The following is a 115343-nucleotide window of genomic DNA, read 5'->3' as shown; positions in this document are numbered from 1 at the left end:
GCGTCAGCAACTGGCGGCGCGCCAGAGCGGGGCCAGCGGCGACGCTCCGCACAGCTTCAACAGCCTGGTGCTGCAGGCCAGCAATGCCATGCCCTTCGTGATCGGCGGGGTCGAGCGGTTGAACTATCAGAACGGCGAATTGCAGCTGAGCCTGCTCAGCGACACCCGTGTCCCTGCGCCCGACAGCGGCTGGCAGGGCCTGCTGACCCAGGCCGGGCTCGAAGCCAGCCCCGGCGACCAGGGCTGGACCCTGCGCGCCGCCACAGGCATGGCGACCGGCGCGGTGCCGATGGAAGCCGACGACAGCGAGGAAGACGAGGATGAATAAGCTGAACCTCAGCCGTTACCGGCAACGCTGGCAGCGTCAGGCCGCCCAGGCACAGCTGTACTGGAACGGCCTGGCCCTGCGCGAGAAACGCCTGCTGGCCGGCGCGGCGGCGCTGCTGGGCGGCTTGCTGGTGTGGCTGGTGCTGATCGAGCCGGCGCTGAACAAGATCGATTACTGGCAGGCCGAGATCCCCAAGCTGCGCTCCCAGTCCGAAGCCCTGGAGCTGGTGCTGCACCAGGCCGGCGGGCCCCGTGGCGGTGAGACAGGGCAGAGCCTGGAGCAGTCCTTGCGCCAGACCCTGGATGCCGCCGGCCTGCAGGGGCTGTACCAGTTGCAGCTGGCGGGCGAGGGCGAGCCCCAGGCCTGGCACTTGAGTTTTCAAGAGGCCCCGGCGGATGCCGTGGTCGGTTGGCTGCTAGGCAATCCCCGGCAGTTTTCCCTGGAAGTGGTGGAGGCCCGCCTGCAACGCGCGGGGCCGGCCGACATCGATGGCACGGCAGGCAAACTGTCCGGAACCGTTCGCATGGATCAGGCGCTTGGCGCTAAGGAAGCTTCATGAAGTGGTCAGGTTCTTTTTACGCCCGCCAATCGCGCAAGGCGTTGCCCTTGCTCCTGCTGGGGCCGCTGGCCCTGGCGCTGGCGGCGTGCAGTCACAACCAGGAGCCACAGCCACCGTTGCTGGTGGACAGCGAACTGGGGCGGCCCCTGGGCGAGACCAATCGCAGTGGCGGCGATGTGGTGGCCGAGCGGGAACGGGCCCAGGCGCAACAGACCCAGCGTCCCAAATTCCAGCATCCGATCAGCCGTGCGGGACGCGCCCCCGGTGCTCCCGCCGCCAGCAGCACCGTGGTGCGCAATCCTCTGGGTGACCAGCCGGTGCGCCTGAATTTCGTCGATGTCGATATCCAGGCCGTGGTCCGGGCGCTGGCGCGTTCCACCGGCCAGCAGTTCCTGGTGGACCCGCGAGTCAAGGGCAACCTGACCCTGGTCAGCGAAGGCGAAGTGCCGGCCCACCAGGCCTACGACATGCTGCTGGCGGCCCTGCGCATGCAGGGTTTCAGCGTGGTGGACGTCGGCGGCGTGGCCCAGGTGGTGCCGGAAGCCGACGCCAAGCTGCTCGGCGGGCCGATCTACAACGCCGGCAAACCGTCGGCCAACGGCATGCTGACCCGCACCTTCCGCCTGCAATACGAAAACGCGGTGAACCTGATCCCGGTGCTGCGCCCGATCGTGTCGCCGAACAACCCGATCAACGCCTACCCGGGCAACAACAGCATCGTCATCACCGACTACGCCGAGAACCTCACCCGGGTGGCGCAGATCATCGAGGGCATCGACATTCCCAGCGCCCTGGACACCGATGTGGTGCCGGTGCAGAACGGCATCGCCGTGGACATCGCCGGCATGGTCTCCGAGCTGCTGGAAACCCAGGGCGCCGACCCGACCCAGAAGGTCAGCGTGGTCGGCGACCCGCGTTCCAACTCGATCATCATCCGCACCGGCAGCCCCGAGCGCACCGAGCTTGCGCGCAACCTGATCTACAAGCTGGACAACGCCCAGAGCAACCCGAGCAACCTGCACGTGGTGTACCTGCGCAACGCCCAGGCCGGCAAGCTGGCCCAGGCCCTGCGCGGCCTGCTCACCGGCGAGAGCGACAGCGGCACCGGCGACAACGCGCGGGCCATGCTCGGCAGCATGGGCGGCATGAGCCAGGGCGGCAGTTCCAGCAGCGGCCAGAGCGGCAGCACCAGCTCCACCAGTGGCAGCTCCAGCCTCGGCGGCGGCAGCTCCGGCAGCGGTTATGCCCAGGGCGGCAGTTCCAGCAGCAGCCAGGGCGGCACCCAGGCCTCCGAGCAGAACACCGCCTTCAGCGCCGGCGGCGTGACCATCCAGGCCGATGCCACCACCAACACCTTGCTGATTTCCGCGCCGGAACCGCTGTACCGCAACCTGCGCGAAGTCATCGACATGCTCGACCAGCGTCGCGCCCAGGTGGTGATCGAAAGCCTGATCGTCGAAGTCAACGAAGACGACGCCGCCGAATTCGGCGTGCAGTGGCAGACCGGCAATCTCGGTGGCAGCGGCGTCATCGGCGGCGCCAACCTCGGCGGCAGCGGCCTCAACCTCAACGGCAAGACCAGCATCGATGTGCTGCCCCAGGGCCTCAACGTCGGCCTGGTCAACGGCACCGTGGACATCCCCGGGATCGGCAAGATCCTCGACCTCAAGGTGCTGGCCCGGGCCCTGAGGAGCAAGGGCGGGAACAACGTGCTGTCGACCCCGAACCTGCTGACCCTGGACAACGAGGCGGCGAGCATCTTCGTCGGCCAGACCATTCCCTTCGTCACCGGCAGCTACGTCACCGGCGGTGGCGGCAACAGCAACAACCCGTTCCAGACCGTGCAGCGCGAGGAAGTCGGCCTGAAGCTGAATGTGCGGCCACAGATTTCCGAGGGCGGCACGGTCAAGCTCGACATCTATCAGGAGGTCAGCAGCGTCGACCAGCGCGCCTCGGTGCAGGCCGGTACCGTGACCAACAAGCGCGCGATCGACACCAGCATCCTGCTCGACGACGGCCAGATCATGGTCCTCGGCGGCCTGCTGCAGGACGGCTACAGCCAGAGCAACAACGCGGTGCCGTGGTTGTCGACTATCCCCGGGATCGGCGCGCTGTTTCGCAACGAAAGCCGCTCGACCAACAAGACCAACCTGATGGTGTTCCTGCGGCCCTACATCATTCGCGACAGCGCCGCGGGACGCAGCATCACCCTCAACCGCTACGACTTCATGCGCCGCGCCCAGGGCGGCCTGCAGCCGGACCGCAGCTGGGCCATGCCGGACATGCAGGCGCCGCAATTGCCGACGGCGGAGCAGGGGGTGCCGGGGGCTGTGCCGGTGTCGTCGCCTGCGCCAGCGCCGAGGGCGAGGATCAAAGCGGTGCCGGTGCAATGAGTTCGCCTGTTGCGTTTATGCGCTCGGCGTCTGGTGCGTTGGGTGATGGGGGGCATATCTGTTGCTGCGGTAACGGCCGCTGGCGGTTCCGCCCTTACGGCGGGTCACTTTTGGCAAACGCCGGAATGCCGGCCCAGCCCAAAGTAACCAAAAGGTCTCGCCCCTCCATTCGGTGCCTCGCTAGGGCTCGGCATGCCCTCACTCCTGCATTGCTCCGGGGGCACGCCGCCACAGGCCATCCATGGCCTGGGGCGGCTAGCGCGGCATCCCTGCCGCGCTACCCCCTACGCAACGCCTGCGTTCGGCCTCTGGGAAAGGGGCGGGTGGATCAAAGGCAAGATCAAAAGCCACAGCCAAAGCCAAGCGCGTTTTACGCGCTTCTTGTAGCCGCTGCCGCAGGCTGCGATCGGGCGCGCAGCGCACGCCAAACCAGACGACGCGATGTATCAGGCAGATCGAGGCGCATGGTTTTGCGTCTGCTTCGCAGCCGATCGCAGCCTGCGGCAGCGGCTACAGGGAACGTGTTCTTCGACAGGCCGACCGGCAGGTCGCCTCGCGTTGTTTTTGATTTTCTTGCCCCGTCGGGAGGCCGAGTGGAGGTTCTGCGCAGTGGGCAACCCGGCAGGGATGCCGGGTTAGCCGCCCCAGGCCATGGATGGCCTGTGGCGGCGGCCCACGGAGCAGGACCGGAGCGAGGGAATCCGAGCCCTAGCGAGGACCGGACGCTGGGGGCAAGAGCCTTTTGGTTACTTTGGGGCTTTTCCAAAGTGACTCGCCGTAAGGGCGAAACCGCCAGCGGCCGTTACCGTAGCAACGGATATGTACACCCACCCCGCTGTAAGAGCGGAACCCTAGGTGGCCGTGACCGCAGCACCGGATCTGTACACAGCCAAGCCCAGGAGTTACTCCCATGAACCCCCAACTCCCTTACGCCTGGGCCAAATCCCAACGCATCCTCCTGCGCCATGGCGAGGAGGGCGCCGTACTCCTGGTCTGCCCCTCGACCCCCGGCTGGTCGATCAGCGAAGCGCGCCGCCAGTTCGGCCCGGCGCGGCTGGAGCGGGTGCGCGACGAGGAACTCGACGGCCTGCTGGCCAGCGCCTATTCCGACACCGGCAGTGCCGCCGCCGTGGTCGGCGCCGCCGAGAACGAGGTCGACCTCGACCGCCTGATGCAGGACATCCCGGAAATCACCGACCTGCTGGACACCCAGGACGGCGCGCCGGTGATCCGCATGATCAACGCCTTGCTGACCCAGGCCGCGCGGGACGAGGCCAGCGATATCCATATCGAGCCCTATGAAAGCCATTCGGTGGTGCGCTACCGGGTCGACGGCACGCTGCGCGACGTGGTCTCGCCGCGCAAGGCGTTGCACGGCGCGCTGGTGTCGCGGATCAAGATCATGGCCCAGCTCGACATCGCCGAAAAACGCCTGCCCCAGGACGGCCGCATCGCCTTGCGCGTGGCTGGGCGGCCCATCGATATCCGCGTGTCCACGGTGCCCACCGGGCACGGCGAACGGGTGGTGATGCGTCTGCTGGACAAACAAGCCGGGCGCCTGCAACTGGAAACCTTAGGCATGGACCCCCAGGTGCTGGGCAAGCTCGACCACCTGATCCGCCAGCCCCACGGCATCGTGCTGGTCACCGGCCCCACCGGCAGCGGCAAGACCACCAGCCTCTACGCCGCCCTGGCACGGCTGGACGCCAGCACCAGCAATATCCTCACTGTCGAAGACCCGGTGGAATACGACCTGCCGGGGATCAGTCAGATCCAGGTCAACGCCAAGATCGACATGACCTTCGCCCTGGCCCTGCGCGCGATCCTGCGCCAGGACCCGGACATCATCATGATCGGCGAGATCCGTGACCTGGAAACCGCACAGATCGCCGTGCAGGCTTCGCTCACCGGGCACCTGGTGCTGGCGACCCTGCACACCAACGACGCGGTGTCGGCGGTCAACCGCCTGATCGACATGGGCGTCGAGCCGTTCCTGCTGGCCTCGTCGATGCTCGGCGTGCTGGCCCAGCGCCTGGTGCGACGGCTGTGCCCGCACTGCAAGGAAGAAGACCCGACCGCCCCCGGCACCTGGCGCCCGGTGGGCTGCCCGGCCTGCAACCAGGTCGGCTACAGCGGGCGGACCGGCATTCACGAACTGTTCTGCATCGACGACGACATTCGCAGCCTGATCCACCAGGGCGCCGACGAGCAGGCGCTGCGCGCCGCCGCTCGCCGCGCCGGGATGTTGAGCATGCGCGAGGACGGTGAGCGCTGGGTGCGCAGCGGCGCCACCGCCCCTGAAGAAATCCTGCGCGTAACCCGGGACGCCTGATGAAGCGTTATCGCTACGAAGCCGCCGACGCCCTCGGCAAGATCGAGTCCGGGCACCTGGAGGCCGACAGCCAGAGCGCCGCTTTCGGCGTGCTGCGCAGCCGCGGGCTGACGGCGCTGATGGTGCAGGTCGAGAGCAACACGCCCAAGGCCGGTGGCGGGAGCCTGTTCAGCGCCAAGCTGTCGGACAACGACCTGGCCTGGGCCACCCGCCAGCTGGCCAGCCTGCTGGGCGCCAGCCTGCCGCTGGAAGCGGCGCTGAGTGCCACGGTCGAGCAAGCGGAAAAAAAACACATCGCCCACACCCTCAGTGCGGTGCGCGCCGATGTGCGCAGCGGCATGCGCCTGGCCGAAGCCTTGGCGGCGCGGCCGCGGGATTTCCCGGACATCTACCGGGCACTGATCGCCGCTGGCGAAGAGTCGGGCGACCTGGCCCAGGTCATGGAGCGCCTGGCCGACTACATCGAGGAGCGCAACACCCTGCGCGGCAAGATCCTCACCGCCTTTATCTACCCCGGCGTGGTCGGGCTGGTCTCGGTGGGCATCGTGATCTTCCTGCTCAGCTACGTGGTGCCCCAGGTGGTCAGCGCCTTTTCCCAGGCGCGCCAGGACCTGCCGGGGCTGACCCTGGCGATGCTCAACGCCAGCGACTTCATCCGCGCCTGGGGCTGGTTGTGTTTCGGCGTGCTGGCCGGCGGCTTCTGGGGCTGGCGTATGTACCTGCGCAACCCCCAGGCCCGCTTGAACTGGCACAGCCGGGTGCTGCGCCTGCCGCTGATCGGGCGTTTCGTACTGGGCCTGAACACCGCGCGCTTCGCCTCGACCCTGGCGATCCTCGGCGGAGCCGGGGTGCCGCTGCTGCGCGCCCTGGAAGCGGCGCGCCAGACCCTGTCCAACGACCGCCTGAGCCAGAGCGTCAGCGACGCCACCGCCAAGGTCCGCGAAGGCGTCAACCTCGCCGCCGCGCTGCGGGTGGAAAAAGTCTTCCCGCCGGTGCTGATCCACCTGATCGCCAGCGGCGAAAAAACCGGCGCCCTGCCACCCATGCTCGAACGCGCCGCGCAAACCCTGTCCCGCGACATCGAACGCCGCGCCATGGGCATGACCGCCTTGTTAGAGCCGCTGATGATCGTGGTCATGGGCGGAGTGGTGCTGGTGATCGTCATGGCGGTGCTGCTGCCGATCATCGAGATCAATCAGCTGGTGCAGTAACGACATCGATCGCGGGCTCGCTTTTCTGTAGGAGCGAGCTCGCTCGCGAAAAAGACTCAAGGCAGCGGGATGTTTCGGGAAGAACCGCGTCAAGGTTCAGGGCCATCGCGAGCAAGCTCGCTCCTACAGGGGAAAGGGTCAGCCCAGGCAACTTTTTTCTGTACTCCATTCATCACCCGAGCGTCGAATCCGCCGAACTCGGGTTCCTCGTTCTGTCATGCACAACCACCCCCAGCGCCCCCAGCCCAAGACCCGCGCCGCATCTGGCCAGGAGCTGGCAAAAGGCCCCGCGACACCTCGCTGTCACCTGCGCTGAAAAGCCCGCGCCAGGGCCCCCAAACACCCGAGAAAGTTTTTGAAAATCAAGGTCTTTCTCCCGAGGTTTTTTCCTTTATCTGTCACCGGAAACTGCGAACTTCTTACCCATGGCCTCACCCCGCACAACGCTCTCAGAGCAGGGCAGAGGAGCTGAGCGCCATGGCGTCATGCAAGAACCATTGACCTCCGTATACACACGACGAAAGGAGATTCTTCATGTTTAAGCGCACTATGATCGCAGCTTCCCTGGCCGTAGCGGCTCTGGCTTCGGCCCAATCGATGGCGGCTGTTGTGGGTGGCGGTGCCACTCTGCCACAGAACCTGTACGGCACCACCGCCGGTACCGGCATCCTGGCTTCCTCGACTCCTGGCTTCAACCCTTACATCGGCGTAGGCAGCGGCGCAGGCAAGCAGGCCTTCTTCAACAATGACTCCACCAAGTTCAACCTGGCTGCTGGCATCAACGTCGACTACGCCGGTAGCGACTCGATCGTGAGCCTGACCGAACTTAACGCCTACAACGCCAGCGCCGACAAGGGCCGTGCCTCTTTCGGTCCTTTGATTCAGATCCCGGCCGAAGCCACTTCGGTGACAGTGCCTTACAACGTCGCTGGCCAAACCACGCTGAACCTCACCAGTGCTCAACTGGCCGATATCTTCTCGGGCAAGATCACAAACTGGAATCAAATCGTCTTCGCCGGGGTTGCCGGTCCAAACCTGCCTATCACGGTCGTCTATCGCACCGACGGCAGTGGCACCACCGAAATCTTCACCACTCACCTGAAAGCTGTGAAACCTGCTTCGGTACCTGCCGCCAGCAACAGCTTCGCCACAGCCGTGGGCTTCAACCCGGCCACCAATGCTCCAGCCGGCTCGACCTACGTCGGTGTTTCCGGTAGCGGCGCGATTGCTTCCACCGTGGCCAACACCAATGGCGCCATCGGTTATGTCAGCCCTGACTTCGCCGAGTTCAACAATGCTGCCAAGGTGGCCACAGTCAATGGTTTCCTGCCAACTCAAGTCAACGTGCAAATCACTCTGGATACCGAGTTGCCACCTACCAACCCAGCCAGCGGCAAGGATCCAGCTAACCCTCGGGATTGGGTACCGACCTTCCCCAACCCAAGCACCGGCTACCCAATCGTTGGCTACACCAACCTGATTTTCAGCCAGTGCTACAAGGACGCCGGTGACAACCTGCGTATCCGTAACTTCCTCAACACCCACTACACCGGTGGCAACAACACCACGGTGTCGAGCCACTCCTTCATCCCGCTGTCGGCCGCCTGGCAGTCCGCTGTTCACAACACCTTCTACAACACCACCAGCGCCCTGCGTGTCGGCAACACCAACGTCTGCAACGGCATCGGTCGTCCGTCCTGATACCCCGCCCTCGGCAGGGTTCGCGTAACAGCCGGCAATGGCTCAGGCCATTGCCGGCTTTCTCGTTTCCGCCTGTTGTCGCGTAGATGAACTTTGCATGACAAGAGTTCGGTCGCGCCTGCCCATAACCGCCTTAGCAGTAACCCCGCGAATGTTTTGGCGTCGACCGCTGCACCCGCCATTCGCCCGAACCGTAAGAAGGACTCGCAAGTGATGCGCTCTGAGCCGAATCTACCTGTTTCCCGACTCATCAACGCCTCCGCTGTCGCCGGGCAACCGGTGCTGCGACTCAAGCCGCTGGCGCATGCCATTGCCTTGTTGATGCTTGCCGGCACGGCCCAGGCGGCGCAGCCCCAGGCTTTCAGTTCGGGCTGGTTCGGGGCCATGGGCGCGAACCAGGGTGCCGGCGCTGCGCGTCCATCGGTGGCGCAGCCGGCCGGTACGCCACCGCCTCTGGCACAACAGCAGCGGGTCAGCAGTCAACTGCAACGCTCTATGAGCAATCTCAATAACACCGTGGCCGCCATCGCCGCCCAGCAGGCCGCGCAAGCGGCCGGGCGCGCGGCGGCTCTGAGCGCTCCGCAGACCGTGCATAACGGCCTGGGGGGCAATGGCCTGAATGTGCTGCTCGGGGCCGACGGCAAGCCGCTGTTCGTCAATGCCGAGGGGCCGGTGCAGACCGATGCCAACGGCAAGGCGCTGGTGTCGATCAAGCAGACCGCCGACAAGGCGATTCTCAACTGGGAAACCTTCAATATCGGCCGTGACACCACCGTTGAATTCCAGCAGAACGCCGATTGGGCCGCGCTCAACCGCGTCAACAACAGCACCTCGCCGAGCCAGATCCAGGGCGCGCTCAAGGCCGACGGCACGGTGATGATCCTCAACCGTAACGGCGTGGTGTTCAGCGGCAGCAGCCAGATCAATGTGCGCAACCTGGTGGCTGCGGCCACCACCATCAGCGACGAGCAGTTCAACAACCGTGGGCTGTTCAGCGCCAGCGACAGTGCGCCGACGTTCAGCGACGCCGCTGGCAAGGTGCTGGTGGAGCAGGGCGCATTGCTCCAGACCCACACGCCAGGTTCTTCCACCTCCAGCGGCGGTTATGTGCTGTTGCTGGGCAAGGAAGTGGATAACGCGGGCAGCATCAACACCCCGCGGGGCCAGACCGCTCTGGTCGCCGGCGACAGCTTTGTGATCAAGAAAGGCTACAGCACCGACGGCAACCCGACCTCGACCACCCGCGGCAACGAGGTCGTCGCTTCGGGCATCGGCAAGGTCAGCAACCACGGCTCGATCCAGGCGGCTACCGGCGACATCACCCTGAGCGCCCAGGAGGTGCTGCAAAAAGGCCTGGCCCTGAGCAGCACCTCGGTGGACGCCCGCGGCACCCTGCATCTGAATGCCCGTGGCAGCGACGCCAAGGTCACCCTGGGCGAGGGCAGTACCAGCGTGATCCTGATCGACAGCAGCACGGCCCTGGACAGCCAGCGGGACGGGTTGCTGACGCCAGCCTTGAACCTGGCTGGCAACGCGACGCCGGCCGATACCTATCGTCGCGACCAGTCACTGGTGGAGATCGCCAGCGGCGGCACCGTGGACTTCCAGAGCGGTTCGATCACCCTGGCCACCGGCGGCCAGGTCGCGGTGAATGCCGGGCAGCGCAGCCTGGTGCGCGACGGTGCGGTGATCGATGTGTCAGGGGCGGTGGGCGTCAAGGTGGCGATGGAGTCCAACAGCGTCAAGGTCAACATCCAGGGCAACGAGCAGCGTGACGCCTCGGTCAACCGCGACAGCAAGAACCTCAACAACAACGATGTCTGGGTCGATGCCCGCGAGCTGGTGCTGGTCCCGGCGGGGACCAACGGCTACGCCACGGATCGCTGGTATACCGCTGGCGGCTTGCTCGAGGTGGGCGGTTATCTGGGCACCCAGCCGCACAACGTCGGCGAATGGATGGCCCAGGGCGGCAGCGTACGTCTGAGCGGCAATGAGGTGGTGACTCAGCAGGGTTCGCAGATCAACCTCTCCGGCGGCACCCTGGACGTGCAGGACGGAATGATCCAGCAGACCTGGCTGCGGACCGCCGATGGCCGGCTGATCGAGTTGTCCAGGGCTCCGGGCGACATTCTCTACAGCGGGCTCTACAAGGGTTTCGAAGAGCACAGCGCGCGCTGGGGCCAGACCGAGTATCACTACAACTCATTGATTGCCCCCCGCGAGCGCTTGGAGCAAGGCTACAGCGTGGGTCGAGACGCCGGCCGCCTGGAAGTCAGCACTCGCCATGCGGTACTCGAAGGGCAGATCGTCGGTGATACCTTCCAGGGCGATCGCCAGACTCAGGCCCCACGCCCGGGGGTCGATGGCTACCAGCAAGGACAAAACGCCGTGGCCCGGGGCGGGCAGTTGGTGGTGGGGGCCTATGTGCCTTACTACGTCAAGGACAGCGCCAGCCTGCAGTACGCCCTGAGTGCCGATGCCAATACCGTCAAGCAAGTGGTGCTGGGGCAGGCCGCGGCGATAGCCAATGGGCTGGACCTGGACACTGTTCTGCCCGATGAGCGCAAGGGCACCTTGTGGCTCGACACCGAGCAGCTCAACGGTTTCCAGCTCAGCAGCATCAAGGTCGCCGCCACCGGCAGCATTCTGGTTGACGGTGCGCTGCAGGTCAGTTCCGGCGGCGATATCACCCTGTATGGGCCACAGGTGCAGGTTGATGCCGACCTGACAGCCCATGGCGGCAGTCTCGCCCTGGGCAATGTGCTGCAGCAGATCACCAGCAATGGCAAGCTCGACACTACCCTGGCGGCGACGGGGGGCAGGCGCGCGACGCTGACAGTTGGCAGTGGCGTCCGGCTGGACGCCAGCGGTCTGTGGAGCAACCTGTTGCTGGACCCCGCCGATGGCAGTCGCTTGCCTTACCTCAATGGCGGCAGCGTCTCGCTGCGCAGCAGCGCCGATGTCGCACTGGAGAGCGGCAGCCTGATCGACGTGTCGTCGGGCGCGGCGCTGATGAGCGACGGCAAGACCCGCGCCGGCAAGGGCGGCAATGTCACCCTGGCGGCCAATGCCAACAGCGCGGCGGCTATCGGTACGCTCACTTTGGACGGTGAGTTGCGCGGCTATGGCGTGAACGGTGGCGGCACCTTGAGCCTGCAGAGCGGCAAGGTGCTGATTGGTGAACGCGCCGCCGACACTGCTGCCGACACCCTGGTGCTGGCCCCGCAGTTCTTCGACAAAGGCTTCGCCGCGTATGACATCACCGGCAATCAGGGTCTGAAGGTGGCCGACGGGGCACAGGTCGAGGTGACCCAACCGGTGTATCTGTTGGGCGATCAGGCCAGGAGTATGGCAACAGGCGCGGACCTGACCTCTGTGCTGGAGCGCTGGCTACCGGAGCTTTACCAGGAAGATCCGATCAAATCCGTACTCGGCCAGCGCCAGGGCGCGAGCATCAACCTGCGGGCCGGCACCTTGCGTTCGAGCGCGGCGGACATGGCCAGTACCCAGCTGGTGGTGGGTAAGGGATCGGCCATCAGTGTCGATCCGGGCCAGTCGATCACCTTGGGCAGCATTGGTCAGTTGACCGTGGACGGTGCATTGAATGCCTGGGGCGGCGCCATCACCTTGAGCGGTATCTCGGTTGCGCCGGATGTGGCCGAAGACGTCGAGAGCGCCGGTCATGGCCGCTCGATCTGGGTGGGGGAACAGGCGGTGCTCGATGTCGCCGCGCGGGCGGCTACCGCGACCGATGCCCTGCGGCGTCGCTACGGGAAGGTGGACGCGGGTGGCAGCATCGTGATCGGCGGGCAAATCGATCCGCAGACCGGTATCGCCAGCGCGGCCAATCAATTTGTGGTGGTGCGTGAAGGCGCGCGCCTGGAGGTTTCCGGCGCCCAGGCCATGGTCGATGTGGCGGGTCAAGGGCCGGTGGCGATTGCCAGCGGCGGCGGCAGTATTTCCCTGGCGTCGAACAACGGTTTGTACCTGGACGGCAGTTTCAGCGCCCGCGCTGGTGGCAGCGGCGCGGCGGGCGGCTCGCTGAATGTGGCGCTGGAGACACCGCTCTACCGCACCAATGCGTCGCAGCGGGTACGCCAGGCGCGGGAGATGGTGGTTGGCCAGGTCAGCGCCGACAGCCTGCTGCCCGGCGGCGTCGGTCCCGAAGCCGTGCAAGACCGTCTTGCCTATGGCCATGCCCGGCTGGGGATGGAGAAGGTTCAGGAGGGGGGCTTCGATAACCTGTCGCTGCTCAGCAACGGCCTGATCAGTTTCGACGGCACGCTGTCGCTGTCTCTGGGGCAGAGCCTGCAGTTGTATGCCGGTGCCCTGGCGTTGAGCGATGGCGCCGCGACCGGTTCGCGGGTGCAACTGGCCGCGCCTTATGTACGCCTGGCGGGTGTCGGCGCGGTGGATGCACCTGACCGCTCGATGCGCCCTACAGTGCAGGGTGGGGTTTCGACCCAGGCTTCGACGGGCAGCCTGTTGGTCACGGCGGGTAACGTACTGGATATCCGCGATGGCGTGAGTATCGGTGCCCATGGCACCACCGCCAGCGGCCTGAGCCAGGCCATAGACCGCCGTGCCTTCGACGACACGCAACTGATCAGCCAGGGCGACCTGCGCTTCCTGGCCAGCACCGTCAATACGCGCAATACCAACCTGAGCACCCAGGCCGACCTGCGGCTGGCGGCGGCGCAGATCTACCCGGCCACCGGCGCGGTGGCCCAGGTGCTCGCGGGTTATCGGGGCAATGACCTGGACTACGATCCAGACCGCACCCTGAGCATTGGCCGCACTGGCAGCGTCGATCCGGCGCAACCCTATTCGGTGTTCGGCAAGCTGACCCTTGGTGCGGCCGTCATCGAGCAGGGCGGCGTGCTGCGGGCGCCCCTGGGCAATATTTCCCTGGGCACCCAGGTGGGGATATTGCGCTATACCAAGGAACTCAGCCTGCTGCCGGGCAGCCTGACGTCGGTCAGCGCCGCGGGCCTGATCTTGCCCTATGGCGGCACGGTGGACGGTGTGACCTGGCGCTTCGACGGTCAGCAAGTGGACTTGCTGGGTGTGGGCGGCACCAGTTCCAACGCCAACCTGGTGGTGGGTGCGCAGTTGCTGGGGCAGTCGATCGAGGTGCAGCAGGGCGCGGTACTGGACCTCTCCGGGGGTGGCCAGTTGCTGGGCGCGGCATTCGTTTCCGGACGCGGCGGTTCGACTGATGCGCGCTATAACCCGTTGGTGCAGTTCGGCGCCGATGGCCGCTTTACCTTGCCGGGGCTGGACACCAACCCGGTGTACGCCATCGTGCCCGGGGTCCAGGCCAATGTCGCGCCCAGCGGTGGCGAGGCGGGGGCGACAACGCCCTTGGTGGGCCAGCAGATCAGCATCGACGCGGGCGTCCCCGGTTTGCCGGCGGGCACCTACACCTTGCTGCCGTCGACCTATGCCTTGCTGCCGGGGGCGTTCCGGGTCGAGATCAATGGCTTGGTCGCGCCATTCGGCGTGACCGCGCTGACCCGCGGCGCGGTCATGAGCAACGGTTCGTGGTCCAGAGCGGGCCGGCTGTCCGTCGCCCAGACCGGGATTCAGGATGCCTTTAGCCGCCAGGTGATCCTGACCCCGGCCGCGGTGCTGCGCAGTTACTCGCAATACAACGAAACCCCGTATGCCGATTTTGTCCGTAGCGATGCCGCGCGCCAGGGCGTGCCTCGCGCAGCACTGGAGGCCGATGGCAAAACCTTGCGGGTCAGCCTGATCGCCGGCCAGAACGGTTCTCCCAACGGTTTCGAGTTCGCTGGGGTAGCACGTTCGGCGGCGGCCGAAGGCGGTTTTGGCGCGAGCCTGGAGGTGATGTCCAGCGGCAGCGCCATCGAGATTCTGCCGGCCGGGGCCACTGCCAGCGGCAACGGGGTGGCGTTCCATGCCGATGATCTGAACGCCATTGGCACGGCCCGCATGAGCATTGGCGGAGCGCCGACCGTGGTGTATGGCCAGGGCGGCAATTTTGTTGGCTTCGATGCGAACCGTGCCGCCGAGTCGGTGACGTTGCGCCAGGGCGCGACCTTGTCGGCCCCTGAAGTGTTCCTCGTTTCCGGCCTGCCCAGTGGCGCGATTCAAATCGAGCAGGGCGCATCGATCAACACCCTGGGGCGTGGCGAAGCGGCCTACGACTCCACCGATGGTTTCATCTACCAACCCGGAGTTCGCAGCGTGTTGGCTGTCTCCAATGGCGTGCTGCAAATGCTTGCGCCGACCGAGGGTGATATTTCCCGAGGGCCTGGCAGTATCTTGATCGGGGACTGTGCACAGGCTACCTGCCAGGGCGAAACCACGCTGTACTCCCAAGGCACCATTGCCTTCGCCACCACCAACACCTTCAGGTTGGGCGACGCGGTGCGTTACGGCACCCGTCACCTGGCGCTGGCGGTCGGTGGGATCAATGTCGGCAGTCCAGAGGCGTTGGCCGCCGCCCAGGCGCGCAATGCACTGCCGTCGGGGCTGACCCTCAACCAGGAGGTCATGAACCGCTTGCTGCGCGGCGATATCGCCAGTGGGGCGCCGGCCCTGGAAACCCTGTCGTTGACCGCCGGCCAGTCATTGAATTTCTACGGCAGCACCACCCTGAGCACCCTGGACAGCAACGGCCAGTCGATGCTCGACAACCTGATGCTCAGCACCCCGGCGATCTACGGCGCCGGCGCGGCCGGCGATGTGGCGTTGATCCAGACCGGTAACTTGATCTGGAACGGGGTCGCCGGTACGCCCGCCGCGGTGATTGCCAACGGCGCCGGCGCCGGCAGCGGCACCCTGGAAATCCGGGCCCGGCGCATCGAATTCGGCTATGGCCCCAACACTCAGCCCGATCCTTTGGCCGACTACGCCCGCCTGGCCCTGGGCTTTGCCAACGTCAATCTCAGCGCCAGCGAACGCCTGACCGCTAACCATAAGGGCAGCCTGGCGGTGTACCAGTCCCAGGGTGCCTATGAAGCCGGCAAGGGCTTCGCCTACAGCGGCGGCAACCTGAATATCAGCACGCCGTTGCTCACCGGCGAGGCCGGTTCGGTCAATCGCCTCACGGCGGGGGGCGACCTGCGTTTGAGCCGCGCGCCGGGTCAGCAGGCGGCCTTGCCGGCCATCGACAGCCTTGGCGCTGAAGTGTTGCTGGCCGGTAACAACGTCGAACTGGACAGCGCCGTGGTCCTGCCTAGCGGCAAGCTGACGGTCAATGCCGAGCATGCCTTGAACCTGACCGACAGCGCACAGCTGGACCTGGCCGGGCGCCAGGTCACCTTCAACGAAGTCAGCCAATACAGCTGGGGCGGCGATGTGATCCTGCAAAGCCGCGAGGGCGATATCCGCCAGGCGGCGGGATCGCGGATCGACTTGTCGGCAGAGAACAACCACGGTGGCAATCTGAAAGTGCTGGCGGTGGGCGAGGGCGGCGGTCAGGTGGATCTGCAAGGCGCGCTGCTCGGCGCCAGCAGCGGGTATTACGACGCCGGCGGCACCCTGATGCCCTACAAGGCCGGCAGCGTCGATATCCGCGCTCAGACCCTGGGGGATTTCGCCGCGCTCAACCAGCGCCTCAACCAGGGCCAGGTGTTCGGTGCCCGCAGCTTCCAGATCAAGCGCGGCGACCTGACCATCGGCAACGAACTCAAGGCCGGCGAAGTCAACGTGTCCGTGGACAACGGCCAGTTGACGGTGCTGGGCAGCATCGACGCCAGTGGCGAGCGGGTCGGCAGCATCCGCCTGGCCGCCAGCCAGGGCCTGACCCTGGCCGGCAGCTCGGTGCTCGATGTCCACGGCACGGCCCTGCGGGTCGACAGCTACGGCAAGATCATCGATTCGCCGAACCGTGCGCTGGTCGAACTCAACTCTGGCCAGGGCCAATTGACCCTGGCCGACGGCGCACGCATCGACCTGCGCCATGGCACCTCGGTCGCTGCCGGTACGGCGCCTGGCCAGTACGACGGCCAGGCCCGCGGGACGCTGGAGCTCAATGCCCCGCGCCTGGATGCCAACGATCCGACCCTGGGCGATATCGCCATCGACGCCGGTGGCCGGCTGAACATCCTGGGGGCTCGCTCCATAGCAGTGAACGGCACCGCCCGTTACACCGATGCCCCCGAGGGCACGGCGCCGGCCGCCAGCGGTCGGCCGTACCAGGTGATCGATCAGGCCTACCTGGACGCCAAGCATCAGGACAGCCAGCGCTTTATCGACAATGCCCTGGGCAATGCCAGCTTGATGAACGGCAAGCTGGCCGGTTTGAACAACGCCAGCTATGCCGACGCCTTCCACCTGCGCCCGGGGCTGGAGATCGTCACCCAGGGCGATCTGGTGATCAGCGGTGACCTGGACCTCTCCGGCTATCGCTATGCCAGCGTCAATCCCCATGCGCAGAAAACCGCGGTGTACGGCTCCGGCGAACCGGGCAACCTGGTGATTCGCGCCGGTGGCAACCTGGATATCTACGGCAGTATCAACGACGGTTTCGCGCCGCCACCGCCGACCCCGGACGATGCCGGCTGGGTACTGACACCCGGTCGCCAAGCCTTTGGCGGCGACGTGGTGGTGCCGGGGCCGGGGGTGACGCTGGCTGACGGCAGCCTGTTCCCGCCCGGCAAGACCCTCAACTACGCCTTGCCGATCAAGCCGGTACGCCTGGCGCAGGGTACCTTGCTGCCGGTCGCGGCGACCCTGCAGGCACCGCTGGAATTGCCGGCCGGCACCGTGCTGCAAGCGGCGGTGCGCGACAGCGCCGGCAATCAGGTGTATGCCGCCGGCACCCTGATCCGCGAGGCCGTGACCCTGGCCAGCGGCATGACCCTGGACGCTGGAACGCGACTGCCCCGTGCGGCCTCGCTGGGCGCCATGACCTGGCCGGCCGGGGTGCCCTTGCCGAGTCGCGACAGCGTTGGCCCGAACAACCCGGACGGCGTGCAACTGGCCGGCTCGCTGGCGCTCAAGGTGGGCGCGTTGATCCCGTCGGAAACCGATATCAAGTTGCCGTCCGGGGTGATTTCGGTGCCCCTGCGCACAGTGACCGGCGGGCGCCAGGGCAGTAACTGGGCCGTTGCTCCGTTGTTGCCGGAAGGCTCGTTGTCCTGGTCGATGCGCCTGGTTTCGGGGGCCGATACCCAGGCGGCCGACACCCGGGCGATCAAACCGGTGATGGCTGGCGACCTGACCTTGGCCGACACCCATTACGCGGTCTTCGAGGGGCACGAGACCATCATTATCCCGGGGACTCCGGAGCGTCCGGGCGGCGCATGGTTCTGGAACGAGCTGGGGGTGTTGATCGACCCAAGTTTCGTCGAAGGCACGCGGGTCGCGCCAGCGGATGAAACCTGGTGTGCACAAGAAATGTGCAACCGCTACAACTACGCCTGGAGCGATCTCGGGGTGTTGATCGACCCGAGCTTTATCGAGGGCACGCCAGTGACGGCGGAGTATGAGTCCTGGTGTTCGGATGGATTGTGTGTCTCGCTGGGCGAGGCCATTCCCGGCACGCCGGAACAGGTCATCGTCGGCCCGGTGAACAGAGTGACGCCAGTCACCCAGCACTTCAGCGTATTGCGCACCGGGACCGGGGATCTGGACCTGCTGGCGGCGGGTAATGTGGCCATGCAGTCGTCATATGGGGTCTATACCGCCGGGGCTTCGACGGCCGCACGAGCCGGCGATCTGCAGGCTGCTTTCGATCAGGCGCGCAGTCGGGGCAGCGATGGCAGTGTGCTGGGCAGTGCAGGGGCTGCTTACGAAACCCTGGTCAACGAGGGCCTAGGGAGTCTGTATGCTGCCTGGTACCCGGATCAGGGCGGCAACCTGCTGTTGCGTAGCGGTGGCAGTCTGACCGGCGATGTGTTCAGCAGCTACACCCTTCCGCGTAACGAGAATGCTCGTACTCAATTGGCCAGTTCTAACCTGGGCAATTGGCTCTGGCGTCAGGGGACGGGCGACACGGCCGGGGTTACACCGATTCCTGCCAGTTGGTGGATCAACTTCGGTACTTATGTGAGTGGCCGCGGAGGCGAGAACACCGGTAATCCCGATAGCAGCTTGATTGCGCAGTTGCCAATGCTGGTGGGCTTTACCGGTATCGGCACCTTGGGTGGCGGCAATCTGACCCTGGACGTGGGGGGGGATGCCGGCTTGCTCAGCCGTCGTGGTGCTCCGGACGCGGTTTCCTCGCCACGCAGTCAGGGGCTGGTGCTGGCGGTGGGCAGCAGCGGCCGAGTGACCCCGACAGGCGAGTTGTTGCTGACCGGAGGTGGCGATCTGGATGTGCGCGTCGGTGGCGGTCTGAACCCCGGATTGTCGGCTCGGGCCGCCACCACTACATCATCGATTACTAATCCGCTCTCCACCGACTACACCCAGCAGGATCTGCGTCTGAACGGAGTCTTGAGCAACCTGCGTGGCGCGCTCGGCCTGCAAGCCTCTAGCCTGGGGGGGATTGCCTTGAACTATGGCAGTCTCGCGCTATCCAACGACCGCAAGGAGACCCGCGCCTACGATCCGTTCAATGCGTCCCTGGGCACCGCGACAGGGGGCATGGTGTTGATGCTCGGCGACGCCACGGCCAGCTTGGCCACCCGTGGTGACCTGGTGCTGGCCGGTACGGGCGACCCAGGGCGGACGTCTACTGAAAACGCCTCGGCATTCACCTATGACGGTACTTCTTATGGAGCGGGGGGCTATGGCTGGTTCTCGCTGTGGACCGATAGCACTGCGATCAACCTGTTTTCGGCGGGCGGCAATCTGACCCCGAGTGTGCAGGCCGGTGATCTAGGCAATAACGGTCAACCTATTGGCAACCGCAACAGCTCGCCGACCGATGGCCGATTCATCTTCCCTTCGCAATTGAGCGCAGTTGCCGCCAGTGGCGATGTGTTCATCGGCGGCTCGGCGTTGGGGGGTACGAGTAACAACTCGCAGTACTCGTTGCTGTTGGCGCCGTCGACCCAGGGTCGCCTGGAAGTGCTGGCCGGGGATTCGATTTATGCCGGCGGGTATGCCATCAACCAGTCTGGAGCCTCTCTGAGCGCGATGCCCACGCCTTTTACTCCGGCATTCGCGGGTTGGGGTATGGACCCTAATAACCCCATAGCTAACCCCATAGTGACTAATCTGAGCAGCGACGGCATTACGATCCCGAACACCAAGGCCGAGTTTTCGCTGTTTGCCTTTGGTTCCAATACCGCCAGCAATCAGTTTGCCAGCCGTGACGCGGCGCGCTTTTATGCGGTTGGCGGGGATATAGTCGGGTTGCGCAGTGGTGAAATACTGAACTTCACCGCCGGTTCACGGCTTGGACAAACCTGGTACGAAGCGGCCGGGCCGTTGTGGATGAAGGCGGGGCGCGATATTGTCAACTCGGGAACTGCTTTGGGCGAGCCGACAGGGATCCCCACCATCATCGCCAGTTCCCTGGGGGGGCTGTCCGGTAGCGGCACCAGCAGCGGCAACCTGTTTGTCCATAACAACCCCAACGATATCTCCATCGTTTCCGCCGGACGCGACCTGCTGTTCAGCTCCTTCAACGTCGCCGGCCCCGGCACGCTGGAGATCAGCGCCGGACGCAATATCCTGATGCAGGACAAGGCCTCGGTGAGCAGTCTCGGCCCGGTGGTGGCCGGCGACTCGCGGCCTGGCGCCAGCATCGTCATGCAGGCCGGGGTCGGGGCCGCGGGCCTGGATTACCTGAAGTTCGTCACGCCCTACCTGGACCCGATCAACCAGGCTCAGGCCGGCGTGCCGCTGGCCGAGCAACGGGGCAAAGTCGCCAAGACCTATGAAGCGCAATTGTTGCAGTGGCTCAAGGAGCGCTTTGCCTTCGAGGGTTCCGGCGACGAGGCGCGGGGCTACTTTGCCAGCTTACCGGCGGAGCAGCAGCGGGTCTTCGCCCGTCGCGTCTACTTCGAGGAACTGCGTGAGGGCGGCCGCGAATACAACGATGCCAACGGCCCGCGTTTCGGCAGTTTCCTGCGCAGTCGCAATGCGATCGCTTCCTTGCTGCCAACCAAGGATGTGGCGGGCAACCCGATCGTTTACGACGGCGACATAACCATGTACGGCGGCGCGGGCGTACACACCCTGTTTGGCGGCGATATCCAGATGCTCACCCCGGGCGGGCAGCAGGTATTCGGCATCGAAGGCGAAGCGCCTCCGGCCACCGCCGGGGTCATCACCCAGGGCGCCGGCGATATCCAGTTGTATTCCCAAGGCAGCATCCTGCTGGGGCAGAGCCGGGTCATGACCACCTTTGGCGGGTCGATCCTCGGCTGGTCGAACGCCGGCGACATCAACGCCGGGCGCGGCTCCAAGACCACGGTGATTTACACCCCGCCCAAGCGGATCTACGACAACTGGGGCAATGTCACGCTGTCGTCGAACGTGCCGAGCTCGGGGGCGGGGATCGCCACCCTGGCGCCGATTGCCGAGGTGCCCGCCGGGGATATCGACCTGCTGGCGCCCTTGGGCACCATCGACGCCGGCGAGGCGGGGATCCGGGTCTCGGGCAACGTCAATATCTTCGCCTTGCAAGTGGTCAACGCCGCGAATATCCAGACCCAGGGCAAGTCCTCGGGGATTCCGGTGGTGGCCTCGGTCAATACCGGGGCCCTGACGTCGGCCAGTTCGGCGGCGTCTTCGGCGACCCAGGCCGCCGAGGATGTGGCGCGCCAGCAGCAGGCGGCGGCGCGGCAGAATATGCCGTCGGTGTTTAGCGTGCAGGTCCTGAGTTTCGGCCAGGAACGCCTGGCGCCGACCCAGGATGGCGCCAGCCGGGCCAACCCCGGCTACAACCCGGACAGCCCGGTGCAGGTGCTGGGCGCCGGGCCGCTGAGCGATCAGGCGCGCCAGCAGTTGACCGAGGAGGAGCGGCGGCAACTGACTTTATAGGTTCTCTCGTGGCAACACGCTTGGGGGCGATCATTGATCGCCCCTTTTTTTTGCAGAGCTGCCACACAGGTGCCTATCACCCCTTGAGACCTAGGCGAAGGCTCTAGTCCGCGGGTTTGCCATTTTCTGCCCGGATTCATGGAGAAGACCGGCGCCTATCGGCCGGCCCGGCGGATGATTGACGGCAAAATAATGAGGCACTCATTACCACGCTTGAGAAGAGCCCGCTATTGAGAGGTGACAATCCAGCTGAGCATGATCGGCTTGTAAACGCGGCCTCCAAACTCGTCGGTCTGTTGGCGGCTGCTGGCGTCAATGGTGATGTTGCACTGGGGTCTCAGATAGCTGGTAACGCGCAGTCGTACAACCGCAAACTCCATGCTTTAGAGGAAAAACGGCTTGCTGAAGAAGCTAAAAAGCTGGAAGCATCATTAGGTAAAAGTAGTTCCGGCCTTGATTGGGGCATGTTGCTCACCTATGCCGCTGATGGCGAACTTGATGCGCAGTCTAATAAACAGCTACAGGCAATCTTGATCGGTTATGGGCCGAACAACCCTGAGGGCGTGCATCTGGCTGAGGACCTTGATAGAGCCAGGGATGTTGTTAAGCAACTACAGAGTGAAAAAGTTCTTCTGACTTGGGCGGATGGTTCTCCTATCGTTGCGAATGGCGACAAGGTTTACGCATTTGGTGCAACCTCCAAGCAGTACAAGGACCCTCTGCTGTTCAACTCTGCAAGTAATACCACTTACAACAACTCTCCGGATGGATCGGGTGTCGTTCCTGATAAATGGATTGATCAGTATGGTGAGTCAGTTGCAACCAAGAAGCTCCGAGAGATCGGGGCTATCAGTAACGATGCTGAACTCACGGAGGCCCAATGGGGCGCGCTGAGACGTTACGCGACTGGTGGAGTTACCTCAGATATTGATCTAGAGGCGCTTCTCGCGGTGTTGCCGGTAGGTAGGGCAAGCAAGGGAAGCATTGCTGGCTTATTGAAAGAGTTGGTGTCGCGTGATGCGCTTGCGACTAAAGGAGCACTCACTGCGGAGAAAACCGCACTGCCGGTAGGTTATCGCGAAGGCGGTTCAGTAGGGGCTGCTTTCAATGAGACGGGGGGGTTACCAGAGGGCTATCGCCGGGTTATCAATACCAAGACTGGCAACACAGAAGTTTTAGCTGCGGATGGCAAGCTTTATTTTGAGACCAGTAATGGACTGAAGCCGAAAGAGGGAGGTAATCTAGCGGGGTTGGTTGAGGCAGAGAAAAATATTGCTGGTGCGAAAGTAACAGGTGCAGGGAAGATAAAAGTAGAAGTAGGTGCAATACCTGATGCAAATGAAGTGCGTGCAGGACAAGGGTTGTCAAGTCTCGGTTACGATGTTACTCACCTGGCAACAGCATCATCGAAAGGTGTTCAGGGACAACGTACTGCGGATTTAAAGGTTGATGGACTAGGGGCGATTGACGTGTACACACCGCAAAATTTGTCTCCTTCAAATATAGTTAAAAATATTGAGAAGAAATCAAATCAGGCGGGTGGCGTATTTGTTCAGGCAGATCTATCAAGTGAGGATATGTCTTCAATTGCAGCTCGAATGTGGGGTAAACCCAATGCTCAAAGCATAAAGACTTTGTTTTTTCAGAAAGCTGACGGCTCTGTCGCTCGCTACGATCGTCCTTAAGGAAATGATCAATATGTCGAAATTTGCATGTGTTTGTGGGTATGTAATTAATCTATCTAATGGAACATCTGAGTCTGAAATGAGCTTGATTTCAGAAAGAAAGATAGATGATATTGGTAGTTTGCTTTCTGTTAGAAGCATGTCCGAAGATGAGTTTTATGATGCGATAGGTGAGGGGGCGAAAACAGTTTATTCTTGCCCGAAGTGCGGTCGGCTCCATGTGGATGAAGGAGATGGGGTATTTCGTTCCTACATTAAAGAAGGGATGTAGTCGGCACGAAAAAGGAACTGCTCAAACTACGTTTAGGCTTGGTGGAAAGTGGTTGGTGATGTAGGATTTCGCATGTGGTAAGCAGATTGTGAATGTATTGTATTCTTCAGAATAGAAAGCTTGGCTTCTCAGTTTTTAGAGAGTTTATAAATATCCTTGAGGGGGTCATAAATATCCCTGGTGTTGCTGGGATGTTTTTATTTTTTCATTGTAACCAGGCGCCATTTTGTTGTTTGATCTAATGCTCTCAGTTATCTTGCCCAGTCTCACCTTAGTTGCAGTCCTTGTGGTTTTATATTCAGGGTGGGCTTTTCCGTATTGCTGGATGAGTAGTGGTCTATGACGACTTTTAACTTTAAGCCAACTAAAAAATTGGCGGCCTGAAATCGCGCATTACTACTTGTACTGAAAGCCATTCTTATAACTTTCGTCCCGCCACATCCATCAAATCACAACCATCGCGCAGCATGATGCTGCAAGCCAAGGTCAGTTCCTGAAGCAGAACAGGTTCGTGGCGAGGACCATCCGCTACCGAAAAGCTTTCCAGCAATTGGGTCACCGCGCGTATGCGATAAGCCGCTGCATCGAGCAGTACGTCGATAGGCGCTTGGGTATCTATAAGCAAGGAAGGGATGTTGCAGCCGTTGCCGGTAATCGGCATGTAACGGTTCATACGTTCACCTCTGGTTGATTGCCTGAGCCATCATCCCTCTGGTGTCAGGTCGCCATTTGGGCGACTGGCCGACTGTAAGCCGTGCTGCGGTGGGGGGAAATAAGGGGAGTTCACTGCTGGTTGTAAGGCCTTTCTGATTATCAATGCAGCAGGCAGATCTGCTTGAACTCGTCCTTATCAAGGGGGCATGACGACGTCGCGGCCGTTCCGGCCGATCGCAGCCTGCGGCAGCGGCTACGGGGATTGCATCGGTCCGACGTATTTTTGTCGGGCATGGGGGCCTTCGGGCTTGGCCGCTCAACGGTCGATAGCTGGCGAGAAAATGCCATGAAGCTCACCACCTTCCGACATAGCTGGTTGTCGCTCAGCCGTGGAATGCCCATCCCACCGACACGGTCCCTATAAAAACTGTCCATCTGGAAGGTCGAGATCGATGGTCCCTCTGGTCAATGCAGAGGCTGCCGCAATTGCCTTGGGTGAAAACAGGCGCAACAGAACGACTTTACCCAGCGTATCGCTGCGTAAGGCCATTTCGTGCCGATTGCCGATCAGCACTACGTCGGGCGCAATGGGCCAGCCGCCTGCCCGGGCATAGAAACGCGCCAGCGGTGGGTCGCAGGTGAAGACGCCGATATCGAGGTTGCTGTGTTCCATGCAGCGCGTGGCCGCGGCGACGGTCCTCAGGCCCAGGCCTTGTCCCTGGCAAGCGGGATCGGTCATGACGCAGCTGAGCCCGGCGATGTCGAATGTGTGGCCGGCATGCTCGATTGTCTTCATGGCGACAGCGGCGTAGCTGAGCACCCGGTCGGGTGCGCAGATGTAGAACGAGAAGGTGTCGAACACGGGAGCGTGCAGCGGGGCGGCTTCGGCGTCTTCAGGCTCGTCCGGCTCGGGATAGACGCGCCGCTGCAGCAAGGCAAATTCTCGCTGCAAGGCTGAGGAGGCCCGCTGGTAGGCGATGGCGTCAACCGTCCCGGGTTCCGTGGGCCTGAGGTCTGTCATGGGGGTGTCCTTGTCTGAAATAACCGGGCTGAGGGGATCAATATTCTCGCATGCCGGCCGTGTGGCATTCACCGCGCCACCACCCGCCACCTTTCCATCCCGTATTTCCGAGCCAGGCACCCTGGCGCCCTCAGGTCTGTCCTGGCCGAACCTTTCTGGGGTGAATGAAGCTTTTGTGACAAAAGTTCGGTAGCACTTCGCCAGTCCCGTCATGGATATGTGACGCGCTTGAGGGGGCCTTCTGGCCACTGTTCTGAGCCGAGGCGGGACGCCGGGAGTGAGGTGATGGGGACTATGGAACGCTACGCGAAAGTGGGCATGCAGGAGCTGGACCAGCGGCTGTCGAAGATCGTCGAAGCCGCGCGCAAGAAGCCGGTGTCGGTCTATCGCTACGGGGCGCCGTGGGTCTGGATCGTTTCCCAGGATGACTGGCAGGGCGCCTTGAAGGAGGTGTCGAGCTACATCCCGCCGGGCCATTCGCTGGTGTTGCTGCGCCCGCAGATCGACGCCTTGCTCGACCAGCACCGCGACATCCTCCAGGGCCTGGATGCCGAGCCCGGCATGCTTATCGCCCCACGCACGGTGATGCACATCCTGCTGTTGCAGCTCTTGTACTCGGTGCCTGGCGAGCAGCAGTTGTACGAGCAGCTCAATTACAACCTGCTGTTTCGCTGGTTCGTCGGCCTGGACCTGAACCACAAGGTCTGGAGCCTCGGCGTGCTGAGCCGCGATATCGCCACGCTGTTGAACGATGCGCGGGCGGTGCTGCTGATCCAGAAAATCATCGGTGAAGTGTTCTGTGGCGCCTTGCTGCAAATGCCCGAGTTCTCGTTGAACTTCGCGCTGCTGCACAGCTGGCTGGCCAAGCACGCCACGACATCGACCTTGAGCAATTGAGGCGGCCAAACGCCGTACAGACGGCGACGGCGGTTTCGACGCGGTTGGACATTCTTGGAAATCTAGGGGGCGGTGTGGAGCATCTGTTCGATAGGGGGCGGCCGGGGCCGACCAGGCGCTGGCTGCCGGTGTGCGGCTGGCTGGCGCTGGTTGCGCTGAGCCAGCCGTTGTTGGCCGAGGAGGGCGGCCCGGTGGAGGGCGAACCGGTGAAAGGCGGCGCGGCGCAAGGCGCGGCCGCGCCCGCGCGGCTGGTGGATGTGAATGAGTACTTCGTGCGCGGCAACACCGTGCTCGATGCCCGGGCCATCGAAGAAGCGGTGTATCCCTTCCTCGGCCCGCAGAAAGCCCTGAGCGATATCGAGGGCGCCCGCGACGCCTTGCAGAAGGTCTACCAGGCCCGCGGCTACCAGTCGGTGTTCGTCGAGCTGCCGGAGCAGAAGGTCGAGGACGGCATCGTCTACCTGCAGGTCAGCGAGACCAAGGTCGGGCGGGTGCGGGTGGTGGGGGCCAAGCATTATTCGCCGGTGGAAATCCGCGACGAGGTGCCGGCGCTGCAGGAAGGCGAGGTGCCGGATTTCGCCAAGGTCCAGGGCCAGCTGGCGAGCCTGAACAAGACCCCCGGGCGCCAGGTCATGCCGCTGGTCCGCGAAGGCCAGCGCCCCGGCACCATGGACGTCGACCTGCAGGTGGAAGACCAGAACCCGTGGCAGGCCAGCGTCGGCCTGAACAATGACTACAGCGCCGACACCAAGCACCTGCGGGCGGTCACCAGCCTGGGCTACAACAACCTCTGGCAGTTGGGCCACAGCATTTCCCTGACCTATTTCACCGCGCCCGAGGACCAGGACAACGCCAAGGTCTGGTCCGGTTCCTACACCGCGCCGCTGAACGAGCGCTGGAGCCTGCAGTTCGCCGGCTACCAGTCCGACAGCAACGTCGCCACCATCGGCGGCAGCAACGTGCTGGGCAAGGGCCATTCCTACGGCCTGTCGCTGATCTACAGCCTGCCGGCCAGCGGCAGCTGGGCCAATTCGTTCTCGGTCGGGGTGGATTTCAAGGACTTCGAGGAAGAGCTGAGCCTGGGCGGCGACAGCGACAAGGTGCCGCTCAAGTACGCACCGTTCACCTTTGCCTACAACGGCTTCCGCTACACCGAGACTTCCCAGCTGGGCCTCGGCCTGAGCCTGGTGGCCGGCACTCGCAGCCTGTTCGGCTATGGCAGCTCGGACGAAGACTTCGACTACAAGCGCTACCGCGCGAACCCCAGTTTCGCCGTGCTCAAGGGCGACCTGAATTACACCTACACCTTCGCCAACGACTGGCAGACCGGGTCCAAGGCGGCCTTCCAGCTGGCTTCGGGGCCGCTGGTGTCCAACGAGCAGTTCTCCGCCGGCGGCGCCACCTCGGTGCGCGGCTACCTGGCGGCCGAGCGCACCAGTGACGACGGCTACCTGTTTTCCCAGGAGCTGCGCACGCCGTCCCTGGCCAAGTACCTGGGTGGCTATGTCAACGAATGGCGCTTCTATGCCTTCGCCGAAGGCGCGCGGATGTACCTGCGCGACGAGCTTCCCGACCAGGAGGCCGACTACAGCCTGGCCAGCGTCGGCCTGGGCACCCGCGCCAGCTTGAGCAAATGGCTTTCCGGCAGCCTGGACTGGGGTTACCCGCTGCTTGATGGACCGAACACCCAGAAACAGGACTCGCGCGTGCACTTCAGTGTGCAGGCGACGTTTTGATCTTTCACGGAGTAACTTTCATGCAGCGCTTACTGATTTCCCTGTTGATCTGCCTGGGCTTCGTGCTCCCGGCGACCGCCCAGGCGTGGTGGCAGGACGACTGGCACTACCGCAAGCAGATCTCCATCGACACCACGCCGCAAGGCGCGGCCATCAACCAGGCCCTGGGCCGCACCGCGTTGCTGGTGCGCCTGCACACCGGCAACTTCAGCTTCGATGGGGTCAAGGAAGACGGCTCCGACCTGCGTTTCGTCAGCGCCGATGACAAGACCGTGTTCAACCACCAGATCGAAAGCTTCGACCCGCTGATGGGCATGGCCCTGGTCTGGGTCGATGTGCCGAACGTGGAGGGCGGCCAGCGCCAGGACATCTGGATGTACTACGGCAACCAGAAGGCCCCGGCGACCGCCAACGGCCAGCTGACCTTCGACCCGAACTACATCGCCCTCTATCACTTCGACGGCGCCAACGGCACCCCGGCCAAGGACACCACGGCCTACGGCAACCATGCGCAGAACGCCACCGGCGCGAGCATCGATGGGGTGATCGGCCGGGCCTTGCAGTTCAACGGCCAGCCGCTGCTGTTGCCGGCCAGCCCGTCGCTGCAACACAACGCCGACGGCGCCTTTACCTTCAGTGCCTGGCTGCGCCTGGACCAGGCCAGCGGCGAACAGTTGCTGCTGGCCCGGCGTGAAGGGGCCAGCAGCCTGCTGATCGGGGTCAACCAGGGCGTGCCTTTTGTCGAGGTCGACGGCCAGCGCGCGGTGTCGACCCAGCCGCTCAACCCCGGGCAGTGGCAGCACCTGGCCCTGACCGCCCAGGGCAGCCAGTTGGCATTGTTGGTCAATGGCCGCGAAAGCGCTCGCCTGGCGGTGGCGCTGCCGGCGTTCAATTCGCCGCTGGCCATCGGCGCCGATTTGCCGCCGGCATCAACGCCAGGGGCAGCGGCCGAGGCCGAGGCCAGTGCCTTCCTGCCGTTCAATGGCGCCATCGACGAGTTGCGCCTGTCCAAGGTGGCCCGTCCCGCTGGCCTGCTGCTGGCCGATGCCGCGGCCCAGGGCGCCGAGTCGAAGCTGGTGGTGTACGGCGTCGATGAAGAACAGTCGGGCTTCGGTTTCGGCAGCCTGGGCTTTTTGCTCAAGGCCGTGCCGGTGGACGCCTGGGTGATCATCGCGGTGCTGGTGCTGATGATGTTCCAGTCGTGGATCATCATGATCCGCAAGAACCGCATGATCGGCCGCGTCAGCAGTGCCAACCAGCTGTTCCGCGAGCAGTTCGCCCGGGTCGGCACCCGCCTGGAAATGTTCGCCGACGATCGCGAGCTGGCCCAGCGCCTGGAGCATTCCTCGCTGTGGCGCCTGTACCAGGTGGCGGTCCAGGAGATCCGCACCCGCCGCGAGCAGGGCGCCGACACCTCGTCGGTCTCGGCGGCGACCATCGAGGCCATCCGCTGCTCCATGGACGGCGTGCGCACCCGCGAGAACCAGCAGCTCGGTTCCAAGCTCTCGACCCTGTCCAACGCTATCGCCGGCGGGCCCTACATCGGCCTGCTGGGCACGGTGCTGGGGATCATGGTGGTGTTCCTCGGCACGGCCATGGCCGGCGACGTGAACATCAACGCCATCGCCCCGGGCATGGCCGCGGCCCTGCTGGCCACCGCCATGGGCCTGTTCGTCGCGATCCCGGCGCTGTTTGGCTACAACCGGCTGATCACCCGCAACAAGGAAGTCAGCGCCGACATGCGGGTGTTCGTCGACGAGTTCATCACCCGCCTGGCCGAGTTGCATGGCGCCAGCCAGTCCAGTGAAGCCGCGCCCGCGCGGGTTCATAACGCCAGCGTGCCGGCCTGAGGAGAAACGTCATGGCTTCTGTGAACGCCTCCCACGACGACGATGACGACGCGCCAGTGGACAGCATCAACATCACGCCCCTGGTGGACGTGCTGATGGTGGTGCTGGTGATGTTCATCCTCACCGCCACCGCCCAGGTCTCCGGGATCCAGATCAACCTGCCCAAGGCCAGCGCTTCGGTATCGCTGTCCGAGGCCAAGACCAAGGCGATCTCGGTCAACGACGGCGGCCAGGTATTCCTCGACGCCTACCCGGTGACGCTGCCGGAGCTGGAAGAACGCCTGCGCATGGAAAAGGCCCTGAACCCGGACTTCCCGGTGATCGTGCGCGGCGACGCCACGGTGCAGTACCAGAAGGTCATCGAGGTCCTGGACCTGCTGCGCCGGCTGGAGCTGTCCCAGGTCGGGCTGGTCACCGGCAAACCGAGCCAGGGCTGAGCCATGACCGCACAACAACCTATCCAGTTGCCGCCAGTGAAGAACCGCACGGCGCCGCGTCTGCTCAAGTGGGGCGTGGGCCTGCTGCTGGGGGCCGGCACCGCCTGGCTGCTCTGGCAGTGGGCCAACGACATGAGCGGGGTGCGCCGTGAGGCGCCCAAGGTGCCGACCATCATTCCGCTGCCGCCACCACCGCCACCGCCGCCGGAAAAACCCAAGGAGCCGGAGCCGCCGGTCGAGGAGAAGGTGCCCGAACCGGAACCGACCCCGGAGCCGGAGCAGGTCAAGCCCGAGGAAGAGGCGCCGCCGTCGCCGGTGGACGACCTGGCTAACCCGATGCAGATGGATGGCGATGCCCAGGCCGGCAGCGACGCTTTCAACATCGGCGCCGGCAAGGGCGGCGGCATGGCCGGCTCCGGCGGTGGGCGCCTGGGCAACGGCACCTACAGCCAGTTCCTGGCTTTCACCTTCCAGCGCGTGCTGCGGGAAAACCCGGACCTGCGCAACCAGGCCTTTTCTCTGCAAACCGACGTCTGGCTGAGCGCCGTCGGCGAGATCACCCGGGTCGAGCTGGTCAAGTCCAGCGGCAACCCGCAAATCGACATCCAGGTGCTGGCCGCCTTGCGCGGCGCGGCGCATTTGACGGAGCGGCCACCGGCCTCCCTGACCTTGCCTGTACGCCTGTCCCTGCAGGGGCGGCGTCCGGGTTAACCGAACGACTGATGCAAGTTTTGCCAAAAGGAGCTGTGTGCAAATGATTTCCAACGTGAATCGATTGTCCCTGGCGATCGGCATGGTCATCGCGACCCTGGTGGGACCGGTAGCGGCCGCGCCCGCTGCGCCCTCGGAAAACGCCACGATCAATCTGATCCGTTTGCTGGTGCAGCAGGGCGTGCTGAAACAGGAACAGGCCGACGGCCTGATCGCCCAGGCCGAGCGCGAAGCGCAGCAGGCGCGCCAGGCCAACACCGCGGTGGCGGCAGGGCCGGCGGCGACCCCGGGGGATGTGCGGGTGCAATACGTGCCGGCCATCGTCCGCGACCAGATCCGCGACCAGGTCAAGGCCGAGGTCATGGCCACCGCCAAGCAGGAGAACTGGGCCCAGCCCAATACCTTCCCGGACTGGGTGTCGCGCATCAGTTTCGACGGCGACATTCGCCTGCGCGACGAGTCGCGCTACTACTCGGGCAGCAACAGCAACGAAATCGTCGACTTCGCCAAGCTCAACGACAAGGGCCCGTACGACGTCAACCCCAACAGCAGCTCCAACCTGCCGCCCTTGCTCAACACCCGCGAGGACCGCGAGAACCTGTTCCGCCTGCGCGCCCGGCTGGGCATGAAGGCCCAGGTCGCCGAGGACTGGACCGCCGGCATCCGCATCGGCACCGGCTCGGACAACAACCCGGTGTCCACCACCCAGACCCTGGGCGGCGGGTTCGGCAAGAAGGACATCTGGCTCGACCAGGGCTACCTGACCTGGAAGGCCACCGACGCGCTGACCCTGACCGGCGGGCGGATTGCCAACCCGTTCTTCTCCACCGACCTGCTGTATTCCAACGACCTGAACTTCGACGGCGTGGCGGCGATCTTCAACCACAAGCTCAATCGTGACTGGGGCCTGTTCGGTACGGTCGGTGCGTTCCCGGTGGAATACACCAACGACACCTCCACCAGCAACGGCTTCGACAAGGAAGAGAGCGACAACAAATGGCTGTACGGCGCGCAGATCGGCGCCAACTGGGCGATCAACGGCAACCACCGGCTCAAGGGCGCGTTGGCCTACTACCGCTTCGACGACATCGAAGGCCAGCGCTCCGGTGCCTGCGAACCCTGGGCCGGGGCGCCGGGCTGCGACAGCGACGGCAGCCGCGTGGCCTTCATGCAGAAGGGCAACAGCGTGTTCCTGCTGCGCGACATCACGCCCAACCCGCTCAACCCGGCCGCCACCGCGCAGCCGCAGTTCGTCGGCCTGGCCTCGGAGTTCAACCTGCTGGACTTGAACCTTACGTGGGACGCCGACCTGCCGGAGAACTTCAAGCTGCGCAGCCAGGCCAACTACATCCACAACCTGGGCTACGACGAAGGCGAGATGCGCAAGCGCTCCGCAGGCCAGATCGTCAACAACCTGGACAGCAACGGCGAGCTGGAAAGCGGCGCCAACGCCTGGATGGTGCAGTTCACCCTGGGCAACAGCCTGGAGCTGGCCAGGCAGGGCGACTGGAACCTGTTCGCCGGCTACAAGTACATCCAGCCCGATGCGCTGCCTGACGGTTTCAACGATTCCTCGTTCCACCTCGGCGGCACCAACGCCAAGGGTTATTTCCTCGGCGGCAACTACGGCCTGGCCAAGAATGTCTTCGCCACCGGCCGCTGGCTGAGTTCCGAGGCGGTGTACGGCGCGCCGTTCGACATCGATGTCTTGCAGCTTGAAATCAACACGCGCTTCTAGGGCGCAGGGGTGCATTGCTATGAACAGTCTCGATATGAACACGCGAGCCAGGGCAGGGCGCTGCCTGTGGTTGGGGCGCGGTCTGTTGTTGGCCGTGGGCGTGCTGCTGGCCAGCGGGGCCAGCGCCGAAGGCATGGAGGAGCGCCTGCGCACCCAGTTGCGCAGCACCACCCAGCAGTTGCAGGCCCTGCAGAGCGAACAGGCCCAGGCCAGCGCCGCCCGTGTCGCCGCCGAAAACCAGGCCAGGCAGGCGCAGGCGCAGATCAAGCAACTGACCGCTGACCTGGCCAAGGCCCGTGGCGTCGCCGAGCAACTGGCCGGCCAGCAGCAGAACCTGCACAGCCAGGCCCAGGCGCAGATGGCCGCCAGCAGCGAGCAGATCGGCAAGTTCAAGAAGGCCTATGACGAGCTGCTGGTCATGGCCCGGGCCAAAGAGGCCGAACGGGCCAGGCTTGAGGCGCAATTGAGCGAGCGTGACACACAAGTGCAGCAATGTTCGGTCAAGAATCAGCAGATGTATGGCGTGGCCAAAGAGATTCTCGCGGCCTACGAAAAGATCGATGTGGCCGAAGTGATGAAAATCCGCCAGCCGTTCGCCGGCGGCGCCCGGGTCAAGTTCGAGGAACTGGCCCAGGGCTTTGGCGACGAGTTGTACAAAACCCAGTTCGATGCCCCACGGGCAGCGAGCACCCACTGAATACCAGGGAAGAATCGAGCATGACTGAACAAGCGCAACTGATCGCCAGCGTCACCCCGCAGAGCCTCACCGAGCTGCTGCAAGGGGCCGGCTACCGGGTCAACCAGACCGACCAGAACGGCATCGTGCAACTGCTCAGCGCCAGCCAGGGCATCGGCTACGCCGTGCGCTTCGGCAACGCGGCGGGGGTTGAACCGCGCAGCTATGTGGACTTCACCTTCAGCTGCGCGCTGCGGGTCCAGGGCGAGTTGCCGGCGGGCCTGGCCGAGCTGTGGAACGCCTCGCGGCGCTTTGCCCGGCTGTCGGTGCAGGGCGAGTTCCTGGTGATGGAAATGGACGTGGTGGTGGCCGGGGTCGGCCACGATCACCTGCGCAGCCAGCTGGAACTCTGGGACCGGTTGTTGCAGGAATTCATCGTCTACCTGCGCGACTACAGCCAGCACGCCGCGCGCCTGCAGGCCCAGGCCGATGCGCCTGAAACGACGCCTGAAGCAGCGCCCGCGGCCGCCGCCGAGGCTGTCGTTGAGGTGCCTGGGCAGTGAAGAAGCCAAGCCTGGTGGTCGGTGTCGGCGCCCTGGCCCTGGTGGCGCTGGCGGTGTGGCTGGGCGTACGCCCGGGCAGCGACCCGGTGGCGGCGCAACAGCCCAGGGTGGCGGTAGCCAGCCCGGTCGACGACGGCCCGGCGGTGGCGCGCCTGGGTAATCAGCGGGTGGCGCCGGAGGAGCTCAAGGCGCTGTTCGCGGCGTTGCCCGAGGCGTCCCGCGAGCAGCTGCGGGGCAATCGCCCGGCCCTGGAAAACTGGATTCGCACGCGCCTGGCGGAAAAGGCCGTGCTCGAACAGGCCGATGCCCAGGGCTGGCGCCAGCGTCCGGAGGTGGCCTTGCAGACCCGGGTGGCCACTGAACAAATCGTCTTTCGCGACTACTTGCGCTCAGTCAGCCAGGTCCCGGCCGGCTACCCGAGCGAGGCCGAGTTGCAGCAGGCCTACGACGCGGGCAAGGCGCAGTGGCAGACCCCGGCCTTGTACCGGGTCAGCCAGATCTTCCTCGCGGTGAATGAGCCGCAGGCGCTGGAGGCGACGCGCAAGCAGGCCCAGGAACTGAGCAAGAAGGCCCAGGCCGCCCCCGGCGAATTCGCCGCCCTGGCCAGCCAGTATTCCCAGGACCCCGACAGCGCTCGGCGCGGCGGCGACTCCGGGTTGCAGCCGTTGCAGCAACTGCTGCCCGAGGTTCGCGGCGCGGTGGCGCGCCTGAAGGTCGGCGCGGTGTCCGATGCGGTGCAGAGCGCGGCGGGTTTTCATGTGCTCAGGCTGACCGAGCAGCAACCGGCCCGCACGGCGACCCTGGACGAGTTGCGCGAACGCCTGACCCAGGCCCTGCGGGCGCAGCGCCAGGAACAGATCGCCAAGGCCTACCTGGAAGGCATGCTCGACACCGCGACCCTGAGTATCGACGGCGCGCAGTTGAACAAGGTGCTGGAGGAGAAGCTGTAGAGGGCGGTGTGGCCGATACCGCTATCGCGAGCAAGCTTCGCTCCTACAGGTTCAATGCCGTCCATGTAGGCGCGAAGCTTGCTCGCGATGGATGGCAACGCCGGCCAACCTGCTACGAATAACGTGCAATGGATGCCATCACCCACACGACAGGGAGTCACTCATGTCCTTTCTCGAACCCGTCCCGATCTCGGGCATCACCCCCTACATCGCCCAGGCCGAACCCCGGGAAGCCTGGCTGGCCCTGGCCGCCGGGATCGAGCCGGAGCTGGCCCAGTATTTCCTGGTCACCGCCCGTTGCGGCTGCTTCATGCAGGCGGCGCGCAGCCTGAACATCAAGTCGACGCTGCTGCGCAAACAGCTGGCGCACCTGGAGGAACAGTTGCGCCGCCCCTTGTTCAGCTTCCAGGGCAGCGCCCTGAGCCTCAGCCGCGAAGGCCAGCAGCTCAAGGCGCAGCTGATCGCCCTGGCCCACGAACGCACGCTGCCGGTGCTCGAACAGCCGCTGCTGCGCCTGGCCGTGGCCGAATCGATCCTGCACGACATCCTCGGTCGCGACCTGATTGCCCTGTTGCGGCGCAACGCCAGCGTGCGCCTGGAGATCATCTCCATCGACAGCGAGCTGTCGCTGCGGGCCCTGAGCGCGGACGTGGTGGTGTGGCTGGGCGGGGTGGATTCGCCCAAGCCGGGGCCGAGTTTCGTCACCAGCGCGCCGCAGCCGCTGGTGCGCCTGGACTACCTGCCGCATATCGCCAAGCGTTATTCGCGGGTCGCGGCGCGTCCCGACAGCCTGGACGATCTGGCCGACTACATGCTGGTGCAATGGCAGCAGGACCGTCAGGTCGAGCCGCTGCGGCCGTGGAACCAGTTGGTGGAGCAGCGCCTGGCGGGGGTGGTGCAGGTGCATTCCTACGAGCTGATGCTGGAGATGATCCGCTGCAGCGCCTGCATCGGCCTGCTGCCTCATTACATGAGCCGCTTCGACCGCGGCCTGACGGCACTGCCCGGGTTGTTCGACGAGGCCATGGCGCGCCAGGTGTGGATGGCGGTGAACGCCGAAGTGGAGCACGACGCCGAAGTACAACAGCTGGTCGACCTGATCCTCAATACCTTCCGGGAACGCAGCGAGTGGTTCGACTTCGACGGCACGCCTCCGTAGGAGCGAAGCTTGCTCGCGATGGCGTCCTGCCTGATACACCGCGGCGCAGGCATCGCCAGCAAGCTGGCTCCTACAGAGAGAATCCCTGTGCCCGGCGCTCGCCATCCGCGGCGCTGGCGCTCTACACTCATCGGCTGTATCGCCTGAACCAAGGAAGACTTATGCCCGCAGAGATCCCCAGCATCGTCATCGAACGTTTCAGCGAAGCCCATGTGCAGGGCGTTACCGCGCTGTACAACGACCCCGCGGTCGCCCGCCAGGTGCTGCAGATGCCGTTTCAGTCCGCCGAGGTCTGGCGCAATCGCCTGGCGCCGGACAACGAACGGCGGGTGGCCCTGGTGGCGCTGCACCAGGGCGTGGTGATCGGCAGTTGCAGCATCGAGCAATACTCGCGCATCCGCCGCGCCCACTGCGGCAGTGTCGGCATGGGCGTGGCGGTGGAATGGCAGGGCCAGGGCGTTGGCAGCCGGCTGTTGGCGACGGTGCTGGAGGTGGCGGACAACTGGATGAACCTGCAACGGGTAGAACTGACTGTATTCGCCGACAACGAAGCCGCACTGGGCCTGTACCGCAAGTTCGGCTTCGAAAGCGAAGGCCGGCTGCGCGACTACGCGGTGCGCGACGGCCAGTATGTCGACGTCGTGAGCATGGCCCGCCTGCGCCGCACGCTCCAGGCCTGACTCGCCCCTGTAGCCGCTGCCGCAGGCTGCGATCGCCCGGAACGGGCGTGGCGATCTTCCGGGCGCCAGAGGTCCTACGACCAGCGTGGCCCGGACCATCGCAGCCTGCGGCAGCGGCTACAGATCATGTCTCTTGATCGCCCAGGGCAAACGCCACCGCCGCCCGCGCATGCAGCTCGGTGGTGTCCAGCAGCGGCAGGGGGCTGTGTTCGGGCTTGAGCAGCAGGCCGATCTCGGTGCAGCCGAGGATGATGGCCTGGGCGCCGCGCTCCATCAGGGCCTGGATCACCTGCTGGTAGCGCTGGCGCGAGGCCTCGCTGATGACGCCCACGCACAGCTCGTCGTAGATGATCCGGTGCACGGCCTGGCGGTCCGTGGCGTCCGGCACCAGTACCTTGAGGCCGCGATCGACCAGGCGCTGCTTGAGGAAATCCTGTTCCATGGTGAAGGCCGTGCCCAGCAGGCCCACGCTGAGGGTGCCGGCCTCGAGGGCGGCTTCGGCGGTCGGGTCGGCGATGTGCAGGAAGGGCACCGACAGCACGGCCTGAATCTCGTCGGCGACCTTGTGCATGGTGTTGGTACAGAGCACCACGCATTCGGCGCCACCGGCCTCCAGGCGGCGCGCCGCATCCACCAGGATCCCGGCCGCGAGGTCCCAGCGCCCGGCGTGCTGGGCCTGTTCGACAGGCCCGAAGTCGACGCTGTACATTAGCAACCGCGCCGAACGCAGCGGCCCGAGACGGTCTCGTACCTGCTGGTTGATAAGGCGGTAATACTCGGCGCTGGACTCCCAGCTCATGCCGCCGATAAGGCCGATGGTGCGCATACACAGCTCCTGTTGCTGACAAACCTGAATGCCGAGAGTGTCCCGTGACGCAGCCCCGCGATCTATCAAGAAATTTCACATGCCCGGCGTGCTGAGCAGCAAAGTCCAGGATCACGGGCTGCTGCGCTGCGAACTGCTGGGCGGCACGCTCGACCTGCAATTGCTGCCGCGCGCGGCCTACAGTGCGCGCGATCCGCTGCAGTGGCAAAGCCTCGGTGTGAGCCTGGAGCGCCAGCAGGGCGTGCATGCCATCGGCAGCGACCGGCGCGAGGATTTCGACAGCTGGCCGGGGACCCTGGCCTTGACCCCGGCCGGGATCGAGGTGTTTTCCGAGTCGCCCCAGGGCGGTGAATACCTGCTGCTGCGCTGGCTGGCCGACCCCCAGGCCCTGGGCATCGCCCGTGGTTCGCGACGCCTGCAACGGCCCGGACACGCCCGGGCCCTGGCGCTGGGACGCCAGGTGCGGCGGCTGTTGCTGGAGCCCGCCGGCGATCCGTTGGCCCTGGAACAATGCGCCCTGCAGTTCGCCGGCCTGGCCGGCCTCGACCCAGCACCGGTCAAGGCCGCCAGGCGCACCGAGTTCGGCCGGGTGCTGACGCTGATCGAGCAGCAGTACGCCGAGCCCCTGTCGCTCGGTGAACTGGCGGCCTGCACCGGGCGCAACGAACTGCGCTTTTTACGCGACTTTACCCGCGCCATCGGCATGACGCCCCATGCCTGGCTGGTCGAAGTCCGGGTGCAGGCGGCGCGCCGGCTGATCGAACGCAGCGACCTGCCGCTCGCCGCCATCGCCCTGGAAACCGGCTTCGCCCACCAGTCCCATATGGGCAGCGCCTTTCGCAAGGTCCTCGGCCTGACCCCCAGCCAGTACCGCGCAGGTTTTTAGTCATACGCCGCCATCCCCATCTGCCATGCTCAAGGTCCGCAACCGCGGTTTCTCGAAGAGGCATGAACATGGACGACGTACGGCAACTGGGCGAGATGCTTCGGCGCTATGCAGAAAGCGAAGCCCACAAGAAACAACTGTTCGAAAGCCAGAAGGTGCTCTGGGCGAGCCGTATCACCGAGCTGTTCGAGCATATCCAGCAGTGGCTGGCGCCGGTGCTGATGCCGGACCTGCTGGCCTTGAGCCGGGAACCCTACTTGGCCTTCAGCCCCAGCGTCCCGGTGAAAACCTCGACCTTCAAGACCGAGAAACTGACCATCGTCATCGCCGGCAAACCGGTGGAGTTCGTGCCCGATGTAATGGGCGCCGCCGGGCAGATTTCCCTGGCGGTCATGGGCCTGACCGCCGCGCGTTACGGCAGCGTGTCCCTGGTGGGCTTAGCCGACGGCAGCTGGCAATGGCGCCAGGCCAACGGCCTGAAGGAGTCCGACGTCTTTACCTTCGACGGCAACTTCCTGGCGTCGCAGCTGCAGGCGCTGATTCCCCGGGAGCGTGGGTGAGGGCCCGGGATCAGGGCTGCGCAGCTTCCAGCACCTTGAGTTGATAGGTCCTCTGTGCTTCCTGCCCTGTGCATTGAGTACCGTAGCTGCTGGTATACGCGTTGATGGTATAGGTGCCCGGTGTCAGCGGTTTACCGGTGATCAGCGCGTAATGGGTTCTTTTCTGGTAACTCAACTCCAGCCCCTCGGGTAACGGATGGTCGGGGTGAATATAAAAACCGGTCAGTGGCGTATCGGCGCCCACCACCTCCAGCTTGACGCTGAACGGCTGGCCGACGACGGCGGTGGGCAGGGTCTCTGGCTGCATCGTGAGATCCGGGCGGGTATAGCAGCCCGGAAGAAATCCCAGCCCACAACCGCTGAGCATGAGTGAAAGACCAATAGATGAAATCAGTGCGCGCTTCATGGGAGTTTCCTGGGAGCTGTTCAAGGGATCTTGCTGAACACAAGGCCGCCGTATATGTATTTGAGAATGGTCTGCAGGGTCGATCCCGCTGGGATCTGATGCAATAACTCACCCCAGGAAAAGATCATCGAGGAACTGATGGTGTCACTGGGTGCCGTGGTCGAGGTGATGGGGCCGGATAAGGTTTTCGCTGGTTGCTCCCAGGTCACCCAGTGGTTTTTCATTTGCCCTGCATTGGCTGCCAGCATCCCCGCACCGATAAGGGTCGCCATATGAGTGCCGGGGCGGATGTACTGGAACAGTTCGCTCAACTGATCCTGGTTTATATGGGACGAGAACTGGATGTTGTCGAAAAGAATCTCGGCTCCCGCTTGTTTGAACCATTTTCCGAGCCCGGCGGGCAGGGTGATCCCGGAGAACATGTCATCCGGCTCGTCATAGGCGAACAGCAGGTTTTCACTGTCGCGCAAGCAGGCCAGGGTGATCCAGTCGATAGCCCAAATGCGGTCGCCTTCTGTGCCACGGCTGAAGTTTTTCGGATTGCAGGCGCCGTGGCTCGGCTTGATGTGCAACTGCCCGATGGTGGTTTCACCCGTTTCCCATAGCTCGGTGATGGCTTTTGCGTACAGGTCGGGACGGTCCATCAGCAAGGCATAGAAGAAGGTGGCCGGACCGCAGAGGCTGGTGTCTTTCTGGTCGGGGTAGGGGCTGATTGGATGAAAACGTTTCAGGCTGCCGCCTTGCGCCTTTGCCAGGCGAGCCTCGATCTGCTCGTGAATCTTGCTCTTCTCGAACGGGTCTTGCGGGGTGCCCATGGGGTGAGCCTGATCGTTGAAAATCCGCTCCTTCATAGGCGCCGCTTGAAAGTCGTCGAGAATTTTTGCTGCCGCTGCCCGCGGATCAGCGACGACCGCCGGGATGGTCGGAGCCAGTGCCGCCACGGCTGGCGGGCCAGCCAGCGCTGTGGTCTGTGGGGCAGCGGCAGGCACTAGGGCCGCTGTGGCCGCCGCCAGGTTCGGCATCGCCGACACCGCGCTGACTGGCGCCGCTGTAACGGTATCGCCAATGATCACACTGCCCGAACCGCCGACGATAATGCTGCCGTGGCTACCGGTACTGCTCTGTACCGCTGCATTACGGCCATTGATGAAGACGGTTGCCGACACCCCACCGACGATCGCCGCGCCGCAGGCGCTCTGGTCGTCGCGCCGGGCTGCGGCCAGGCCGTCGGGTCGGTTCCCCGGGCTGCTGGTTTTCCGCTCATTTTCGAAACGTCCGTGTTTAGTCAGCGGCGAAGACTAAGCGAAACCCCGGCCGCTGGCCAATCGGTTGTCCTTGGCGCGCAGTGGCGATCAGGCCGCGAGGCGGGGTCAGACCTCCATATTGCCCCAGCCGGGCCTGGCGGTTTGCGGTTCCGGCGCCACGGCGTCGATTTTCTTGCCGGTGGCCAGTTCCACCCGGCGCGCCACGTCCGGGTCGTCGGCGAAGGGGATCAGGCTGGCGTCGTCGAGGCTCTTGGCCGATTGATGGCGCAGGCAGTAGCCGATGCTGAGGTAGAGGAAGGTCACGCCGAGCAGGTCAAGGGCGAATTCGATCATCGGGGGGCTCGCTGTGCTGCAGGAGGGATGAGCGACGCGGGCCGGGTGTGGCCCGCGTCGTGCTCTTGGGCGATCAGGCGATCTGGGCGTCGCTGAGGGCCAGGCGCGGGTCGGCCACGCGCACGGTGCGCCAGGTGTTGTAGGCCATCAGCAGCATGCCGCTGAGGAAGAACACACCACCGGCGAAGCGCACGATAAAGCCCGGGTGGCTGGCCTGCAGGGCCTCGACGAAGGAGTAGGTGAGGGTGCCGTCGTCGTTGACCGCGCGCCACATCAGGCCCTGGGTGATGCCGTTGACCCACATCGAGGCGATGTACAGCACGGTGCCGATGGTCGCCAGCCAGAAGTGCAGGTTGATCAGTGGGATGCTGTGCATCTGCTCACGGCCGAAGACCTTGGGCACCATGTGGTAGATGGCGCCGAAGGTGATCATCGCCACCCAGCCCAGGGCGCCGGCGTGGACGTGGCCGATGGTCCAGTCGGTGTAGTGCGACAGGGCATTGACCGTCTTGATCGCCATCATCGGCCCCTCGAAGGTCGACATGCCGTAGAAGGCCAGGGACAGCACCAGGAAACGCAGGATCGGGTCGGTGCGCAACTTATGCCAGGCGCCCGAGAGGGTCATCATGCCGTTGATCATGCCGCCCCAGCTCGGCGCCAGGAGGATCAGCGACATGGCCATGCCCAGCGATTGCGCCCAGTCTGGCAGCGCGGTGTAGTGCAGGTGGTGCGGACCGGCCCAGATGTACAGGGTGATCAGCGCCCAGAAGTGCACGATGGACAGGCGATAGGAATACACCGGCCGCCCGACCTGCTTGGGCACGAAGTAATACATCATCCCGAGGAAACCGGTGGTCAGGAAGAAGCCCACCGCGTTATGGCCGTACCACCACTGGACCATGGCGTCGGTGGCGCCGGAATACACCGGGTAGGACTTGAACCAGTCCACCGGGATCGACAGGTGATTGACCACGTGGAGCATGGCGATCACCAGGATAAAGGCGCCGAAGAACCAGTTGCCGACGTAGATGTGTTTGGTCTTGCGCTGCACCACGGTGGTGAAGAACACGATGCCGTAGACCACCCAGACCACGGCCATCCACACCGCGCCGGAGAATTCGATTTCCGCGTATTCCTTGGTGGTGGTGTAGCCCAGCGGCAGGGTGACCAGCATGATCAGGATCACCGACTGCCAGCCCCAGAAGGTGAAGGCGGCGAGCTTGTCGGAATAAAGCCGCACCTGGCAGGTGCGCTGGACCGCGTAGTAACTGGCGGCGAACTGGGCGCTGCCGGCGAAACCGAAGATCACCAGGCTGGTGTGCAGCGGGCGCAGGCGGCCGAAGCTGGTCCAGGGCAGGTCGAGGTTCATTTGCGGCCAGACCAGCTGGGAGGCGATCCATACCCCCATGGCCATGCCGATCACGCCCCAGACCACGGTGGCGATGACGAATTGGCGTACCACCTTGTAGTTGTAGGCCGGTTCCATTGTTGCTGTGCTCATGGTCAATGCTTCCACGGTTGCAAAGGCTTGCCAGGCCACCCGGCCTGGCATGCCATGCACTGTAGAAAGCACGGGCGAAACAAAACAGGCTCAGAAAAACTGCATTAATACGGATCAGATTGACCGCCTGCCAGCACAGGCCAGAGAGCTGCTGATACGGTTTTTTAGTGTTTACCTGAATCTGTAACGTCCTGAGCTGCAAGTGCATAGTCACCGCCACACCAAAACCCCCGGTTCACCCCTGGAATGCAAACCCCGTGGCCACCCTGGCCCTGTAGCCGCTACCGAGCGCAGCGAGGCAGCGAATGGGCGGCATCCCGACGGAGCGCTCGCAACCCGGATGGTGCGGTCTGGCTGACAGAGCGCATATGCCGGTTTTGCGGCTGCCTTGCAGCCGATCGCAGCCTCGCTGCGCTCGGCAGCGGCTACAGGATTACAGCGGCTTCAAGGGCGGGATCGGGGTCAGCACTGATGAGGCCGTGACATGTATCACTATGACGAGTACGACCGGGCCCTGGTCTTTGAACGGGTGGCGCAGTTTCGCGATCAGGTCGAACGCTTCATGGCCGGCGAGCTGAGCGAAGAGGAGTTCCTGCCGCTGCGCCTGCAGAACGGCCTGTACATGCAGAAGCACGCCTACATGCTGCGGGTGGCCATTCCCTACGGCACCCTCAGTGCGCGGCAGATGCGTACCCTGGCCAGCATCGCCCGCGACTACGACCGCGGCTACGGCCACTTCACCACCCGGCAGAACATGCAGTTCAACTGGATCGAGCTGGCCCAGGTGCCGGACATCCTCGAACGCCTGGCCAATGTCGAGATGCATGCGATCCAGACCTCCGGCAACTGCGTGCGTAACATCACCACCGAAGCCTTCGCCGGGGTGGCCGCCGACGAGCTGATGGACCCGCGGCCCCTGGCGGAGATCCTGCGCCAGTGGTCGACCATCAACCCGGAATTCCTGTTCCTGCCGCGCAAGTTCAAGATCGCCATCTGCTCGGCCCGCCAGGACCGGGCGGCAATCATGATGCATGACATCGGCCTGTACCTGTACCGCGACTGGCGCGGGCAGATGCTGCTGCGGGTGATGGTCGGCGGCGGCCTGGGGCGCACGCCGATCCTCAGCCAGCAGATCCGCGACGGCCTGCCGTGGCAGCACCTGCTGTCTTACGTCGAGGCGGTGTTGCGGGTGTATAACCGCCACGGCCGGCGCGACAACAAGTACAAGGCGCGGATCAAGATCCTGGTCAAGGCCCTGGGTATCGAGGCCTTCGCCAAAGAGGTGGAGGAGGAGTGGCAGCACCTCAAGGACGGCCCGGCGCAACTGACCGAGGCCGAATACCAGCGGGTCGCCAGTGCCTTTGTGCCGCCGCTCTACGAGCGCCAGCCGGCCACCGATCTCGACTACGGCAGCCGCCTGGCCGAGGAGCCGGCTTTCGAGCGCTGGGTGGCGCATAACGTCAAGCCGCACAAGGTGCCGGGCTACGCCAGCGTGGTGCTGTCGACCAAGCCCGGCAGCGCCTCGCCGCCCGGAGACGTGACGGCGGCGCAGATGGAGGCGGTGGCCGAGTGGTCCGAGGCCTTCGGCTTTGGCGAGATCCGTATCGCCCACGAACAGAACATCGTCCTGCCGGACGTGCCCAAGACCGCGTTGCATGAACTGTGGCGGCTGGCCGGCGAACAGGGCCTGGGCTGCGCCAACGTCGGCCTGCTGACCGACATCATCGCCTGTCCCGGCGGCGACTTCTGCGCCCTGGCCAACGCCAAGTCGATCCCCATCGCCCAGGCGATCCAGGCGCGTTTCGACAACCTCGACTACCTGCACGACCTGGGCGACATCAGCCTGAACATCTCCGGCTGCATGAACGCTTGCGGCCATCACCACATCGGCAATATCGGCATCCTCGGCGTCGATAAGAACGGCAGCGAGTGGTACCAGATCACCCTCGGCGGCGCCCAGGGCAAGCACAGCGCGCTGGGCAAGGTCATCGGCCCGTCGTTCAGCGCCGAGCAAGTGCCGGGGGTGATCGAACGCATCATCGCCACCTTCGTGCGTTACCGGGAGAGCGAAGAGCTGTTCGTCGATACCGTGCAACGCATCGGCCTGGAGCCGTTCAAGGAGCGGGTCTATCCGAAAGTGCTGGAGATGCAGCCATGAGCCAGCAGCGCGAGCGTGCAATAGAAAGCACAGCCGTGAGCGAGGAATTACAGCCATGAGCGAGAGACTAAAACCATGAATAATCTGCTGCGTCTGCAAGATGGCCAGGCCGGGCGGGTCGAGGACGATCCCTGGAGCCTGGTGCGCGAGGTGGACGGCCCGCTGCCCCAGGGTCCGTTGATTCTGCCGCTGGCCCGCTGGCTGATCCGCCGCATCGAGCACGAGCCGGCGCGGGACGGGGTCTGGCTCGGTCCGGACGACGAGGTGGAAAGCCTGCGACCCTGGCTCAAGCTGATCCCGTTGATCGCCCTGGACTTTCCCAGCTTCCGTGACGGCCGTGCCTACAGCCAGGCCTACTTGCTGCGCACCCGGCTGGGCTGGATGGGCGAATTGCGGGCGGTGGGCGATGTGCTGCGCGACCAGCTCAGCCATATGCGCCAATGCGGTTTTGACAGCTTTGCCATCCGCGAAGACAAATGCGCCGACGACGCCCTCAAGGGGCTGGCGGGCATGAGCGTGCTCTACGGGCGCTCGGCGATCGAGCCGCGGCCGCTGTTCCGGCGCCGCTGAGATCCGCCGCCGCTGAAGAGCAGCGCCTGCCCGGGCTGGCGCTTCGATCGATGCTCACAGTCGCCCGGGAACAGGGCAGGCAACGGCCATTGTCTGGTCGCCAGGGGCATTTGTCCTTGGGTCGATGATGGCGCTTTGGTAGAGTCGCACCTCTTATGAAGGAGCCAGGGATTGGCGTCCGGCGATCAGTCGCCGGCGTGCCTGGCATGGGCCATCCATGGAAGAGAGTCGCGGCTGTGAGCGTTGCTAAAAAGATACTCGGGTTGTTTTCGTTGTTGCTGCTCCTGACCCTGTGGGTCGGCTATTTCTATGTGTACCAGGATGCCCGCAGCGGGCGCCTCGGCGACCCTCTCGACAGCTACGGCTGGTGCGGCCCTGCCGCGGATTCGGCGCATTCCTTCAAGCGCGACTACCTGCTGCTCAGGGTCACCAACAGCACCCAGGGCGAGTTCAAGGTCTCGGGGGAGGTCAACGTTTCGGAGCGCACCTACAACCGCTACGAGCTGGGCCGCTACCCGCTGAAACTGCGCCTGGAACCCTTGCAGTCCACCTACAGCATGCCGCCGTTGTTCTTTGAAGAGGTCAAGGTCAAGCCCTTGAACCGCAACTTCAGTTCGCCGCACAAGAATGCCTACGCCGACCTGGAGAGCCGGCCGATCCGGGTCAACGGCGAGTCCAGCCGGTTTCCCTTCGAGGTCTACCGTTACGGCTACAAGCCGGTGCTGTACATCCTCAAGGGCAACGAGCAGGTCGACCTGCCGTTCAAGCGCATCACCACGCAGCTGAACCTGTCCAATACCTTTACCCCGACCCGCCTGTACAACCCGGCGGACTACATCGCCGAGCAGAACAGCCTGGTCCAGCCCGGCGACTATCCCGCCTACGGCGCCAGCGAGTGCGCCTTCAGCATCGAGCGCAAAGGCTCGTTCAAGATCATCGTGCTGCTGTTGTTGCTGGTGCTGTGCCTGCCGCTGTTGATGGTGCTGTACCGCGACGAGCCGACCATCGACTTTCTTGCTACCTTGCTGGGCGTGGCGGCGGTGCGGGTATTCCTGGTCGGGCCGTTGCAGGACTACCAGTTGTACGGCATCGACTTCGTATTTGGCGCCGTGATCATCCTGGCCGGGACCTTTTCCCTGCTCAAGGCCATGCGCATCAACGCCTTGCGCGAGGCGGCGGCAAGGCGCGGAACGACTTGGTAACGGACAGGCTGGTAACGGGCTGGGGCGAGGTGCGGCTTTGACGCCGCACCCGTCTGTTCGATTCAACAAGAATTCTCTGGCCTGCTTTGGCGATTAATCCGCTTTTGCTGTGCTGATATGCCCGCTATTGGCTATACCTACACTTCCTAAAACCAGCAGCGCTTCCGGATTTCTGACAGGAGTTACCCTATGAAGCTCGCATCAATGATGAGCACGCTGTGCCTGGCCTCCCTAGGGTTGGTGGGCTGTTCCAGCAACGTCACCCAACCCGACGAGTACTCCGGTTTTCTCGGCGACTACAGCCAGCTCAAGGAAGCCAAGTCGCCGTCCGGCGTCGAGGTGATGCGCTGGGTCGATCCCAAGCTGGACCTGAAGCAGTACCGCAGCGTCTATATCGAGCCCACCCAGTTCTACCCCAAGCCGCAGCCGACGGTGAAGATCCCGCAGAACACCTTGTACGGCATCAACCGCTATTACGACGAGGCGCTCAAGCGCGAGATCGGCAAGGACTTGCCGCTAGCCACCGCGCCGGGGCCGGGGGTGATTGTGGTGCGCGCGGCGATCACGGCCGTGAGCAGCAAGACCGAAGGCCTGAAGCCTTACGAAATCATTCCCATCGCCCTGGTGGCGGCGGCGGTGAGCACGGCCAGCGGCATCCGCGACCAGGAGACCACCCTGGGTACCGAGGCGCAGTTCATCGACGGCGGCAACAATAAGGTGATCGCCCAGGTGGTGCGCAAGGGCAGTGGCAAGCCGCTGCAGAACGACACCCAGGTCATGCAGCCTGCGGACGTGAAAAACGTCATCGACGGCTGGGCCTCCGACCTGCATCAATCCTTCCAGAAACTGAAAAAACAGTAGGGCCGGGGTTTCTCCCCGAGCTTTTTGCCCACTGCGTCGGGGTCAGGGCGAATACTGACCCCTTCACTGAGCAGTTCCGGCAGTCAATCAAGAACACAGGTTTCGCTGGCGAGGCGAGGGCGCCAGGCCTGCTGACGGCATCGTCCGTGACAGGTTTTCACATCCGCGGCAGGGCGGTGTGCGCCAGGATCGAGTGGCAGCGGAGTTTCAGGCTGTGCCTTCTTGTTCATGTGAATTGTGATTATTTCCATGCTTTTATAGTGGTTAAGTTAAAGTGATCTGTTAAGTTAAATAAGTTCAATAAAAACATGTACTTATAGAATATTTATGATGTTTTTAATTAGATTTTGTTGAGGCTTTCAAGAGGATTTTCCAGCATGCCTGTGCTCGAACGCACGACTTTCATTGCCGGTCGCAGCCCGGCCCGGGTGCTGGATTTCTGTCTTGAAGGCGCCAACTTCCCGAAGATCTTTCCCGAACGCATCACCCCCTTGCGGGGCGTGGATATCAATGACCTGCGGATCAGCGTCGGGCGCCAGTTCAGCTTTCGCCACTGGATGTGGAGTGTCATACCGGTGACATGGACGGTGGTTATACGTGAAGTCAGCGATCGCCATTTCGTCGACGAGATGCTCAAGGGGCCGCTGCGTGCCTTCCGTCATGAACACCGGGTCGAGGCCTGCGACGGGGGTACCCTGTATACCGACCGGGTGACTTATCGGGCGCTGGGCGGCGCACCTGTGGAATGGCTGGTGGTCAATGCCTACATGGCGCGCATTTTCGCGGCCCGGCATCGCACTATGTTGCGCTTGCTGGGTTGAAGCAGGCCTACAGTGTTTTCGCGTTCCGCCGGTGTTTCAACGGCCTCCAGAGTTGCGCTCCGCTCTCGGGGCTTGTTCTACAATTTGTATCCCGGGCATAGGTGGCCGGGCCATTTCATGTTTAACTTCCGGCCTCTCGATTTTCTTTACAGCTGTTCAATGACAATCGTTTAAAAGGACTCCGTTCATGGCTCAAGTCACCCTTAAAGGCAACCCGGTTCAAGTCAACGGCCAACTGCCACAAGCCGGCGCCAAGGCGCCAGCGTTCTCCCTGGTAGGCGCCGGTCTGGCCGACATCACCCTGAGCAGCTTTGCCGGCAAGCGCAAAGTGCTGAACATCTTCCCGAGCGTCGACACCCCGACCTGCGCCACCTCCGTGCGCAAGTTCAACGCCCAGGCCAGCGGCCTGAACAACACCGTGGTGCTGTGCATCTCGGCTGACCTGCCGTTCGCCCAGGCCCGTTTCTGCGGCGCCGAAGGCCTGGAAAACGTGCAGAACCTGTCGACCCTGCGTGGCCGCGAGTTCATCGAGAACTACGGCGTGGCCATTGCCGACGGCCCACTGGCCGGCCTGACTGCCCGCGCGGTGGTGGTACTGGACGAGAACGACACCGTGCTGCACAGCGAGCTGGTCAAGGAAATCGCTGAAGAACCGAACTACGACGCGGCCTTGGCCGTTCTGAAGTAACAGGTTTTACAATTATTCACGGCCTGGCCCTGTCCAGGCCGTTTTTATTTGTGCTTCAGTGGCTTAGCAGACACTTGCAAACGTAAGCCCAAGGTAAATTGCCGGTAAAGGCGCTTTGCTAAACACCGGCCAGTGCTTATCTTTCAGCCTTCTGAAAAAGATCCCCTCGCGCCCAATGGTTGATCACTCCATGCAATCCTCCGTTTCCCGCAACTCCCGTCGCTGGCTGCTCGGCCTGCTTGTCCTGTTGGCCATCGTCGGCCTGTGCTGGAAGTTCTGGCCGGCCTCGACCACCCCAAAGGATGCCACCGGGCAAAAGGCCGCGGCCGGACACACCGGTCGCAGCGGGTCTATGCGGCCGGGGTTTGGCGGCGCGAGCGGGCCGATCCCGGTGCGGGTGGCGCCGGCCACGCGCGGGGACTTCGCGCTGTATTACAAGGCGCTGGGCACCGTCACCGCGCTGAACACCATCAATGTGCGCAGTCGGGTGGCCGGTGAGCTGGTCAAGGTGGCCTTCGAGGAAGGGCAGATGGTCAAGGCCGGCGACCTGCTGGCGGAAATCGACCCGCGGCCTTACCAGAACGCCTTGCTCCAGGCCGAAGGCACGCTGTTGCAGAACCAGGCGCAACTGAAGAACGCCCAGGTCGACTACGAGCGTTATCGCGGCCTGTATGCCCAGGACAGTATCGCCAAGCAGACCCTGGACACCGCCGCGGCGCTGGTCGGCCAGTACCAGGGTACGGTCAAGACCAACCAGGCGGCGGTCAACGACGCCAAGCTCAACCTCGAATTCACCAAGATCCGCGCGCCGATCACCGGCCGCGTCGGCCTGCGCCAGCTGGACGTCGGCAACCTGGTGGCGGCCAACGACACCACCGCGCTGGCGATCATCACCCAGACCCAGCCGATCAGCGTGGCCTTCACCCTGCCGGAGAACAACCTGAGCAGGGTGCTGGAGCGTTATCGCAGCGGCGCCAGGCTGCCGGTGGAAGCCTGGGACCGCGGTGACCAGGCGCTGCAGGCCAGCGGTGTGCTGCAAAGCCTCGACAACCAGATCGACACCACCACCGGCACCCTGAAGTTCAAGGCGCGCTACGAGAACCGCGACCAGGCGCTGTTCCCCAACCAGTTCGTCAACGTGCGCGTGCTTGCCGACACTCTGAAAAACGTGGTGCTGGCGCCGTCGGCGGCGATCCAGTTCGGCACCAACGGCACCTTCGTCTATGCCCTGGACGGCGCCAACAAGGTCAAGATCCGCCAGCTGCAGGTCGGCGACAGCAACGGCGATTCCACCGTGATCAAGGCCGGCCTGGAAGCCGGCGACCGCGTGGTGCTGGAAGGCACCGACCGCCTCAAGGACGGCAGTGAAGTGGAAGTGGTCAACACCACCGAAGAAGTGCCGGCCACTCCGACCCAGCACCTGCAGGGCAAGCCGGCCAGTTCGGCGACCACGCCGGCCACCGAGACGCCGGCGGGCAAGGTCGGCGCATGAATATCTCGCGGCTGTTCATCCTCCGTCCGGTAGCCACCACCCTGAGCATGCTGGCCATTGTCCTGGCCGGCCTGATCGCCTATCGCCTGTTGCCGGTCTCGGCGTTGCCCCAGGTCGATTACCCGACCATCCGGGTGATGACCCTGTACCCCGGCGCCAGCCCCGACGTGATGACCAGCGCGGTCACCGCGCCCCTTGAGCGCCAGTTCGGGCAGATGCCCGGCCTGACCCAGATGGCCTCCACCAGCTCCGGTGGCGCCTCGGTGCTGACCCTGCGCTTCAACCTCGACATCAATATGGATGTCGCCGAGCAGCAGGTGCAGGCGGCGATCAACGCCGCGACCAACCTGCTGCCCACGGATCTGCCGGCGCCGCCGGTGTACAACAAGGTCAACCCGGCGGACACCCCGGTGCTGACCCTGGCCATCACCTCCAAGACCATGCTGCTGCCCAAGCTCAACGACCTGGTCGATACCCGCATGGCGCAGAAGATCGCGCAGATCAGCGGCGTCGGCATGGTCAGCATCGCCGGCGGCCAGCGCCAGGCGGTGCGGATCAAGGTCAACCCCGAGGCCCTGGCGGCCAACGGCCTCAACCTGTCGGACGTGCGCACCCTGATCGGCGCCTCCAACGTCAACCAGCCCAAGGGCAACTTCGACGGCCCGACCCGGGTGTCGATGCTCGACGCCAACGACCAGCTGACCTCGCCCAAGGATTACGCCGAGCTGATCCTGGCCTACAAGAATGGCGCGCCGCTGCGCCTGAAAGACGTCGCGCAGATCGCCGGCGGCGCCGAGAACGAACGCCTGGCGGCCTGGGCCAATGAGAACCAGGCGGTGCTGCTGAATATCCAGCGCCAGCCCGGGGCCAACGTGATCGAGGTGGTGGACCGGATCAAGGCGCTGCTGCCGAGCATCACCGACAACCTGCCGGCGGGCCTTGACGTCACCGTGCTCACCGACCGCACCCAGACCATCCGCGCCTCGGTCACCGATGTGCAGCACGAATTGCTGATCGCCATCGCCCTGGTGGTGATGGTGACCTTCCTGTTCCTGCGCCGGGCCAGCGCCACGGTGATCCCGTCGATCGCCGTGCCGCTGTCGCTGATCGGCACCTTCGGCGTGATGTACCTGGCGGGCTTCTCGGTCAACAACCTGACCCTGATGGCCCTGACCATCGCCACCGGCTTCGTGGTCGACGACGCCATCGTGATGCTGGAGAACATCTCGCGCTTCATCGAGGAGGGCGACAGCCCGATGCAGGCCGCGCTCAAGGGCGCCAAGCAGATCGGCTTCACCCTGGTGTCGCTGACCCTGTCGCTGATCGCCGTATTGATCCCGCTGCTGTTCATGGCCGACGTGGTCGGGCGGCTGTTCCGCGAATTCGCCATCACCCTGGCGGTGGCGATCCTGATTTCCCTGGTGGTGTCCCTGACCCTGACGCCGATGATGTGCGCGCGCCTGCTCAAGCGTGAACCCAAGGAGCAAGAGCAGGGCCGGTTCTACCGGGCCAGCGGAGCCTGGATCGACTGGCTGATCGCCAGCTACGGGCGCCGCTTGCAGTGGGTGCTCAAGCACCAGCCGCTGACCCTGCTGGTGGCCGTCGGCACCCTGGCACTGACCGTGTTCCTGTATATGGTGGTGCCCAAGGGCTTCTTCCCGGTGCAGGACACCGGGGTGATCCAGGGCATTTCCGAAGCGCCGCAGTCGGTGTCCTTCGCCGCCATGAGCCAGCGTCAGCAGGACCTGGCGAAAATCATCCTGGCCGACCCGGCGGTGCAAAGCCTGTCGTCCTATATCGGGGTCGACGGCGACAACGCCACCCTCAACAGCGGCCGGCTGCTGATCAACCTCAAGCCGCACCGCGAACGCGACCTCAGCGCCGCCGAGGTGATCGCGCGCATCCAGCCCCAGGTCGACCAGTTGGTGGGCATCCGCCTGTTCATGCAGCCGGTGCAGGACCTGACCATCGAGGACCGGGTCAGCCGCACCCAGTACCAGTTCAGCCTGTCGTCGCCGGATGCCGATCTGCTGGCCCTGTGGAGCGGGCGCCTGGTGGATGCCCTGACCCACAGGCCGGAGCTGACCGACGTCGCCAGCGACCTGCAGGACAAGGGTTTGCAGGTGTACCTGGTGATCGACCGCGACGCCGCTTCGCGCATCGGCGTCTCGGTGTCGAACATCACCGACGCGCTGTACGACGCCTTCGGCCAGCGGCAGATTTCCACCATCTACACCCAGGCCAGCCAGTACCGCGTGGTGTTGCAGGCCCAGGCCGGGGAAACCATCGGCCCGCAGGCGCTGGAACAGATCCATGTGAAAACCACCGACGGCGGCCAGGTGCGGCTGTCGAGCCTGGCCCGGGTCGAGGAGCGCCAGGCGCAACTGGCCATCGCCCATATCGGCCAGTTCCCGGCGGTGATGATGTCGTTCAACCTGGCGCCCGGCGTGGCCCTGGGCGAGGCGGTGAACGTCATCGAACAGGTGCAGCAGGACATCGGCATGCCGGTGGGCGTGCAGACCCAGTTCCAGGGCGCGGCCCAGGCGTTCCAGGCCTCGCTGTCGAGCACCTTGCTGCTGATCCTGGCGGCGGTGGTGACCATGTACATCGTGCTCGGGGTGCTCTACGAGAGCTACATCCACCCGATCACCATTCTCTCCACGCTGCCGTCGGCGGCGGTGGGCGCCTTGCTGGCGCTGATCCTCAGCGGCAACGACCTGGGCATGATCGCGATCATCGGCATCATCCTGCTGATCGGCATCGTCAAGAAGAACGCGATCATGATGATCGACTTCGCCCTCGACGCCGAACGCAACCAGGGCATGGCCCCGGAGCAGGCGATCTACCAGGCGGCGCTCCTGCGTTTCCGGCCGATCCTGATGACCACCCTGGCCGCGCTGTTCGGCGCCGTGCCGCTGATGCTGGCCACCGGTTCCGGTGCCGAACTGCGCCAGCCCCTGGGCCTGGTGATGGTCGGTGGCCTGTTGCTGAGCCAGATCCTGACCCTGTTCACCACACCGGTGATCTACCTGTACTTCGACCGCCTGGGTCGGCGCTGGCGTTCGGCGCCTGAGCCCGCGGAGCCGGTAGAGCAGCCATGAACCTGTCCGGACCCTTTATCCGCCGGCCGGTGGCCACCATGTTGCTGAGCCTGGCGATCATGCTCCTGGGCGGTGTCAGCTTCGGCCTGCTGCCGGTATCGCCGCTGCCGCAGATGGACTTCCCGGTGATCGTGGTCCAGGCCAGCCTGCCGGGGGCCAGCCCCGAGGTGATGGCGTCCACCGTGGCCACGCCCCTGGAGCGTTCCTTCGGCGCAATCGCCGGGGTCAACACCATGAGCAGCCGCTCCAGCCAGGGTTCGACCCGGGTCATCCTGCAATTCGACCTGGACCGCGACATCAACGGCGCGGCGCGGGAAGTGCAGGCGGCGATCAACGCCTCGCGCAACCTGCTGCCCAGCGGCATGCGCAGCATGCCCACCTACAAGAAGGTCAACCCGTCCCAGGCGCCGATCATGGTGCTGTCGCTGACCTCCGATGTGCTGGAGAAGGGCCAGCTCTACGACCTGGCCTCGACCATCCTGTCCCAGAGCCTGTCCCAGGTGTCCGGGGTGGGCGAGGTGCAGATCGGCGGCAGTTCGCTGCCGGCGGTGCGCATCGAGCTCGAGCCGCAGTTGCTCAACCAGTACGGCGTGGCCCTCGACGATGTGCGCAAGACCATCGCCGAGGCCAACGTGCGCCGGCCCAAGGGCTCGGTGGAGAACAGCGAGCAGATGTGGCAGGTGCAGGCCAACGACCAGCTGGAGAAGGCCAAGGATTACGAGCCGCTGATCATCCACTACAAGGACGGCGCGGCCCTGCGCCTGAAAGACGTGGCCAAGGTCAGCGACGGCGTCGAGGACCGCTACAACAGCGGCTTCTTCAACGACGACGCGGCGGTGCTGCTGGTGATCAACCGCCAGGCCGGGGCCAACATCATCGAGACGGTCAACGAGATCAAGGCGCAACTGCCGGCGTTGCAGGCGGTGCTGCCAGCCAGCGTCAAGCTCAACCTGGCGATGGACCGTTCGCCGGTGATCAAGGCCACCCTGCATGAGGCCGAGATGACCCTGCTGATCGCCGTGGCCCTGGTGATCCTGGTGGTCTACCTGTTCCTCGGCAATCTGCGCGCCTCGCTGATCCCGACCCTGGCGGTGCCGGTGTCGCTGGTGGGCACCTTCGCGGTGATGTACCTGTACGGTTTTTCCCTGAACAACCTGTCGCTGATGGCGCTGATTCTCGCCACCGGGCTGGTGGTGGACGACGCCATCGTGGTGCTGGAGAACATTTCCCGGCACATCGACGAAGGCATCGCGCCGATCAAGGCGGCCTACCTGGGAGCCAAGGAAGTCGGCTTCACCCTGTTGTCGATGAACGTCTCGCTGGTGGCGGTGTTCCTGTCGATCCTGTTCATGGGCGGGATCATTCAAAGCCTGTTCCGCGAATTTTCCATCACCCTGGCGGCGGCCATAGTCGTATCCCTGGTGGTGTCCCTGACCCTGACCCCGATGCTCTGCGCCCGCTGGCTCAAGCCCCATGTGCCGGGCCGGGAGAACGGCCTGCAGCGCTGGAGCCAGCACGCCAACGACTGGATGGTGGCCAGATACGCCAGCAGCCTGGACTGGGTGCTGCGCCACAAGCGCCTGACCCTGCTCAGCCTGTTCGTGACCATCGGCGTCAACATCGCGCTGTACGTGGTGGTGCCCAAGACCTTCATGCCGCAGCAGGACACCGGCCAGTTGATCGGTTTCGTGCGTGGCGACGACGGCCTGTCGTTCACCGTGATGCAGCCGAAGATGGAGATCTTCCGCCGCGAAGTGCTCAAGGACCCGGCGGTGGAGAGCGTGGCCGGTTTCATCGGTGGCAATAACGGCACCAACAACGCCTTCATGCTGGTGCGCCTCAAGCCGATCAAGGAACGCAACATGTCCGCGCAGAAGGTCATCGAGCGCCTGCGCAAGGAAATGCCCAAGGTGCCCGGGGCCCAGCTGATGCTGATGGCCGACCAGGACCTGCAGTTCGGCGGCGGTCGCGAGCAGACCACCTCGCAGTATTCCTACATCATCCAGAGCGGCGACCTGGGGGCGTTGCGCGAGTGGTACCCGAAAGTGGTCACCGCGCTGCGTGCCTTGCCGGAGCTGACCGCGATCGACGCCCGCGAAGGGCGGGGGGCCCAGCAGGTGACCCTGGTGGTCGACCGCGACCAGGCCAAGCGCCTGGGGATCGACATGAACATGGTCACCGCGGTGCTCAACAACGCCTACAGCCAGCGGCAGATTTCCACCATCTACGACAGCCTCAACCAGTATCAGGTGGTGATGGAGGTCAACCCGAAATACGCCCAGGACCCGGTCACCCTCAACCAGGTGCAGGTGATCACCGCCGATGGCGCGCGGGTGCCGCTGTCGACCATCGCCCACTACGAAAACAGCCTGGAAGACGACCGGGTCAGCCACGAAGGCCAGTTCGCCTCGGAAAGCATTTCCTTCGACATGGCCGAAGGGGTGACGGTGGAGCAGGGCACGGCGGCCATCGAACGGGCGATCGCCAAGGTCGGCATGCCCGAAGACGTGATCGTCAAGATGGCCGGCACCGCCGATGCCTTCGCCGCGACCCAGAAGAGCCAGCCGTTCATGATCCTCGGCGCGTTGCTGGCGGTGTACCTGGTGCTGGGCGTGCTCTATGAAAGCTACATTCACCCGCTGACCATTCTCTCCACGCTGCCGTCGGCCGGGGTCGGCGCCTTGCTGTCGATCTACGTGCTGGGCGGCGAGTTCAGCCTGATCTCGCTGCTGGGGCTGTTCCTGCTGATCGGCGTGGTGAAGAAAAACGCCATCCTGATGATCGACCTGGCGTTGCAGCTGGAGCGTCACCAGGGCCTGGGCCCGCTGGAGTCGATCCGCAGCGCCTGCCTGCTGCGCCTGCGGCCGATCCTGATGACCACCCTGGCGGCGATCCTCGGCGCCTTGCCGTTGCTGCTCGGCAGCGCCGAAGGCGCGGAAATGCGCCAGCCCCTGGGCCTGACCATTATCGGCGGCCTGGTCTTCAGCCAGGTCCTGACCCTCTACACCACCCCGGTGGTCTACCTCTATCTCGATCGCCTGCGCCATAAGTTCAACCACTGGCGTGGGGTCCGTACCGATGCCGCTCTGGAAACGCCGCTATGACTGACTGTTCGCCACGCAACCTTCCTCAGCGCCTGGCCCTGGCCCGCGGCTCGCGGCTGTTGAGCCTGAGCTTGAGCCTGGCGCTGCTCAGCGCCTGCGCCATTGGCCCGGACTATCAGCGCCCGCAAGTCGCCGAGCCCGCGCAATACAAGGAAGCGGCGGGCTGGCGCCAGGCCAGCCCCAGCGATTCCCTGGCCCGCGGCGCCTGGTGGGAGCTGTACGGCGACCGCCAGCTCAACGGCCTGATCGACAAGCTCAACAGCGCCAACCAGAGCGTGGCGCAGTCCGAGGCCCAGTACCGCCAGGCCCAGGCCCTGGTGCGCAGCGCCCGTGGCTCGCTGTTCCCCACGGTGGACCTGAGTGCCGGCAAAACCCGCGCCAGCCAGGGCACCGGCAGCAGCAGTTCGGCCCTGAGCAGCTCCTCCAGCGGCATTCGCGATACTTACAACACCCAGCTTGGGGTGAGCTGGGAGGCGGATGTCTGGGGCAAGCTGCGCCGCGGCCTGGAAGCCAACGAAGCCAGCGCCGAGGCCAGCTTCGCCGACCTCGCGGCGATGCGCCTGAGCCAGCAGTCGGAGTTGGTGCAGAACTACCTGCAACTGCGGGTCATGGACCAGCAGAAGCGCCTGCTCGAAGCCACGGTGGCGGCCTACCAGCGCTCGCTGACCATGACCGAGAACCAGTACCGCGCCGGTGTGTCCGGCAAGGACGCGGTGGCCCAGGCGCAAACCCAGCTGAAAACCACCCAGGCCGACCTGATCGACCTGATCTGGCAGCGCGCCCAGCTGGAAAACGCCATAGCGGTGCTGATCGGCCTGCCGCCGGCCGAGTTCAGCCTGGCCGAGACCCAGGACATCCCGGCCTTGCCCCAGGTGCCGCTGAGCCTGCCGTCGCAGCTGCTGGAACGGCGCCCGGACATCGCCTCGGCCGAGCGTTCGGTGATCGCCGCCAACGCCAATATCGGCGTGGCCAAGGCTGCCTATTACCCGGACCTGACCCTGAGCCTGGCGGGCGGCTACAGCAGCAGTACCTACGCCGACTGGATCAGCCTGCCGAACCGCTTCTGGTCGGTGGGGCCGAAACTGGCCATGACCCTGTTCGACGGCGGCCAGCGTTCGGCGGAAGTCGACCGCACCGAGGCGGCCTACGACCAGACCGTGGCCAAGTACCGCCAGACCGTGCTCGACGGCTTTCGCGAGGTGGAGAACTACCTGGTGCAGCTCAAGGTCCTGGAAGACGAGGCCGCGGTGCGCCAGCAGGCCCTGGATTCGGCGCGCGAGTCGTTGCGCCTGACCGAGAACCAGTACAAGGCCGGGGTGATCGCCTACCTGGACGTGGTGGTGGTGCAGGCCACGGCGTTGAGCAACGAACGCAGCGTGCTGACCCTGCTGCAAAGCCGGCTGGTCACCAGCGTGCAACTGATCGCCGCCCTCGGCGGCGGCTGGGACGGCCAGCTGCAGGCCAGCAAGGAGTAACAGGCTGAATCCGCGATCCGCCCGGGTTTACGGTCGCTGCCTGACCTCTGTAGCCGCTGCCGAGCCCGCGAGGCTGCGAACGGTTCGCGCAGCGACCGCAAACCCTGAATCCGCGCTCCATCTGGTCTCACACCTTGTCCGCTTTGCGAGCGCTACGCGCTCGATCGCAGGCTGCGCCAGCGGCTACATCGATAGCGGCGTCCCTGGCGTTGTGTCACCGTTGCCAGCGGTCGAGTCGCTGTAACCGGTTTGTTTTATCAACCGGCTACTTTCGTCCGACTGATGGCTTTTTGCTTACTTTGTGAGTGTGTTTCTATACGCAAGCAGTACAATTGCGCCTTTTTACCGCCGGGCATGGACGCTTCCGGCTAACGCCACGAGACGTTCATGCTCATCGGTACCTACTCTCCCGCCCTGGTTCTGATTTCCCTGTTTGTGGCGATTCTCGCCTCTTACACTGCGCTCGACCTGACCGGTCGCATCGCCACCACGCGTGGTCGGGCGGCGTTGCTGTGGATGGCCGGAGGCGCCCTGGCCATGGGCATCGGGGTGTGGTCGATGCACTTTATCGGCATGCTCGCTTTCAGCCTGCCCATCGACCTGGGCTACGACACTGGCATCACCGCGCTGTCGCTACTGATTTCCGTGCTGTCCTGCGGTTTCGCCCTGTGGCTGGTGAGCCAGCAGAGCCTGCCGCTCTGGCAGCTGGCCTTCGGCGCGCTGATCATGGGCGCCGGGATCAGCGCCATGCATTACACCGGCATGGCGGCGATGCGCATGCAGCCGGGCATCGACTACGACCCGAGCCTGTTTGGCGCCTCGCTGCTGATTGCCGTCGGCGCCTCGGCCGCGGCACTGTGGATCGCCTTTCACCTGCGCCGTAATACCCCTTATGTACGCCTGGCCCGTTGTGGGGCCGCGGTGGTGATGGGCATCGCCATTGTCGGCATGCACTACACCGGCATGGCCGCGGCGCGCTTCGCCGACGGCAGTTTCTGTGGCGCGGCGGTGGACGGCCTGAGCGGCAAGGGCCTGGACAACCTGGTGCTGATCACCACCCTGGCGGTGCTGGTCATTGCCTTATTGACTTCGGTACTCGACGCGCGCCTGGAAGCGCGCACCGCGGTGCTCGCCGAGTCGCTGACCGTGGCCAACCGCGAGCTGACCCAACTGGCGCTGCACGACACCCTGACCGGCCTGCCGAACCGCACGCTGCTGGCCGACCGTATCGACCAGGCGATGCAGCGGGTGACGGAGCAGGGCGGTTGTTTCGCGCTGATGTTCATCGACCTGGACGGCTTCAAGCCGGTCAACGATGCCTTTGGCCATCACATGGGCGACCAGTTGCTGCGCGAGGTGGCGGTGCGCCTGCGCGAAGACCTGCGCAGCCAGGACACCCTGGCGCGGATCGGCGGCGACGAGTTCGTGCTGCTGGTGCAACTGAACGAGGCGGACGATGCCTTGCGCCTGGCCGCGCGCCAGGTGGGCCTGATCGGCCAGGCGTTCCGGGTCGCCGAACACGAGTTGCAGATCTCCGCCAGCGTCGGCATCGCGGTGTACCCGGGCAACGGCCTGACGCCCCAGGAACTGCTGATGAACGCCGATGCGGCGATGTATCACGCCAAGGGCACCGGCAAGAACGGCTACAGCTTCTTCGACGCCTCGATGAACAGCGACGCGCGCCGGCAACTGCAACTGTTGCAGGACCTGCGCCATGCCGTCGAGCACGGCGAGTTCCGGCTCTATTACCAGCCCAAGTTCGATGCCACCAACGGCTTGCCGGTGGGCGCCGAAGCCTTGTTGCGCTGGGAGCACCCGCAACTGGGGCTGCTGCTGCCGGACACGTTCATTGACCTTGCGGAAAAGACCGGGCTGATCATCCCCATCGGTGAGTGGGTGCTCAACGAGGCCTGCCGGCAGATGCGCGAGTGGTACAGCGAAGGTTATGAAGGCTGGCGGATCGCGGTGAATATCTCCGCGTTGCAGTTCTGCCATGCCGGGCTGGTCGACAGCGTGGCCAAGGCGCTGAGCCTGCACCGCTTGCCGGCCAACAGCCTGACCCTGGAGATTACCGAGACCACGGCCATGAGCGATGCCGATGCCAGCATGACTGTGCTCAAGCAACTGGCGGAGATGGGCGTGGACCTGTCCATCGACGACTTCGGTACCGGTTATTCGAGCCTGATGTACCTCAAGCGCCTGCCGGCCAACGAGTTGAAGATCGACCGCGGCTTCGTCCGCGACCTGGAGCACGACAGCGACGACGCGGCGATCGTCTCGGCCATCGTCGCCCTGGGTCGGGCCCTGGGCTTGCGGATCGTCGCCGAGGGCGTGGAAACCGACGTGCAGCAGACCTTCCTGACCCAGTTGGGCTGCGATTCGCTGCAAGGCTATTTCCTCGGCCATCCGCTGCCGGCCGCACGGTTCATGCAGAACATCCATCAGGCCGAACAGCTGGCGCTCTGAGCGCGTCGAACGCCTGCCTGCTTCGCAGGTTCGCAGCCTTCGGCAGCGGCTACAGCGCGTCTGTAGGAGCGAGGCTTGCCCGCGATGACGATGGACCAGACGGTAGAAAATCCCAAGACCGTGCTACCGCAGTAACATCACGGCCGTGCCGGCCGATCGCAGCCTGCGGCAGCGGCTACATCGATCGCGTTTTAGCCAACTCCTGTAGCCGCTGCCGAGCCTGCGAGGCTGCGTCCGGTCTGGGCGGCATTCCGACGCAGCGAGCACAAACCCCAAGCCCGCGATCTGCCTGGATAGACACGCCGACCGGCGATCAGCCAGGGGGCGGATGACGGCCCCGAGAAGGTTTGCAACGCTCGCCGCAGGGTGTTTAATTGCTGGCGTTCAAAGATCAGCGAGGGAGTTGGCAGCATGGACAAAGTCATCCTCATCACCGGTGGCGGCCGCGGTATTGGCGCGGCCACCGCGCTGCTGGCCGCGCAACAGGGCTATCGCATCTGCATCAACTACCAGGCCGACGAACAGGCGGCCTTCCAGGTGCTGGAGCAGGTACGCGGCCTGGGCGCCCAGGCGATTGCCGTGCGGGCCGATGTCAGCATCGAGGACGAAGTGATCGCCCTCTACCAACGGGTCGACGCCGAACTGGGGCGGGTCACCGCGCTGGTGAACAACGCCGGGACCGTCGGGCAGAAGTCGCGGCTCGACGAAATGTCCGAATTCCGCATTCTCAAGATCCTCAAGACCAACGTGCTCGGGCCGATCCTCTGCGCCAAGCACGCGGTGCTGCGCATGTCGCCAAGGCATGGCGGGCAGGGCGGCAGCATCGTCAATGTGTCCTCGGTCGCCGCCCGCCTGGGCGCGCCCGGCGAGTACATCGACTACGCCGCCTCCAAGGGGGCGCTGGACACCTTCACCATCGGCCTGTCCAAGGAAGTCGCCGGCGAAGGCATCCGCGTCAACGGCGTGCGCCCGGGCTACATCTACACCGACTTCCATGCCCTGAGCGGCGACGCCGACCGCGTCAGCAAGCTGGAATCCGCCATCCCCATGGGCCGCGGCGGCCGTCCGGACGAGGTGGCGGAGGCGATCATCTGGCTGCTGTCGGACAAGGCCTCGTATTCCACCGGGACCTTTATCGACCTGGGCGGCGGCCGCTGAGAGCCTCACGCGTGTAGCCGCTGCCGAGCCCGCGAGGCTGCGATCGACTGCGCAGCAGTCGCAAGGCCGGACAGCGCGCCTGTCCAGACAAATCGCAAGTTCAGGATTTGCGGTCGCTATGTCGGAGTGCCGCCCAAACCGACTGCAGCCTCGCAAGTTCGGCAGCGGCTACAGGGGAGCGCGATCGGTGTAGCCGCTGCCGCAGGCTGCGATCGGCCCGGAACGGGACGTGCTCTTGAGGCCGTCGAAGGTCCTGCGGACCTTGTCGCAGCTTCGCGGAGCTCGGCCATCTGCGCGGCTACAGGTTCCACGTTTACGTGGAGCGCTGGCCCGGCTTCAGAACGACCGCACGATCCTGCCCAGGGTTTCCATGGCCTGTTCCGCCGCTTCGTTCCACGGGCTGCCGTAGTTGAGGCGGATGCAGTTTCGAAAGCGCTGGGTCGGCGAGAAGATCGGTCCCGGGGCGATGCTGATGCCCTGGGCCAGGGCCATCTGGAACAGCTTCAACGAATCCATCTGCGCTGGCAGTTCCAGCCACAGGAAGTAGCCGCCGGCCGGCTGGCTGACCCGGGTCTGCGCCGGGAAGTAGCGGGCGATGGCGGCGAGCATGGCGCTCTGCTGTTCTTCCAGGGCATAGCGCAGTTTGCGCAGGTGGCGGTCGTAGCCGCCGTGTTGCAGGTAGTCGGCGATGGCCGCCTGGGCCGGCATCGAGGCGCACAGCGAGGTCATCAGTTTCAGCCGTTCGATCTTCTGCGCGTAACGCCCGGCGGCGACCCAGCCGATGCGGTAACCCGGGGCCAGGCTCTTGGCGAACGAGCCGCAATGCATCACCAGGCCCTCGGTGTCGAAGGCCTTGGCCGGTTTCGGCGCCTGCTGGCCGTAATACAGCTCGGCGTAGACGTCGTCCTCGATCAGCGGCACCTGATGGCTGCGCAGCAACGCCACCAGTTCCTGCTTCTTCGCCTCGGGCATGGTCGCGCCCATGGGGTTCTGGAAGCTGGTCATGCACCAGCAGGCCTTGATCGGGTGCCGTTCCAGGGTCTGCGCCAGCACCCCCAGGTCGATGCCGTCCCGCGGGTGCACGGGGATTTCCACCGCCTTGAGTTTCAGGCGCTCCAGCACTTGCAGGCTGGCATAGAAGGCCGGGGCCTCGATGGCCACCAGGTCGCCGGGTTCGGTCACCGCCTGCAGGCACAGGTTCAGGGCTTCCAGGGCGCCGTTGGTGATCAGCAGTTCTTCCATGGGCAGCATCAGCCCGCCAACCATGTAGCGCAGGGCGATCTGCCGGCGCAGCTGCGGGTTGCCCGGCGACATGTCGGTGACCACTACCCGTGGGTCCATCTCGCGGCTGGCGCTGGCCAGGGAACGCGACAGGCGCTGCAGCGGGAACAGGGTCGGGCTGGGAAAGGCCGAGCCGAACGGCACGGTGGTCGGGTCCTTGATCGAGTCCAGCACCGAGAACACCAGTTCGCTGACATCGACTTCGGTGGACTCGTTGACCTGGCTGCTGATCACCGGCTCCGAGAACGGGCTCGGCGCATGGGTGTTGACGAAGTAGCCGGAGCGCGGCCGGGCGCGGATCAGGCCGCGGCGTTCCAGCAGGTAATAGGCCTGGAACACCGTGGACGGGCTGACCCCATAGGTCTGGCTGGCATAACGTACCGAAGGTACGCGCTGGCCGGGGCCGAGCACCCCGGAGCGGATCAGTTCTGCGATGTCGTCGGCGAATTTTTCGTAGCGTTTCATGGGGCGGCTCGGGTTGGAGGCTGCGGTGGCTGAGCGATTTATCGCGAGCAAGCTCGCTCCTACAAGGACCAATGCGCACCTGTAGGAGCGAGCTTGCTCGCGATAGCCGCAAAGCGGCGCCCAGTCTAAGGGATCAACGGTTCAAGGGCGCAACAAACCGGCTCTTGGCCACGCTGTAGATCTGCGGCTGGTCGGCGTCGACCACCTTGAAACTCAGCTCCTGGGAACTGCTCTGCGGCTGGTCGGCGATCATCGCCACCGACACCGGCAGGTCGACGATCTCGCCCGCGGCCAGGCTGACTTCGGTCTTGCCTTGCAGCTGGAAGCCGTCGCCGTCCACCAGTTGCAGGCGGTAATCCTGGCGTTGCTGGGTCTTGTTGATGATCTTCAGGCTGTAGATGTTCTCGATCTGGCCCAGGCTGTTTTCGCGGAACAGGCCACGGTCCTTGCTGACGTCCAGCGACACCATCGGCCGCTCCACCAGCGCCAGGGCCAGGGCGCCGATCATCACCAGCAGCACCGCGCTGTAGCCGATCAGGCGTGGGCGCAGCAGATGGGTCTTGCCACCCTGCAACTGGTGCTCCGAGGTGTAGCTGATCAGGCCCCGGGCATAGCCCATCTTGTCCATGATCGAATCGCAGGCGTCGATACAGGCGGCGCAGCCGATGCATTCCATCTGCAGGCCGTCGCGGATGTCGATGCCGGTCGGGCAGACCTGCACGCACAGCTGGCAGTCGATGCAGTCGCCGAGGCCGATATCGGTGGGTTTTACGCCGCGCTTGCGCGGGCCGCGGATTTCGCCGCGGGCCGGGTCGTAGGAGATGGTCAGGGTGTCCTTGTCGAACATCACGCTCTGGAACCGCGCATACGGGCACATGTGCATGCACACCGCCTCGCGCAGCCAGCCGGCGTTCAGGTAAGTGGCGCCGGTGAAGAACAGCACCCAGAACAGGCTGACCCCACCAATCTGCAGGGTCAGCAACTCCTCGGCCAGCGGCCGGATCGGCGTGAAGTAACCGACGAAGGTCAGGCCGGTGAGCAGGCTGATGGCCAGCCACAGGCTGTGCTTGGCCGAACGGCGGATCAGCTTGTTCAGGTTCCAGGGCGCGGCCGCGAGCTTGATGCGCTGGTTGCGTTCACCCTCGGTGATCTTCTCGCACCACATGAACAGCCAGGTCCAGGAACTCTGCGGGCAGGTATAGCCACACCAGACGCGGCCGGCGAACACGGTGATGGCGAACAGGCCGAAGGCGCAGATGATCAGCAACGCCGAGAGCAGAATGAAATCCTGCGGCCAGAAGGTGGCGCCGAAGATGTGGAACTTGCTTTCCGCGAGGTCCCAGAGCACCGCCTGGCGGCCGCCCCAGTTCAACCACACGGTGCCGAAGAACAGCAGGAACAGGAAGCCCGCGCCGCTCATGCGCAGGGTGCGGAACAGGCCGGTGAAACTGCGGGTGTGGATCAGGTTGTCGCTGGATTTGGCCTTCGTCTTTGGGCGCGCAGGCTCGAATGTTTCTACTAATCGGACGGGGATTCTTTCGCTCATGGTCGTTCGCTCATCAGCCTCCATCAGGCAGACGAACTATGCCCAGCGATCTGTTTGCATAACAGACTCAGGTATCGCAATAAAAAGCAGATCAGATGCCCGTCAGGCGCCGCCCTGCGACAACTTGCCATACCCGGCCAGGCGCCCGCTATCGGGCGCCGTCGGCGTCTGGCACAGGCCTGCGCCGGGCGCTGTGATGCAGATCAGTCAAATCACCGAATCACTGTCGCTGGCGCGCAGATGACGCCGGCCGTCGGTGGCGCCTGCTACGGTCAATGCGTCGGCTTCTGCTTCGGTGATAAGGAGGGCTGCCTCGTTGCCCGCCCGCCAATAAGAACCTGAGAACCCGAACGGAAAGGACCTGCGCATGAACGCCTGGTGGCATGAAGTCTGGGTCACCCTGCAAGCGGAGTTCGCCGATATCGGCGATGCCCGGCAACTCACCCAGATCACCGTACGCCTGCTGATCGCCGCGCTGCTGGGCGGCATTCTCGGTTTTGAACGCGAGCACAAGGGCAAGGCCGCCGGGGTGCGCACCCATATGCTGGTGGCGCTGGGGGCGGCGCTGTTCGTGCTGGTGCCGCAGATGTCCGGCGCCCAGGCCGATGCCATGAGCCGGGTGGTGCAGGGGGTGATCGCCGGTATCGGTTTTCTCGGCGCGGGCACCATTCTCAAGGGCAAGCAGGACGAGGAAGGGCACGTCAAGGGCCTGACCACCGCGGCCGGGCTGTGGATGACCGCGGCGATCGGCGTCTCGGCGGGTGTCGGCCGCGAAGCCACGGCGGTGTTCAGCACCCTGCTGGCGCTGGCGGTCTTCAGCGTGATGCCCTGGATAGTGCGCAAGCTGGAAGGCGACGATGAACCGCCCGGATAAACGCCCTGAAGCGTCGCGGGCACACTCGCCGCCAGCAACGAAGGGATGCCCGCTGCCGGTTGGCGACGGCAGCGACGGGCAACCGATTGTCTACGCTTGTCATGGTTTGGGCGTAATGCTGTGACCGCAAGCGATGACCGGTGCCGGATCGATCGGCGGCTCCTCCTTGGGCGGTGGGGTCGTTTCGGGTGGATCTTCCTCGGGCACCGGTTGCGGCTCGGTTGGCGGCAACGTCGGGTGGTCGATGTTCGGGTCGGGCGTTTCCGCCGGGATCGGGATACTCATGGGCATGGCCTCCTTTGTGCTTGGTTTTGCACCGTCTTCCAAGGTGGACCCTCGGCCCGGTGATTTGATTCCCGGCGCGAAGGGAGGCAAATCCGGGTGAACTTTCCCGGCCCTGGTGTCTCGGAACCTAAGTGCTTCGCTGATCCGCGCGGGCCATTGCCGACCCTGGGGCCGTTCCCAAGGGAGGGCGCCGCGCCGGAATAGACCAGCAACAGAGCGTCCATGGGGCGTAAGGAGTGATGCTCGATGACTGCCGAAAAAAGACCGACCGAACTGCAATACAACCCGAACCTGCCCCTGTCGCAGGCCTTGCTGCTGCCGCGTATCGTCATCGAGAACACTCGGCCGCTGATCGACGGTGGCCAGTTCGCGGTCAAGGCGGTGGCGGGGCAGGTGGTGCGGGTCAGCAGCAAGGTGTTCGCCGACGGCCACGACAAACTGGCCGTGCGCATCCGCTGGTGCGCCGAAGCCGACAGCCACTGGCACAGCGAAACCATGGAAGACCTCGGCAACAATAGCTGGGAAGGCCAGTTCACAGTACCCAGCCAGGGCCGCTACCTGTATTGCATCGAGGCCTGGATCGATCAGTTCGCCAGCTTCTGCTACGACCTGCAGAAGAAACACCAGGCCGGCATCGCGGTCAGCCTCGAATTGCAGGAGGGCCGCAGCCATGTGCTGCACGCCGCCGAGCGTAGCGAAGGGCCGCTGCGCGAGCAGTTGCTGGCGCTGCACCATGAGCTGGCGACGCTGCTCGAAGCCGAGCAGGTGGCGCTGTTCCTGCACGAACGCAGTGCACGGCTGATGGCCGAGGCCGACCACCGTCCCTACCTGAGCCTGAGCCCGCAATACCCGCTGGACGTGGAGCGCGAACGCGCGCAGTTCGCCAGCTGGTACGAGCTGTTTCCCCGCTCGATCACCGATGATCCGGCCCGTCATGGCACCTTCGACGATGTGCACTCGCGCCTGGCGATGATCCATGACATGGGTTTCGACGTGCTGTACTTCCCGCCGATCCATCCCATCGGCCGCAGCTTTCGCAAGGGCCGCAACAACTCGCTGACCGCCGGCCTCGACGAGCCCGGCAGCCCCTATGCGATCGGCAGCGAAGAGGGTGGCCACGAGGCGATCCATCCGCAGCTCGGCAGCCGCGAGGATTTCCGCCGCCTGGTGGCGGCCGCCGCCGAGCACGGCCTGGAGATCGCCCTGGATTTCGCCATCCAGTGTTCCCAGGACCATCCCTGGCTCAAGCAGCATCCGGGCTGGTTCAACTGGCGCCCGGACGGCAGCATCAAATACGCCGAGAACCCGCCGAAGAAATACCAGGACATCGTCAACGTCGACTTCTATGCCATCGAGGCCATCCCCAGCCTGTGGCTGGAGCTGCGCGACATCGTGGTCGGCTGGGTCGAGGAGGGGGTGAAGATCTTTCGCGTGGACAACCCCCATACCAAGCCGCTGCCGTTCTGGCAGTGGCTGATCGCCGATGTGCGGGCGCGGTTCCCGGAGGTGATCTTTCTCGCCGAGGCCTTCACCACGCCGGCGATGATGGCGCGCCTGGGCAAGGTCGGTTATTCCCAGAGCTACACCTATTTCACCTGGCGCAACACCAAGAGCGAACTGGCGACTTACTTCACCGAACTCAATCAGTCGCCGTGGCGCGAATGCTACCGGCCGAACTTTTTCGTCAACACGCCGGACATCAACCCGTTCTTTCTCCATGACTCGGGGCGCCCGGGGTTTCTCATCCGCGCCGCGCTGGCCACCATGGGCTCGGGCCTGTGGGGCATGTATTCGGGGTTCGAGCTGTGCGAGGCGGCGCCGGTTCCGGGGCGCGAGGAATACCTGGACTCGGAGAAATACGAGATCCGCCCCCGGGACTTCAGCGCCCCCGGCAACATCATTGCCGAGATCGCCCAGCTCAACCGCATCCGCCGACAGAACCCGGCGCTGCAGACGCACCTGGGCTTGCAGGTCTACAACGCCTGGAACGACAACATCCTGTATTTCGGCAAGCGCACCGCCGACCTCGGCAACTTCATCCTGGTGGCGGTCAGCCTCGACCCGTTCAACGCTCAGGAAGCGCATTTCGAATTGCCGCTGTGGGAGCTGGGCCTGCCCGACGATGCGCAGACCCAGGGCGAGGACCTGATGAACGGCCATCGCTGGACCTGGTACGGCAAGACCCAGTTCATGCGGATCGAACCCTGGCAGCAACCGTTTGGCATCTGGCGCATCAGCGTTGCCTGATTCACACCGGTAGCCGCTGCCGCAGGCTGCGATCGGCCCGGAACGGGGCGCGCTGTTGAGGGCCTCGAAGGTCCTGCGGACCTTGTCGCAGCCTCGCGGAGCTCGGCAGCGGCTACAGGCGCGATCGGTGTAGCCGCTGCCGCAGGCTGCGATCGGCCCGGAACGGGACGCGCTCTTGAGGCCGTCGAAGGTCCTGCGGACCTTGTCGCAGCCTCGCAGGCTCGGCAGCGGCTACAGGCGCGATCGGTGTAGCCGCTGCCGCAGGCTGCGATCGGCCCGGAACGGGGCGCGCTCTTGAGGCCGTCGAAGGTCCTGCGGATCTTGTCGCAGCCTCGCGGAGCTCGGCAGCGGCTACAGGTGCAGCGCTATATCTGCGCGGCACGGACCCATGAATGTTCAGGAGTTACCCATGGCGAAGAAAACCAGGTCAGCCACCTTCATCAAGGACCCGCTCTGGTATAAGGACGCGGTGATCTATCAGGTTCACGTCAAATCCTATTTCGACTCCAACAACGACGGGATCGGCGATTTTCCCGGGTTGATCGCCAAGCTCGACTACATCGCCGACCTGGGGGTGAACACCATCTGGCTGCTGCCGTTCTACCCCTCGCCGCGCCGCGACGACGGTTACGACATCGCCGAATACCGCGGCGTCAGCCCCGACTACGGGACCCTGGCCGACGCCCGGCGCTTTATCGCCGAGGCCCACCAGCGCGGGCTGCGGGTGATCACCGAGCTGGTCATCAACCACACCTCGGACCAGCACCCCTGGTTCCAGCGGGCGCGCAAGGCCAAGGCCGGCTCCAAGGCGCGGGATTTTTATGTGTGGTCCGATGACGATCAGAAGTACGACGGCACGCGGATCATCTTTCTCGACACCGAGAAATCCAACTGGACCTGGGACCCGGTGGCCGGCCAGTACTTCTGGCACCGCTTCTATTCCCACCAGCCGGACCTCAATTTCGACAACCCGCAGGTGATGAAGGCGGTGCTGTCGGTGATGCGCTACTGGCTGGACATGGGCATCGACGGCCTGCGCCTGGACGCCATTCCTTACCTGATCGAACGTGACGGCACTAACAACGAGAACCTGCCCGAGACCCACGACGTGCTCAAGCAGATCCGCGCCGAGATCGACGCCAACTACCCGGACCGCATGCTGCTGGCCGAAGCCAACCAGTGGCCGGAAGACACCCAGTTGTACTTCGGTCAAACAAAGAAGGGCGACGTGAAGGGCGACGACGGCGATGAATGCCACATGGCCTTCCACTTCCCATTGATGCCGCGCATGTACATGGCGCTGGCCCAGGAAGACCGCTTCCCGATCACCGACATCCTGCGCCAGACCCCGGAGATTCCCGCCAACTGCCAATGGGCGATCTTCCTGCGCAACCACGATGAGCTGACCCTGGAGATGGTCACCGACCGCGAGCGCGACTACCTGTGGAACTACTACGCCGCCGACCGCCGCGCGCGGATCAACCTGGGCATTCGCCGGCGCCTGGCACCGCTGATGGAGCGCGACCGGCGCCGGGTCGAGCTGCTCAACAGCCTGCTGCTGTCGATGCCCGGCACGCCGACCCTGTATTACGGCGACGAGATCGGCATGGGCGACAACATCTACCTGGGCGACCGCGATGGTGTGCGTACGCCGATGCAATGGTCCATCGACCGCAACGGCGGCTTCTCCCGGGCCGACCCGGCGAGCCTGGTCTTGCCGCCGATCATGGACCCGCTGTACGGCTACCAGTCGGTGAATGTCGAGACCCAGGCCGGCGACCCCCATTCGCTGCTCAACTGGACCCGGCGCATGCTGGCGATCCGCAAACAGTCCAAGGCCTTCGGCCGCGGCAGCCTGAAGATGCTGTCGCCGAGCAACCGCCGGATCCTGGCCTACACCCGCGAATACACCGGGCCTGACGGCAAGCACGAAATCATCCTCTGCGTGGCCAACGTGTCGCGCAGCGCCCAGGCGGCGGAACTGGACCTGTCGGCGTTCGCCGGCATGGTGCCGGTGGAGATGCTCGGCGGGAATGCCTTCCCGCCGATCGGCCAGCTGAATTTCCTCCTGACCCTGGCGCCCTACGGTTTCTACTGGTTTGTCCTGGCGGCGGAAAACCAGATGCCGAGCTGGCATGTGGAGCCGGCCCAGAGCATGCCGGACTTCACCACCCTGGTGCTGAAAAAACGCCTCGAGGAATTGCTCGAAGCGCCGTCGCGCACCACCCTGGAGCAGAGTTCGCTGCCGACCTGGCTGCCCAAGCGCCGCTGGTTCTCCGGCAAGGACAGCGCCATCGAGCAGGTGCACATCGCCTATGGCGTGCGCTTCGGCGATCCGCAGCATCCGGTGTTGCTCAGCGAGCTGGAGGTCAGCGGCGGCGGCCAGAGCGGGCGCTACCAGCTGCCGTTCGGCTTGCTCGGCGAAGAGCAGATCGGCGCCGCGCTGCCGCAGCAACTGGCCCTGGCGCGGGTGCGCCGTGGCCGCCAGGTGGGGCTGATCACCGACGCCTTTGCCCTGGAAAGTTTTGTGCACAATGTCCTGCAGGCGATCCAGGCGCACACCGTGCTGCCCTGTGGCGATGGCGAGATCCGCTTCGAGGCCACGGAGCAACTGGCCGGGCTCGGCCTGGGCGCGGAATCCGAAGTGCGCTACCTGTCCGCCGAGCAATCCAACAGCTCGGTGGTGATCGGCACCAGCCTGGTGCTCAAGCTGATCCGCAAGGTGGCCAGCGGCGTGCACCCGGAACTGGAGATGAGCGCCTACCTGACCGCCGCCGGCTTCCAGCACATTTCACCCTTGCTCGGTTCGGTGATCCGCCGCGACGGGCAGGGCGAGGACAGCCTGCTGATGATCGCCCAGGGTTACCTGAGCAATCAGGGCGATGCCTGGGAGTGGACCCAGAACAACCTGGAGCGGGCGATCCGCGATGAACTGGCCGACGCCATGTCCGAGCAGGACCAGCACTACAACGCCCTGGGCGAGTTGCGCGACTTTGCCGGCATGCTCGGCCAGCGCCTGGGGGAAATGCACCAGGTCCTCGCGGCGCCGACCGCCAACCCGGCCTTCCGCGCGCGGCCGAGTACCGACAAGGACGCCCAGGCCTGGGCCAGGCAGATTGGCGCGCAACTGGAACGGGCCTTGCACTTGCTCAAGCAGCATCAGGCTGAGCTGACGGCCGAGGATCGACAGCGCGTGGCGTCGTGGAGCCAACACAAGACAGCGATCCTGGCGCATATCCAGGGCCTGGCGAAACAGGCGGTCGGCGGCCTGCGCATGCGCGTCCACGGCGACCTGCACCTGGGCCAGGTGCTGGTGATCAAGGGCGACGCGTACCTGATCGATTTCGAGGGCGAACCGGCCCGGCCGCTGGACGAGCGCCGGGGCAAGCACAGTCCGTACAAGGACGTCAGTGGGGTGCTGCGCTCCTTCGACTATGCCGCGGCGCTGGCCCTCGGCGGCCAGGGCCTCGACGCCTCGGCCCACGCCCTGGCGGCCCGGCAGCGGGTCACCGAGCGTTATCTGCGCGAAGCCCGCGAGTCGTTTGTCCAGGCGTACCGGCTGGCGGCAGCTAGTCTTGCTCATGCCTGGCAGGAAAAGAATGGCGAGGACGCCGCGCTGGCCTTGTTCAGCCTGGAGAAAGCAGCCTACGAAGTGGCGTATGAAGCGGAAAACCGTCCGGCCTGGCTCGCGGTGCCGCTGCGGGGGCTGCATGTGCTGCTAAGTGATATGAAGGTTGAGTGATGTGAAACCCTTTTCCGATACAAAAAGTGCTGGAGAGCAGTCATGAGTTTCTCGAACAAGGAACAGGGTCAGGTCAAACAGGCAATGCCCGCCGCGCGGGATGTCGAGGCACTGGTGCGTGCCGAGCACCAGGACCCCTTTGCCGTGCTCGGCCCCCATGGCGACGGCGCCGGCGGCCAATTCATCCGTGCCTTCCTGCCGGGCGCCCTGAGTGTGCAGGTGCTGGCTCGCGATGGCGTGACAGTGCTGGGCAGCCTGGAGGGCACCGAGGTGCCGGGGTTGTTCGTCGGGCACTTTGCCCAGGCCCAGCCCTATCTGCTGCGCACGCAATGGGCCGGTGGCGAGCATATTGGCGAAGACCCTTACAGCTTCGGCCCGTTGCTGGGGGAGATGGACCTGTACCTGTTCGCCGAGGGCAACCACCGTGACCTCAGCGCCTGCCTCGGCGCGCAGCTGAAAACCGTGGAGGGCGTCGACGGCGTGCGTTTCGCGGTCTGGGCGCCGAATGCCCGGCGGGTCTCGGTGGTCGGCGACTTCAACGTCTGGGACGGACGGCGGCACCCGATGCGCCTGCGTCATCCGTCCGGGGTCTGGGAGCTGTTCGTGCCGCGCCTGGGCCCGGGCGAAGCCTACAAATATGAAATCCTCGGCGCCCACGGCATCCTGCCGCTGAAGTCCGACCCGGTGGCGCTGGCCACCCAGTTGCCGCCGGATACCGCCTCGAAAGTCGCCAGCCCGCTGAGCATCGACTGGCAGGACCTCGACTGGATGCAGGCCCGCGGCGAACGCCAGCGCACAGACGCGCCCTTGTCGATCTACGAACTGCATGCCGGCTCCTGGCAATGCGAGGTGGACGATCTGGGCGAGGTGGCGCGCCAGTACGACTGGCACGAACTGGCCGAACGCCTGATCCCCTATGTGCAGAACCTGGGGTTCACCCATATCGAGCTGATGCCGATCATGGAGCATCCCTTCGGCGGTTCCTGGGGCTATCAGCCGCTGTCGCAGTTCGCCCCCAGCGCCCGCTATGGCAGCACCGACGACTTCGCGGCGTTCGTCAACGCCTGCCACCTGGCGGGCATCGGGGTGATTCTCGACTGGGTGCCGGCGCACTTTCCCACCGACGCCCATGGCCTGGCGCAATTCGACGGCACCGCGCTGTACGAATACGGCAACCCGCTGGAAGGTTTCCACCAGGACTGGGACACCCTGATCTACAACCTGGGGCGCACCGAGGTCCACGGTTTCATGCTGGCGTCGGCGCTGCACTGGCTCAAGCATTTCCATGTCGACGGTCTGCGGGTGGATGCCGTGGCCTCGATGCTCTACCGCGACTATTCGCGCAACGCCGGGGAGTGGGTGCCCAATCGCCATGGCGGACGCGAGAACCTCGAAGCCATCGACTTTTTGCGTCACCTGAATGACGTGGTGTCCCTCGAGGCGCCGGGCGCCCTGGTGATCGCCGAGGAGTCCACGGCCTGGCCGGGCGTCAGCCAGGGCACCCAGCAAGGCGGCCTGGGCTTTGCCTACAAATGGAACATGGGCTGGATGCACGACTCGCTGCATTACATCCAGCAGGCCCCGGTGTACCGCGCCCATCACCACAACGAACTGAGCTTCGGCCTGGTGTATGCCTGGTCCGAGCGCTTCATCCTGCCGATCTCCCACGACGAAGTGGTGCACGGCAAACGCTCGCTGATCGACAAGATGCCCGGCGACCGCTGGCAGAAGTTCGCCAACCTGCGGGCCTACCTGAGTTTCATGTGGACCCACCCGGGCAAGAAGCTGCTGTTCATGGGCTGCGAGTTCGGCCAGTGGCGCGAATGGAATCACGATCAGCAACTGGACTGGTACCTGCTGCAATACCCCGAGCACCGCGGCGTGCAGAAGCTGGTGGGCGATCTCAACCGGCTGTACCGCGAGCATCCGGCGCTGCACGACCAGGACGACGCGCCCCAGGGCTTCCAGTGGCTGATCGGCGACGACGCGATCAACAGCGTCTACGCCTGGCTGCGCTGGAGCAAGGACGGCAAGCCGCTGCTGGTGGTGGCCAACTTCACCCCGGTGCCGCGCCAGGCCTACCGGATCGGCGTGCCCTTTGCCGGGCGCTGGGGCGAGTTGTTCAACAGCGACTCCGATACCTACGCCGGGTCCAACTATGGCAATGGCGGCGGGGTGTTCACCGAGGACGTGACGAGCCACGGCCAGGCGTTGTCGCTGGCGTTGAACCTGCCGCCGCTGGCGGTGCTGATCCTGCAACCCGAAGCGTGATGTCGACTGGCCGCTGCGCGCAGCGGATCGCGAGCAAGCTCGCTCCTACAGAGGTTGCGCGTTCCCTGTAGGAGCGAGCTTGCTCGCGATGACATCTGCCCAGACACCCTCAAGCTGTCCCTGAAAACCCAATCCCCTGTAGCCGCTGCCGCAGGCTGCGATCGGGCTCGCAGAGCCCGCAACCCGGACGACGCGTATGGCCGATGCTCCCTTTGCCTCGGCTGCGCCGCCGATCGCAGCCTGCGGCGGCTACAGGTTTTTACCAGCGCATCCGCACACCCAGGCTGCCGATCAGTCCGTTGAGGTCGTTGTCGTCCACGTCGCTGCTGTAGTCGGCGCTCACGTACAGGCTGACGGCGGGGTGAGCCTGGCCACCAGGCCCAGGCCGACTTCGACCGTGGAGGACTTGCGGCTGCTGCTGATCTTGTCGACCTTGTCCAGGGTCAGGGTGTCGCCGCTGTACACCGTGTGCCACAAGCTGGTGCGCACATAGGGTTCCACCGAGTGCCCGGCGACGTCGTAACGGCCTTGCAAGTGGGCCCCGACGCGGCCGCTCCAGGCGTTGAGGTTACCGGCGGAGCGGGTGCTGCTGTCGGCATTCGGGTTGTCCAGGCTGACGCGCTGGTTGATCAATTGCGCCTGGGGTTCGACCACCCAGTTGTCGCTGATGCCGATGGGAATCCCGCCTTGCACCGACAGGGTCACCGCGCTGCCTTCGGCGGCTTGTCGCTGGCCTTGCTCGGTGCGGCTGAAGCCGCTGACCCGGGCGCCGCTGGCCGACAGATCGACGTGCCAGCCCTGCGGACCGGTCAGGCTCCAGAACGCGCCAAGACTTTGACCCTGGACACTGAAACGGTCGTTACGCGGGTCGCTGAAACCGCCGGGCACGCCCTGACCGTTGGCCTGGAACTGGCTCTGGCCGCCCAGCAGGCCGATGCGCTGGGTATGCCCGCTGCTGCTTTCCAGGGTGTAGAGCACCGGGCCGCCGGGCGTGTCGTTGATGCTGCTGGCAAAACGCGAACCGAGGTAGCCGACTTCGGTCTGCCGCGCCGCGGGCCCGTACAGCGGGTCCCAGACCTGCGGGCTGCCTTGCACGATACCCAGGCTGTTGCCCTGGGGCTGGCTGGCCGGCATGGGCGTCGCGGATGTCGCGGGTGTCAACAGGCGGTTCAGGAGCAGGTCCTGGTGATACCAGAGCTGCGCCTCGTCCTCGGCAGGGGACGCTTGTACCTCCATGGAAGAACACAGCAATACCGAAGCGGAAACTGTGCACAGAATGATCTTGATCTCTTGTGGGGTGAGTGAAGTTTTCATGGAGGGCTACCTTGCAATCGCATGCCGTGTCTCGCCGTGGCGTCTCTCCTACCCCGAATGAGGGGCGACCGAGTTCGTTGAGGCAAGGCTCGGCGACCCGCTCTAGAGCAGGTATCCGAGGCTTGCCCCTGATTGTATTTCCGGGGGTAGTAAGCTGTAGCTAAGGAGACGACTCCGCGATCGTCAAGAAAATGACCGACCAATGGCGTAGGTAATTCAGGCGCTGTAACCGACTGAAAAAAAGCCATTCTCTAAGTTCTTGTTTGTACGAAAAAACGTCAAGAAAGGTGGGGGAAAGCGATTTTCGGTAGCCCACTACCGACTCGCCCTTTGCGGGCGAGTCGGTGACTTTCCTGGGCCAAGGGCCGCGTCAGGCCTTGGCCAGCGCGCTGGCCGCTTCGTCGATCAGGCCGGCGACCGCGGTTGCCGGAGAGGCGAGAGTGGCCTGGTGGGCCGCCAGACCGATGATCCTCGATGCCTGGGCGAAGGCATCAGAGGTGCACTTCCACCGCCAGCGGCAGGTGATCCGACAGGTGAGTCCAGGGCTTGTGCCCGAGGATCTTCGGTGCGTGGCTGCTGGCGTTGCGCAGGTAGATGCGGTCCAGGCGCAGCAGTGGCCAGCGCGCCGGGTAGGTCTTGGCCGGCCTGCCATGGTGGCGTTCGAAGGCTTCGTGCAGGTCGTCGCGGCGGGCGAGGGTGGCATTGCCATGCAACTGCCAGTCGTTGAAGTCGCCGGCGATGATCACCGGCGCATCGTCCGGCAGCGACTTGAGCAACTGGCACAACAGCGCCAGTTGCAGCTGGCGATGGCTTTCCAGCAGGCTCAGGTGCACGCAGATCGCGTGCACTTCGGCATGCCCCGGTACATCCAGCACGCAATGCAACAGCCCGCGGCGCTCCGGGCCGGTGATCGAGACATCGAGGTTGCGATACTGGCGGATCGGGTATTTCGACAGCAGGGCGTTGCCGTGATGGCCATCGGGATAGACCGCGTTGCGCCCGTAGGCGAAGTCGCTCCACATGCTGTCGGCGAGAAACTCGTATTGCGACTGCTGAGGCCAGTTGCCGTAGCGGCTGGCGTGGCGGTCGTGCTCGCCCAGCACTTCCTGGAGAAACACCAGGTCGGCCTGGGTGCTGCGGACCGCGTCACGCAGCTCCGGGAGAATGAAACGGCGGTTCAGGGCGGTGAAGCCCTTGTGGGTGTTGACGGTCAGGATGCGCAGGCGATGGATCGCCGGGGTTTCGTCTGGCGCTGCCGACGTGACCGGACGCCTGGTTGAATCGGTGCTCACGCTCACTCCTCGTAATCAGGGCGGTTACTCATGCGACTGACACTTTGCCGGTCAGTTCAGGTTTGCCCCCGGTCTGCCCGCATCGGGGCAGCCCTACATGAAAAAGATTTCGTAGGACTGGCGCAGCCGCTCCAGCACCACCGGCGTCAGGGTCGGGGCCAGGCCGATGCCCGGATCGCCCTGCAACTGGCTGGCATAGGCATGCGCCGCATGGCGCTTGCGGGCCACGGTCCAGGTGTCGAGGCGCAACTTGCGGGCGCGGTGCCAGGGCAGCAGCTGTTCATCGCGCGCCGGCCAGTGCCAGGCCCACACCGGCACTTCGTGGAACGCCACGCCAGCCTGGGCCGCGGCCTTGGCGCTGGCCCGGCCGACGGCGTCGTGATCGTCGTTGCCGTCTTCGCGCCAGGTGCTGAACACCACGTCATCGGGGCGCAGGTAACGGCCAATGAACTGGCTCAACTGATGCTCGCGTTCCTGCAGCCCACTGTCGGCAAAACCGCCGCGAATCCACTGCAGGCTGTGCAGGGGCAAACCCAGGCGGCGCAGGGCCTCGACACTTTCCTGGGGACGGAACACGCTCAGGCGCCGCTCCGACCACAGGTCGGAGCCGGGGTGGCTGGCGCTGCCGTCGGTGATGGAAATCAGTTGCAGCGGATGGCCATGGTGGGCCAGTACCTGCAGCAGGCCGCCGCAGGTCAGCACCTCGTCACCGGGGTGCGGGGCAATGACCACCGCGCGAAATCCGGGCGGCACCAGGCTGGCAAGGTTGATGGAGGGGACGTCGAGCAGTTGGCGGGCGCCGTTCCAGACCTGCTCCGGCCAGTTGTCGCTCAGGGGTATGGATCTCATGGGTGTCACATCCTTGTTCCGGGGCAGTCGGCGCGCGGTGACGGACCGGGCCGCTTGGGTTCGCACCCGGTATCGGTCCGGGTGCCGGCGCTCCATACCTTGGATTGCCGTCTTGCAAGAGCGTTCAATCATACACAGCCGTTGGCCACCGTCGCAGGGGGCAGCGATTTTTTCCGATGGCGACGCTCAGCAGTTCAAGATAGCGGGGAATGGATATCCGGCACCATCGTACATGTGTCTGATGGGCTGGCCACTGCCCGCCATTCAATCCGGCAAATGGCCAATGACCTGCTCAATCGTCATCCTCGTGCTGCAGTTCGAACAGCAGCAGCGAGCGCCCGGTCACCGAGTACCGGTGGCCGAACTCGAAGCGTTCCTGGCCTTTCACCGAGGGCTGGTTGGTGTCGATCATGCAGGTCCAGAAGCCGCCGTCGGGCACTTGGGGCAGGCTGAAGTTGACGATGTCGTGATGGGCGTTGACCACCAGCAGCAGGGTCGCGTCGGCGCCGGGGCGGCGTATCCCTGTTTCCTGGGCGCGGCCGTCGAGCAGCATGCCCAGGCAGCGGCCGTGGCTGTCCTGCCATTGTTCGATGGTCATCTCGCTGGCGTCCGGGGCGAGCCAGGTGACGTCCTTGACCCCGATATCCTCGTTGTAGTTGCCCACCAGGAAGCGTCCGCGGCGCAGGATCGGGTAGGTCATGCGCAGCTTGACCAGGCGCCTGACGAACTTCAGCAGCGACTTGCCGTCCTCGTCCAGGTCCCAGTTGACCCAGCCGATTTCGCTGTCCTGGCAATAAGCGTTGTTGTTGCCGTGCTGGGTGCGGGCGAACTCGTCGCCGGCAACCAGCATCGGCGTGCCCTGGGCCAGCAGCAGGGTGGCGAAGAAATTGCGCATCTGGCGCAGGCGCAGCGCATTGATCTGCGGGTCGTCGGTGGGGCCTTCGACGCCGTGGTTCCACGACAGGTTGTGGTTGCTGCCGTCCTGGTTGTCTTCGTCGTTGGCTTCGTTGTGCTTGTCGTTGTACGACACCAGGTCATGCAGGGTGAAGCCGTCGTGGGCAGTCACGAAATTGACAGAGGTATAAGGCCGCCGGCCGCGCTGGTTGAACATCTCGCCGGAGGCGGTCATGCGCGCGGCGAAGTCGGCGAGCTGGCCGTCGTCGCCTTTCCAGAAGGCGCGCACGGTGTCGCGGAACTTGTCGTTCCACTCCACCCAGCCCGGCGGGAAACCGCCCACCTGATAACCGCCGGGGCCGATGTCCCACGGCTCGGCGATCAGCTTTACCTGGCGCAGCACCGGGTCCTGGCGGCAGGCCACGAGGAAGCTGTGGCGCTCGTCGAAGCCATCGTGGTAACGCCCGAGAATGGTCGCCAGGTCGAAGCGAAAACCGTCCACGTGCATTTCCGTGGCCCAGTAGCGCAGCGAGTCGGTGACCATCTGCAGCACGCAGGGATGGCTCAGGTCGAGGGTGTTGCCGGTCCCGGAATCGTTGATATAGAAGCGTTTGTCGTCGGGCATCAGGCGGTAGTAGGAGGCGTTGTCGATGCCGCGCATGGACAGGGTCGGGCCTTGCTCGTTGCCCTCGGCGGTGTGGTTGTAGACCACGTCGAGTATCACTTCGAGCGCGGCTTCGTGCAGGTGCGCGACCATTTCCTTGAATTCGGCGATCTTGCCGCTGGCCAGGTAGCGCGGGTCGGGGGCGAAGAAGGCGATGCTGTTGTAGCCCCAGTAATTGGTCATGCCCTTGTGCAGCAGGTGCTGGTCGTTGACGAAGGCATGGATCGGCAACAGCTCCACCGACGACACCCCGAGCTTGCGGATGTGCTCCAGCACATCGTCGACCATCAGCCCGGCGAAGGTGCCACGCACCGCCTCCGGCACCGAGGGGTGACGCATGGTGAAGCCACGCACGTGAGTCTCATAAATGATCGTTTTGTCCCAGGGCACGCTGACGCGATGATCGTGGCCCCAGGTGTGGGCCGGGTCGATCACTTTGCATTTGGGCACGAAGGGCGCGCTGTCGCGCTCGTCGAAACTGAGGTCGGCGTCGGGGTGCCCGATGGTGTAGCCGAACAGCGCTTCGGACCATTTCAGCTGGCCCACCAGCTGCTTGGCATACGGGTCGATCAGCAGCTTGTTGGGGTTGAAGCGATGACCGTTGGCCGGGTCGTAGGGGCCATGCACCCGATAACCGTAGATCAGCCCGGGGTGGGCGTCGGGCAGGTAGCCGTGGAAGATCTCGTCGGTGTATTCCGGCAGTTCGATGCGTTCCAGCTCGACTTCGCCCGTGGCATCGAACAGGCACAACTCGACCTGGGTGGCATTGGCCGAGAACAGGGCGAAGTTGACCCCCAGGCCGTCCCAGGTCGCGCCGAGCGGGAAGGGCAGGCCTTCGCGGATGCGCGAGGGCTCGGTGGCTTGCGGGGTTTTCGGCGTGGCGGCTGTTTTGGCGGTGGTCATGGGTGCTCCTGCGAATCAGATGGGCGAATGGGCTCCCTGTGGCGCTCGGGCGCGCCACGCACATGGGCTAGGTCGGCAGTGGAGGGTGGCGCGAACGCCTCGCGGCAGAGGCGTCAGCTGGTCGCTGGCTTGCGCGGGGCCCGCGGCTTTTTCGCCGCGCTGCTTTTGCTCCCGGGCGGCAATCCTTTTTCTCCGGGAGGCACCAGGGGGGCCGCCGCGGGTTTGGCGACGGCCTTGGGCTTTGCCGCGGGCTTGCCGGGTTTGGCGCTGGCGGCGCGGGTCGCCCTGGGCGGCTTGCTCGGGGCCAGGGCCTCGGCTTCGGCCAGCTTGCGGGCCATTTCCCAATGCCGGTGTTCCTGGCCGTCGGGCCGGCCTTCCGATTCCCAGATTTGATAGGCGAACTCACGAATGCGTTTGTCGTCGGTACTCATCGCAATGCTCCTGAACTGAACTCAAGTTTGGATGAAAAGGTTGACCGGGAAATCCCGCAATGCGCTGCTGATCATCAGATCCTTGTGGGGTGTGACTGCCCCCGTGGAAAAAAGTCCCTTCAGGTTTTGTCCTGGCGCGGCGAATGGCAGATGCACACGCGTATCGCCCCAATCCGGCGCGTTGACCCGCGGTTGCGCGCCGCTTTCCAGCAGCCCGGCGACCAGCCTGGGCACGATCACCACGGCGCGCTGGCCCTGGTGTTCGCGCATGAAGGCCAGCACCTTGCCGGCGTGTCGGCCCTGTACCGGCAGCGGCTGGTAAGTGCCCCGGCGAAACAGCTGCGGGTACTCGCCCCGGCGCGCCAGCGTGGCGGCGATCAGGGCCTGCTTGATACGCCCGTCACGCCAGTGGGCCAACAGTTCCATGGTTTCGCCGCAAGGGTCCAGAGCCTGCTGTCGGGCGGCGAAATCCACCGGGCGACGGTTGTCCGGGTCCACCAGGCTGAAGTCCCAGAACTCGTTGCCCTGATACAGGTCCGGCACGCCGGGCACGGTCATGCGCAGCAAGGATTGAGCCAGGCCGTTGAGGGCGCCAGCGGGCGCGATGACCTGGACGGCCGCGCCTATGGCGCTGCGCAACGGCAGGCCCTCGGGGCTGAGCAACAGGCGCTCGATGAAGTGGTGCACGGCACTTTCATAGGCCTCGTTGGCCGCCGCCCAGCTGCTGTGCAGCTTGGCTTCGCGCAGGGCTTTTTCCTGCCATTGCCAGAGGCGCTGGGCATAGTCGCGCAGGCCCTGGCGGTCGTCGCTGTGCAGTTCCAGCGGCCAGCTGCCGAGCAGGGCCTGATAGAGGATCAGCTCGTCGCCGGCGCCGGGCGCCTGGGGATCGCTGCGCAGGGCCTGGGCCAGGCCGCGCCAGTGTTCCACCTGTTCGACGTACCAGGGGCCGAGTTCGCTGAGCACCGCCAGGCGCGCGCGGGTATCTTCGCCGCGCTTGTGGTCGTGGGTGGCACTGGCCAGCAGGTTGTCGGGGAAAGCCTCCAGGCGCTCGCGGCAGGCGGCGTGGAAATCTTCCACCGGGGCGCAGAACTGTTCGGTGGAGAAACCCACATCGTTGCGCGACAGCAGCACCGCCGAGCGATAGAGCGCGGTGTCTTCCACCGCCTTGGCCGCCGCCGGCGAGGTCAGTTGCTGGAAGCGCACGCAGGCATGCTTGAGCACCTTGCGCGGGCGCCCCGGCGGCAGCTGGCGCCAGCCGCGGCCGCCGAGCCACTGTTGCAGGTAGGCCAGCACTGGCCAGTCGGTTTCGCCCAGGGTGTCACGGGCGCCTTGCAGGGCCTGCTGGAAAAACCCCTCATCTGTCGCCGAGCGCCCGCAGGCACCGATGTAGGTGCGGTACACCGGGAAGTGCACGATCAGTTCCTGCAAGGCACGGCGAATGGCGCCGAGGGTCAAGTCGCGGCTCATCACGTCGTTGCGCGCCACTTGCAGCAGGGCCTGGGCCACGCTTTCGAAATCGCTGGCCAGCGAGCCGTTGAGCAATTGCTGGCGCGCCAGCCGGGCCTCTTCGAGAAAGGCCGCCGGCCGTTCGCTGTGCCGGCTCCAGAGTTCGGCCAGGGGGGCGGCGCCTTGCGGGTCGTGTTGCAGCAGCGACAGCTGGTTCATGAACTCATAGCCGGTGCTGCCGTCCATGCCCCAGTCGCGGCGCAGGGTTTCGCCAGCGCCGAGGATCTTCTCGACATAGATCGGCAAGTGCTGGCCGGGACGCAGGGCGTCGACCCGGCGCCGCAGTTTGCGGCAGTAGCCGCGGGGATCGGCCAGGCCGTCGATATGGTCGATGCGCAGCCCGTCCACCAGGCCGGCGGCGATCAACTGGAAGATTTTGCCGTGGGTGGCCTCGAACACCGCCGGGCGCTCGACCCGTAGCCCACCCAGCTCGTTGACGTCGAAGAAACGCCGCCAGTTGATGTCGTCCGCCGCGGTGCGCCAGCTGGCCAGGCGGTAGCTCTGCTGCTCCAGCAGGGCGTGCAGGCGGGAGAAGCCCTGCGGCTGGCGCGAATCGTAGCGCGCCAGGTGCTGCTCGATGGCCGCGCGGACCTGCGGGTCACGGGCGGCGTCCTGCAGCTGCTGTTGCAGAGGCTCGGCCTGAGTGTGGGCGTCGGACTGGTAGCGCAGGGTGCTGAAGGCATCGGCCAATGGCTTGAGACGCTCGGCCGGTTCGGCGTCCATCTCGCCCTGGAGCCGCAGCAGTTCGCCATAGTCGCTGGGGCAGATCGGGAAATGATGCTGGTAATGCTCGACATGAAACTCGCCCCGTTCGGCATCGAAGCACAGCCTCAGCGCGCCTTCCTGCAGGGCCACGCCGTAGTCGCTGCCGAGGAACGGCAGCAGCAACTGGCCTTCCAGCAAGGGGTCGGGGGAGTGCCACTGGATATCGAAGAATTCGCCGTAGGGGCTCAGGCGGCCCCAGCGCAGCAGGTCCTGCCACCAGGGATTGTCCGCGCCGCCGACCGCCATGTGGTTGGAGACGATATCCAGCAGCAGGCCCATGTCGTGCTGGCGCAGGCTGCGGACCAGGCGCTCCAGGGCGGCCTCGCCACCCAGTTCGGGGTTGACCCGGGTCGGGTCGACCACGTCGTAGCCATGCATCGAGCCGGCGCGGGCGCACAGCAGCGGCGAGGCGTACAGGTGGCTGATGCCCAGGCGGGCGAAGTAGGGCACCAGCGGCACCGCGTCGTCGAGAGTGAAGCCGCGATGAAACTGCAGGCGCAGGGTGGCCCGCACGGGCGGGCTGTGGTGCGTGGAATCCTTCATCGGTCGCGCTCGTGGGCCTGTTGCCGGGCGCAGGCCAGCAGCTCCAGGCGGCGTGCGGCGTCCGGGTCGTCGAGCAAGGCCGCGCTGCTGCCGGCCAGGCGCCGACGCCAGTTGGGATGGCTGTCGAGGGTGCCGGGCAGGTTGGCCTGTTCGTCGATGCCCAGGGCGTCCTCCAGAGGCAGCAGCACCAGCGGCGCGCGGGTATGGCCGAGGAAGCGCACGCTGGCGTCCACCACCTGATCGGCTTCGTGGGTGTCTTCACGAAAATTCTGCGGGTCGCGACTCAGGGCGTGGCGCAGGCCCTCGCGTTCGCGCTGGCGATGTTCGCGCCAATGGGTTTCGCCGCTTGCGTCCACCAGGCCCAGGCGCGCGCTCCAGTCGATGTCGCGGCCCTGCCACCAGCCGTTGAGGGTCGGCAGGTCGTGGGTGCTGGTGGTGGCCAGGGCGTTGTCCGGCCAATCGAGGATCGGCCGGAAATGCGTGCCGTGCTCCTGCTCGAACAGCAGCACGCGCATGCCGAGCATGGCCCGCGCGCTGAGTTTTTCCCGCAGGCCGTCGGGCACCGTGCCGAGGTCCTCGCCGAGGACGATCGCCTGGTGCCGGTGCGATTCCAGGGTCAGCAGTCGCAGCAGGTCGTCCACCGGGTAATACAGGTAGGCGCCGTCGCAGGGCGGGGCGCCGAGGGGGATCACCCATAGCCGCTGCAACCCCATCACATGGTCGATGCGCAGGCCGCCGGCATGGGCGAAGTTGGCCCGGAGCATTTCGATGAAAGCGTGGAAGCCATTGCGCACCAGGCCCTCCGGGGAAAAGGCGGAAATGCCCCAGCCCTGGCCCTGGCGATTGAGAATGTCCGGCGGCGCGCCGACGGTCAGCGCCGCCAGCAGTTCGTCCTGGCGGCTCCAGGCCTGGCTGCCGCCGCCGTCGGCGCCCACCGCCAGGTCGGCGATCAGGCCGATGCCCATGCCGCTGCTGCGGGCGGTGGCCTGCACCCGCTCCAGGCAACGGGCGATCAGCCATTGGCAGAAGGCATAAAAGCCGATATCGGCGGCGTGCTCCTCGGCGAACTGCGCCAGCGCCGGGCTGCGTGGGGTGCGCCAGGCGTCGGGCCATTCGCGCCAGTCGAGGCTTTCGCCGCGGGCCGCGCGCTGGGCCTGGATGGCTTCGAAGCGGCAGTGGTTTTCCAGGGCCTCGCCACTGGCGTGGCGGAAGCTGGCGAAGTCCTGGTGCAGCGGATGCTCGCCCTGGCAGAAGCCGTCATAAAGCGCGCGCAGGACTTTCTGCCGGGCGTGGGCCGCCACCGGCCAGTCGACCATCGGCTGTTGTTCCAGCTGTTGCAGTTGCGGCCCGAGGCCGCTGGCATCGATCGCGCTGCGCCAGGCCCGCTCGCCGAGAATGGTCCCGGGCGCGGCGTACAGGTTGTTGAGAAACAACCGGCTGGACGGTGAATAGGGGCTGTAGCGGCCGGTGTCGCTGCTGAACATGGCATGCAGCGGGCTGATGGCCACGGCCTCGGCGCCCCGTTCGCCGGCGACCCGGACCAAGTCTTCGAGCGCTTGGGTATCACCATAACCGCCATCGCCTGCGCGGCGCAGCGAATACAGCTGCACGCTCAGGCCCCAGGCACGGGGCGTGGCCTGGTCCACGGCGTCGGCGACGCTGTAGCAGCGCTCGGGCGCCACGGCCAGGGTGAAGTGCTGGCCGGCGATGCTCACCTCCTGATAACCCACCGGCACCAGGCCCGGCAGCATGGAGTTGGCGTCCAGCCTGAGGTTGAGCACACCGCCGTCTTCCAGGTGGATTTCGCAGGGCGTGTCCGGCGCGAAGTAATGCCCGAGGTCCAGGCCCTGGCCGGCGTCGGCGGTCAGCAGCGGCGGCAGTTGCCGGCTCTGCTGCACCTGTAGCAGCTGGCGCAGGCTGGCTTCGATCTGCCGGTCGTTGTCGGCCGGATGGCCAAGGCTGGCCAGCACGGCGCGCAGCACCCGTGGCTCGACCCGTTGCGGGCGGCCGTTGGCGTCGATCCAGTCGACGGCCAGGCCGGCCCGGCTGGCGAGGATTTCCAGTTGCGCGTCGCTCATGGGTGTTCTCCGTCAAGGTCTGGCGTGGGGGCGACTGCGCCGAGGCTGACCAGCGCGCTATAGGGGGCGAGAGTGCCTTGGTGCAACCGCTCGAACGCCTGGGCCGGGTATTCGAACAGGCGCTGCGCCGCGCTTGGCGGCTGTTGCTCGACGTTGTGCGGGCTCAGGTTGAGGTCGATGCGCAGTTCCTGGCCATTGCCCAGGCGCCAGCGGGCACAGAGCGCGCCTTCGGCCAGCACCTCGGCGCCCAGGGCTTCGGCGCCGGGCAGGTAGGGCACGATGTGCTCGTGGCGCAGTTGCAACAGCTGGCGATACAGCCCCAGGGTTTGCTCGCCCTGGGCCGGGTCCGCCTGCGGCCTCGACGCGAGGAAGGTGTCCGGCGCGTTCGGGTCGGGAATCTGCTCGCGTTTATGCGGATCGGCGAAGGCGCTGAAGGCGGCGAATTCGTCGCGCCGGCCTTCGCGCACCGCGTCCGCCAGTTCGCCGTGATGGCTGGTGAAAAACAGGAAGGGCTGCGGCGCCGCCAGTTCGTCGCCCATGAACAGCAGCGGGATCATCGGCGACAGCAGCAACAGCACCGTGGCCGCCTGCAATGCCTGTGGTTCGGCCAGGCGCACCAAGCGCTCGCCGAAGGCGCGGTTGCCGATCTGGTCGTGGTTCTGCAAAAACAGCACGAAGGCGCTGGGCGGCAAATGGCTGCTGGGTTCGCCGCGAGGGGTACCGTGGCGGGTGACGTGGCCCTGATAGACGAACCCCTGGCTCAGGCAGCGCGCCAGTTTCTCGGTGGGGCGTTCGGCGAAGTCGGCGTAGTAGGCGTCGGTCTCCCCGGTGAGCAGCACATGCAGGGCGTTGTGGCCATCGTCGTTCCACTGCGCGTCGAAGTGCTGCTCCAGCAGGCTGGCCTGGTTGTATTCGTTTTCCACGGTCAGCCAGACCTGCCGCGCCGGGTCGATCCGGCGGCGCACCCGATGCGCCAGCTCATGCAGGAAGTCCGGGTCGTCGATCGCATGCACGGCATCCAGGCGCAGGCCGTCGAAGCGGTACTCCAGCAGCCACATCAGGGCATTGTCGATAAAGAAGTCGCGCACGGGCTGGCGGCGAAAGTCGATGGCCGCGCCCCAGGGCGTGTGCCGGTCTTCCCTGAAGAAGGCCTTGGCGTAGTGGTGCAGGTAATTGCCGTCGGGGCCGAAGTGGTTGTAGACCACATCGAGCATCACCGCCAAGCCCAGGCCGTGGGCGCAGTCGATCAGGTGCTTGAGGTCGTCGGGCGAACCGTAGGAGGCTTCCGGCGCATAAGGCAGGACGCCGTCGTAGCCCCAATTGCGATCGCCGGGAAACTCCGCCAGGGGCATCAGCTCGATGGCGGTGATGCCCAGCTCGGCCAGGCGTGGCAGGTGTTTTTCCACTGCGCGGTAACCGCCGAGCACGCCCACATGCAGCTCGTAGATCACCGCTTCGTGCCACGGCCGGCCTTGCCAGTGCGGGTGCCGCCAGCGATAGGCCCGGGGATCGACCACCAGGCTGGGGCCGTCGATGTCGCCGTCCTGGGCCCGGGACGCCGGGTCGGGCACGCGGATCTGCTCATCGACATTGAAGCGGTAGCGGGTGCCGGGCGGGCACTGGCCGATGACCATGAACCAGCCGTTGGCCTGGGGCTGCATGGGCAGCGACATGCCGTCTTCGAGTTCGACGCTGATGTGCTGTGCGTTCGGCGCCCAGAGGGCAAAGCGGGTGCGCTCGGTATCGAGCGCAGTAGCGCCGTGGGGCCAGGTTTCCAGAGTCCTTGACGGCATCCAGGGTGCCCTCTCAGGGTTTGGCCGATTTTCCCAAGGCCTTGGCCACTAGCTGTTCATAGAGTTCGGCGTAGGGTTCCACCGCCTTGCACCAGTTGAAGGGCGCGGCCATGGCCCGGCAGCGCATGGCGTTGAGCAACTGCGGATAGGCGAACACCTTGAAGGCGCGGCCCAGGGCCTCTTCGTAGCTGGCCACGGTGGATTCGTCGAACAGAAAACCGGTGACGCCGTTCTCGATGGTGTCGGCCAGGCCGCCGGTATTGCGCGCCACCGGCAGCGAACCGAAGCGCTGGGCGTACATCTGGCTCAGGCCGCAGGGCTCGTAGCGCGAAGGCATCAGCAGGAAGTCGCTGCCGGCGAACATGCGGCGGGCGTCGGTTTCGTTGAAACCGATGTTCACCCCGATGCGCCCGGGGAAACGCGCGGCCAGGGCGCGCATGGCCTGTTCTTCCTCCGGCTCGCCGCGGCCGATGATGGCGATCTGGCCGCCGGACTTGACGATGTACTCGGCCACGCCTTCGGTAAGGTCCAGGCCTTTCTGGTAGACCAGGCGCGAGACCACCGCGAACAGCGGGCCGCTGCTGGGGTCGAGGCCGAACATCTGCCGCACATGGGCGGCATTGGCGGCCTTGCCTTGCCAGTCGCCAATGGCGAAGGGGGTGGACAGGTGCGGGTCGGTGGCGGCGTCCCAGCTTTCGTCGATGCCGTTGGGGATGCCGCTGAGCAGGCCTTGCTGGGTCTTGCTGGCGAGGAAACCGTCAAGCCCGCAGCCGAAGGCCGGGGTGGTGATTTCCTGGGCATAGGTGGCGCTGACGGTGGTGATGTGGCTGGCGTAGGCCATGCCCGCCTTGAGGAACGACAGCTTGCCGTAGAACTCCATGCCTTCCTGTTGCAGGGCATGTTCGGGGATGCCCAGCTCCGGGCAGGAAGCCAGGCTGACCACGCCCTGGTACGCCAGGTTATGGATGGTGAACAGGGTCGGCGTGCGTTGCCCGCGCCAGTGCATATAGGCCGGCGCCAGCCCGGCGGGCCAGTCATGGGCGTGCACCAGGTCCGGGCACCAGTGGATCTGCGCCAGGTTGGCGGCGATGTCGGCGGCGGCCAGGCCCAGGCGGGCGAAGCGGATATGGTTGTCCGGCCAGTCGCGGCCGTTGTTGGCGCCGTAGGGCGTGCCTTCGCGCTCATAGAGTTCGGGGCAGATCAGCACATAGATCACCAGGCCGTCGGGCATGTCCATGCGCCCGATCTTGCAGGCCGGCAGGGCCGCGTGGCCGCCCAGCTCGCCAATGATATGAATCGGGTTTTCGCTGTGCATCACCTGCCGGTAGCCAGGGATCAGCAGGCGTACATCGTGCAGGTGCGCCATGGCGCGGGGCAGGGCGGCCGACACGTCGCCCAGGCCGCCGGTCTTGACCAGGTCGGCGATTTCCGAAGTGACGAACAGGACCTTCTTGCGATTGGGGTTGTGGCGGATCAAGGGCAGTGACGTCTTGCCACCTGGGGCGAGAATCGATGTGGAGACCGTTTCACCGGCCAGCGGCAGAGGATGCTTTCCCTGGGTTTGCAATACGGCACTGGTCATCTGTTTCTCCCGTTTTATTGATCTGTTCCTGGCATCTGCCGGCGGTGTCAAAAGGCCAATCCGGTGGCCGGGCACAAAAAACGTTGCGCATGCGAAAGCCGAACGCAGCCTCATGCGTCGACGCAAAGAGGGTGAAGGGGCCATTGCAAGGATTGCACCAGTCGCGAAGGCCCTACCTTTAACCTGACCCAAGGCGTGAGCCAAAAGTTTCGACTTTATTTCCCTGGGAGTGACTGTCCGGTCACTTTTCGAATTCCAGTCTAGGACAGAAGTTAGAGCGCGGGCGTGACGATTAGGTTTTCTCGGGGCGAAGGTTGCGCTGCCCCGGAATAAAGCCGACGAAAGGCAGTCTCGCGCACCGGCCAGGGGCGAGGCTTTTTCGTCTTGGCGCGAAAACGGTGAGGGGCTGCAAGGGAGCGGTGCGGGGTGAAGGTGCTGGCGCTCGATGATGGTGCAGGGCAGTGCTGGCGCAATGCCCTGGCGTGGTTCAGCCCAACTGGCGGATCGGCTGGCCGGCGGCCCAGGCCTGGATGTCTTCGATCATCTGGGCGAAGAACTGTCGGTAGTTCTGTTGGCTGACATAACCGACATGGGGCGTGGCCAGCACGTTGGGCAGGCGGCGCAGCGGATGATCGAGGGGCAGCGGCTCCTGCTCGAACACATCCAGCGCCGCGCCGGCCAGGCGCCCGCGTTCGAGGGCGCTGATCAGCGCCGCTTCATCGACGATCGGCCCGCGGGCGGTGTTGACCAGCAGCGCCGAGGGTTTCATCCAGGCCAGCGCCTGGGCGTCCACCAGGCCGCGGCTGCGTTCGCTGAGCACCAGATGCACCGAGAGTACGTCGGCCTGTTCGAACAACTGCTGCTTGTTCACGTAGGTCACGCCGGCCGCCGCGGCCCGTTCGGCGGTGAGGTTCTCGCTCCAGGCGATCACCCGCATGCCGAACACCTGGCCGAACTGTGCCACCCGCTGGCCGATGCTGCCCAGGCCGAGAATGCCCAGGGTCTTGCCGTGCAGGTCGCCGCCCAGCCCCTGTTGCCAGAGGCCGGCGCGCAGCGCGCTGGCTTCGCTGAGCAGGTTGCGGGTCTGGGCCATGATCAGCGCCCAGGTCAGCTCCGGCGCCGCGTGCTTGTAACTGTCGGTGCCGCACACCTGGATGCCCAGGCTGGCCGCGGCGGCCAGGTCGATGGCGGCGTTGCGCATGCCGCCGGTGAGCAACAGCTTGAGTCGCGGCAGGCTGCGCAGCAGGGCCGCGTCGAAACGGCTGCGCTCGCGCATCACGCAGATCACCTCGAACGGCGCCAGGCGCTCGCTCATGGCGGCGGTGTCGCTAGGGTAGTCATGGATAAAACTGACCTGGCCGATACCCGCCAGCACCGACCAGTCGACGACGTCACGGGCAACGTCCTGCCAATCATCGATTACCGCGATCTGCACACTCATGAAGGCTCCGGGGAAAACGCATCAATGTGACGCCAGCCAGCCCAGCAGGGCCTGGTGGAATTGCGCCGGTTGTTCCATCTGCGGGGCGTGGCCCAGGCCCGGGAACTCGATCAGGGTCGAGTGCGGGATGAGCCCGGCCACCTGCTTGCCCAGCACCTGGTAGTTGCCGATCCGCGCCTTGACCGCCGGCGGCGCGATATCGCTGCCGATCGCCGTGGTGTCGGAGGTGCCGATCAACAGCAGGGTTGGCATCTTCAGGTCCTTGAACTCGTAGTACACCGGCTGGGTGAAGATCATGTCGTAAATCAGCGCCGAGTTCCACGCCACCCGTGTGTGCCCCGGGCCCTTGTTGAGGCCGGCGAGCATGTCCACCCAGCGCTCGAATTCCGGCTGCCAGCGGCCGCCGTAATAGGTGCTGCGTTCATAGTTGCGGATGCCCTCGGCCGACAGCTTGAGCTCGCGGGCGTACCACTGATCGACGCTGCGGTAGGGCACGCCGAGGGCCTTCCAGTCTTCCAGGCCGATCGGGTTGACCAGCGCCAGTTGCTGCACCTGCTCGGGGTATTGCAGGGCATAACGGGTGGCCAGCATGCCGCCGGTGGAATGGCCCAGCAGGCTGACCTGCCGGACGCCCAGCCGGTCCAGCAGTTGCCGGGTGTTCTGCGCCAGTTGCTGGAAGCTGTATTGATAGTGCTCGGGCTTGCTGGAGGTGCAAAAGCCGATCTGGTCTGGGGCTATGACCCGGTAGCCGGCGTCGCTCAAGGCCTTGATCGAGGTGTCCCAGGTCGCGCCGCAGAAATTCTTGCCGTGCATCAGCAGCACGCTGCGACCGTTGGGCGTGCCCTTGGCCGGCACATCCATATACCCCATCTGCAAGGCCTGGCCCTGGGACTCGAAGGCAAAGTGCTGCAGCGGGTAGGGATAGTCGAAGCCTTGCAACTCGGGACCGTAGGCAGGGCCTTCGGCGGCAAGGGCGGGCAGGGCGGCGGTCAGCAACAGGCCGGGTAACCAGCAGGCGAGGCTCCGGCGGGTGGGGCTTAGGGACATACATGACCTCCGAGGGAAATGAGCTGATCCTGGCGCGGTGTGATTAGCGCGACATTAATAAGCAGAGGCCATCGCCAGGGCGAAACGTTCCCTTCGTGGTCAGCCTGGAGGCGTACCCCGTCAGCTCAACCGACCCAGCCGAGGGTCATCCAGGCCAGCACGCCATACCGCGCGCCCTTGGCCAGGGTGACGATCAGCAGGAAGCGCTTTAGCGGTTCGCCCATGATTCCGGCCACCAGGGTCAGCGGGTCGCCGATGATCGGCAGCCAGCTCAGCAGCAGGGACCAGTGGCCGTAGCGCTGGTAATGGCTGCGGGCCCGTTGCAGATGGCGTGGGCCGACGGGGAACCAGCGGCGGTCCTTGTAGTGTTCCAGGCGCTGGCCCAGCCACCAGTTCACCAGGGAACCCAGGACATTGCCGAGGGTGGCGACGGCCAGCAGAAGCCAGACCGGGTGCTGGCCGTTGAGCAGCAGCCCCACCAGCACGGCCTCGGATTGCAGCGGCAGCAGGGTGGCGGCGCCGAAGGCCGCCAGGAACAGGCCGAGGCAGGCGGTGGGGATCAATGGGCCGGGTAGTCCGCGACCACCACGTCCTTGCCGTCCTTGGTCAGGCCGATAACCTGGTAGGCGTCGGCGGGCATGCCGTCCATTTCCATGCCGGGAGAGCCCATGGGCATGCCGGGGGCGGCGACGCCGAGCAGGTCATCGCGCTTGCTCAGGGCCAGCACCTGGTCCGCCGGTACATGGCCTTCGACGAATTTGCCGTTGATCACCGCGGTGTGGCACGACGCCAGGCGCGGGGCCACGCCCAGGCGCTGCTTGACTTCGCTCATGTTGCTTTCGACGTGGTCGTTGACCTTGAAGCCGTTGGCTTGCAGGTGCTCGATCCATTTCTTGCAGCAACCGCAGTTGGCATCGCGGTGCACATCGATCGGGATCAGGTCGGCGGCCTGGGCCAGGGAGCCGACGAGCAGGGCAGACAGGGCTGCCAGGCGCAGAGTGTTGTTCATAGGAAGTCTCTTGATCATCAGGGCGCCTTGGGGCGCGGTGTTGGGCCGACAGGGTGGCGTATTTTGCTACTTTTCTCGAGCGCGGCGCAGCGCTTGTGTTTCAACGTTATACCGAGCGCTGGCCATTCAGGTTGTCTGGTACTGCGCGTTGTCGTTCATCGCGGGCAAGCCTCGCTCCTACAGAAGCGTGCCCGCGATAGGTGTTCATTCGGGAACCGGGCTCAGGATGCCGAGCATGGCCACCAGGCCTAGGATCAACAGGGCCGCCGCCAGTTCCAGGACCATGCTGCGACGCAAGGCGGGCAGGGCTGCCTGGGGCGAGGCCTGGTGCAGCGCCTGCTCCAGCTGCGGAACCAGATGGAAGCGGTTCAATGCGGCGAACACCAGCATGCTGGCGAACACCGCCACCTTCAGGCTGAGGAGCAGGCCATAGGTGCTGGCGCTCAACGTTGCCAGGTCCGGGCCGACGATCAGCAGGTAGTTGAGCACACCGCTGATGGTCAGGACGACCACGATCAGCGTGCCCAGGCTGGCAAACCCCTTCAGGGCATCGAGCAGGTGGCCTGCCTGCGGTTCGTCTTCGCAGGCGCTACGGCGAAGCAGCAGGGCGAAAGCCGCCAGTGCCCCCAACCAGGCGCCGGCGCCCAGTAAATGCAGGATGTCGCTGCCCAGGTGCAGGTAATGCCGGCCGCCTTCGCTCATCGCCCCGTGGCCGCCCCAGGCCAGGGTGGCCAGGGCTGCCGCTGTGCACAGAATCAGGCCGTATAGGGTGAACCTCGGCCAGCCACCGCTGAACAGAAGCAGCCCCCCCGCCAGCAGCAACGCCGCCAGGCGTAGCAGCCAGCTTTGGCCGACAGCGGTTTCCAGCATGAGCGCAGACAGCAGCGCCGGGTCCAGTTCGGCCAGGCTGGTCGCGCCACTCATCGACAGCGCCAGTTCCAGCAGCGCGGCGCCTGACAGCAGCGCGCCCAGCACCAGGGCGGTCGCCAGAGGCCGGCGAAAACGCCATTGGCTCTGTGCACCACGCAACCCGTAAAGGCTGAACAGCGCCAGGCCGAACAGCAGCGTCAGATCGAGGTACAGGGCAAAACGCAGGGCGAGGTTGATGAGTTCGCCCATGGCTCAGTTGACTTCGAAGGTCAGGTTGCCGGTGATCGGATGGGTGTCGGCGGACACCGCCCGCCACTCGACTTTGTAGCTGCCCTTCGCGAGCGGGGCGGCGGGGCTGATGATCATGCTTTTCGGATCGCCGCCGCCGGCCACGCTGGCCTTGACCGGCATCGGTGCGTGACTCATCCCGGGCATGCCGGTCATCAGCAGCCGAGCCCCGGAGAACTGGGTGGTGAGGGGTTCCGAGAATTGCAGTTCGATCTTCGCCGGCGCCGCGCCCTTGGCGCCTTCGGCCGGGGTCGAGGCCAGCAGCTTGGGGTGCGCCTGGGCGACGCCAGTGAGTAACAGGCCGGCACCGAAAGTGGCGGCGATGACGAGATGCTTGAGGTGGGACATGCAAGGCTCCAGGCGGCATTGGCCGCGTGCTGTTTTTAGTTATCTATTGAAGGGAAGTCAGAACCACAGGCGCACACCGAGCACCAGGCGGGCTTCGCTGTTGTCTTCGCCTTCTTCACGGGCGTAGTCCGCGGTCTTGCCGTAGCTGCGGCTCCAGGTCACGCCGACGTAGGGCGCGAACTGGCGGTGCAGCTCGTAGCGCAGGCGCAGGCCGGCCTCCAGCGAGGAGAGCCCTGAGCCGACGCCCCGTTGCGGGTCGTTCTTGCCGTACAGGCTGACCTCTGCGTTGGGCTGCAGGATCAGGCGGTTGGTCAGCAGGATGTCGTATTCGGCCTGGAGCCCCAGGGCACTCTGGCCGCCTTCGCCGAGGTAGGCGGTGGCCTGGCTTTCGAAGTTGTACAGGGCCATGCCTTGCAGCCCGAGGGCGGCCCAGGTCTGCGGCGCGCCGGGCTTGAAGTCCTGGCGCACGCCGCTGACCACATCCCACCAGGGGCCGATGGCATGGCCCCAGAGCGCCTCGACCTGGGCGTTTTCGGTCCGGCCGTTAGTGCGCTCGCCTTCGCTGCGCAGCCACAGCCGGTCGATGTCGCCGCCGATCCAACCGTTCATTTCCCAGGCCAGGGCACTGCCGTCATCGGCGTCCTGGTACTCCAGGCGATCGACCAGCCACAGCGAGTTGATCGCCTTGTCGTGCACGCCGTGGCCGGCCACCGGCGGGAAGGCGGCGCGGCGGTCGGCGTCGGTGAGTACCGGGATCGGCGTGCGGCTTTGGGTGGGCGCGGCGGGTTCCATGGTCTGCAGCGGTTCGTCGTCCATGCCGGTCATCTGGCTGTGGTCCATGCCCGGCATCGGGTTGCCTTGCATGGAGGAAGCCGGCATGGACGCATGATCCATGCTGGAGTGATCCATGCTTTCGGCGGCCTGCAAGGTGGCGGCGCCGAGGCCGAGCAGGGTGGTGAACAGGGTCAAGGCGTTTTTCGGCATCATGCGGCGCTCCCGGCTTCGTCCACGCGTACTTCGCGAAACATGCCCATCTCCATGTGGAACAGCAGGTGGCAGTGATAGGCCCAGCGCCCCAGGGCATCGGCGGTCACCCGGTAACTGCGCTTGCTGCCCGGCGGCATGTCGATCGTGTGCTTGCGCACCAGGAAGCGCCCCTGTTCGTCTTCCAGGTCGCTCCACATGCCGTGCAGGTGGATGGGGTGGGTCATCATGGTGTCGTTGACCAGGGTGATGCGTACCCGCTCGCCATAGGTCAGGCGCAGGGGCTCGGCGTCGCTGAACTTGATGCCGTCGAACGACCAGGCGAATTTTTCCATGTGCCCGGTCAGGTGCAGCTCAATGGTGCGGCTCGGTTCGCGCCCGTCGGGGTCTTCGAAGGTGCTGCGCAGGTCGGCGTAGGTCAGTACCCGACGGCCGTTGTCGCGCAGGCCGATACCCGGGTCGGCGAGTTTCGGCGTCGGGCTCATGGTCTGCATGTCCACCAGCGGGTTGCCGTCCTCCGAGGCCGGGTGGCGTTGCATGGCGCCGCCCATGGTGCCGTGGTCCATGCCCGACATGCCGCTGTGGTCCATACCGGCCATGTTGCTGGAATCCATCCCCTGCATCTGGTCGTGGTCCATGCCCTGCATCTGGCCATGATCCATGCCGGGCATGTCGCCCATGCCAGCCATGCTGCCGTGATCCATGCCCATGTCGGCCATGCTGATCAGCGGCCGCGGGTCCAGGGGCGGCACGGGCGCGCTCAGTCCCGGACGCTGGCTCAGGGTGCCGCGGGCATAGCCGCTGCGGTCCATGGCCTGGGCGAACAGGGTGTAGGCCTCCTGCGAGCCGGGCTCGACCAGCACGTCGTAGGTTTCCGCCACGGCGATGCGCAGTTCATCGACGCTGACCGGCTGCACATACTGGCCGTCGGCGGCGACCACCGTCATCTTCAGGCCGGGAATGCGCAGGTCGAAGTAGCTCATGGCCGAGCCGTTGATCAGGCGCAGGCGCAGCTTCTCGCCGGGCTTGAACAGCCCGGTCCAGTTGCCGCCGGGGCTCTGGCCGTTGATCAGGTAGGTGTAGGTATGACCGCTGACGTCCGCCAGGTCGGTGGGGGTCATTTTCATCTGCGCCCACATCTTGCGATCGGCGAGGGTGGCCGCCCAGCCGTCGCGGCTGACGTCCTCGATAAAGTCGCCGACCGTGCGCTTGTGGAAGTTGTAGTAGCCGGGCTGCTTTTTCAGGATGTGCATCAGGCGTTCGGGCGCCTCGTCGCTCCAGTCGCTGAGCATCACCACGTAGTCGCGGTCGTACTGGAAGGGTTCCGGCTCGCGGGCCTCGATCACCAGTGGCCCGTAGACCCCGGCCTGTTCCTGCAGGCCCGAGTGGCTGTGGTACCAGTAGGTGCCGTTCTGCCGGACCTTGAAGCGGTATTCGTAGAGGCCGCCGGGGGCGATGCCGTGGAAGCTCAGGCCCGGCACGCCGTCCATGTTGGCCGGCAGGATCAGGCCGTGCCAGTGGATCGAGGTGTCCTCCTGGAGGCGGTTGCGCACCCGGATGGTCACGGTGTCGCCCTCGCGCCAGCGCAGCAGCGGGCCGGGCAGGCCGCCGTTGATGGTCATCGCAGTGCGCGAGGTGCCGCTGTAGTTGACCTGGGATTCACCGATGAACAGGTCGAACTGCTGGCCGCTGAGGGCGGGCAGTTGGCCGTCTTCGCTGCGTGCCCAGAGCGGCTGTTGCCACAGCCCGGTGCCGGCCAGTACGCCGCCGGCGGCCAGGCCCTTGATAAAACTGCGTCGTGTGGGTTTTACATGCATGCCCCAAGGCTCCCTCGATCCTGCTGGTCAGGTATGGGGCGACCTTAAGTGGCGCGGCCTGTCAGAAAACTGAGGTGAAGATTACAGATTTGTCAGCCAGTGGGGCGCCACCCGTTGCCGGATCAGTGGGCGATCTGTTCCAGGTTGCGCTTGAGGTTGGCCAGCGCCAGTTGGGACAAGTGCTCGATACGCGGGCGCAGGCTGAGCAGGTTGAGGTCGGAGCAGTAGTGCAGGGTGCGCTTGAACAGGGTTCCGTCCCCGTATTTGCACAACTGATAGTGGATCGAGCCGTCTGCTGGCGCAGAACTGAAGACGATCTTGAACTCCTTGGGAAATACCGCGACCAGCACCCGGCAGCTCAGGTGGATCTGCAGGCCGAGCAGGTCGATGGTTTTGCCGAAGCGATGCCCCGCTGGCAATGAGCCAGCCAGGCCGGTGTCGGCGCGCAGGGAAGCGGGATGCCACTCGGGCCAGCGATCCGGCTGAGTCACGTAGTAGTAGACGGTATCGATCGGCGCGTCGATGTAGAGCTCATGGCAGATGAGCTCGTCCAAAAGGTGCTGCTGACGTTGTTCCATGATGCACCTCCTTGTTGTAGGGACCCTCAAATATAGTTGCCCCTGCGCCTGTCATGGAGGTGTGGAACAGACCGTTCGGCGGACTTCGGATAAGCCCGTCCAGGCAACTAACCAGTCGCTACGCTAGAGGCCGAAAATCACTGCTTAGTTGTCATGGGTTTGATTGTTAAACAATTGTTTCGGCCAGCAAAAACGGGCCTTCCGGCATTTGTATCGGAAATGTACAAAAATTGTAAAAACCAGAAATATTTGTTGGTGAGACGCCCTGGCGCGTCGATACTCGCGACCATCGTTTTCCCTCAATCAGGCTTTTCAGACGTTTCTTAGTTGAACTTGCGCGATCCTCTTGTTGGCCGCGCAAGACGTATGTCGAAAGTCCGTACACAGGAGTCTTTTTATGACAATCGGATATGTCGGCGGCTGGACCAGCAAGGCCGGTCTGCTGGTGCAGGACACTGGCACCCGGGGCAAGCCGGTCAGCCAGAGCGTCAAGGTCAAGCAGATGCTCGCCCTGGTCGGCCAGAACCCGCTGGCGCTGAACGTGTTCAAGATGGACGAAATGAAGCTGCACAAGCAGATCAAGGGGTTCGATCCGGAGAACGTCAGCGCCAAGCAACTGGGCAACATGAGTACGTTCCTGAAAGAAAAGGGCCTGATCAGCGACGTGACGGCGATGACCCTGCTCAACGCCGGCGACAAGTTCGACCGCTTCGGCGTGCAGAAGGACCCGGAGGCCAAGTTCAACGCTCTGGAGTACTTCGCGATCCAGCTGGACACCATCCAGAGCAACAACCTCAAGGGCAACAAGTACGCCAACTACCTGATCCCCGAGTACAAGAAAGCCATCTACGTGCTGCAGAACCTGCAAAGCTACGGCAAGGGCAACGGCACCACGGTGACCGACAAGAATCGCTCCACCAAGGCGTGAGGTGACAAACAAAGGCCCTCGACCGATAAACCGGTCGAGGGCCTTTTTTGTGGCTGGCTGTTTACCGGTCGAGCAAGGCCATCACCGCGTGCGGGTAACGCTCGCCGGCAGTGGCGTCGGGGGTGAAGATCCGTTCCAGGGCCTGCAGTTCGTCAGCGTCGAGGCGGACTTGCAGCGCGGCGACATTCTCCTCCAGGTACTTGCGTTGCTTGGTGCCCGGAATCGGGATCAGGTAATCGCCCTGCGCCAGCACCCAGGCCAGGGCCAGTTGCCCGGCGGTGATGCCCTTGGCCGCCGCGAGTTGCTTGACCTGTTCCACCAGCAGCAGGTTCCTGGTGAAGTTCTCACCCTGGAAGCGCGGGCTGAAACGCCGGTAGTCGTCGGCGGCGAAATCCTCCGGGCTCTTCAGGGCGCCAGTGAGAAAGCCTCGGCCCAGCGGGCTGTAGGGCACAAAGGCGATGCCCAGGCGCTGGCAGGCCGCCAGGCAGCCGTTGTCTTCCTGGTCGCGGCTCCACAACGAATATTCGCTTTGCAGGGCGCTGATCGGATGTACCTTGTGGGCCCGCTCCAGCGTTGCCGCCGAGGCTTCGCTGAGCCCCAGGTAGCGGACCTTGCCGGCCCGCACCAGCTCGGCCATGGCGCCGACGGTTTCCTCGATGGCCACGTCCGGGTCGATGCGGTGCTGGTAATACAGGTCCAGGGTGTCCACGCCCAGGCGCTGCAAGGTGCCGTCGATCGCCTGGCGAATGTAGTCGGGGCGGCCGCTCACTCCGCGCGCCGCCGGGTCGCCGGGGTTGCGGACGATGCCGAACTTGCTGGCCAGGAACACCTGGTCGCGTTTGCCGCGGATCGCCTGGCCGATCAGGATTTCGTTGCTGTGGGGGCCGTACATGTCGGCGGTGTCCAGCAGGTTGATCCCCAGTTCCAGGGCACGGTGCAAGGTGGCGGTGGCCTCTTTGGTATCGGTGCCGGTGGTGTAGAAGTCGGTCATGCCCATGCAGCCAAGGCCGATGGCTGACACTTGCGGGCCGTTCTTGCCCAGTTGACGGGTTTGCATAGGAGAAGCTCCGGTGGATGGGGTGGCGGCCATTGTTCTCCTCGACAAAAACAAGATAAACCGGCTAAAAGCGCTATCACTATTCGTAATTTCTAAATAATTCGCGACAGGCCAAGCCAATGGACCGTTTTAATGCCATGCGTGTGTTCACCCGCATCGTCGACCTCGGCGGTTTCGCCAAGGCCGCCGACAGCCTGCAGATGCCCCGGGCCTCGGTGACGGTGCTGATCAAACAGTTGGAGGCGCATCTGGGCGTGCAGCTGCTGTTGCGCACCACCCGCCAGGTCACACCGACCCTGGACGGCGCCGCCTATTATCAGCGTTGCGTGCGGCTGCTGACGGACCTTGAGGAAACCGAAGCGGTGTTTTCCGCCGCGCGCCACAACCCGCGCGGCACCTTGCGCATCGACATGCCAGCGGGGATCGGGCGGTTAGTGGTGATCCCGGCGTTGCCGGCGTTCTCCGAGCGCTACCCGCTGGTCGACCTGGAAATCGGCCTCAACGACCGGCCGGTGGACCTGATCCGCGAAGGGGTGGACTGCGTGTTGCGCGGCGGCCTGTGCCTCGACGACTCGCTGGTGGCCCGGCCGTTGCTGGCGCTGGAGCAGGTGACTTGTGCCAGTCCCGCCTACCTGCGCCAGCGCGGTGTGCCGCAGAGCCTGGACGAGCTGGCCGGGCATCAGATGATCGAGTATTTCTCCAGCGTCAGCGGCAAGCGTTATGGCCTGGAGTTCGAGGTGCAGGGCCAGGTGCTGTTGCCGGAGCTGCCCAAGCAGGTGTCGGTCAACAGCGCCGATGGCTACCTGGCCGCCTGCGAGGCCGGCTATGGGTTGGTGCAGACGCCTTACTATCACGTCGCCCAGCAGTTGGCCGAAGGTCGCCTGAGCGAAGTGCTCCGGCACATCCCGCCACCCAGGATGCCGTTGAGCGCGCTGTACCCGCCGCACCGACACCTGTCGACGCGGGTCCGGGTGTTCGTCGACTGGCTGGTGGAGTTGTTCGCCCAGCCGGGGATTCACAACACCCGGCTGGCGTAGCTCGACAGTAAAGACAGACGCCCGCGGCGAGGCGGGCGTCGGGCAATTTCGTGGTGGGTTACAAGGGGGGGGAAATACTGGCGCTCTGGATGACTTAGCGGTGGTAGTAGTAGCCGGGGCCGCCGTCGTAATGGCGGTGATGCCAGCCGTCGTGAGGGAAGATGATGCAGCCGGACAGGGCCAGCATCGCCAGCAGGGGAATCAGCCGGGTGATTCGACGGAACATTGCGCAGTCCTCAAAGGGCTCTGGGGTTAAAACCGCCGCGATGCAGCGAAAACTCTTCGGCGGCTGTAACATGAGACCCCGTTCGCCCGCGCCCATCCCCGATTCTCGGTAGGCGTTTGGCATCTGTTTCGATACAGAGTCGATACATTTACATGCGGCATTTTCAGGCCGCACCTTTACAGGTTCAGGAACCCGCAATGACCCAGAAGCAACGCTTGATCTATTCGATTGTGATTTCCCTGGTGGTACTGGGAATCATGCTTGGCCTTTCTTACCTGCAGAACGCTGGAATGATCACCGAGAAAATGTTCCAGTACATCGCCATTGGCGTGGCGGTGACCGTGGTCGTGATCAATGGCGTGATGCGGCGCAAGGTCAAGCCTTGAGAGACACCCCCGACGGCCTCAGTCGCGGCCGTCGAGTATGGCTTCAGCCTGTTGATGCAGGCTGAAGCTCTTGTCTGCATTGAGGGTAATCACGCCTTCGCTGCACAGCCGCTTCAACACCTCGCGCACGCTGAGGAACGACAGCGGGATATCCAGCTCCAGCAAATGACTGTGAATGCCTCGCACCCCCAGGGCGCGCTGGCTTTCGGCTGCCTGCAGCAAGGCATCGATGACTTTCAGGCGAATCAGGCTGGTGCGCAGGCCGAAGCTCTTGAGCAGGTGCCTGATGCGTTCGTTGCGGTTGCGCTCGGCTTGCTTGCCGAAGACACCGGCGCCGGCGTTCAGGGAGGACGCGGGTTGTGCGGTGTGGCCATCCGTTGGCAGTTGCGGGTCGTACATGCAAAAACTCCTTTTCAGAGCCTGATCAGGAAAATGACGGGTGCTCTCACATAACTAGACGAACGAGCCGCGCAAATCATGAGGAATCAGTTGTAGAAAATTTGTGAGGGCTTTGTCGTCGTCAGGTTGGCGGGCGATTGGCGCCTGGCGCGAGGGCGCTAAATTTTCCGTGGCGGTTTCGTCTGTAAGGGCAGGCGGGCTTTGGCTGATGCCGGGTCGCGCCGTCCTTTACCGGGCTGGAATCCGTATCCCCTGTGTGCTCATCGGCATGCCGCGCCAGCCTGGGTTGTGCATCTTCTTTCGATCAGGAGTCGGCGTGATTATTTCCAGCCAGTTGCCCAGGTTTTGCCTTGCGGGTTTGTTTCTCGGGCTGAGCCTTGCGGCTCAGGGACGCGAGGTCCAGGGCGGCGAGGCAAGCGCCGATATTCGCCGCACCGGTTTTGGCGTCCCGCATATTCGCGCCGCCGACGAACGCGGGCTGGGTTACGGTATCGGCTATGCCTATGCCCAGGACAACCTGTGCCTGCTGGCCAACGAAGTGCTGACGGTCAATGGCGAGCGTTCGAAGTATTTCGGCCCACAGCAGCAGACCGTCGAGCAACGGGAAAACCTCACCAGCGACCTGTTCTTCAACTGGCTGAACACGCCCCAGGCGGTGTTCGGCTTCTGGCAGGCGCAGACCCCGCAGGTGCGGCAACTGATCGAAGGGTATGTCGCCGGTTATAACCGCTCCCTGGCCGAGCGCCGGGCCCAGGGCCTGCCCGAGCAGTGCCAGGGTGACTGGGTACGGCCGTTGACCGCCCTGGACCTGGTCAAGCTGACTCGCCGGCTGTTGGTGGAGGGCGGTGTCGGCCAGTTCGCCGAAGCCCTGGTGGGCGCGATCCCGCCATCCGCTACGGCGCAGCTGAAGCCATCGGCCCAGGCCTTTGCCCAGGCGGATGCCCGCGGCCAGCGGTTCGCCCTGGACCGCGGCAGCAACGCGGTGGCCGTGGGGCGCGAGCGCTCGTTCAATGGTCGCGGCATGTTGCTGGCCAACCCGCATTTTCCATGGGTGGGCGGCATGCGCTTCTACCAGATGCACCTGACCATTCCCGGCAAGCTGGACGTCATGGGGGCCGCCTTGCCCGGCCTGCCGATGATCAATATCGGTTTCAGCCAGCACCTGGCCTGGACCCACACGGTGGACACCTCCAAGCATTTCACCCTGTACCGCCTGCAACTGGACCCCAAGGACTCGACCCGCTACCTGCTCGACGGCAAGTCCCTGCCGTTGGAGAAACAAGTGGTCAGCGTCAAGGTGCAGGGCGAGGACGGCCAGCTCACGACCGTCAGCCACAGTGTCTACAGCTCGCAATTCGGCCCGCTGGTGCAGTGGCCCGGCAAGCTGGACTGGGACAACCGCTTCGCCTACAGCCTGCGCGACGCCAACCTGGAAAACGACCGGGTGCTGCAACAGTGGTACGCGATGAACCAGGCCCGCAGCCTCAAGGAACTGCAGGCGTCGGTGCATCGGCTGCAGGGCATTCCCTGGGTCAATACCCTGGCCGTGGATGACCAGGGCCAGACGCTGTACATGAACCAATCGGTGGTGCCCAACGTCAGCGCAGAAAAACTCGCCCACTGCAGCGACCCGCGGATCGGCACCCAACTGATCATTCTCGACGGTTCCCGCGCGGCCTGTGCCTGGGACATCGACCCGGCGGCCGCGCAAAAGGGCATCTACCCGGCCAGCCAGCTGCCGCAACTGCTGCGCAGCGATTACGTACAGAACTCCAACGACTCGGCGTGGATGGTCAACCCGGCCGAGCCGCTGCAAGGCTTCTCGCCGCTGATCAGCCAGCAGGACCTGCCCCTGGGGCAGCGCGCGCGTTTTGCCCTGAATCGCCTGATCGGCACGGGCAAGGGCGAGCCGCTGAGCGCCGCCGACCTCAAGCACATGGTGATGGACGACCAGGTGTACCAGGCCGGGCAGGTGATGCCGGACCTGCTGCAGTTCTGTGCCGCCGACCTGGGCAGCGATGCCCGGGCCCTGGCGCCGCTGTGTGCCAGCCTCAAGGCCTGGGACCGCAGCGCCAACCTGCAAAGCGGAGTGGGCTTGGTGCATTTTCGCAACGTCATGGAACAGCTGGAGGCGGTCGACGATCGCTGGCGCGTGGCCTTCGACGCGCGGGACCCGCAGCACACGCCACGCGGCCTGGCGATCGACCGACCGCCGGTGGCCAAGGCGCTGCGCGCGGCGATGCTGGCCTCGGTGCAACAGGTGGCCGAGTCGGGCCTGAAGGCCGACAGCCGTTGGGGCGATATCCAGGTGGTCAGCAGCGGCGGCCGGCAGACGCCGATTCATGGCGGCCCGGCCAGCCTGGGGGTGTACAACGCGATCCAGAGCGTTCCCGCGGCCGACGGCAAGCGTGAGGTGGTCAGCGGTACCAGTTACCTGCAAGTGGTGACCTTCGACGAGCAGGGCCCGCATGCCCAGGGCCTGCTGGCGTTTTCCCTGTCCAGCGACCCGGCGTCGCCGCACTCGCGGGACCAGACCGAGGCGTTCTCGAAGAAGCAGTGGAGTGTGTTGCCGTTCACCGAGCAGCAGATCCAGGCGGACCCGCAGTATCGGTTGCAGGTGATTCACGAAGTGGATGATCGGTTGCGCAAGGTCGCGACCCAGTAAGCGCGTTCAATCTGCCGTCGAGTGCAGGCCGCACCCGCGAGGGGAGCGGCCTTCAGCTTTTTGGTGCGGTGCCTGGCAGCGAATTGATGACCGGGTTGCCGTCCTGGTTGCGGGTCAGGTACACCGGCAACACTTTGGGCAGCGTGGTCACCAGGCTCTTGACCGCGGTGACGTCGTAGATGCCGCCGACCCGAATGTTGCCCGTGGCGCTGTCGGCCAGCATCACCGGCTTGCTGAGGTAGCGGTTGATCAGCGGCAGGGCCTCGCCGAGCGCCAGGTTGTCCAGCACCAGCTTGCCCTGGCGCCAGGCCAGCGAGCTGTCGTTGGCAGCGGTCTGGCTGATCAGTGGCTGGTAATCGCCCTGGCGATAACGCGCCTGCATGCCCGGATCGAGAGGCAAGCCAGTGTCGGGGTGGCTGTTGTCGCTGTTCACCAGCACCGAACCTTCGAGCAGGGTCACCCGCACCTGATCCTCGTACATCCAGACGTTGAACTCGGTACCGGTGACCCGGACCTGGCCGCTGGCCGCCTTGACCACGAACGGATGGGCGCTGTCGTGGCTGACCTTGAAGAAGGCTTCGCCTTTTTTCAGGGTGACCCGGCGCTGGTCCTTGTAGTTGCTGTAGGTCAGCTCGGTGCCCAGGTTGAGTTCGACCTGGCTGCCGTCGGCCAGGGTCACCTGGCGCATGCTGCCGTCGGCCTGGAAATGTTCGTAGGAGGAGGGCAGCCAGCCCAGGCTCCAGCCGCTGTAGGCGGCCAGGGGCAAGGCCAGGGCGCTGATCGCCGCGGCCATGCCGTAGGCGCGCCAGGGTTTGCGCGGCGCCGGCAAGGGCAGGACGGTGGTGGCTTGAGGGCGAGGCAGATGGTCGGCGACTTCCCAGATTTCCTGCATCGCTTCGTATTCGAAGGCATGCAGCGGGTGGGCGTCGCGCCATTGCTCGAAGGCCTGGCGTTCGGCAGCCGTACAGTCCGCGGCATGCAGACGCATGCACCACTGCGCGGCGGCATCGGTGATGGCGTCGTATTCGGCTTCTGTGAGGTGCTGTTCGCTCATTGGCTCTTCCTGGTTTCGCGCATTCTACCCTTCGCAGCCAGGCTTGGAGAACCGCCGTCATGGCTAATGCATATCAAAGTTGAGGTTATTTTTGGAGCAAAGCCTCTGAAACACAGGACTTTTGTCAGCAGTATCCACAGCGGGAGTGAAAAAATGATCAAAAACACCCTGGCCGCGGTCATCGCCACTGCCACCTGCCGAGCTCCGGCGCGCCATCCTCGGCTGACGGCGTGTTGGTGGCGGCTCTGTCTCTTGCTGGCATCGCCGGTGCAAGGTTATGGCCGAGGTTGACAGGGCGCGCGCAAAGCGTTGTTTAATCGTCGGGCGCACTCACTTGGTTGCCTTCTCATGCGCTGTAGCCCATTCCAATAATTAATCCGGAGCTCCAGATGTCTGTATCGCCCCCGGCTGTTGAAACACCGCAGGAACACCTGTCGCTCGAGGCACTGGTGAAACTGCTGGAAACGATCTTTCTGCGCCATGGCACCAGCGCCGAAGTGGCGCGCAGCCTGGCGCACAACTGTGCCGCTGCCGAGCGCGACGGCGCCCACAGTCATGGCGTGTTCCGTATTCCCGGTTATGTCTCGACCCTTAACAGCGGCTGGGTCAACGGCAAGGCTGTGCCGGTGGTCGAAGACGTGGCCCCGGCCTTTGTCCGGGTCGATGCCGGCAACGGTTTCGCCCAACCGGCGCTGGCGGCGGCGCGGGCGTTGCTGTTGGAGAAAGCGCGCAACGCCGGGATCGCCATTCTGGCCATCCGCAATTCCCATCACTTCGCCGCGCTGTGGCCGGACGTCGAGCCGTTCGCCGAGGAAGGGCTGGTCGCCCTGAGCGTGGTCAACAGCATGACCTGCGTGGTGCCCCACGGCGCTGATCGGCCGTTGTTCGGCACCAACCCGATCGCCTTTGCCGCGCCCCAGGCCGGGGGCGACCCCATTGTCTTCGACCTGGCCACCAGCGCCATTGCCCATGGCGACGTGCAGATCGCCGCACGCAAGGGCGAACGCCTGCCGCCGGGCATGGGCGTGGACGGCCTCGGCCAGCCCACCGACGATCCGAAAGCCATTCTTGAAGGCGGCGCGCTGCTGCCGTTCGGCGGGCACAAGGGTTCGGCGCTGTCGATGATGGTCGAGCTGCTGGCGGCGGCGCTGACGGGTGGCCATTTCTCGTTCGAGTTCGACTGGTCCAACCACCCGGGCGCGAAGACGCCCTGGACCGGCCAGTTGCTGATCGTCATCGATCCGAGCAAGGGCGCCGGGCAGAATTTCGCCGAGCGCAGCCAGGAGCTGATCCGCCAGATGCATGGCGTAGGGCTCAAGCGCCTGCCGGGGGATCGCCGGCATCGCCAGCGGGAAAAGTCCCTGCGCGAGGGGATTGCCCTGGACGCCGCGGAGCTCAAGCAGTTGCGGGAGCTGGCGGGGCTTTAAAGCGCGGTTTCAAAACGCAAGGACCAGGCGAGCATGCTGCTGGCCTGGTCCTTTTTTCATCGGGCGGCAAGGCTTGTTACGAACGACGCCCCAGCAACAGGCCCACCACCAGGCCGACGCCGGCGGAGATGGCCACGGTCTGCCACGGATGGCCGCCGATGTATTGCTCGGTAGCGTCCACCATCGGCTTGCTGCGCTCGCGCACGCTGGACACCGAGTCCAGTGCCTGCTTGAGTTTCAACCCGACCTGTTGACGCAGATTCTCGCCTTCCTCACCCACCAGCGATGCGCTGCTTTTCAGGAGCTTGTCCGATTCTTCGATCAACGCTTGAAGCTCGCTGAATTCCTGGTCCTTGATTTGTTCGTCAGCCGCTTGCGCAGCAGTTTTACGAGCCATTGAGTTACTCCTTGCGGGTCAGTGATGCGATGAACAATGGAGTTGCGGGGCCGGCGAAAAGTTGCAGATATTTTCTCCACCCGCTCCATGCCGGCGGGAAAACCCCAGCCGTCACAGTGTAAGATGTCGGCTATTTTACGCAGCAGGAAATTCCCATGAGCTTCAATCTGGCCAACAAGACTCTCGCCGAGCGTGCAGAGATCGAAGATGAAAAGTCCCGTCTGTTCGAGCTGTGGCAGAGCAACCTGGGCAAGGCCAAGGGCGAAGCCGCACGGTTGTTCGGCGAGCGCGGCAAGCGCAAGGGCAAGTGGGCCGAATGGGTGCGTGCCGAGCTCGACGGCATGTCGCCGCCGGAATACGCCAACATGGTGCGTAGTGAAGTCAATCGCCTGATGGCGGCGAACAAGTAAGCTCGAAGCTGGCGACTATCGCCTCGCGCACTTTCAATACCACCGGATCGATCTGCGCGCTGGTGCGCCAGCCCAGCTCGATCGGGTAGCGCGGCAGGTCCAGCGGGCAGGGCAGCAGCGCCAGCCCGGTCAGTTCGGCGATGCTCCGCGCGGCGTGGGCCGGAATGGTCGCCACCGCCTGGCTGCCCTTGAGCAGGTGGGGCAGCGCGGCGAAATGCGTGGTCGAGGCGCAGACCTGGCGACTCAGCCCCAGGGCCGCCAGGCCCTCGTCGGTAATCCCGATAAAGCCTTGCGACGATACCAGTACATGTTCGCGGGCGACGAACTCGCCGAGGTCGATGGCCTGCTGTCCCGGGCCCAGGCTCGCCGGGTCCGCCAGGCACAGATAACTGCCTTCCCCAATACCTGACGGCTGAGCATGCGTTCGGCGAAACCGCCGGCGCTGATGGCCAGATCGATGCTGCGCTGCAACAGCGCTTCGCCGACGATCTGGCTGTGGCTCTGGCGAAAGATCAGCCGCAGCTTCGGCGCCCGCCGGGCGACTTCCTCGATCAGGCGCCGACCGTAGGCAATCTCGAAATCGTCCGACAGCCCGATCGCCACCGAGCGGCCCTGATAATGGCTGGCATGGGGATCGACCATGGCCAGGCTCTGCCGGCATTTGTTCAGGGCCTCGCTGACCACCGGCTTGAGTTGGTTGGCCCGCAGGGTCGGCGCCAGGCCGCGCCCGGTGCGCACGAACAACTGATCGCCGTACAGCTCGCGCAGGCGTCGCAGCGCCGCGCTCATGGCTGACTGGGTGACGCCCAGGCGCAAGGCGGCGCGGCTGGCGCTGGATTCGTCATGCAGGGCTTCGAAGGCCTTGAGCAGGTTGAGATCGACCTGGGCGATATTCATCTGGTTCATATCATTCAGTATCAGGAGGGGCTTTCTGCATGATCGGCGAGGGCCGGACAATGGGCAACACTTCATCGCCACAGGAGTTTCCCCGATGTCCAAGTCCGTTGTCGCCGCGTTGCAGATCGGCTCCCTGCCAGGGGGCAAGGCCGATACCCTGGAGCAGATCCTGTCCTTTGAAGCCGCCATCATAGAGGCCGGCGCGCAGCTGGTGGTGATGCCCGAGGCCTTGCTCGGCGGCTACCCCAAGGGGGAGGGCTTCGGCACCCAGCTCGGCTATCGCCTGCCGGAAGGCCGTGAAGCCTTTGCCCGTTATTTCGCCAATGCGGTCGATGTGCCGGGCGCGGAGACCGAGGCCCTGGCCGGCCTGGCGGCACGCACCGGGGCCAACCTGGTGCTGGGGGTGATCGAGCGCGCCGGCAGCACCCTGTATTGCACGGCGCTGTATTTCGATCCGCAGCACGGCCTGGTGGGCAAGCACCGCAAGCTGATGCCCACCGGCACCGAGCGGCTGATCTGGGGCAAGGGCGACGGCTCGACCCTGCCGGTATTCGACACCCAGGTCGGTCGGGTCGGCGCGGTGATCTGCTGGGAAAACATGATGCCGCTGCTGCGCACCGCGATGTACGCCAAGGGTGTGGAAGTCTGGTGCGCGCCGACCGTGGACGAGCGCGAGATGTGGCATGTCAGCATGCGTCACATCGCCCATGAAGGCCGCTGCTTCGTGGTCAGTGCCTGTCAGGTGCAGGCGTCACCCCAGGCGCTGGGGCTGGAGATCGCCAACTGGCCGGCCGAACGCCCGCTGATTGCTGGCGGCAGCGTGATTGTCGGGCCCATGGGCGAGGTCCTGGCCGGGCCGTTGCTGGGAGGCGCCGGCCTGCTGACGGCGCAGATCGATACTGACGAGCTGGTGCGGGCGCGCTATGACTACGACGTGGTTGGCCACTATGCGCGTCCGGATGTGTTCGAGCTGACGGTGGACGAGCGGGCCAAGGCCGGCGTGCGTTTCATCTGAGGCGACGCCACTCTTCGCGGGTGATTTCCCAGATATCACGGGGCAATCGCCCGCAGACGAAGTCGTCTTCGTCACTGCGGATCAGGCGCATGCCGGCGCGTTCGGAAATCCGCCGCGAGGCCAGGTTTGGCGTGGCCTTGGGCACCCGCATGACCTCACGCCCCAGCACCTCGAACCAGTACTCGGTGACCGCCGCGCTGGCCTCGCTCATATAGCCCTGGCCTTGCCACGCCGGAGCCAGCCAGAAACCGCGGTTGTTGTCGGTCTGGTCCATCAGGCTGACATTGCCGATCAATTGTTCCGGCGCGCTTTTCAGGCGGATCGACCAGTGCCATTCCTCGCCGCGCTCCATGGCCGGCAGCGCCAGGTCGCGCAGGTAACTCAGGGCACCATCGGCGGGATAGGGCCAGGGCACCCGCGCGTTGAGGTATTGCACCACTTGCCAGTGCGCAAACTGCTGCTGGACAGCCTCGGCATCGGCCAGCTCCAGCGGACGCAGAATCAGGCGTTCGGTGTACAGGGTGGGGGACCGCGCCATATGAAAATCTTTCTCCTTGCGGGCAATGAGTTCCGGGGTAATCCATCTGTTGTCTAGTCGAGCATCCAGCTACTGTCGCCTTCGGTGAGCGTGCCTCCGTGACTGGTCGTGTCTCCCAGCCTGGCAACCGCTTTCCCCTCGATGTCCTCTGTCGGTGAACCAGTTTGTATGACGGCACCGCAACTGATGCCATCACCCACCCGGGCGACGGCTTTGCCATTGATAGAGGCGCTTGTTGCCCCACTGACAACCGTTCCCGTTCCGTGTATCGGGCAATCATGGCTATGACCAACAAGTACAACGGGTTTCATGCAAGTTCCCTCTTTGAAACAACCTGGGTTGTCGTCAATGAACGATGCTCTCGATAATGTCTGGCAAGGTTTTGCTGCTCCAGCTTGTCAGCAACACGCTAGGGTCCAATGGTCTTGGCCGTCATCTCCAGGTGCGCTGATGTGACAGATTCTCCTTCGAGCGCTTGTTGCGGTGGGGCCGCCGGACGTACGCGCAACAGGCGACAGGTCATCCACCAGCAAAGAGCAACGAAGAAGTTGTAAGGGAAGAACACTAACCAAAGAGGCATCAGCCACCATTTCTTGCCCTGCTTTTCCCCAGGCTCTCCCGTGCGCCAAGGCACATAGTGACGAAATGCCTGACGGGGGGTCAGGCAGATAGAGTTATGAGGCACATACCACCAGTGGGGTTCTTGAGGAACGGGCAGCTTATCCGGGCCATGGGCCATGAATTGGCGGATGTACTCCCAGACTTGCGCAACGAAGATCGGTCGAGGATCACTGGGTTCATTGCTGTCGACACAGATGCTATAGGTCGGCGCCCAGGATTCTGCGATTTGCCTGGCTTGCGGACTGTCTTGGTCAGTACCGAACGCATTGAGGATCAATGAAGTAGTGGTACTGAACGATCGACCGGAAAACTCGGTTCGACCACAGATGCCTGCTTTAACGTTGTTCCAATCACCGACAAGCAGGGTCTTGCCCTTCAGGTAATAGACTTTTTGCGTGTGGCGATTGAAATAGAAGTTCGATTGACTTCTGATCAGGTGGATCCGGTAAAACAGAAACAACGAAATTCCCAGCGGCAAGAGCAGGGGAATGAGCAGAACCCACACTTCATCAGCCGGCGTGTCATTGATCACGGCGCAAAACATCCATAACCACAGAAGCAACGTGACGACTATCGTGGCGGAAAACAGCTTGGCCATGAACGCCGAGTCTACGGGCATCGGATTGCGCAGGCACAACACGCTTTTTCCCATGGAGATGTATTGGTCGCCGATAGACGGTACAGCTTCTGCCTTGTCTTTTGGGGTCCAGGTCCAGCTGATGGTCATTTGGTGCTCCTTAGTCGATCAGCTCAAACGCTGCAGTAGTGACGGCAGTTTCGTCCCAGCCCTGGTTGGGCTTGTAGGTGACCTCGAGGGATATCTTGTCGCTATCGGTGGCGCCTATTTTATGATTGAAGTGCAGGATCAATCCCGCTTTAACGTGTCGGCATTGAGTCGTTGCGTCAGTTATGGGCAGGGGCGCACGGCTGGCAAGCTTGCCTTGCCAGGTGCTCTGGTCCTGCACGAAACCTGGGAAAAGCACGGCAAACTCGGCTTTGTCGGCCTCGAAATAATTGTCATGCCAGGCGCTGTCTATTCCGTTCCAGCCCAATGACTTGGCCTGGCTGGCGTCGAGCAGTACAGGACCGAAATAGCCTTGGTACCAACCCTTTATTTCATCACTGAGGGAGGCATAACCAGGAAGGCGCTTTTGGCTGTCGAGCTTTATACCTTGACGTACTTGCCCATCGTTCTTGCGATTGCCAAAGACGCTCCGGGCGGCCCATAGCTCCATGGGCGTATGGTTCTCCTTGTTGGCCCTGGACATCAACCACATGGCTCCTATGACCATGGCGCCGCCGATCAATATCACCGCAGCAGCAATCCAGCCAGCGACAGGGATGGTCGCAGAGGCGCCGGCAGCGGTCCCCACCCCGGCCATCGCGCTTCCCAAGGCAATGCCTCCCTCGAGCATTGCCGCGCTCCCGATGGCCAGGGCGATGCCACCCCCCCACGTATAAGCAGCTGCTGTGGAGTTTCCTGCGTTGAGTTTTTCGTACCCTGAATAGCCGTCAGTGATCACGCCCAGGATAATTCCCGGCCACCCCAGTGCCCGTCCGAACAGTTTGCTCGAAAGGGTGCTCGTGACTCCGGTTCCGAAGGCTGCCCCGGGAAGGCTTTGACTAAAACGTGCTGCCGATGCCACGTAAATGCTACGCAGGCTCACTCCAGTGGCAGCCATTGCCGAAATGGTGCCAAGAACGGCAGATACAAAATTGAGTACATCTGACGTGGCGGGTTCTTTCTTGAGCTTCTCCAGAGCGATGGTCAGGTTGATCATGTTGAAATACAACATGCCGGCGTTGAGTACGCCCCCGCCACTGGTGACTCCCAGCGACTTGAGGGTCGGGCGGACTCTGATGGTCTGGGTTTGTTTGATGGTAACGGTCCGGCTGCCGGTGGTGACAACCTCGGTACTGTGCTGTATTTCCGCCATGCCTCTGTCGAGGTAGTTCCTCACCTCGATGGAAAGAGCGTCAAGCTTTACCTTCGTGCCTGTGATTCGATAACGGGCGGATAACAACCCCATGACTTTCTGAGCGTTGGCTTCCTGTGCCGCAGCCTGGACTTGTTGACGTAGCGTCTGGCTTCGATCCCAGCGGGTCTTGCCGTGCAGTTTTTTCATCACCACCGTGGTGACGTCCTGGGCAATAAGGTCAGTGGAATTTACTGCAGCCGGGAATTTGCCATAAAGCTCTTCTATGACCTGGTCTTTTGCTCCCAGCAGCCCGCCTACCGCATCCGCTTTTTCCTTGAATGGGTTATAGGCGGCAAGCGCGATATAGATGGGGCTGCCATCATTGCTGACCCAGCGCTCCAGGCGCTTGAACCTGGGGTCCTGATCATGACGCCCCGGCAACGGCGAGCCCATTCCGTTCATCAAAATAGCAATGGATTGTTCGAGTCCCTGGGCGGATATCTTGTTGTCGCGGTCGTGCAGATCCAAAGCGGCAGCAATGCTGTGAGCGGTTATCTTATGTTCGGTTTCGGCGGTCGCCAGCCAGCCGTCATGGTTGGTGCACGCGACGTCGAAATGAGCCAGTAATGTTTTTAGCTCCTGGTCGGCTTTTTGCCGCAAGGCGAGGAATTCATTGTATTTAGCGGCATCAATCCGTTTAGCCAGACGTTCACCACCGGGTGAAAGGTTCTTGTCGGTCAGTACCTGGTAGGCCAGTTCGTCATTGCCGGGAACCCGATGCCCCCTGGGCTGGGCTCGATGCCAGTCAGACCGCTGTTTGACGATGCGCTCCACGTCCTTCGCGGGGGTGGTCGACAGCAGTTTCAAGGTTTCCTCAAGAATGGTCGCGGTCAGGTTTTTACGATGGAAGTCCGCGCTGCCAATGGCCAGTTTCTCTACGTCGAGTCGCATGCAGGCGGGAAATTCCTGTTGGTCATCGACAGTCTTTTTGGCCTGCACGTCGAGGATCTGGTGTTTTCGAGCCGCAGCGATCAACGCCAGGTCGATACTGATGCCCTGTGGGTCGAAAAGAGCGACTACTGCCGGGACTCTCGGTTGCGTAATCGGGTAGTTCTTGCCCTCGGCGATAATGGTGCCCAGAGGTAAGTCATCGCCAATGGAGTGGCAACTCCAGCCCAGAGGCAGGCGTTTGTCCCTCGGCTTGTAATCCTCAACCCACTTGCCCAGGCCTTCCGCAGGCAGGACATGTTTTTGCCTGGAAGGGCTTTTTTCACCGCTGGTCAGTTCCTTCATGTCCACTTTCTGCATATGAATCGCGCGCGCGCTTTTATCACTGCAGATCCTTGTGGTGATGCGATTGGTCCATAAATGGGTGCTGTAGGCAATCCAGACCTCGCTCGCAGTATCCGGACAGGTGTCTGCCCAGACCCATGACATGCTACGTCCGGCACGAAACGCATCCCGTTTGTGGTAGTTCTCCAGGCCGGTGTAGTTGAGCTCTTTGTAGTGGCCCTGACCGTCGTGTTCATGCACGACCATTTTCTCGCCTTTGGGCCCGCTCATGAAGACGTAGACATAACCCGGACGCAGCGCTCGCAGTGTGTAACTAGCCTCGCGCAAGGCCGGGAAACCGTTCTCAAGCTCGTAACCGCTGCCGCTGTAGCGGTACTGCGCGGACTTGCCATCCCCTGGTAAGACGGCATAGCGGATTGGCACAAGAGGAATGCGGGAGCTGCAACCGGGAGCACTGGCAGCGCTGCCAACCGTGGAATCATTCATTCTGGAACTCCTTTTCACTGATGAGGGCCGTCAGATTGCGCAACCGGCTGACGGGCGATTCAACAGGGTCCTCAAGTAATGCCTTGGCCTGCTCGGAACCCATTGGCTCTGGATATCGGGCATGCAAAAGGACAAAGTCGCGCACGTCCGTGTCGCGCTCGATATTGACGCTGGCCGCTTCTCGAACTTTCTGGCGGACACTCTCGCAGATCTGTTCAAGGCTGAATGCGTTGTACTGCGATAGCGCCTGAACTTCTTCGGCCAGGCTGATGATGAAGTAATCCTGGGTATTGGCGTCGAAGGCGGCCATCTCCAGAGGGTGCAGGTGCAGCCTTTGTTGCGGGTCCGCGGCTGACGCCGCTTCTGGATGGTCGAGCCGAAACCAGCTGACACGACGATGCCAGTGGGTGCGCCAGAGTAGTTGCTGGATCGGGCCTAGCCACTGGCTACGGTTCGGCTGAGCGAGCGCCGATAACCAGGGCTCCAGTATCGTGGGCTGAAAGTTGAAGGTTGCTTGGCTGTGATCGGGGAGGGTGATCTGCACGAGACTGCCCAGATGCCGGGCAAGGGTGTCGAGGTCAACCTGGGTACCGATGATGATCACGCCATCGGCCTCGGACCAATCGGTAATCGCCTGTTCCAGCAAGGCGGGTTTGTCTGTGGCATCGACCAGGAGCGGGCCACGCTCTTCGATGTCCGCCAACGGGCTGTTGGCCCATAACCACCGCCGTGGGGCGAAAGATTCGAGCGCGCGAACCAACTCGATTACCGACGGCGCCACTGCCGAGGCTACCCCGGCATCCGGCGGCGAAGGTCGATAAGCCCAGTCCTCCAGTCGTTGGGTCGTGAGCAGCAGATACACCCGCGACGTCGATGGCAGCGCCACGTGTGGATCGATGTCGCCCAATTGCACAGGGGTATCGGCAGGTAGAGCGGTACCATCATCCCTGTTCATTTCGCGCTTCCTTTCAAACACGTGCAGTCTTCCAGGAGGCAGGTGCCGTCCGGGCGCTTGCCGCATAACCGGTCCAGAGGCTTGCCGGAGGCCGGAGTGCCGACCACGGCGAAAGGATTGTTGTTTCCGGATGAGGAGTGGTTGACCGCTCCTTTGAAGCGAATGGCGATGCCGTCGAGCGTGATACCGGACTCATCGATGGTAATGCTTCCCCCTGGCCCCTTGATGACAACGCTGCTGCTGGATTTGAGTTCGTAGCGCTGCGTTCGCCGCTCGATGCTTTGTCCTGCCTCGATACGATGGTGCCCCTGAACAGCCTCTTCACGGTGTCCGCCAATTTCAATCCAGTGGTTGGCTAATGTCTTGTCGCGCCGGTTGTTACCGACTTCCTCCGTCCGGTCCTTGCCTGTATGAACAGTGTGGTTGCGGCCAATGGTGAGGAAATCATCCTGCCCGATGTTATGGCGTCGATCGCGGCCAATGGTGACCTGCTCGTCATTGCCTACGGTTTCGCGGCGGTCATGGCCGATCGCGATGGTTTCGTCGTTTTCAACCTGCTCGCTACGGTCATGGCCGACGTAGGTCGTCTCGT

At 64.5% G+C, this 115343-nt stretch carries 82 protein-coding genes and 4 pseudogenes (2 of these 86 only partly in view); 45 read left to right on the top strand and 41 right to left on the bottom strand.

What is annotated here, in order from left to right; translation table 11 throughout:
- From gspL to PMI20_RS16605, 9 genes and pseudogenes are all read left to right on the top strand, one after another.
- A protein-coding gene (gene gspL, locus PMI20_RS16645) for a type II secretion system protein GspL (RefSeq protein WP_007930674.1) crosses the window boundary here: on the top strand, positions 1-328 show its end. The gene continues 866 nt to the left of window position 1, outside the view; only the last 328 of its 1194 coding nucleotides appear in the window; the start codon falls outside the window, past its left edge; the stop codon is at positions 326-328.
- Positions 321-887, top strand: coding sequence for a type II secretion system protein M (locus tag PMI20_RS16640; RefSeq protein ID WP_007930675.1), 567 nt, complete (start codon positions 321-323; stop codon positions 885-887). The genes gspL and PMI20_RS16640 overlap by 8 nt, the downstream gene beginning before the upstream one ends.
- Complete coding sequence (gspD, locus tag PMI20_RS16635) at positions 884-3280, top strand: type II secretion system secretin GspD (RefSeq protein WP_007930676.1); 2397 nt, start codon at positions 884-886, stop codon at positions 3278-3280. Before PMI20_RS16640 ends, gspD begins: the two co-directional genes overlap by 4 nt.
- Positions 3281-4190: 910 nt before the next feature.
- Positions 4191-5612, top strand: a complete 1422-nt coding sequence (gspE, locus tag PMI20_RS16630) for a type II secretion system ATPase GspE (RefSeq protein WP_007928981.1) — start codon at positions 4191-4193, stop codon at positions 5610-5612.
- Entirely contained in the window at positions 5612-6823 is a 1212-nt protein-coding gene (gene gspF / locus PMI20_RS16625; protein WP_007928982.1) for a type II secretion system inner membrane protein GspF, read from the top strand. Before gspE ends, gspF begins: the two co-directional genes overlap by 1 nt.
- Before the next feature lie 534 nt (positions 6824-7357).
- Positions 7358-8524: a phosphate ABC transporter substrate-binding protein PstS gene (locus tag PMI20_RS16620; protein ID WP_007928983.1), complete on the top strand. Its 1167-nt coding sequence runs from the start codon at positions 7358-7360 to the stop codon at positions 8522-8524.
- 213 nt (positions 8525-8737) lie between these two features.
- A complete protein-coding gene (locus tag PMI20_RS16615) occupies positions 8738-21433 on the top strand; it encodes a filamentous hemagglutinin family protein (RefSeq protein WP_007928984.1) in 12696 nt (4231 codons plus the stop codon).
- Between the two features lie 1280 nt (positions 21434-22713).
- A pseudogene (locus tag PMI20_RS30985) lies at positions 22714-23118 on the top strand (CdiA C-terminal domain-containing protein); the annotation flags it as partial.
- A gap of 13 nt (positions 23119-23131) precedes the next feature.
- Entirely contained in the window at positions 23132-23389 is a 258-nt protein-coding gene (locus PMI20_RS16605; protein WP_238543444.1) for a DUF8617 domain-containing protein, read from the top strand.
- A gap of 418 nt (positions 23390-23807) precedes the next feature.
- Here PMI20_RS16605 and PMI20_RS16600 read toward each other — a convergent pair whose 3' ends face one another.
- Together PMI20_RS16600 and PMI20_RS16595 are read right to left on the bottom strand one after the other, a co-directional pair.
- Positions 23808-24062, bottom strand: coding sequence for a hypothetical protein (locus tag PMI20_RS16600; protein WP_007928986.1), 255 nt, complete (start codon positions 24060-24062; stop codon positions 23808-23810).
- 399 nt (positions 24063-24461) lie between these two features.
- Entirely contained in the window at positions 24462-25064 is a 603-nt protein-coding gene (locus tag PMI20_RS16595) for a GNAT family N-acetyltransferase (RefSeq protein ID WP_007928987.1), read from the bottom strand.
- 285 nt (positions 25065-25349) lie between these two features.
- Between PMI20_RS16595 and PMI20_RS16590 the strand changes: the two genes are divergently transcribed.
- The 11 genes from PMI20_RS16590 (at position 25350) to PMI20_RS16540 (ending at position 36461) form a co-directional block, all read left to right on the top strand.
- Positions 25350-25961 (top strand): transposase, encoded by a 612-nt coding sequence (locus PMI20_RS16590; protein ID WP_007928988.1) that lies wholly within the window; start codon positions 25350-25352, stop codon positions 25959-25961.
- Positions 25962-26035: 74 nt separating this feature from the next.
- On the top strand, positions 26036-27697 hold the full coding sequence (locus PMI20_RS16585; protein WP_007928989.1) for a ShlB/FhaC/HecB family hemolysin secretion/activation protein: 1662 nt from the start codon (positions 26036-26038) through the stop codon (positions 27695-27697).
- A 20-nt stretch (positions 27698-27717) separates the two neighbouring features.
- Entirely contained in the window at positions 27718-29547 is a 1830-nt protein-coding gene (locus tag PMI20_RS16580) for a DUF2341 domain-containing protein (RefSeq protein ID WP_007928990.1), read from the top strand.
- Between the two features lie 11 nt (positions 29548-29558).
- On the top strand, positions 29559-29984 hold the full coding sequence (locus PMI20_RS16575) for an ExbD/TolR family protein (RefSeq protein WP_007928991.1): 426 nt from the start codon (positions 29559-29561) through the stop codon (positions 29982-29984).
- A 3-nt stretch (positions 29985-29987) separates the two neighbouring features.
- Positions 29988-30695: an energy transducer TonB family protein gene (locus PMI20_RS16570; RefSeq protein ID WP_007928992.1), complete on the top strand. Its 708-nt coding sequence runs from the start codon at positions 29988-29990 to the stop codon at positions 30693-30695.
- A gap of 43 nt (positions 30696-30738) precedes the next feature.
- The gene (locus PMI20_RS16565) at positions 30739-32433 is read left to right on the top strand and encodes a putative porin (protein ID WP_007928994.1); all 1695 of its coding nucleotides are present in this window, start codon (positions 30739-30741) and stop codon (positions 32431-32433) included.
- A gap of 34 nt (positions 32434-32467) precedes the next feature.
- The gene (locus tag PMI20_RS16560; protein WP_037035384.1) at positions 32468-33130 is read left to right on the top strand and encodes a hypothetical protein; all 663 of its coding nucleotides are present in this window, start codon (positions 32468-32470) and stop codon (positions 33128-33130) included.
- Positions 33131-33150: 20 nt separating this feature from the next.
- Complete coding sequence (locus PMI20_RS16555; RefSeq protein ID WP_007928996.1) at positions 33151-33672, top strand: YbjN domain-containing protein; 522 nt, start codon at positions 33151-33153, stop codon at positions 33670-33672.
- Entirely contained in the window at positions 33669-34622 is a 954-nt protein-coding gene (locus tag PMI20_RS16550; protein ID WP_007928997.1) for a peptidylprolyl isomerase, read from the top strand. Before PMI20_RS16555 ends, PMI20_RS16550 begins: the two co-directional genes overlap by 4 nt.
- Positions 34623-34785: 163 nt before the next feature.
- Positions 34786-35781, top strand: coding sequence for a LysR substrate-binding domain-containing protein (locus PMI20_RS16545; protein ID WP_007928998.1), 996 nt, complete (start codon positions 34786-34788; stop codon positions 35779-35781).
- A gap of 161 nt (positions 35782-35942) precedes the next feature.
- Positions 35943-36461 (top strand): GNAT family N-acetyltransferase, encoded by a 519-nt coding sequence (locus PMI20_RS16540; protein ID WP_007929000.1) that lies wholly within the window; start codon positions 35943-35945, stop codon positions 36459-36461.
- 124 nt (positions 36462-36585) lie between these two features.
- Here PMI20_RS16540 and PMI20_RS16535 read toward each other — a convergent pair whose 3' ends face one another.
- The gene (locus PMI20_RS16535) at positions 36586-37287 is read right to left on the bottom strand and encodes an aspartate/glutamate racemase family protein (protein WP_007930259.1); all 702 of its coding nucleotides are present in this window, start codon (positions 37285-37287) and stop codon (positions 36586-36588) included.
- A 79-nt stretch (positions 37288-37366) separates the two neighbouring features.
- Between PMI20_RS16535 and PMI20_RS16530 the strand changes: the two genes are divergently transcribed.
- Together PMI20_RS16530 and PMI20_RS16525 are read left to right on the top strand one after the other, a co-directional pair.
- Positions 37367-38173 carry an AraC family transcriptional regulator gene (locus PMI20_RS16530; protein ID WP_007930258.1) on the top strand — a complete coding sequence of 269 codons (807 nt, stop codon included), beginning with the start codon at positions 37367-37369 and terminating at the stop codon, positions 38171-38173.
- Positions 38174-38241: 68 nt separating this feature from the next.
- Complete coding sequence (locus tag PMI20_RS16525) at positions 38242-38733, top strand: hypothetical protein (RefSeq protein WP_007930256.1); 492 nt, start codon at positions 38242-38244, stop codon at positions 38731-38733.
- Positions 38734-38743: 10 nt separating this feature from the next.
- On the opposite strand, the gene PMI20_RS16520 is transcribed toward PMI20_RS16525, so the two are convergent.
- From PMI20_RS16520 to ccoN, 4 genes are all read right to left on the bottom strand, one after another.
- Positions 38744-39139: a hypothetical protein gene (locus tag PMI20_RS16520; protein ID WP_007930255.1), complete on the bottom strand. Its 396-nt coding sequence runs from the start codon at positions 39137-39139 to the stop codon at positions 38744-38746.
- A gap of 20 nt (positions 39140-39159) precedes the next feature.
- On the bottom strand, positions 39160-40305 hold the full coding sequence (locus PMI20_RS30980; protein ID WP_177323810.1) for a PAAR domain-containing protein: 1146 nt from the start codon (positions 40303-40305) through the stop codon (positions 39160-39162).
- A 204-nt stretch (positions 40306-40509) separates the two neighbouring features.
- Positions 40510-40737, bottom strand: coding sequence for a hypothetical protein (locus tag PMI20_RS16510; protein ID WP_007930252.1), 228 nt, complete (start codon positions 40735-40737; stop codon positions 40510-40512).
- Between the two features lie 73 nt (positions 40738-40810).
- Positions 40811-42238 carry a cytochrome-c oxidase, cbb3-type subunit I gene (gene ccoN, locus PMI20_RS16505; protein WP_037035619.1) on the bottom strand — a complete coding sequence of 476 codons (1428 nt, stop codon included), beginning with the start codon at positions 42236-42238 and terminating at the stop codon, positions 40811-40813.
- Positions 42239-42722: 484 nt separating this feature from the next.
- Here ccoN and nirA point away from each other — a divergent pair, with 484 nt between their 5' ends.
- From nirA to PMI20_RS16445, 12 genes are all read left to right on the top strand, one after another.
- Positions 42723-44396 (top strand): nitrite reductase NirA, encoded by a 1674-nt coding sequence (gene nirA, locus PMI20_RS16500; RefSeq protein ID WP_007927668.1) that lies wholly within the window; start codon positions 42723-42725, stop codon positions 44394-44396.
- A gap of 75 nt (positions 44397-44471) precedes the next feature.
- Entirely contained in the window at positions 44472-44966 is a 495-nt protein-coding gene (locus PMI20_RS16495) for a DUF934 domain-containing protein (RefSeq protein ID WP_007927667.1), read from the top strand.
- A 236-nt stretch (positions 44967-45202) separates the two neighbouring features.
- Entirely contained in the window at positions 45203-46168 is a 966-nt protein-coding gene (locus PMI20_RS16490; RefSeq protein ID WP_007927666.1) for a hypothetical protein, read from the top strand.
- Between the two features lie 189 nt (positions 46169-46357).
- Positions 46358-47029 carry a DUF3313 domain-containing protein gene (locus PMI20_RS16485; RefSeq protein WP_007927665.1) on the top strand — a complete coding sequence of 224 codons (672 nt, stop codon included), beginning with the start codon at positions 46358-46360 and terminating at the stop codon, positions 47027-47029.
- Between the two features lie 377 nt (positions 47030-47406).
- Positions 47407-47850 (top strand): SRPBCC family protein, encoded by a 444-nt coding sequence (locus PMI20_RS16480; RefSeq protein ID WP_007927664.1) that lies wholly within the window; start codon positions 47407-47409, stop codon positions 47848-47850.
- 187 nt (positions 47851-48037) lie between these two features.
- Positions 48038-48538 (top strand): thiol peroxidase, encoded by a 501-nt coding sequence (gene tpx, locus PMI20_RS16475; RefSeq protein WP_007927663.1) that lies wholly within the window; start codon positions 48038-48040, stop codon positions 48536-48538.
- A gap of 175 nt (positions 48539-48713) precedes the next feature.
- A complete protein-coding gene (locus tag PMI20_RS16470; RefSeq protein WP_007927662.1) occupies positions 48714-50030 on the top strand; it encodes an MdtA/MuxA family multidrug efflux RND transporter periplasmic adaptor subunit in 1317 nt (438 codons plus the stop codon).
- Complete coding sequence (locus tag PMI20_RS16465) at positions 50027-53131, top strand: MdtB/MuxB family multidrug efflux RND transporter permease subunit (protein WP_007927661.1); 3105 nt, start codon at positions 50027-50029, stop codon at positions 53129-53131. The genes PMI20_RS16470 and PMI20_RS16465 overlap by 4 nt, the downstream gene beginning before the upstream one ends.
- Positions 53128-56235: an efflux RND transporter permease subunit gene (locus PMI20_RS16460; RefSeq protein ID WP_007927659.1), complete on the top strand. Its 3108-nt coding sequence runs from the start codon at positions 53128-53130 to the stop codon at positions 56233-56235. The genes PMI20_RS16465 and PMI20_RS16460 overlap by 4 nt, the downstream gene beginning before the upstream one ends.
- Positions 56232-57710, top strand: coding sequence for an efflux transporter outer membrane subunit (locus PMI20_RS16455; protein ID WP_007927657.1), 1479 nt, complete (start codon positions 56232-56234; stop codon positions 57708-57710). The genes PMI20_RS16460 and PMI20_RS16455 overlap by 4 nt, the downstream gene beginning before the upstream one ends.
- Before the next feature lie 387 nt (positions 57711-58097).
- Positions 58098-60176 (top strand): putative bifunctional diguanylate cyclase/phosphodiesterase, encoded by a 2079-nt coding sequence (locus tag PMI20_RS16450; protein ID WP_007927655.1) that lies wholly within the window; start codon positions 58098-58100, stop codon positions 60174-60176.
- Positions 60177-60587: 411 nt separating this feature from the next.
- The gene (locus PMI20_RS16445; protein ID WP_007930965.1) at positions 60588-61334 is read left to right on the top strand and encodes an SDR family oxidoreductase; all 747 of its coding nucleotides are present in this window, start codon (positions 60588-60590) and stop codon (positions 61332-61334) included.
- Between the two features lie 336 nt (positions 61335-61670).
- On the opposite strand, the gene mapR is transcribed toward PMI20_RS16445, so the two are convergent.
- The 3 genes and pseudogenes from mapR to PMI20_RS16430 all read right to left on the bottom strand — a co-directional run.
- The gene (gene mapR, locus PMI20_RS16440) at positions 61671-63080 is read right to left on the bottom strand and encodes a GntR family transcriptional regulator MpaR (protein ID WP_007930974.1); all 1410 of its coding nucleotides are present in this window, start codon (positions 63078-63080) and stop codon (positions 61671-61673) included.
- A 133-nt stretch (positions 63081-63213) separates the two neighbouring features.
- Positions 63214-64626 (bottom strand): cytochrome c oxidase accessory protein CcoG, encoded by a 1413-nt coding sequence (gene ccoG / locus PMI20_RS16435; RefSeq protein WP_007930976.1) that lies wholly within the window; start codon positions 64624-64626, stop codon positions 63214-63216.
- A 207-nt stretch (positions 64627-64833) separates the two neighbouring features.
- Positions 64834-64932 (bottom strand): annotated as a pseudogene (locus PMI20_RS16430) (DUF3203 family protein); the annotation flags it as partial.
- Between the two features lie 61 nt (positions 64933-64993).
- Here PMI20_RS16430 and PMI20_RS16425 point away from each other — a divergent pair.
- Positions 64994-65500: an MgtC/SapB family protein gene (locus tag PMI20_RS16425; RefSeq protein ID WP_007930978.1), complete on the top strand. Its 507-nt coding sequence runs from the start codon at positions 64994-64996 to the stop codon at positions 65498-65500.
- 99 nt (positions 65501-65599) lie between these two features.
- On the opposite strand, the gene PMI20_RS16420 is transcribed toward PMI20_RS16425, so the two are convergent.
- Positions 65600-65785: a hypothetical protein gene (locus PMI20_RS16420; RefSeq protein WP_007930980.1), complete on the bottom strand. Its 186-nt coding sequence runs from the start codon at positions 65783-65785 to the stop codon at positions 65600-65602.
- 246 nt (positions 65786-66031) lie between these two features.
- Here PMI20_RS16420 and PMI20_RS16415 point away from each other — a divergent pair, with 246 nt between their 5' ends.
- The 3 genes from PMI20_RS16415 to glgB all read left to right on the top strand — a co-directional run bounded on the left by PMI20_RS16415 (position 66032) and on the right by glgB (position 74045).
- Positions 66032-68032, top strand: a complete 2001-nt coding sequence (locus PMI20_RS16415; RefSeq protein WP_007930983.1) for an alpha-1,4-glucan--maltose-1-phosphate maltosyltransferase — start codon at positions 66032-66034, stop codon at positions 68030-68032.
- Between the two features lie 409 nt (positions 68033-68441).
- Positions 68442-71774 carry a maltose alpha-D-glucosyltransferase gene (gene treS, locus PMI20_RS16410; protein ID WP_007926792.1) on the top strand — a complete coding sequence of 1111 codons (3333 nt, stop codon included), beginning with the start codon at positions 68442-68444 and terminating at the stop codon, positions 71772-71774.
- Positions 71775-71816: 42 nt separating this feature from the next.
- On the top strand, positions 71817-74045 hold the full coding sequence (glgB, locus tag PMI20_RS16405) for a 1,4-alpha-glucan branching protein GlgB (RefSeq protein WP_007926791.1): 2229 nt from the start codon (positions 71817-71819) through the stop codon (positions 74043-74045).
- A 259-nt stretch (positions 74046-74304) separates the two neighbouring features.
- On the opposite strand, the pseudogene PMI20_RS16400 reads toward glgB, so the two are convergent.
- The 18 genes and pseudogenes from PMI20_RS16400 to PMI20_RS16315 all read right to left on the bottom strand — a co-directional run bounded on the left by PMI20_RS16400 (position 74305) and on the right by PMI20_RS16315 (position 97041).
- Positions 74305-75359: pseudogene (locus PMI20_RS16400) on the bottom strand (autotransporter domain-containing protein).
- 491 nt (positions 75360-75850) lie between these two features.
- A complete protein-coding gene (locus PMI20_RS16395; RefSeq protein WP_007926789.1) occupies positions 75851-76651 on the bottom strand; it encodes an endonuclease/exonuclease/phosphatase family protein in 801 nt (266 codons plus the stop codon).
- A 93-nt stretch (positions 76652-76744) separates the two neighbouring features.
- Complete coding sequence (locus PMI20_RS16390; RefSeq protein ID WP_007926788.1) at positions 76745-77500, bottom strand: PIG-L deacetylase family protein; 756 nt, start codon at positions 77498-77500, stop codon at positions 76745-76747.
- 292 nt (positions 77501-77792) lie between these two features.
- Complete coding sequence (glgX, locus tag PMI20_RS16385) at positions 77793-79961, bottom strand: glycogen debranching protein GlgX (protein WP_007926786.1); 2169 nt, start codon at positions 79959-79961, stop codon at positions 77793-77795.
- A 113-nt stretch (positions 79962-80074) separates the two neighbouring features.
- Positions 80075-80392 (bottom strand): DUF2934 domain-containing protein, encoded by a 318-nt coding sequence (locus PMI20_RS16380; protein ID WP_007926784.1) that lies wholly within the window; start codon positions 80390-80392, stop codon positions 80075-80077.
- Between the two features lie 21 nt (positions 80393-80413).
- Positions 80414-83206, bottom strand: coding sequence for a malto-oligosyltrehalose synthase (locus PMI20_RS16375; protein WP_007926782.1), 2793 nt, complete (start codon positions 83204-83206; stop codon positions 80414-80416).
- A complete protein-coding gene (malQ, locus tag PMI20_RS16370; RefSeq protein ID WP_007926779.1) occupies positions 83203-85284 on the bottom strand; it encodes a 4-alpha-glucanotransferase in 2082 nt (693 codons plus the stop codon). The genes PMI20_RS16375 and malQ overlap by 4 nt, the downstream gene beginning before the upstream one ends.
- On the bottom strand, positions 85281-87077 hold the full coding sequence (treZ, locus tag PMI20_RS16365) for a malto-oligosyltrehalose trehalohydrolase (RefSeq protein WP_007926777.1): 1797 nt from the start codon (positions 87075-87077) through the stop codon (positions 85281-85283). The genes malQ and treZ overlap by 4 nt, the downstream gene beginning before the upstream one ends.
- 13 nt (positions 87078-87090) lie before the next feature.
- Complete coding sequence (gene glgA / locus PMI20_RS16360) at positions 87091-88659, bottom strand: glycogen synthase GlgA (RefSeq protein ID WP_007926775.1); 1569 nt, start codon at positions 88657-88659, stop codon at positions 87091-87093.
- 487 nt (positions 88660-89146) lie between these two features.
- Entirely contained in the window at positions 89147-90100 is a 954-nt protein-coding gene (locus PMI20_RS16355) for a D-2-hydroxyacid dehydrogenase family protein (RefSeq protein ID WP_007926773.1), read from the bottom strand.
- Positions 90101-90121: 21 nt separating this feature from the next.
- Positions 90122-91147, bottom strand: coding sequence for an alpha/beta fold hydrolase (locus PMI20_RS16350; protein ID WP_007926772.1), 1026 nt, complete (start codon positions 91145-91147; stop codon positions 90122-90124).
- A gap of 125 nt (positions 91148-91272) precedes the next feature.
- On the bottom strand, positions 91273-91710 hold the full coding sequence (locus tag PMI20_RS16345; RefSeq protein ID WP_007926771.1) for a YqaA family protein: 438 nt from the start codon (positions 91708-91710) through the stop codon (positions 91273-91275).
- Positions 91707-92156, bottom strand: coding sequence for a DUF411 domain-containing protein (locus PMI20_RS16340; RefSeq protein WP_007926770.1), 450 nt, complete (start codon positions 92154-92156; stop codon positions 91707-91709). Before PMI20_RS16340 ends, PMI20_RS16345 begins: the two co-directional genes overlap by 4 nt.
- Positions 92157-92360: 204 nt before the next feature.
- Positions 92361-93275, bottom strand: a complete 915-nt coding sequence (copD, locus tag PMI20_RS16335; protein ID WP_007926769.1) for a copper homeostasis membrane protein CopD — start codon at positions 93273-93275, stop codon at positions 92361-92363.
- A gap of 3 nt (positions 93276-93278) precedes the next feature.
- Positions 93279-93662 carry a copper homeostasis periplasmic binding protein CopC gene (copC, locus tag PMI20_RS16330; protein ID WP_007926768.1) on the bottom strand — a complete coding sequence of 128 codons (384 nt, stop codon included), beginning with the start codon at positions 93660-93662 and terminating at the stop codon, positions 93279-93281.
- 57 nt (positions 93663-93719) lie between these two features.
- A complete protein-coding gene (locus tag PMI20_RS16325) occupies positions 93720-94649 on the bottom strand; it encodes a copper resistance protein B (protein WP_007926767.1) in 930 nt (309 codons plus the stop codon).
- Positions 94646-96463 (bottom strand): copper resistance system multicopper oxidase, encoded by a 1818-nt coding sequence (locus PMI20_RS16320; protein WP_284168186.1) that lies wholly within the window; start codon positions 96461-96463, stop codon positions 94646-94648. Before PMI20_RS16320 ends, PMI20_RS16325 begins: the two co-directional genes overlap by 4 nt.
- A 122-nt stretch (positions 96464-96585) precedes the next feature.
- The gene (locus PMI20_RS16315; RefSeq protein ID WP_007928595.1) at positions 96586-97041 is read right to left on the bottom strand and encodes an SRPBCC family protein; all 456 of its coding nucleotides are present in this window, start codon (positions 97039-97041) and stop codon (positions 96586-96588) included.
- Positions 97042-97438: 397 nt separating this feature from the next.
- On the opposite strand from PMI20_RS16315, the gene PMI20_RS16310 reads away from it, so the two are divergent.
- Entirely contained in the window at positions 97439-97969 is a 531-nt protein-coding gene (locus PMI20_RS16310; protein ID WP_007928592.1) for a hypothetical protein, read from the top strand.
- Positions 97970-98030: 61 nt separating this feature from the next.
- Here PMI20_RS16310 and PMI20_RS16305 read toward each other — a convergent pair whose 3' ends face one another.
- The gene (locus PMI20_RS16305) at positions 98031-99026 is read right to left on the bottom strand and encodes an aldo/keto reductase (RefSeq protein ID WP_007928591.1); all 996 of its coding nucleotides are present in this window, start codon (positions 99024-99026) and stop codon (positions 98031-98033) included.
- A 119-nt stretch (positions 99027-99145) separates the two neighbouring features.
- Here PMI20_RS16305 and PMI20_RS16300 point away from each other — a divergent pair, with 119 nt between their 5' ends.
- Positions 99146-100063 carry a LysR family transcriptional regulator gene (locus PMI20_RS16300; RefSeq protein WP_007928590.1) on the top strand — a complete coding sequence of 306 codons (918 nt, stop codon included), beginning with the start codon at positions 99146-99148 and terminating at the stop codon, positions 100061-100063.
- A 94-nt stretch (positions 100064-100157) separates the two neighbouring features.
- On the opposite strand, the gene PMI20_RS16295 is transcribed toward PMI20_RS16300, so the two are convergent.
- Positions 100158-100289: a hypothetical protein gene (locus PMI20_RS16295; protein ID WP_007928589.1), complete on the bottom strand. Its 132-nt coding sequence runs from the start codon at positions 100287-100289 to the stop codon at positions 100158-100160.
- Between the two features lie 197 nt (positions 100290-100486).
- Here PMI20_RS16295 and PMI20_RS16290 point away from each other — a divergent pair, with 197 nt between their 5' ends.
- Entirely contained in the window at positions 100487-100675 is a 189-nt protein-coding gene (locus tag PMI20_RS16290; protein ID WP_007928588.1) for a hypothetical protein, read from the top strand.
- A gap of 18 nt (positions 100676-100693) precedes the next feature.
- Here PMI20_RS16290 and PMI20_RS16285 read toward each other — a convergent pair whose 3' ends face one another.
- A complete protein-coding gene (locus PMI20_RS16285; protein WP_007928587.1) occupies positions 100694-101074 on the bottom strand; it encodes a hypothetical protein in 381 nt (126 codons plus the stop codon).
- 316 nt (positions 101075-101390) lie between these two features.
- On the opposite strand from PMI20_RS16285, the gene pvdQ reads away from it, so the two are divergent.
- Positions 101391-103739, top strand: coding sequence for a bifunctional acylase PvdQ (gene pvdQ, locus PMI20_RS16280; RefSeq protein WP_007928586.1), 2349 nt, complete (start codon positions 101391-101393; stop codon positions 103737-103739).
- A gap of 52 nt (positions 103740-103791) precedes the next feature.
- Here the strand turns inward: pvdQ and PMI20_RS16275 are convergent, their stop codons facing one another.
- Positions 103792-104793: a FecR family protein gene (locus PMI20_RS16275; protein WP_007928585.1), complete on the bottom strand. Its 1002-nt coding sequence runs from the start codon at positions 104791-104793 to the stop codon at positions 103792-103794.
- A 389-nt stretch (positions 104794-105182) separates the two neighbouring features.
- Here PMI20_RS16275 and PMI20_RS16270 point away from each other — a divergent pair, with 389 nt between their 5' ends.
- Positions 105183-106220: an Ldh family oxidoreductase gene (locus tag PMI20_RS16270; protein ID WP_007928584.1), complete on the top strand. Its 1038-nt coding sequence runs from the start codon at positions 105183-105185 to the stop codon at positions 106218-106220.
- A gap of 76 nt (positions 106221-106296) precedes the next feature.
- Here PMI20_RS16270 and PMI20_RS16265 read toward each other — a convergent pair whose 3' ends face one another.
- Positions 106297-106617, bottom strand: coding sequence for an ElaB/YgaM/YqjD family protein (locus PMI20_RS16265; RefSeq protein ID WP_007928583.1), 321 nt, complete (start codon positions 106615-106617; stop codon positions 106297-106299).
- A gap of 155 nt (positions 106618-106772) precedes the next feature.
- Here PMI20_RS16265 and PMI20_RS16260 point away from each other — a divergent pair, with 155 nt between their 5' ends.
- Positions 106773-107027, top strand: a complete 255-nt coding sequence (locus PMI20_RS16260; protein ID WP_007928582.1) for a hypothetical protein — start codon at positions 106773-106775, stop codon at positions 107025-107027.
- Here the strand turns inward: PMI20_RS16260 and PMI20_RS16255 are convergent.
- Positions 106999-107933 (bottom strand): annotated as a pseudogene (locus PMI20_RS16255) (LysR family transcriptional regulator). The gene PMI20_RS16260 and the pseudogene PMI20_RS16255 overlap by 29 nt on opposite strands.
- An 85-nt stretch (positions 107934-108018) precedes the next feature.
- On the opposite strand from PMI20_RS16255, the gene PMI20_RS16250 reads away from it, so the two are divergent.
- Positions 108019-108939, top strand: a complete 921-nt coding sequence (locus PMI20_RS16250) for a carbon-nitrogen hydrolase family protein (RefSeq protein ID WP_007928580.1) — start codon at positions 108019-108021, stop codon at positions 108937-108939.
- Here the strand turns inward: PMI20_RS16250 and PMI20_RS16245 are convergent.
- The 6 genes from PMI20_RS16245 to PMI20_RS16220 form a co-directional block, all read right to left on the bottom strand.
- Positions 108932-109477 carry a GNAT family N-acetyltransferase gene (locus PMI20_RS16245; RefSeq protein ID WP_007928564.1) on the bottom strand — a complete coding sequence of 182 codons (546 nt, stop codon included), beginning with the start codon at positions 109475-109477 and terminating at the stop codon, positions 108932-108934. The two genes, PMI20_RS16250 and PMI20_RS16245, sit on opposite strands and share 8 nt — an antisense overlap.
- Positions 109478-109530: 53 nt before the next feature.
- Positions 109531-109788 (bottom strand): PAAR domain-containing protein, encoded by a 258-nt coding sequence (locus PMI20_RS16240; RefSeq protein ID WP_037035286.1) that lies wholly within the window; start codon positions 109786-109788, stop codon positions 109531-109533.
- Between the two features lie 98 nt (positions 109789-109886).
- A complete protein-coding gene (locus PMI20_RS16235) occupies positions 109887-110825 on the bottom strand; it encodes a DUF6708 domain-containing protein (protein ID WP_007928554.1) in 939 nt (312 codons plus the stop codon).
- Between the two features lie 10 nt (positions 110826-110835).
- Entirely contained in the window at positions 110836-113796 is a 2961-nt protein-coding gene (locus tag PMI20_RS16230; RefSeq protein ID WP_007928552.1) for a T6SS effector BTH_I2691 family protein, read from the bottom strand.
- A complete protein-coding gene (locus PMI20_RS16225; protein ID WP_007928550.1) occupies positions 113789-114751 on the bottom strand; it encodes a DUF4123 domain-containing protein in 963 nt (320 codons plus the stop codon). The genes PMI20_RS16230 and PMI20_RS16225 overlap by 8 nt, the downstream gene beginning before the upstream one ends.
- Positions 114748-115343, bottom strand: the 3' portion of a protein-coding gene (locus tag PMI20_RS16220; protein WP_007928548.1) for a type VI secretion system Vgr family protein. 1525 nt of this gene lie beyond the right edge of the window; the window shows 596 of its 2121 coding nt (coding positions 1526-2121); its start codon lies beyond the right edge, outside the window; the stop codon is at positions 114748-114750. Before PMI20_RS16220 ends, PMI20_RS16225 begins: the two co-directional genes overlap by 4 nt.

Source organism: Pseudomonas sp. GM17, assembly GCF_000282175.2.
GTDB classification, from domain to species: Bacteria; Pseudomonadota; Gammaproteobacteria; order Pseudomonadales; family Pseudomonadaceae; genus Aquipseudomonas; species Aquipseudomonas chlororaphis.
Note: the sequence above shows the minus strand (reverse complement) of the source record. Positions and strands in the feature narration are given on the sequence as shown.

Excerpts from the sequence above, each read along its gene's own strand:
- PMI20_RS16640 (WP_007930675.1), top strand. The coding sequence starts at position 321 with ATGAATAAGCTGAACCTCAGCCGTTACCGGCAACGCTGGCAGCGTCAG.
- gspD (WP_007930676.1), top strand. The coding sequence starts at position 884 with ATGAAGTGGTCAGGTTCTTTTTACGCCCGCCAATCGCGCAAGGCGTTG.
- gspE (WP_007928981.1), top strand. The coding sequence starts at position 4,191 with ATGAACCCCCAACTCCCTTACGCCTGGGCCAAATCCCAACGCATCCTC.
- gspF (WP_007928982.1), top strand. The coding sequence starts at position 5,612 with ATGAAGCGTTATCGCTACGAAGCCGCCGACGCCCTCGGCAAGATCGAG.
- PMI20_RS16620 (WP_007928983.1), top strand. The coding sequence starts at position 7,358 with ATGTTTAAGCGCACTATGATCGCAGCTTCCCTGGCCGTAGCGGCTCTG.
- PMI20_RS16615 (WP_007928984.1), top strand. The coding sequence starts at position 8,738 with ATGCGCTCTGAGCCGAATCTACCTGTTTCCCGACTCATCAACGCCTCC.
- PMI20_RS16605 (WP_238543444.1), top strand. The coding sequence starts at position 23,132 with ATGTCGAAATTTGCATGTGTTTGTGGGTATGTAATTAATCTATCTAAT.
- PMI20_RS16600 (WP_007928986.1), bottom strand. The coding sequence starts at position 24,062 with ATGAACCGTTACATGCCGATTACCGGCAACGGCTGCAACATCCCTTCC.
- PMI20_RS16595 (WP_007928987.1), bottom strand. The coding sequence starts at position 25,064 with ATGACAGACCTCAGGCCCACGGAACCCGGGACGGTTGACGCCATCGCC.
- PMI20_RS16590 (WP_007928988.1), top strand. The coding sequence starts at position 25,350 with ATGGGGACTATGGAACGCTACGCGAAAGTGGGCATGCAGGAGCTGGAC.
- PMI20_RS16580 (WP_007928990.1), top strand. The coding sequence starts at position 27,718 with ATGCAGCGCTTACTGATTTCCCTGTTGATCTGCCTGGGCTTCGTGCTC.
- PMI20_RS16575 (WP_007928991.1), top strand. The coding sequence starts at position 29,559 with ATGGCTTCTGTGAACGCCTCCCACGACGACGATGACGACGCGCCAGTG.
- PMI20_RS16570 (WP_007928992.1), top strand. The coding sequence starts at position 29,988 with ATGACCGCACAACAACCTATCCAGTTGCCGCCAGTGAAGAACCGCACG.
- PMI20_RS16565 (WP_007928994.1), top strand. The coding sequence starts at position 30,739 with ATGATTTCCAACGTGAATCGATTGTCCCTGGCGATCGGCATGGTCATC.
- PMI20_RS16560 (WP_037035384.1), top strand. The coding sequence starts at position 32,468 with ATGAACACGCGAGCCAGGGCAGGGCGCTGCCTGTGGTTGGGGCGCGGT.
- PMI20_RS16555 (WP_007928996.1), top strand. The coding sequence starts at position 33,151 with ATGACTGAACAAGCGCAACTGATCGCCAGCGTCACCCCGCAGAGCCTC.
- PMI20_RS16545 (WP_007928998.1), top strand. The coding sequence starts at position 34,786 with ATGTCCTTTCTCGAACCCGTCCCGATCTCGGGCATCACCCCCTACATC.
- PMI20_RS16540 (WP_007929000.1), top strand. The coding sequence starts at position 35,943 with ATGCCCGCAGAGATCCCCAGCATCGTCATCGAACGTTTCAGCGAAGCC.
- PMI20_RS16535 (WP_007930259.1), bottom strand. The coding sequence starts at position 37,287 with ATGCGCACCATCGGCCTTATCGGCGGCATGAGCTGGGAGTCCAGCGCC.
- PMI20_RS16530 (WP_007930258.1), top strand. The coding sequence starts at position 37,367 with ATGCCCGGCGTGCTGAGCAGCAAAGTCCAGGATCACGGGCTGCTGCGC.
- PMI20_RS16525 (WP_007930256.1), top strand. The coding sequence starts at position 38,242 with ATGGACGACGTACGGCAACTGGGCGAGATGCTTCGGCGCTATGCAGAA.
- PMI20_RS16520 (WP_007930255.1), bottom strand. The coding sequence starts at position 39,139 with ATGAAGCGCGCACTGATTTCATCTATTGGTCTTTCACTCATGCTCAGC.
- PMI20_RS16510 (WP_007930252.1), bottom strand. The coding sequence starts at position 40,737 with ATGATCGAATTCGCCCTTGACCTGCTCGGCGTGACCTTCCTCTACCTC.
- ccoN (WP_037035619.1), bottom strand. The coding sequence starts at position 42,238 with ATGAGCACAGCAACAATGGAACCGGCCTACAACTACAAGGTGGTACGC.
- nirA (WP_007927668.1), top strand. The coding sequence starts at position 42,723 with ATGTATCACTATGACGAGTACGACCGGGCCCTGGTCTTTGAACGGGTG.
- PMI20_RS16495 (WP_007927667.1), top strand. The coding sequence starts at position 44,472 with ATGAATAATCTGCTGCGTCTGCAAGATGGCCAGGCCGGGCGGGTCGAG.
- PMI20_RS16485 (WP_007927665.1), top strand. The coding sequence starts at position 46,358 with ATGAAGCTCGCATCAATGATGAGCACGCTGTGCCTGGCCTCCCTAGGG.
- PMI20_RS16480 (WP_007927664.1), top strand. The coding sequence starts at position 47,407 with ATGCCTGTGCTCGAACGCACGACTTTCATTGCCGGTCGCAGCCCGGCC.
- tpx (WP_007927663.1), top strand. The coding sequence starts at position 48,038 with ATGGCTCAAGTCACCCTTAAAGGCAACCCGGTTCAAGTCAACGGCCAA.
- PMI20_RS16470 (WP_007927662.1), top strand. The coding sequence starts at position 48,714 with ATGGTTGATCACTCCATGCAATCCTCCGTTTCCCGCAACTCCCGTCGC.
- PMI20_RS16465 (WP_007927661.1), top strand. The coding sequence starts at position 50,027 with ATGAATATCTCGCGGCTGTTCATCCTCCGTCCGGTAGCCACCACCCTG.
- PMI20_RS16460 (WP_007927659.1), top strand. The coding sequence starts at position 53,128 with ATGAACCTGTCCGGACCCTTTATCCGCCGGCCGGTGGCCACCATGTTG.
- PMI20_RS16455 (WP_007927657.1), top strand. The coding sequence starts at position 56,232 with ATGACTGACTGTTCGCCACGCAACCTTCCTCAGCGCCTGGCCCTGGCC.
- PMI20_RS16450 (WP_007927655.1), top strand. The coding sequence starts at position 58,098 with ATGCTCATCGGTACCTACTCTCCCGCCCTGGTTCTGATTTCCCTGTTT.
- PMI20_RS16445 (WP_007930965.1), top strand. The coding sequence starts at position 60,588 with ATGGACAAAGTCATCCTCATCACCGGTGGCGGCCGCGGTATTGGCGCG.
- mapR (WP_007930974.1), bottom strand. The coding sequence starts at position 63,080 with ATGAAACGCTACGAAAAATTCGCCGACGACATCGCAGAACTGATCCGC.
- ccoG (WP_007930976.1), bottom strand. The coding sequence starts at position 64,626 with ATGAGCGAAAGAATCCCCGTCCGATTAGTAGAAACATTCGAGCCTGCG.
- PMI20_RS16425 (WP_007930978.1), top strand. The coding sequence starts at position 64,994 with ATGAACGCCTGGTGGCATGAAGTCTGGGTCACCCTGCAAGCGGAGTTC.
- PMI20_RS16420 (WP_007930980.1), bottom strand. The coding sequence starts at position 65,785 with ATGAGTATCCCGATCCCGGCGGAAACGCCCGACCCGAACATCGACCAC.
- PMI20_RS16415 (WP_007930983.1), top strand. The coding sequence starts at position 66,032 with ATGACTGCCGAAAAAAGACCGACCGAACTGCAATACAACCCGAACCTG.
- treS (WP_007926792.1), top strand. The coding sequence starts at position 68,442 with ATGGCGAAGAAAACCAGGTCAGCCACCTTCATCAAGGACCCGCTCTGG.
- glgB (WP_007926791.1), top strand. The coding sequence starts at position 71,817 with ATGAGTTTCTCGAACAAGGAACAGGGTCAGGTCAAACAGGCAATGCCC.
- PMI20_RS16390 (WP_007926788.1), bottom strand. The coding sequence starts at position 77,500 with ATGAGATCCATACCCCTGAGCGACAACTGGCCGGAGCAGGTCTGGAAC.
- glgX (WP_007926786.1), bottom strand. The coding sequence starts at position 79,961 with ATGACCACCGCCAAAACAGCCGCCACGCCGAAAACCCCGCAAGCCACC.
- PMI20_RS16380 (WP_007926784.1), bottom strand. The coding sequence starts at position 80,392 with ATGAGTACCGACGACAAACGCATTCGTGAGTTCGCCTATCAAATCTGG.
- PMI20_RS16375 (WP_007926782.1), bottom strand. The coding sequence starts at position 83,206 with ATGAAGGATTCCACGCACCACAGCCCGCCCGTGCGGGCCACCCTGCGC.
- malQ (WP_007926779.1), bottom strand. The coding sequence starts at position 85,284 with ATGAGCGACGCGCAACTGGAAATCCTCGCCAGCCGGGCCGGCCTGGCC.
- treZ (WP_007926777.1), bottom strand. The coding sequence starts at position 87,077 with ATGCCGTCAAGGACTCTGGAAACCTGGCCCCACGGCGCTACTGCGCTC.
- glgA (WP_007926775.1), bottom strand. The coding sequence starts at position 88,659 with ATGACCAGTGCCGTATTGCAAACCCAGGGAAAGCATCCTCTGCCGCTG.
- PMI20_RS16355 (WP_007926773.1), bottom strand. The coding sequence starts at position 90,100 with ATGAGTGTGCAGATCGCGGTAATCGATGATTGGCAGGACGTTGCCCGT.
- PMI20_RS16350 (WP_007926772.1), bottom strand. The coding sequence starts at position 91,147 with ATGTCCCTAAGCCCCACCCGCCGGAGCCTCGCCTGCTGGTTACCCGGC.
- PMI20_RS16340 (WP_007926770.1), bottom strand. The coding sequence starts at position 92,156 with ATGAACAACACTCTGCGCCTGGCAGCCCTGTCTGCCCTGCTCGTCGGC.
- copD (WP_007926769.1), bottom strand. The coding sequence starts at position 93,275 with ATGGGCGAACTCATCAACCTCGCCCTGCGTTTTGCCCTGTACCTCGAT.
- copC (WP_007926768.1), bottom strand. The coding sequence starts at position 93,662 with ATGTCCCACCTCAAGCATCTCGTCATCGCCGCCACTTTCGGTGCCGGC.
- PMI20_RS16325 (WP_007926767.1), bottom strand. The coding sequence starts at position 94,649 with ATGATGCCGAAAAACGCCTTGACCCTGTTCACCACCCTGCTCGGCCTC.
- PMI20_RS16320 (WP_284168186.1), bottom strand. The coding sequence starts at position 96,463 with ATGCATGTAAAACCCACACGACGCAGTTTTATCAAGGGCCTGGCCGCC.
- PMI20_RS16315 (WP_007928595.1), bottom strand. The coding sequence starts at position 97,041 with ATGGAACAACGTCAGCAGCACCTTTTGGACGAGCTCATCTGCCATGAG.
- PMI20_RS16310 (WP_007928592.1), top strand. The coding sequence starts at position 97,439 with ATGACAATCGGATATGTCGGCGGCTGGACCAGCAAGGCCGGTCTGCTG.
- PMI20_RS16305 (WP_007928591.1), bottom strand. The coding sequence starts at position 99,026 with ATGCAAACCCGTCAACTGGGCAAGAACGGCCCGCAAGTGTCAGCCATC.
- PMI20_RS16300 (WP_007928590.1), top strand. The coding sequence starts at position 99,146 with ATGGACCGTTTTAATGCCATGCGTGTGTTCACCCGCATCGTCGACCTC.
- PMI20_RS16295 (WP_007928589.1), bottom strand. The coding sequence starts at position 100,289 with ATGTTCCGTCGAATCACCCGGCTGATTCCCCTGCTGGCGATGCTGGCC.
- PMI20_RS16290 (WP_007928588.1), top strand. The coding sequence starts at position 100,487 with ATGACCCAGAAGCAACGCTTGATCTATTCGATTGTGATTTCCCTGGTG.
- PMI20_RS16285 (WP_007928587.1), bottom strand. The coding sequence starts at position 101,074 with ATGTACGACCCGCAACTGCCAACGGATGGCCACACCGCACAACCCGCG.
- PMI20_RS16275 (WP_007928585.1), bottom strand. The coding sequence starts at position 104,793 with ATGAGCGAACAGCACCTCACAGAAGCCGAATACGACGCCATCACCGAT.
- PMI20_RS16270 (WP_007928584.1), top strand. The coding sequence starts at position 105,183 with ATGTCTGTATCGCCCCCGGCTGTTGAAACACCGCAGGAACACCTGTCG.
- PMI20_RS16265 (WP_007928583.1), bottom strand. The coding sequence starts at position 106,617 with ATGGCTCGTAAAACTGCTGCGCAAGCGGCTGACGAACAAATCAAGGAC.
- PMI20_RS16260 (WP_007928582.1), top strand. The coding sequence starts at position 106,773 with ATGAGCTTCAATCTGGCCAACAAGACTCTCGCCGAGCGTGCAGAGATC.
- PMI20_RS16250 (WP_007928580.1), top strand. The coding sequence starts at position 108,019 with ATGTCCAAGTCCGTTGTCGCCGCGTTGCAGATCGGCTCCCTGCCAGGG.
- PMI20_RS16245 (WP_007928564.1), bottom strand. The coding sequence starts at position 109,477 with ATGGCGCGGTCCCCCACCCTGTACACCGAACGCCTGATTCTGCGTCCG.
- PMI20_RS16240 (WP_037035286.1), bottom strand. The coding sequence starts at position 109,788 with ATGAAACCCGTTGTACTTGTTGGTCATAGCCATGATTGCCCGATACAC.
- PMI20_RS16235 (WP_007928554.1), bottom strand. The coding sequence starts at position 110,825 with ATGACCATCAGCTGGACCTGGACCCCAAAAGACAAGGCAGAAGCTGTA.
- PMI20_RS16230 (WP_007928552.1), bottom strand. The coding sequence starts at position 113,796 with ATGAATGATTCCACGGTTGGCAGCGCTGCCAGTGCTCCCGGTTGCAGC.
- PMI20_RS16225 (WP_007928550.1), bottom strand. The coding sequence starts at position 114,751 with ATGAACAGGGATGATGGTACCGCTCTACCTGCCGATACCCCTGTGCAA.